Genomic DNA, 114980 nt, shown 5'->3' with positions numbered 1-114980 from the left:
CTCATATTTTTGCCGCGGGTGGGGCCGTTGTCTAGTTGGTGGGTGTGGGGTGCGTGTCTACTTTTGAATAAGCCTCAATGGCTGCCAGCCACGACAAGGTAAATAGGTCTTTAGAATTAAGTTTACGGAATCATCTAAAAACCCCGGTTTTCGTGCATTCACCCCAGGTAAAAACCGGGGTACATGCACAAAAACCGGGGCACTATGAGCGGGACAGTCTCTATTCCGCGACCAGAGACAGAGCCTCCAGGCGGTGGCCAGCCAGGATCTCGCGTCCGCCCAGGCCCTCAAGCTCCAGGAGCACGCCGATGCCGGCGACCTTCAGGTCAGCCATTTCCATCAGGTGGGTGGCTGCCTCAAGGGTGCCGCCGGTAGCCAGAAGGTCATCCACAATCAGCACGCGGGAACCTGCCGGGATGTCGTCCTTGTGAATCTCAATCGCGGCCTGACCGTATTCGAGGGAGTATTCCTTCATGTAGGTATCGCGAGGCAGCTTACCAGCCTTACGCACGGTCATGACGCCGGTACCGGCAATGTAGGCGATAGCCGAAGCCATCAGAAAGCCGCGCGCCTCAACGCCAGCTACGATATCGAACTGACCCTCAAAACGCTGGGCGAGCTCTTCCATCGACGCCCGGAAGACCTGCGGGTTAGCAAACAGGGTAGTTACGTCGTAGAAGAGGATGCCTTCCTTGGGGTAGTCCTGAATCTGCGCGCAGGCAGCGGGAATCTGCTCCTCAAGGGGCAGGGAAGAATCAACGGGCTTAATCATGCTTTTAGCCTAGCTGATGACCTGGGGGCGGGCCGCGAAAGCACGCGCAGGTTCTAGCTCACTCTTGAGCGCTTCCAGCTGGGCAGCCACAGCGGACGGGGCGGTGCCGCCCTGGGCGCTGCGGGAGTTCAAAGACCCCTCAACGGTGAGCACTTCGCGGACGCCCGCGTGCAGGGCAGGTGAGATCGCCAGGTAATCCTCGTCGGTCAGATCCCACAGCTCGCAGTCCTTTTCTTCGCAGACGCGCACAGCTTCACCGGCCAGCTCGTGGGCCACGCGGAAGGGCACGCCCTCGCGCACCAGCCACTCGGCAACGTCCGTCGCCAGGGCAAAGCCCTGGGGAGCCAGCTCAGCCAGACGGTCGGTGTTGAAGGTGAGGGTGGCAATCATGCCGGAGACAGCGGGCAACAGAACTTCAAGCTGGTCGATGGCATCAAAGACCGGTTCCTTATCTTCCTGCAGGTCGCGGTTGTAGGCCAGGGGCAGGGCCTTCAGGGTTGCAAGCAGGCCGGTGAGGTCACCGATCAGGCGGCCGGCCTTACCGCGGGCAAGCTCAGCGATATCGGGGTTCTTCTTCTGCGGCATAATCGATGAGCCGGTGGAGAAGGAGTCATGCAGGGTTACGAAGGAGAATTCTTTGGTTGCCCAGAGAATAACCTCTTCAGAGATGCGGGAGAGGTCTACCGAGATCATGGCGGCAATCCAGGCGAACTCGGCGTAGACATCGCGAGAGGCGGTGCCGTCGATAGAGTTGTGGGTTGCAGAGTTGAAGCCCAGGTCAGCGGCTACAGCTTCGGGGTCTAGCCCCAGTGAAGAGCCCGCGAGCGCCCCGGAGCCGTAGGGGGAGACAGCGGCGCGCTTGTCCCAGTCAATCAGGCGATCCAGATCGCGGGCAAGAGCCCAGGCGTGGGCCAGGAGCTGGTGGGAGAGCAGGACGGGCTGGGCGTGCTGCAGGTGGGTGCGGCCGGGCATGGGGGCGTAAGGGTGGGCCTCGGACTGGGCGATGAGGGCATCGATGGTATCCATGACGCCCTGAGCAATGATGGAGGCGTGGTCACGTAGGTACATTCGGCCTAAGGTGGCAATCTGGTCATTGCGGGAACGGCCAGCGCGCAGCTTACCGCCCAGGTCAGCACCGGCACGTTCGATGAGGCCCTTTTCGAGGGAGCCGTGGACGTCCTCGTCCGACTCCGCCGGGGTGTAGGCGCCAGAACGGACGTCGGCTTCAAGCTGGTCGAGGGCTGCAATCATGCCGGTCAGCTCATCGTTGGTCAGCAGACCGGCCTTAGCCAGCACACGGGCGTGGGCACGGGAGCCTGCAATATCGTAGGGCGCTAGACGCCAGTCGAACTGGGTTGACTTCGACAGGGCGGCAAGAGCCTCAGAGGGGCCACCTGCGAAGCGGCCGCCCCAGAGGGCGCCGTCGTTGGTACCGTGCTTTTCAGCTGACATGTTGTTACCTTTGCGGGGTTGGGAAAATCGTGCGGGGTACGGCAAAGCCGCCCGCCGGCGTCCTTACCTTCTCGTGGGGTAAGGACGCGCGGGGTTGGGCGGCTGAAGCGGGGCTAGTTTTAGAGGCCCAGGCGCTGGTCGCGGGCTGAAGCGACCTTGGAGGACATGCCGAACAGCTCAATGAAGCCGCGGGCCATGGACTGATCGAAGGTGTCGCCCTCATCGTAGGTGGCCAGGTTGAAGTCGTAGAGGGAGGTCTCTGACTTACGGCCGGTAACAACGGCGCGGCCGCCGTGCAGGTCCATGCGGATATCGCCGTTGACCATCTTCTGGGTGTCGTTGATGAAGGCGTCCAGGGACTTCTTCAGCGGTGAGAACCACTGGCCGTCGTAGACCAGTTCGGTCCAGCGCTGGCCGACAATCTTCTTGAAGCGGGCCTGCTCGCGCTCGATGGTGACGTTTTCGAGTTCCTTGTGGGCAGCCATGAGAGCCATTGCGCCGGGGGCCTCGTAGATTTCGCGGGACTTAATGCCGACCAAGCGGTCTTCAACGATATCGATGCGGCCGATACCCTGGGCACCTGCGCGGCGGTTCATAATCTCGATAGCTTCAAGCGGGGTAACTGCCTGGCCGTCGATAGCAACAGGGACGCCTTCCTTGAAGGAGATGACGACGGTGTCGGGGGTGGGAGCGAAGGTGGGGTCGTCGGTGTAGTCGTAGACGTCCTTGGTGGGGGCATTCCAGATGTCTTCAAGGAAGCCGGTCTCAACAGCGCGGCCCCAGACGTTCTGGTCGATGGAGAAGGGGTTCTTCTTGGTGGTGACGATCGGCAGGTTGTTCTTTTCTGCGTAGTCGATGGCCTTCTCGCGGGTCAGGGCCAGGTCACGCACGGGGGCGATGCACTTGAGCTCGGGGCCCAGGGTCTGGATGCCAACCTCAAAGCGGACCTGGTCGTTGCCCTTGCCGGTGCAGCCGTGGGCAACGGTGGTGGCGCCGAACTGCTTGGCTGCTGCTACCAGGTGCTTGGTGATGACGGGGCGGGACACAGCCGATACCAGGGGGTAGGCGTCCATGTAGAGGGCGTTGGCCTTGAGAGCGGGCATGCAGTACTCGTTGGCGAATTCATCGCGGGCATCTGCCACGTAGGCTTCAACGGCACCGCAGTCGAGGGCGCGCTGGCGGATGGTCTCGAGGTCCTCGCCGCCCTGCCCTACGTCAACGGCAACGGCAATAACTTCTGCGCCGGTTGCTTCGCCAATCCAGCCGATGGCAACTGAGGTATCTAGACCGCCTGAGTAGGCCAGGACGATGCGCTCTTTCATGGTGCTCCTTGAGATATTACGTTCAGGGGCGGGAGGTCCCCGCAGGTTCTATAAATAATTATGCACACTCAGACATAATTATGCAAAACGTATCGGCCAGTGATACGCGCTACTATCATCGCGCGCCGTTACAAAACCGGCAAGAGAAACGCGCACCCCAAAATGAAAAAACCTTAATGGAATACTCACAGAACTTTTAAAGATGACTGACACACTAGAAACATGCTCAAGAAATACATGTTCGGAATCCTGCTTCTAGCAGCTGTTGGAATGGTCGCCGCTCTCGCTCTGCTGATGAGCTTTCGAGGCCAGCTCGGCGATGAGGTAGACCCCATCGTCCTCGACCGCACTACCTCCCCCAGCTCGTCAGCGTCCGCCTCTGCTAGCCCCTCGCCGTCAGCGACAAGCGAGAGCCCCAGCCCTGAGCCCACTGCGGAACAGGCAACTGAAGAGTCAACTCCGGCTGAAGCGCCCGTTGTAGAAGAGGCTCCTGCAGAGGTTGAGCAGGCACCAGTTGTCATTGAAGCCCCGGCACCCGTCGTGGTAGAACAGGCACCCGTTGTTGTCGAGCAAGCACCGGCACCCGCTCCGGCTCCCGTCGTGGTTGAGCAGGCACCGGCACCTGCCCCAGCGCCTGCCGACGATGACGACTTTGATGATGACTACGAGGTCGATGACGATGGCGACGATGACTAGCCCTCTCACCAAGCTGCGATCCAAGCTCCGCACCGACCGTGCAACCCGCACTAAGGACCAACGCACAGGCTCAGTACGGCTTCGCATCGTAGCCTGGATGGTTTTGGTGACTGCCTTCATCATCACCGGTCTCATCTTCACGGTTCGGGAGATCCTCATCAGCGAAGTAGGCACAAATGCTGTTGCAAGCACCGAAAGCGAAATCTCAGAATTCCGCACCTTCGCTGAACTCGGGGTAGACCCCACCACCGCTGCCCCCTTTGAAGACCTGGACCAGATGCTCACAGCCTTTGTGTCCCGCCAGTTCACCGGCTACTCAGAACAGCTGATCGGTGTGACCGGCAACCAGGTCATCTTTATCGAAGAGCAACAGGACTACGCCGAAGCAACCGGCTACAGGCTCCACCAGGACCAAGACCTACTAGCCCTCATCACAGGGTATGAGCGGACGTCGGGGATTGAGCAGACCCCGGCAGGCCCGGTGCACTGGGGCAAAGTTCACGTCAGTCTCAACACCGATGCTGGGACCCAAACCGGGCACCTGATCGTTGTGGAATATATCCAGCCTGAGCTCGATGCTGTACAGCACACCATCGTCACCATGATCTGGGTAGGCCTCGGCGGACTGGTAGCCACCCTGGTCATTGCCTGGCTGGTCGCAGGCCGCATCACCAAGCCCATCCGCAGCCTTCGCACCGTAGCCCAAGCCATCAACGATAAAAACTTTTCAGGTCGAGTCGCCGTCAAAGGCGATGACGACGTGGCCGCCATGGGCCGCACCTTTAACCAGATGCTCGACAGATTGGAGGAGTCAGCCATGATTGAACGCCAGTTTATGGACGACGTCAGCCACGAGCTGCGTACCCCCATCACCATCGTGCGTGGTCACCTTGAGCTCATGGACCGCACCGAAGAACAGGACCAAACCCTGCAGCTGGTCGACGATGAGCTAGAACGCATGGGTCGTATCGTCGCTGACCTGCTCACCCTCGCCAAGTCCGAGCGTCCTGACTTTGTCTCACCGCACCCGGTAGACGTCGCCGACCTGATGATTACCCTCGACTCGAAGGTACAGGCCTTTACCGACCACCGCTGGATGATGGCCGACATCGCAGAAGGTGAAGTTGACCTGGATGAACAGCGCATCACCCAGGCTCTCGTCCAGCTCTGCGCCAACGCAGCCCAGTACTCCCCCGAAGGAACCACCATCTCTATCGGCTCAGCCTTTGAGGGAGCAGGTTCCCACCGCGAGCTCAAGCTCTGGGTACGAGATCAGGGCCCCGGCGTCAGCGAAGAAGACGCCGCAACCCTCTTCGAACGATTCAAGCGCAATAACGCCAAAAACCCTGCCACCGCTAAAAAGCACTCCGTGGGTGCCGGGCTGGGGTTGGCCATCGTCCGCTCCATCGCAGAAGCCCACGAAGGCTCCGTCTGGATTGCCCAGCCGGACGACGGTATCGGCGCTATCTTCGGCATCACCCTGCCAGCAGCTGCCGCAGCGGATAGCGGTAAGGACGACACCGATGCCCTAGCAGATAGCGTCTCCAGCGTGCGCTACCCCAGCTGGACCAAATAAAACGTTTACACCAGACCGTACCATCAGAAAGAAGCACCGCTATGAGCCATATCCTGATCGTTGAAGATGACCCGCGTATCTCGTCCTTCATCGTCAAGGGCCTCAAGTCAGCCGGCTACACCTCAACCCTGATCGACGAAGGCCGCTCAGCCTACGCCCTGGCCAAGGTCAGTGACTTCGACCTGATCATTCTCGATGTAGGGCTTCCCGGTATGGACGGTTTTACCATCATGAAGTCCTTGCGGGCCGAAGGCATCACCACCCCCATCATTATGTTGACCGCCCGCGACTCTGTCTCAGATACCCTCGAAGGCCTTGAGAACGGCGCCAACGACTACATGACCAAGCCCTTCCAGTTCGCTGAGCTCTTAGCCCGCATCCGTCTGCGCTTGCTCGACACCAACCGCGAAGAAAGCAGCGCGTCCACCCTGGCCCACCGCAACCTTGAGCTCAACGTGCTGACCCGCCAGGTCACCGTCAACGGCACTATCGCTGAACTCACCAGCCGTGAATTCGCCCTGCTCGAGACCTTTATGAGGCACAAGAACCAGGTGCTCTCGCGCGAGCAGCTCCTGGGCCAGGTGTGGGGCATGGACTTTGACCCTAACTCCAACATCGTCGACGTCTACATTCGCGCACTCCGCAAAAAAATTGGTGATGACTATATCGCCACCGTCCGAGGGGCAGGGTACCGATTCGTATGAAACTTCTATATTCATCAACCAATGCACCTGCCCACGAACCGGCAGTAGATACCGCGCCGCTGACCATCGTCAAGCCCAGTTTTATCACCGGTAAGCTACTCATCTCGTTCTTCGTTGCGGTGCTCCTCATCGGTGCTACTACCGTCACCGGGATGACCTCCACCGAGCTCTCCCTTGAGGGCGCCCTCACCCTTGCCATCTTCATCCTGGCAATCTGGGCCTGGGTGTTCAGTCCGCTGTCAGACACCTACGTCTCACTCGCAGCTGCGGTAGCTCTGGTGCTGACCGGCATTATCAGCACCGACCAGTTCACCGCTTCACTGGGCACTTCGGCTGTCTGGTTGCTGGTGGCAGCTGTGGTGATGGCCCAGGCTCTGACCGCCTCAGGTCTCACCCGCCGTCTCACCGCCCGACTTGTAGCCCTGGCCCGCACCCCGCGCCAGCTCGCCCACCTCTACAACCTAGCCCTCTTTCTGACCGTCTACCTAGTCCCCTCACCTTCAGGCCGAGCAGCCCTCGCCCTGCCCATCTACCTGGCCATGGCAGAAGCTATGCCCGACCGCCCCAAGCTGGTCAAGGCCCTGGGAATCCTAGCGCCCTCCACCATCCTGGTCTCAGCGGTTGCCTCGTTTATCGGTGCAGGTGCCCACCTGGTCACCGCCGAAATCCTGGTGGCCTACGGGCTAGAAACCATCGGCTTCCTCGAATGGATCATTCTGGGCTCGGGTCTAGGCCTGCTTGCCTCACTCCTGGTCACCGAGCTGGTCTTCATCCTCTTCCCCACCCGCGATGACGCCCCGGCAAAACTCCATATCGACCTGGCAGACTTTGAAACCGAAGGCAGCACTCCTGTACGAGGCTCCCTCACCCAGGCAGAGAAAAACATAGCCCTGGTACTCGGCATTGCAATTCTGCTCTGGTGCACAGAGTCCTTTCACGGGGTAGACCCGGTAATTGTGGCCGTGCTCGGCGCGCTGGCTGCCAGCGCTCCCCGTTTCGGTTCGGTCAAGCTGGCTGCTGCTCTCAAAAAGGCTCCCTGGCCCATGCTCATCTTCATGGCCACAACCCTGGCCATTGGTACCGCTCTCTCGGAATCGGGGGCAGCGACCTGGCTGGCAGAGTCAATCTTCGCCCCGGTTTCGGGGCTAGGACGCAGCGGCGCAGCGGCCTTTGTACTTCTCGTCATTGCCCTCTCAACGGTGGCTCACCTGGTGATTCAGTCCCGCTCTGCCCGTTCGGCTGTGCTCGTCCCCCTGATTATCACCGCCGCCATCCCCCTGGGGGTCAACCCGGTAGCAGCCGCCTTTATCTCAACCGCAGCCGCAGGCTTCTGCCACACGCTAACTTCCAGCGCTAAGCCGGTAGCCCTCTTTGCCACCATTGACGGCCGCCCCACCTACACCCCGTCCGACCTTCTCAAGCTTTCGGCCTGGCTGGCACCGCTCCACGCAGCGCTCATTGCCGGCTTCGCCTTCTTCATCTGGCCGGCCCTGGGTCTGCCGCTCTACCTCTAAATCACCACACCTTTACAAGGAGAAACACCATGACCATGTCCATTCCCCAGCGTATTCTAATCGCCCCTTCCGGTTTCAAGGGCTCTCTCGAAGCTGATGTTGTAGCGGACGCCATTGCTTCCGGTATCCGCCGCGTCATTCCCGGCGTCAACACCGTGACCATGCCGATTCCCGACGGCGGCGAAGGCACCGCAAAGATGCTGGCTGGCTCCACCGGCGGCAAGCTCGTACACACCAAGGTCACCGGCCCGGTAGGCCAGCAGGTTCGTTCCCACTACGCCCTGCTCGGCGGAGCTCAGGACGGCGTCGCGGTCGTTGAAATGGCAGCGGCCGCAGGGCTCTCCCTGGTACCTAAGGATCTGCGTAACCCCGCTGAAACCACCACCTACGGAGTGGGGCAGCTCATTGCTGCGGCACTCGATAACGAAGACGTACACACCGTACTGGTAGGCTGCGGCGACTCAGGCACCTCAGACGGCGGTGCCGGTGCCCTCTCAGCACTGGGTGCCCGTATTCTCAACGAGGCCGGAGAAGAAATCCCCCTGGGCGGCGCCCACCTGACCGAGGCTGCGTCCATCGACTACTCCGGTCTACACCCCCGCCTTTCCCAGGTACGCATCGTCCTGGCTCTCAACCAGCACAACATCCTGACCGGCCCCAAGGGCGTTGCCCGCGTCTTTGGCCCCCAGAAGGGGGCAACCCCCGAGCAGGTTGAACAGCTGGATGCGGCCTTAACCCACTGGGCCAACCTGCTGGAAGAGACCTACGAGGCCATGACCGACGGCAAGCTGCACATGGACTTCCACACCGGCGCAGGCACCGGCGCTTCCGGCGGTCTGGGGGCAGGGCTGGCTTTCATCGGTGCTGAGCTTACCCCGCGCTTTGAGGCCCTCATCGACTCCGGCCTGGCCGGCATCAACCTTGATGAAGAAATCCGCCACGCTGACCTGGTCGTTACCGCAGAAGGCGCTATCGACTTCCAGACCCCCAAGGGCAAGGTTCCTGCAGAAATCGCCGCCCGCGCCCAGGGTTCGGGCGCCCCGGTACTCGCGCTGGCTGGCTCTATCGGTAAGAAGGCCTACCGCGTGCACGATGCCGGCATCGACGCTTTCGCCTCGATTATCCCCCTGCCCATGGACCTTGAAGATGCCCTGGTCAACGGTGAAGAGCTGCTGACCGACTCGGCAGAGCGCACCTTCCGCATGATTCTGCTGGGTGCTTCGCTCTCGGCGTCCATGCAGTCCCGCCGGGCGCAGCTGGCCGCCGCCTAACCTAACGGGTGAACGGTAGAGGCTCTCCCCTAGGCTTCCTGGGTGAGGGCCTCTGCCAGTACCCGCTTCAAGATTTTGCCGGTGGGCCCCAGCGGCAGCTCCTCTTTGAAAACATAGCGACGCGGGTACTTGTAGGCGGCAAGTTCCCGGCGGGCCAGCTGATCGAGGGACGCGGTCAGCTCAGCCTGCTGCGAAGCGTCCAGGGGTTCGCGCGGCACCACTACCGCCACAATTTCTTCGCCCACGGTCTCAGAGGGCTGCCCCACCACGGCTGCCAGCTGGACAGCGGGGTGGGTGTAGAGGACGTCCTCAATTTCCCGCGGGTAGACGCTGTTGCCGTTACGCAAGATCATGTCTTTGAGGCGGTCAACGATAAAGATATTTCCCGCCTCATCGAACCGGGCCACATCACCGGTGGCAAACCAGCGGCCTTTGAGCACCTCGGTGCTCGCTTCGGGGCGGCCCCAGTACCCGGCCATGACGTTGGGCCCAGCCACCCACAGTTCGCCAGCTTCACCGGTAGCCAGCGACTGGCCCTGCCTATCGACCACTTTCACGTCTACCCCGGGTAGGGCCCTGCCGACAGAACCAATGACCAGGCCGTATTCAGCCCGGTTGAAGGACACAACGGGTGCAGTTTCGCTCAGCCCGTACCCCTCGTAGATGGGGAAGGCCACCAGACGCTCAATATCAGCGTGGACGGAGGCGGGCAGGGCAGCCCCGCCCGATATGCCGAAGCGGATACACCCCCGCAGCTGGTCGGTCAAAGCAGGGTCGGTGCCCAGATAGGTAGCCAGGGCACTGTACATGGTGGGAACTGCAGCAAACACCGTAACTCCGACAGTGGCGCACAGCTGGGCTGCCCCACCCGGGGTGAAGCGCGGGAGCAGGGCAATGGCGGCGCCCGCTGCGAGTACCGCATTCATCGATACGGTCTGCCCAAAGGCATGGAACAGAGGGAGGCCACCGAAGATAACGTCGTCTGCGGTGAAGCCAAAAACGTCAACGCAGGTTCTAGCGTTCGACAGCATATTGGTATGGGTCAAGGTAGCGCCCTTAGGAGCACCTGTTGTACCTGAGGTGTAGAGGATAACAGCAGGGTCATCCCCGGCGACCGCCTGCGGAGCCCAAGAGCCCAAGGTGGGAGTATCTACCTCGAAGGTTTCCTCGGGCGCTATAGACTCGATGCGCAGCGAAGCTCCTACCTCAGCAGATACCTGGTCTAGTTCCTGCCCAACCCGGGTCCCAGCCGCTGCCACCAAAAGCCGCGCACCGGCGTCCTGAACCTGATAAGCCGCTTCGCGGGCTGATAGGAGCGGGTGCATGGGCACCACAATCGCTCCCAGCGACAAGGCACCGTAGTAAAGGCCCACCATAGCCGGTACGTTGGGTAGCGCCAGCGCAACCCGGTCGCCGGTCTCAACACCGCGATGAAGGAGCCATTCACGAGCAGAAGCCGTCAGCAGGTTCAGCTGACGGTAGGTAAAGGTTCCACCCGCCCAGGTTAAGGCTAGGGAATCATCATCTGCCCGCTCCGAAAGTAGGGCTGCAATATTGTGCTGAGGCGATGCGACGAGAGTCTGGTCAGCGTCTTTGGTATCCACAGGTCTGCCTTTCTTCGAGCCTAGCTAGCCCTGCCCATTCTTTCACACCTTCTACCTCAAAACTTCTGAACAAAAGTTATAAATAAGGCGGGCATGAGCTGTAGGGTGGTCTAGACAGGGTTGCTAACGTGCCTCACTTTTTGAGAAAGTGAAAGTATGACAGATGTGAACCATAGCCTGACCGAGCAGGACATCGACTTCCTTAACTCGGTGTTCGACCTGGCACGTGACAACAAGCCGGTAGCCCTCAAATCGCTGTTTGACCAGGGCGTACCTGTTGACCTCACCAACGCCAAGGGCGATACCCTGCTCATTTTGGCCGCTTATCACGAACACGCTGACATGGTTCAGCTCCTGATCAATGAGGGGGCCGACCTTGACCGTCTCAATGAGCGGGGCCAGACCGCCCTTGTCTGCGCTACTTTCCGTAACAACCTTCCGATTGCCCGCATGCTTCTCGATGCTGGCGCCGACGAAACCCTGGGGTCGCAAACTCCCGCTGATGTGGCAGAGTTCTTCGACCTTGACGAGATAAAGAAACTTTTTGAGGGGTAATGGGTTAGACCGGTATCACTACCGGGTTTACCTACGCCCACCCCGTTAATTCAGCCCCGGTCTTCGACGATGAAGACCGGGGCTTAACTGTGGTGTGCGGTGCCTGCCCAGCGGGGTTAGGCCGCCCACTCCAGGAAGAGGGAAGCGACCTTTTCACCGCCGTTGGGGTCGCGGGTAATGACCATGACGGTGTCGTCGCCCGCGATGGATCCCAGCAGGGGCTCTAGCCCTGCCTGGTCAATAGCTGAAGCGAGGAACTGGGCGGCTCCCGGCGGGGTACGCAGGATGACCAGGTTGGCTGAGGCCTCGGCGGTCACGAGCAGTTCTTTGAAGAGGGAAACAAGGCGGGCATCGGGGCCTTCCTGGGTACTACGACGGACGGGGTGGTTAGGCACGGCGTAGATCAGCCCCGACTTTTCGTCGCGCACGCGCTCGGCCCCGATTTCCACCAGGTCACGGGAGAGGGTCGCCTGGGTGACTTTGAGCCCGTCGTCGGTGAGCAGCTGGGCTAGTTCGGCCTGCGAGCGCACGCGGTGGGTTTGGAGCACCTCGATGATGCGGGCTTGCCGCGCGGTTTTGGTGGAGGGAATCGCCATTGTTTCTTCTCTTTTTCTGGTCGGTTTAGCTAAGGGCTGTGCGGACGTCGGTGGCTAGGTTGGACTCGGCGAGCAGGAAGGCCATGAGGGCTTTTTGGGCGTGGAGGCGGTTTTCTGCTTCGTCGAAGACGACGGAGGCGGGCCCGTCGATGACATCGGCGGTGACTTCGTAGCCGCGGTAGGCGGGAAGGCAGTGGAGGAAGATAGCGTTGGAATCAGCCCTATTCATAGCCTCGGTGTTGACGGTGTAGGGCTTGAATACTTGGGCGCGGGCTTCCTTTTCGTCCTCTTGGCCCATGGAGACCCAGGTGTCGGTGATGACGACGTCAGCGCCGGCCAGGGCCTGGTCGGGGTCGGTGGTGACCAGGATTGAGCCGCCCGTTTCGGCTGCTCGCTGCTGGGCTTCTGCGACGATGGAGTCGGCGGGAAGGTAACCCTCGGGGCCAGCGATACGAACGTGCATGCCCGCGGTGGCGCCACCGAGCAGGTAGGAGTTAGCCATGTTATTGGCGGCATCGCCCAGGTAAACCATGGTGAGGCCGGCCAGCTTGCCCTTGTGCTCGCGGATGGTGAGCAGGTCGGCGAGAATCTGGCAGGGGTGGTAGTCATCGGAGAGGGCGTTAATGACGGGCACGCGGGAGTGCTCAGCCATCTCTTCGAGCCCCGCCTGGGCGTAGGTGCGCCAGACGATAGTGGAGACCATACGGGAGATGACCTTGGCGGTATCTGAGATGGTTTCCTTATGTCCAAGCTGGGCTTCGCCGGGGTTGACGATCAGGGGGTTGCCGCCGAGTTCTGCGATACCTGCGTGGAAGGAGAAGCGGGTGCGGGTCGAGGTTTTATCAAAGATGACGGCTGCGGTCTGGGGACCAGCCAGGGGCTTGTAGCCGTAGCGGTCCGCCTTCATGGAGGCAGCCAAATCGAGCACCTGCGCCTGCTCGGCGGGGGTGAGGTCGGTGTCTTTGAGGAAGTGGCGGACCACGGTTTTCTCCTAGGGGTAGGGGCAGCGTTTCAGCTGACCTTTCATTATATGCATAGTTACTGATAGTTATGCAGTATGTGAATAGATGGATAGAGGTACAGGGCGTCCGCAGCGTGCATCTACTGCTGTCGCGCCTCAGCCAGAACCACGGGGAAGGCAGCGGTGAACTCTGCTAGTTCTGCGTCGGTGATGGTGAGGGCGGGGGCGATACGGACGGTGCGGGTGTCCGGGGCGTTGACGATGAAGCCGGCTGCCCGGGCGGCGGTCACGAAGGCTGGTGCCAGGGGCGCGCCAGAGTCGGTAGTGTCGTCGGTGAGGACGATGCCGATAAGCAGGCCCGCTCCCCTGGTTTCTGCCACGCCGTCTACTTCTTCGATAGCGGCCCTGAAGGTTGAGCCGCGTTGGGCGGCGGAGTCGAGGAGGTGCTCAGCTTCGATGGTTTCGAGGGTTGCGGTGGCTGCTGCGGTGGCCAGGGGGTTGCCGCCGAAGGTTGTGCCGTGCATGCCTGCTTCGAGGGTGCGGACATTGTCGTCGCCGACCACGATCATGGCGCCAATGGGGAAGCCTCCACCCAGCCCCTTGGCGAGGGTGATGGCGTCGGGCAGGTTGTCGCCGGTTAGTTCACGGGAGTGTTCGTACCAGCGGCCGGTACGACCCATGCCGGTTTGGACTTCGTCCACGATGAGCAGGGCACCGCGAGCACGGGTGAGTTCGCGGGCGCGGGTGAGGTAACCTGCGGGCAGGGGCAGGACGCCAGCTTCCCCCTGGATGGGTTCAACGATAAGGGCCGCGACATCATCGGTGAGGTTTTCTTCCAGGGCTTCGAGGGTTGCCGGAATGTGTTTGATGCCGGTGGGGAGGGGTTCGAAGGGCTGGCGGTAGGCGGGTTTCCAGGTGAGGGACAGGGCACCGATGGTGCGCCCGTGGAAGCCGTGGTCCAGAGCTAGGATGGTGCCTTTGCCGTGGAGGTTGCAGTGGCGGCGGGCAAGTTTATAGGCAGCTTCGTTGGCTTCGGTGCCGGAGTTGCAGAAGAAGACGCGGCCCGACTCGGTGCCCAGGTAGCCCAGCAGGCGGTGGGCCAGAGCAATCTGTTGGGGTGTGGTGAAGAAGTTTGAGACGTGGGCTAGGGTTGCGGCCTGCTCGCTGACGGCTTTTACCCAGGCGGGGTGGGCATGGCCGAGAGCGTTGACGGCGATACCGCCGAGTAGGTCAAGGTAGGTGGTCCCGTCGGCGTCCGCCACGCGTGAGCCCTGCCCAGAGACCAGCACCAGGGAGGGGTCGCCAAAGACCCCCAGGAGGTCGTTCCGGTAGTCGGCTAGGAGGTTTTCTTGTGTCATGGGTAGTCCTAATAAGTCACCGGCTTGACCTGGAAGTCAGGGGCCGGGTGGTGCCAGGGGGTGTCGTCCACATCGTCGGGAGTGAGCTGGGTGCCGATACCGCGGTCGGTAAAGATTTCAAGTAGGGGCGAGTGGGCCAGGCGGCCATCGACGATAGAGGCTCTGGGCACGCCCTGCTCTACCGCCTGCAGGCAGGCGCTCATTTTGGGGATCATGCCGGAGACTAGGCTGGGGAGCATCTCGCGTAGTTCGCTGACGGTGAGGGATGAGATGAGGGAGTCTTTGTCGGGCCAGTTGGCGTAGAGGCCTTCGACGTCGGTGAGGACGACGAGTTTTTCGGCTCCGAGGGCGGCGGCGACGGCTGCGGCGGCGGTATCTGCGTTGACGTTGAGGATTTCTCCGGTGAGCCCGGCAAGCCCGTGGTTGTGTTCGGGGTACTTTTCGGGGTCGTGCATTTCGGGGGCGACGGAGGAGATGACGGGGATTTTGCCGGCCTGGATCATGGACATGATGGCGGTGGTGTTCACGCCGACCACTTCACCGACAAGGCCGAGGTCGACTTCTTGGCCGTCCACCACGGTGCCGATGCGGCGGGCGCGTAGGAGCCCGCCGTCCTCGCCGCTCATGGCGACGGCGAAGGGGCCGTGGGCGTTGATGAGGGAGACGAGTTCGCGGGCTACTTGGCCGGTGAGTACCATGCGGACGACGTCCATGGCTTCGGGGGTGGTGTAGCGCAGGCCGCCGCGGAACTCGCTTTCGATGCCGAGTTTGGTGAGCATGGCGGTGATTTGGGGGCCGCCGCCGTGCACGACGACGGGGCAGATGCCGATGGTTCGTAAGAAGACCATGTCTTCGGCGAAGGCGGCACGCAGCTCTTCGGAGATCATGGCGTTGCCCCCGTATTTGAAGACCATGATTTTGCCCCGGAACTGTTGGATCCAGGGTAGGGCTTCCATGAGGGTTTTGGCTTTTTGTTGGGCGGTGTCGAAGCGGGCGTGGGCGTTTTTTTGCTCTGCCATGGGGATCTTTCGGTTAGCTGGAGTAGGCGGAGTTTTCGTGGACGTAGTCGTGGGTGAGGTCGTTGGTCCAGATGGTGGCTTCGTGCTGGCCTGCGCCCAGGTCGATGTCGACGGTTACTTTGCGGTCTGCAGCGAGGTTAACGAGGGAGCGGTCTTGGCCGATGCCGCCGCCGGTGCAGACCTGCACGCCGTTGATGGTGACGTTGACCTTGTCGGGGTCGAAGGTGGCTGAGGTGGTGCCGACTTCGGAGAGGATGCGGCCCCAGTTGGGGTCGTTGCCGAAGATGGCGGTTTTGAAGAGGTTGGAGCGGGATACTGCCCGGGAGACTTCTTCGGCGTCCGCTTCGCTGGCGGCGCCCAGGGTGCGCACGTGGATGTCGTGGCTGGCGCCCTCGGCGTCCCCGATGAGTTGCAGGGCAAGATCCTGGCAGACTTTGGTGAGGGCTTCGGTGAAGATGCCCAGGTCGGGCTCGATATCGGAGGCGCCGGAGCTCATCAGAATCACGGTGTCGTTGGTGGACATACAGCCGTCGGAGTCGGCCCGGTTGAAGCTCAGACGAACGGCCTCGCGCAGGGCGGTATCGAGGTTGTCGGGTGAGATGAGAGCGTCGGTGGTGATGACCACCAGCATGGTAGCCAGCCCCGGGGCGAGCATACCTGCCCCCTTGGCCATACCGCCGATGAGGTAGGAGCCGCCCTCTTCGATTTCCACGCCGATAGCGGCCTGCTTTGAGACGGTATCGGTGGTCATGATAGCTTCAGCCGCCGCCAGCGAAGAGCCGGAGCTCACGCCCAGGGAGGCTGCGGCGTCCTTTGCACCCGCGGTGAGCTTGTCCATGGGCAGGCGCTCGCCGATGAGGCCGGTGGAGCACACCAGCACGTCGCCGGCTGAGACGCCGAGCAGGTCAGCAACGAGTTCAGCGGACGCGTGCGTGTCTTGGAAGCCGGGGGCACCGGTGCAGGCATTAGCGCCGCCGGAGTTGAGCAGGACGGCGTCGGCCCGGCCGTCGCTGATAACCTGCTGGCTCCAGAGCACGGGGGCGGCGGCGAAACGGTTGCTGGTGAAGACGGCGGCAGCGTGCTTGACAGGCCCGTCGTTGACGACCAGAGCGACGTCCTTTTTACCCTCGATGGCGCTAATTCCGGCGCGGACGCCCGCGGCGCGGAAGCCGCGGGGGAAGGTGACTCCCTGGGTGGTGATGCCTTCGATCTGGTGGATAGTGTCGGTCACGGTGCGAGTCCTTCCTGGAGCAGACCTGCGTTTTCGGGGAGCCCGAGGGCAATGTTCATGGATTGGATGGCGCCGCCGGCGGTGCCCTTGGCTAGGTTGTCGATGACGCTGGTGACAATCACGCGCCCGGCGTGTGCGTCGAAGGCTAGCTGCATTTCGGCGTGGTTGGAGCCCTGCACGCTCTTGGTGGTGGGCCACTGCCCTTCGGGGAGCAGGTGCACGAACTTTTCGTCGGCGTAGGCCTGTTGCCAGGCTTCTCGGAGCTGGGCTTCGGTCACTCCGGGGCGGACGCGCGCGGTTGCGGTGGCGAGGATGCCGCGGGGCATGGGGGCCAGTGTGGGTGTAAAGGAAATCTGCACCTGCTCCCCCGCGATGTGGGTGAGCTTCTCTTCGATTTCGGGGGTGTGCCGGTGGGAGCCGCCGACCCCGTAGGGGCTCATGCCGCCCATAACTTCGGCTGAAAGCAGGTGGGGTTTAAGGCTCTTCCCTGCCCCTGAGGTACCTGAAGCGGCAACGATGACCACATCAGTGGGTTCGAGCAGGCCGGCGGCAAAACCGGGAGCTAGAGCCAGGATGGACGCCGTGGGGTAGCACCCGGGCACCGCAACCCGCTTGGTGCCCACGAGTTTATCGCGTTGTTTGCCGGTGGCGGTGGGCAGTTCGGGTAGGCCGTAGGGCCAGGTGCCGGAGTGTGCAGAACCGTAGAACTTTTCCCAGGCGTCCGCGCTGTCAAGGCGGTGATCTGCCCCGGCGTCGATGACCAGGGTGTTCTCGGGCAGCTGGGCCGCGACCTCGGCACTGGCCCCGTGGGGCAGGGCCATGAAGACAACATCGTGCCCGCTCAGGGCCTCGGCGGTGGTGTCGGCAACGACCAGGTCGGCGTAGGCGCGAAGGTGGGGGGCGAGATCGCCCAGGCGGGAACCTGCGGACGAGTGCGCGGCCACGGTTTTTACCTCAACGTGGGGGTGGGTAGCCAGTAGGCGCAAAATCTCGCCACCGGCGTACCCGGTGGCTCCTGTGACAGCTACGGTAATAGTCATAGCACTATATTTGCATTTTTTTGCATAGCAGTAAATATTTATGCACTACGTTTCGCAATGTGAACCGGCGAGCGCCAAGCCGGCCACACGCGTCCGCCCGCCCACCCATCCTTACCCATCCCCCGCAAGGGGACCTGAAAACCAAAAAGGGACCGCATAATGTGCGGTCCCTTTTTAAAAATGCGGTCCCCTTGGTGTTGAAGGTGAGGGGGACCAGCTCAACCTAGTCGAGCATCTCGGTGTTCTTGCGCTTGCGGATCATCATGAAGGTACCGGCGACACCGGCGCCAAAGACCAGAATCGCACCGGCAAGACGCAGCATGGCGCTGCGCTTCTGCGATGCAACGGTATCTTCGGTCACCGGCACCAGGCTCCCCTCTTCACCGGTGCGGGCCACAGTCAGGTGGCTATCGTCAGTCTGCACCAGCAGGGCATCAACGGTCTCGGGGAAGTCAGCACTGACGGTGCCGGTCTGGGAGCCGCGGAACTCCACGGTAGAGCCCGGGTTAACCTGTGCCGGGTCGGCAATATCAGAGATGAAGGTCTTACCGGTCATAGCGGTGTTATCGGGCAGAATACCGGTGTAGATGGCAACGTTGTTATCACCCTGCAAGTCGCTAGTGACCTTTTCAAACGTACCGGTCATCACCCAGGAGCGACCTTCGTAGCCCTCGTTAGCGCGGGCCTCGTTGAAGGTGCGAATACCGCCAATCAGCAGGATAATCGCGAAGATTGACGCGAGAATCATGATGCCGGCAGCTGCCAGCTTGGGGCCGAGCGGGCCGCGGGGTTCCTCGTAGTCTTCTTCCTCTTCTGCGAAGGTGAAGAAGTCGTCGGTGCGGTCATCTTCGTCGAAGTTGTCGTGGTCTTCGAGGTAGCGCTGATCGCTCACGGTGCATCTCCAGAGGTTGTGGGTGATTGCCTATACAAAGGCGGAAGTCCATTCTACCGCGTCAGCTCCCAAAAGGCTTATCTGTCTCACCGACCGCCCAGCCTTTTCAGCGCCGCCGCCCAGAAAACTGCCCGTCCTCGCTCAAGCGGCTGCCCGGCAGGCCAGTTGCGCAGACAAAGAGCCCGGCGGACGCGCGTCCGCCGGGCTCTACCCGAATCTGGGGTTTGTGCGGGCCTTAGGCTCGCTGTACCGCGCCGAAGCGTTCGGCAGCCAGGGCAACACCTGCTTCACGGGCCGCGGAGGCCTCGTCAGCGGTCAGGGTGCGGTCGGTGGCACGGAAACGCAGGGCGAAGGCCAGGGACTTCTTGCCCTCTTCGATGCCGGTGCCGCGGTAGTCGTCGAAGACGCGGACGTCCTCGAGCAGTTCACCGGCGCCCTCAGCCAGGGCTGCGGCAAGGTCAGCAGCCGGGATTGCTGCGTCCACAATCAGGGCGACGTCCTGGTTGGCTGCCGGGTAGCCGGAAATACCGGTGGCCTGCACTGCCTCGCCTGCCTGGGCGATGAGGGCGGTGAAGTTGAGTTCGAAGGCACTGGTGCGCTCGGGCAGGTTCAGCTTGGCCAGCAGCTTGGGGTGCAGTTCACCGGCGTAGGCGATGACCTCACCGGCTGCGTTCTTGAGCACGGCGGTGCGGCCCGGGTGGAAGGCCTGGTGTTCGCCGTTTGCAACGGTGAGCTTCACGCCTGCGGCATCGGCTACCAGCAGGACGGAGTCCAGGGCATCGCGCCAGTCAAAGGCACGGGCGGTAATGCCCGGGGTTTCCTCGTGCTCAGCACCGGCGAAAAGACCGGCGATGTGGCGGGGCTGGTCGGGAATACCGGCGTTCAAATCTGCCAGAACCTCATCGGCAGGCTTAACGCCCAGACCGGGAATGGAGGCTGACCCCAGCTGGGTGCCGGGGATAAAGACGGAGCCGGTCTCGTAGATGGCTAGGTTCTTGAAGCCGCGGGAGAGGTTGCGGGAGAGCACCTCGGTCAGGCCCGGCAGCAGGGAGCGGCGCATCCAGCCCTGGGCGGACGAGATGGGGTTAGCCAGGCGGATAGAATCCACCTTTTCACCGGCGACAGGGGACGCCCAGAGGTTGTTGTCTTCATCAGAGACGAAGGGGTAGGCAAAGACCTCGGTCAGGCCCGATGCTGCCAGGGCGTTCAGAGCCCGGCGGCGCAGGGTCTGCTCGACGGTGTAACCGCGACCGGGAGGGGCCACGGGCAGGGTCGAGGGAATCTTATCGTAGCCCACCAGGCGGGCAACTTCCTCGGTCAAATCTTCCTTGGCGCCCAGGTCGGTGCGCCATGAGGGCACGGTAACCTCGTAGGCCCCCTCGGCGACCTCAACGCTGGCGCCAATCTGTTCCAGAGAGCCAACAATCTGCTCTTCGGTGTAGTCGATGCCAATGCGGCCTGCGGTGTAGTCGGTGGGCAGGGAGATGACAGTGGGCTCGAAGCTGCCACCGGCGTCCGTCACGCCCTCATCGACGGTTGCACCTGCCAGCTCTACCAGCAGGTCAACGGCGCGCTGGGCGGCAGCGGCCTGAATCTGGGGGTCAACGCCGCGCTCAAAACGCTTGGATGCCTCAGAGGAGAGCTTGTGGCGGCGGGCGGTGCGGGCAATGGAGACCTCGTCGAAACGGGCTGCCTCAATGACGATACGGGTGGTTGAGTCAGAGACCTCGGTGGAAGCCCCACCCATCACACCTGCCAGGCCGATGGGGCCGGACTCGTCGGTAATTAGCAGGTCTTCGACGTTGAGCTCGCGCTCTTTCTCATCCAGGGTGGTGAGCTTCTCGCCAGCTTCGGCGCGGCGCACGGTGATGCCGCCGGTCAGCTTGTCTGCATCGTAGAAGTGCAGGGGCTGGCCGGTTTCGAGCATGACGTAGTTGGAGATATCAACCGGCAGGGAGACAGAGCGGACGCCCGCCAGGCGCAGGCGGGAGGACATCCAGGTGGGGACGGGGGCAGTTGCGTCGACGCCGCTGACCGAGCGGGCAACAAAGCGGGTGGCGCCGTCCTTACCGTGAATGGGAGCTGAGTCGGTCAGGGTGACGGGCAGGCCCGCGCCGTTGGCAGCGGGTGCCTTAGCGGCCAGGTCGAGGACGAAGTCATCAAAGTCGTTACCGGTGGCGTGGCAGTATTCGCGGGCGATACCGCGAATGGAGAAGCCGTAGCCGCGGTCGGGGGTTACGTTGACTTCAGCGGCTTCGTCGTAGAGGCCCAGCAGGTCCATGGCGTCGGTGCCGACCTCGGGGTCAAGCCCCAGGGTGGAGAGCACCAGAATGCCGCCGTGGTCTTCACCGATGCCGAGCTCCTTGACGGAGGCGATCATACCGGCTGACTTGTGGCCGTAGGTCTTGCGGGCGGTAATAGCGAAGCCGCCGGGCAGTACAGCGCCGGGCAGGGTGACAACGACCTTATCCCCGGGCTTGAAGTTGTGGGCGCCGCAGATAATGCCCTGCACGCCGGACTCTTCAATGCCCTTACCGGTCAGGGTCTGCTTCTGCCCCTCGGGCACAACGCGCACCTGGCACCAGTTAACGGTTTTACCGTTGGAGTGGGTTTCGGGCTCCATCGAGAGCACCTGACCCACCACGATGGGGCCGGTCAGCTCATCGGTCGGGCGGTGAACGTCTTCTTCTTCAAGGCCAACTGTGACCAGGGTAGCCATAACATCTTCGGCGCTTGCGTCGGCCGGAACGGGTGCGTATTCACGCAGCCAGGAAAGGGGTACGCGCATGGGTTAGATCTCCATCTTGAACTGCTGTGAGAAACGGACGTCGCCTTCAATCATGTCGCGCATATCCTGCACGCCATTGCGGAACATGAGGGTACGTTCGATGCCCATACCAAAAGCGAAACCTGAGTAAACTTCGGGGTCAACACCGGCTGCTCGCAGCACGTTGGGGTTGACCATGCCGCAGCCGCCCCACTCGATCCAGCGGGGGCCGCCCTTGGCGTCCGGGTGCCAGACGTCCAGCTCGGCCGAAGGCTCAGTGAAGGGGAAGTAGTTGGGGCGCAGACGAATCTTTGCCTCCTCGCCGAACATGGCACGGGCCATGTGCTCCAGGGTGCCCTTGAGGTCAGCCATGGTCAGACCCTTATCGACGGCCAGGCCCTCAATCTGGTGGAAGACCGGGGTGTGAGTGGCATCGAGCTCATCGGTGCGGTAGACCTGGCCGGGGCAGACCACATACAGGGGCAGGTCACGAGACAGCAGGGAACGCATCTGCACCGGTGAGGTGTGGGTGCGCAGCATCAGGTGGGCGCTAGTAGGCTCCACGAAGAAGGTATCCTGCAGTTCACGCGCCGGGTGGTCAGGCTTGAAATTCAGCGAATCAAAGTTGTACCACTCTGACTCAAGTTCGGGGCCGTCGGCAATCTCCCAGCCCATGCCCACGAAGATATCGCACATCTGCTCCTGCAGGACGCTGATGGGGTGGCGGCCGCCAATACGGCGGCGGGGAGTGTGGGCAGTGACGTCCACAGCCTCTTCAACCAGAATACGGGCGTCACGCTCTTCTTCCAGCTCAGCATTACGGACCTCAAGAGCCTTAGTCAGGCGTCCGCGCACCTGGCCCATGAGCTTACCCACCTCAGCCTTGTGCTCCTTGCGCAGATCGCGCATCTGCTTATTGGCCAGAGTAAAACCGGCCTTTTCGCCGGTAAAGTCCAGGCGCACACGCTTGAGTTCTTCAAAGTCAGCGGTCTTCTCGGCGATTTCCTTCTGAGCCCGCTCAAACTCGGCGGTGAAGGCTTCGCGGACGGTCGCCAGACCGTTCTCGGGGTCTTTTTCTAGAATGGCGCGAATATTAGCCAGCACCTGGAAGGGTGTGGGGTTCTCAGGCGCCTCGGGCAAAGAATCAGTCATCTGCACTTCTCTTCACAATGTGGGTTTCGGGCGCTTACCGCACCCAGGGCATCAAGACAATAGTTTAGTGCAAAAAGGTGAAGCAAGCTCGCGCTCGATGGGAAAGGAGCGGACGCTGCCCGCAGGTAAATGACCGCTAGCAGGCAGTTAGGGCGCTGGAATAACATCAACCCGTTCAAAGAAGGCACGGGCAACAGGGGTGAAGGTTAGGCCAAGCCAGGTGAGGTTGGCTAGAGACCACGTCAAGAAGCAGGCCATAATTCCCGGATTTACATCGGAGGGCATAGTCCAGATAAGTGAAAGAAGCGACACGGTGCTGATGACGGTACAGACAAACCCGAGCAGATTAGCGGCTCCTGCTTTTTGCCAGGTGCCGGTGCGGCGGATAACCCAGATATATAACAAGGAGGTGAGGGCGATTGAAATAACAGCACTCACGATTCCTCGTGTGCCGCTGATGTCAAGGGAAGTAACCGTTAGCGTCAGGTAAGCGATACCCGACAGCACTAACATGCCCTGCATTACTCGGATGACCGTGGGCACTTCTCCCCTGCTAAAAGCCAGTTGCTGTTTCTCTTTGTCTTTCATAAATCATCAGCCTCCTTTCTTTTAGCGTAACGAGCAACCGCTCACGATTCAAGACCGTGAAGCGCGCACAAAAATGGGCCCTCCGGATCAACCGGAGGGCCCATCACAGCTAGAAGTTCAAGGTCTAGCGCAGGATTGAAGTAACGGACTTATTCGATACCGCAACAATCCAAACGATGGCAAGAACCAGCCAAACAATACAAAGAACAACGACAATCAGTGAAATGTAGAGTGAACCAATGGCCGAGAAGGCTGCGCCGAGAATACCCAGAGCGGCAAAAACATAACCGGTGATTCGACCGGCCTTTTTGTACTTAGCCATGAGGAAATACACTAGGGCAAAAAGTGCCAGACCAATAACGGTTCCCGCCACAGTGGTCACAGGGTTTTGGTCAGTGGGCACAGTCTCGCCGAGCACGTCGATAGTTTCGGGTGTCAGCACGTAGCCCAGCACCTGCACCAGCAGGTAAACAACAGCTGTAGCCAAGAGAATGGTCTGTGAGCGCTTGTGCTTCTGCTCAGCGTCGGGGGCTACTGGCTGCTGCCCGAACCCCGGCTGACCGCCCATGTACATAGCCTGGGTATCGTTCGGTGCGGAGTAATCATTAGTTCCGTAGGGTGTCTGTGACATGTCTAAACCTCCATGTAAAAGATATGTTGCGTACTACACATCATACCGGAGATAAAAGTCAGACACCTTACATTCTCGCTGGGGGCAGGCTCTATTACGCTTCTCTACAGCTTAAGCGGCGCGGACGCCCGCCAACAGCTCCTCAACGATGGGAAAGTCAGCGGGAATCCAGGGCAGCTCCAGCACCGTGGCATCAAGCGGAACCCAGCGCAACTCGGCGTGGTCTTGAAGGGCGGCGGCGCGTCCGTCCGTAATTTCTGCAAACCAGACCCGCATAGCGGCCTTCTCGTTCAGCACCCAGCCCTGGGGGTGGGGGCCGGTGATTTCGGTACCGAGCTGGGCGGTGATGCCCAGCTCTTCGCGTAGTTCGCGCAGCAGGGCGTCCTCGCAGGCTTCACCGGGCTCAACCTTGCCGCCGGGAAACTCCCACAGGCCAGCCAGCGCCGGCGGGGCCGAGCGCTGGCCCACCAGCAGGCGGGTGGGGCTGGTCAAAGAATCGACGATAGCTGCCCCGACCACCTGCACCGGGTAGGCGGCAGTAGGCTGCTCCCCCACTAGTCACCCTTTCGGTTCTGGGCCAGGGAGGAGGCAAAGAGGCAGACACCAGCTGCCATGCCGACATTCAGCGACTCGGCGGCCCCGCGCAGGGGAACAGCCACGCGCAGGGAGGCGGCAGCTTTTTCTTCGTCGCTCAGGCCAGCCGCCTCGTTGCCGAAGAGCCACATGGTGGGCTTGGCCAGGTCGTACTTAACCTTCTTGCGCGGTTCGACGCCATTGCGCAGGGCGAAGGCGGCGTCCTGGAGGTCATCGAGGGAGACGCGGCCGTAGCCGTCCGCTGCGAGCACACCGATGCCCTGAGCCTTAGCATCTTCGGCGAAGTCTTCGAGGTCGATGCCCTGGATAACGGGCACGTGGAAGAGGGAGCCTGCAGTGGAGCGCACTGCCTTGGGGTTGTAGAGGTCAACTGCACCCTTGGTGGTGACGATGAGGTCGGCGCCGGCGGCGTCGGCGGCGCGCAGGATGGTGCCGGCGTTGCCGGGGTCTTGTACGCGGGCCAGGACGGCGATGAGCTTAGGGTTGATGGCTCCCTCACCCCAGATGTCGGAGGGGGCGATGTCGTTCTGGAAGGCGACGGCGATGATGCCCTGGGGGCTGACGGATTCGGCCATGGCGGCGAGGACGGGCTCGGTCACCATGCGCATGAAGACCTTGCGGCCGGGCTCGGGGGTGGGGGTGCCGTGGACGTCTTCGAGCAGGTCAACGATGTCGGGGTGGCGGTCGAAGGCGCGTTCGGTGATGTAGACGGCGTCGAGCAGGGGCTTGATCTGGTGGGCTTTGAGGGCTTCGCGGACGGCCTGCGGTCCCTCGACCAGGAAGTGCCCGGTCTTGGTGCGGGCTGCCCGGGTGGCAAGCTTGGCGATGTCTTTGACACGGTCTGCCTGGGGGTTTTCCATGACGACGGGGGTGCTGAGGCGTTCTTTGAAGTCCATAGGGTCTATTGTCTCACGATGAGGTGCACGGACGGGAGCGCGCGACCGTGCAAGAGCGCACCGAATTGGGACAGCCTGCAAGACCTCTTTCTAGCGGTTTGTGGGGAAGGACGCGGTGGGGTGGAAAGGAGAAGGAGGTATGGGCCGCACCCTTTCCAGTTACCACTGGTAAGACATACAATGAGTACACATTGAATATACGAAAGGTGGACGTTATGGCTACTAGTGTGGTGAATGTTCGTTTGGATGAGCAGACTAAGAGGGACCTTGAGGTCTTGTGTCAGGAGCTGGGAATTACGGTTTCTGCTGCCTTTTCGATGTTTGCGAAGAAAATGACTAGGGAGCAGAGGATTCCCTTTGAGGTATCGATTGATCCGTTTTATTCCGAGGCTAATGTGAGTATGTTGCGCCGGTCGGTTGCTCAGGTTAAGGGAGGTAATCTCACAGAACGCGAGCTTATTGATGAATAAGCTGTGGTCAGATGAAGCCTGGGAGCAGTATGTTTACTGGCAGTCTGAAGATCGAAAGACTCTCAAACGTATCAATGCCCTCATCAAGGACATCACACGGAACGGACCATTCTCTGGTATCGGGAAACCTGAGCCCTTGCGAGGGGAGTTCTCTGGGCTATGGTCGCGACGAATTGATCAGACGCATCGACTGGTTTATGAGGTTACTGAGCTTGACGGGCGTACCGTTCTGATTATTTATGCCTGTCGAACTCACTACGGGGATCGTTAGCTCGCAAATGAGCTTCCAATTTTACCTACAGTCCGGAATAACTCTACTCTCTCGCTTGTTGCCCCTGAAGCAATCCTCTGCCTATCACGAAAGGTACAGCCCGTGCAGAACCAAGACATCAAGCAGCTCGTCCTCGACGCCGCCCAGCACCGCCGCGCCATCAAATTCTTCGACCCCGAGAAGAAAATCAGCGACGACGACATCACCTACATCCTCGAAACCGCTCGCCTCTCCCCCAGCTCCGTCGGCGCTCAGGGCTGGCGCTTCGTCGTCCTGCAAAACCCCCAGACCCGCAAGCCCGCCGAAGAGGTCATCACCTGGGTTAAGTAGCAAAACCCACCCTACCTGCAACTTCAGGTAGCACAGAAGCCCACCCCACCGCCGTCCGCACCAGGACGGAAGCAGGGTGGGCTTTTGCGTAAGCAGGCCCCCAGCACACCATGGCCCAAGCGCCTCGATCATCTCGTATTTGCTTTTTACTCACCTATTTCCTCGAACCTGATGACTCTTCAATCATTGATGTATCCCTGCTAATGTAGAACTATGTCGCACAAATGCAAGAAAGGAGCGACTATGAGCACCACTATTAGCGTTAGAACCGACGAGGAGACTAAACGCCAGGCAGAGGAACTCTTCAACGAGCTAGGTCTAAACATGTCTACAGCAATCAACATGTTCATGAAGCAGGCCCTTCGCGAAGGAAGAATACCTTTCACCGTTGGGCGCCCCTACCCCAATGCGACAACCATTGCGGCCATCGAAGAAGGACGTCGGCTCGCCCAGGACCCAAACACTCCCCGGATTAGGTCAATCGAGGAGTTCAAAACTCTCATTAACGAACTATGAGATACGAAATCATCACTACCAATGCTTTCAAAAAAGGCCTAAAAACCGCTAAAAAGCGTGGAAAAGACCTCCAGAAACTCACGGATATTGTTGAGGCTCTCGCCGAGGGCAAGCAACTCAGCGCAAAACATAAAGACCACGCGCTCACTGGAAACTACGCCGATACTCGCGAGTGCCATATCGAACCAGACTGGCTACTTATATATGAACGCCTTGAAGGTCAGCTGGTTCTCATCCTGCTCAATACAGGTAGCCATTCAGACCTCTTTTGAGTACTAATTCCGGTGTCTAGCCCACCCCGCCGTCGTCCGCCCACGGACAATAGCGGGGTGGGCTTACCTGCACCGGTTTCAGGCGCCCCTGGAAACCATGGACTGGCGTGAGCCGCGTCTCGCGCTCACGGACGTCCGCATGCAAAATCTGACTGCCCACCAGACTCTCGCTGCGCCCATCATAGGCGTAGACGCTGCGAGAATCTGGTGGGCGTTCGCTGTGTGCCCGACGCTCCAGCCCCACCATTTACCGCAATAATAAAAGGACGCCGCCCCTCACTCCCCTGCTCAGAGGCAGGAAAGCGGGAGGCGGCGTCCGCGCCCCACCACTTAGGTGGGGCAAGACAAACCTAAAAAGACTTAGGCAGCCTTGGGAGCTGAAGTGTCCTCAGGCAGGTTGTTCTTAGCGATTTCAACCAGAGCTGAGAAAGCAGCAGGCTCGTTAACAGCCAGCTCAGCCAGCATACGACGGTCAACCTCAACCTCAGCAGCCTTCAGGCCCTGGATGAAGCGGTTGTAGGTCAGGCCCTCAGCGCGTGCAGCTGCGTTGATACGCTGGATCCACAGACGACGGAAGTCGCCCTTCTTCTTACGACGGTGGTCGTAGCTGTATACCAGTGAGTGAGTGACCTGTTCCTTAGCCTTACGGTAAAGGCGTGAACGCTGGCCACGGTAGCCTGATGCACGATCAAGGATTACTCGGCGCTTCTTGTGCGCGTTAACCGCGCGCTTCACACGTGCCACGTGTGTCTCCTAACGTCTATGTCCTACCCAGCTAAAACTCTAGCGCTGGTGCAGGAGAGAAAATATCTACTTTTGGTGCGCCCTTTCGGGGCGAAGCTTCAAAAAGAAGGAGCTTACTTGCCCAGCATCTTCTTGATGACCTTAGCCTGACCGCCGGTTACGATCTGGTCAGAAGCCAGACGACGGGTCAGACGGGATGACTTGTGCTCCAGGTAGTGGCGGCGGTTGGCCTGCTGGCGCTTAACCTTGCCAGTACCGGTGAGCTTGAAGCGCTTCTTAGCACCAGAGTGGGTCTTCTGCTTCGGCATGAGCCGATTCTCCTTACGTTCTACCCTCGCCCCGGTTACGGGGTGAGGAACTGAAAAACTCAACGTCCCCGGTGGGCGGGGAAGTTTTAAGGGTGTTCTGCCCGCCCACCGGTGCCCTTATCTTTCAATAAAGAACAGCGGCAGAGCGAACGACGACCAAGCACGAAACCCTACACGAGCTCGCGCCTGGTTGTCTAAACAGCTCCTATTCGGCTGACGCCTGTGCCTTGAGCTCCTCGGGCATTGCATCTGCCAGGGAGTTAGTTACAGGGGTTGCCTCAGTGGTGTTGACGCGTTCGCGACCCTTGCGGCCACCTGACTTCTGGCTTTCACGGCGGGCTTCCTGCTTGCCGCGGAGCGGAGCGAGAACCATTACCATGTTGCGACCGTCAACGCGGGGGTTGGACTCTACGGTGCCAACCTCGGTGAGGTCGTTTGCCATGCGTTCAAGCAGACGCACACCCATCTCGGGGCGCTGCTGTTCACGACCACGGAACTGAATCATAGCCTTGACCTTGTCACCGCCGGCGAGGAAACGACGTGCGTGCCCTACCTTGGTTTCGTAGTCATGGGTGTCAATTTTGAGGCGGAAACGGATTTCCTTCAAAGAAGCGTTGACCTGCTTCTTTCGAGATTCACGTGCCTTGACTGCGGCTTCGTACTTGTACTTGCCGAAGTCCATAAGCTTGCACACAGGCGGCTTAGCGTTGGGAGCAACCTCAACCAGGTCGAGGTCAGATTCCTGAGCAAGACGCAGTGCATCTTCTACGCGGACAATACCGACCTGTTCACCGCCGGGGCCGACGAGTCGAACTTCCGGAACGCGAATGCGGTCGTTGATGCGTGGATCGCTAATGACAAAGCTCCTGTTGCTTGTGGTGGGGGTGTCCCCGTGAATTTCTGTGGGGGTTGAAAAAAGCCCCCGGTTGCGGCTTGGCAAGCGGAGGCTTAGGTTACCTACCCAGGGTAAAGGTGCGGACGCCGGTAGTCGGCGCCATGAGCCTTCGAAGGTTTCCCTTGCGGACCCCTGGGTCTGACCCGGTCGCCAGAGTTGGCGGCAGCGGGTGGGAACTTAAGTTCCACTTGCAAACAGCTCTTAACATTACTGGGTTAGGGGCGGTTTTTCAAGGGTTTTGGCTGTTTTTCTTGGGGCGGACGCCGGTGGTCGGGTTGAGTATGACGGGCGATTCACGCTCGGTGGGGTTGGTGTGAGATTCTAGTAACCATGAGCAACGAAACTAGCTACCGTTTTGAAGATTCCGCTGAGCAGGGCGAGGCGCTGCCCGATGGTCTGACTGCCGAGCAGGTTGAAGAAGTTAACGCCCAGATGCGCGATATCGCTGAGGTTCCTGCCGTTGAGGTCATTACAACCGCTGCTGTTCACCTGATGAGCGCCGCTGCCGTCAAGTGCGGTCTGGCTGCTGAAGAGAACGCCGAAGACCTCAAAGATCTTGATGAGGCCCGCAAGCTGATTACCGCCCTGGCAGGTTTCGTTACCGCTGCGGCGCCCGAGATCGGTTCTCAGCACGCCGCTCCCCTGCGTGACGGCCTGCGTTCCCTCCAGCTGGCCTTCCGTGAGGCTTCCCCCTACCCGGACGCCCCCGGCAAGGGGCCCGGCGAAAAGTTCACCGGGCCGGTTTTCTAGGCTGATGCCAAGGCGATCTGCACCGAGTCAGCCTGCTCGGCAATGACCTGGTTGAGGGCGAGCCCCTGCTGGAAGGTCTGCACGGTCTGGTTGACCTGTTCCTGGGTGAGGCCGGGGCGGAGTTTGAGCATGATTTTCAGCTCTGGCCCGTGCCCACCACCTGCCAGTACGCGTCCGCTCGCGGTCTGCGAGTACACACCGGTGCCGGGGCCTGCTTCAACCGCAACCACAGCAGACAGGGGCGCTGCAATGTTGCTGAGCTCTTCGGCGACCCGGGGGTTGCGGTAGGAGGGCACCCATTCTTCTCCCTTGGCGATTGCCCAGAAAGCGGGGCGGCGCACGACGAAGGTGAGGTCAGCGCCCGGGTCTACCACGATGAGCTGGTTATCATCTTCTACGGCTGACAGGGCGGTTTTACGCATGTCAGCGGCAACCGGGCGGGCTAGGTCGTGCCAGGCGGTAAGCGCGTCCACGTTGGTGAAGACCGGCAGGGCACGGCGTCCGTCCGGAGCTTGAATACTCACCAGGGCCATATCCGATTCTTTGTCTGAGACTAGCCCCTGCTCGGTAATTTCTGCCTGCGACAGTTGAGCCACCACGGGTGCGAAAATACGCACCGAGCGTAGGGCGTCAACCACGGCAACCTCATCGACCTCACCGGCTTTGAAAGCCTCAAGAACCTTGAGCAGGGCGGGGTCAGTTTTTCCGTCGTCGCCGGGGAACTGGTGGGTGTGGCTGGTGCCTTCCCCCAGGTTGCGCCCTTCCCAGGGCTGCCCGCCGGTATCGGTTTTTTGGCCGGCGGACGCCAGCTGGGCAGCGATATGCGCAGGTAGCTCCCGGCGGGGTGCGCTGGGGTTACCGGGGTTGCCGTGCCCGTGGGTGTGGGCGCGGTGCACGCGATCTGAAAAGTCGGTCACTAGGGGCGACCTGCAACGTCGAGGGCCTGGGCCAGGGTGAACTTACCGGCGTAGAGGGCCTTACCGGTGATGGCGCCTTCAACGCCGTGGGGAACCATGGTACGCAGGGCTGCGATGTCATCGAGGGTGGCGATACCGCCGGAGGCAACCACGGGCTTGTCGGTGCGCTCTGCGACCTTGCGTAAAAGTTCCAGGTTAGGTCCCTGCAGGGTGCCGTCCTTGGTGACATCGGTGACGACGTAGCGGGCGCAGCCGTCGTCGTTCAGGCGGTCGAGAACCTCCCAGAGGTTGCCGCCTTCCTTGGTCCAGCCACGGGCTGCCAGGGTTTCCCCGCGTACATCCAGACCAACGGCGATGATATCGCCGTGCTCGGCGATCACCTTGCGAGTCCACTCGGGGTTTTCCAGGGCAGCGGTGCCCAGGTTGATGCGGGCGGGGTTGAGCGACAGGGCCCGTTCCAGGGATTCGTCGTCGCGGATGCCGCCCGACATCTCAATCTTGATGGAAAGTTCCTGAGCTACCTCGGTCAGAATCTCGATGTTGTCGCCGCGGCCAAAGGCAGCGTCGAGGTCGACCAGGTGCAGCCACTCAGCACCGGCGTTCTGCCACTCTAGGGCAGCTTCGACGGGGGAACCGTAGTTGGTTTCAGATCCAGCTTCGCCCTGCACCAGGCGCACGGCCTGGCCGTTGGCTACGTCGACCGCGGGCAGCAGTTCGAGACGATCAGTCATTGTTCTCTCCTTGGGAGTAGGACGGTAAAAATCTAGGTCTAGGGGCGGCGGGCTAGCTGTAGTTCATCACGACGTACAGGCCGTACCCGGCAAAGGCTAGGCCCACCAGCAGCAGTACAAGCTGGGCCACCCAGGTAATTTTTTGTTTGTAAAAGGAGTAGGCTCCGCCGATGAACATCATGCCTACGGTCATGAGCAGTAGCCCGGACGTTGTAGCTGACATACCCTACTTCGCCCCGTCTAGACGCCCGGTTACGGGCAGGGAATTGATCCAGTTCTTGAGCAGGCGGATGCCGGCCTCACCCGACTTTTCGGGGTGGAACTGGGTGGCAGCTAGGGGCCCGTTTTCGACCGCCGCGATGAAGTCGCCACCGTGGTTAGCCCAGGTGACCTGGGGCGGCAGCATGGCTTCGTTGTTCTGGTCGAAGGTCCATTCTTGCACCCCGTAGGAGTGCACAAAGTAGAAGCGTTCGTTCTCAACACCGGCAAAGAGCGTGGACCCTTCAGGTGCGCGGACGGTATTCCACCCCATGTGGGGCACGACCTCGGCTTTGAGCTTTTCGACGGTGCCGGGCCACTCGCCCAGGCCGTCGGCTTCAACTCCGTGCTCAACGCCTTTTTCGAACATGACCTGTAGGCCTACGCAGATGCCAAGTACGGGGCGTCCGCCCGCAACGCGCCTGCCAATCATGCGGATAGCATCTGCTTCTTTCAGGCCGTCCATGACGGCCTTGAAAGCGCCCACGCCGGGCACAACTAGGCCATCGGCACCCAGAACGTCTGACTCCTTGCGGGACAGCACCACTCGGGCGCCGGCTTCTTCAAGGGCGCGGACGGCTGAGCGCACGTTCCCTGCCCCGTAATCGAGAACGGTGACGGTCGGTTGACGGGTTTCAGTCATTAGAGGGCTCCCTTGGTGGAGGGGATGCCGGCGTGGCGGGGGTCGGGCTCTACCGCCTGACGCAGGGCACGGGCCAGGGCCTTGAACTGGGCTTCGGCAATATGGTGGGGGTCGCGCCCGCCCAGCAGGGTGATGTGCAGGCAAATACCGGCGTGGTAGGCAAAGGCCTCAAAGACGTGGCGCACCATTGATCCGGTGAAGTGCCCGCCGATGAGGTGGTATTCGAAGCCTTCGGGTTCGCCGGTGTGTACCAGGTAGGGGCGGCCTGAAATATCGACGACGGCTGAGGCAAGTGCTTCATCGAGGGGCACGGTGGCTGTGCCAAAACGGCGGATACCGGCCTTATCACCCAGGGCCTGACGGAGAACCTCACCGAGCACGATGCCGGTGTCTTCAACGGTGTGGTGCACATCGATGTGGGTATCGCCGGAGCACTTGATGGTCATATCAATCAGGGAGTGCTTGGAGAGAGCGGTCAGCATGTGGTCATAGAAGGGAACGCCGGTGTCGATGTCAGAGACGCCGGTGCCGTCCAGGTTGATTTCGACGCTGACGGAGGACTCGCTGGTGGTGCGCTCCATCTTTGCAATGCGGGGGCCGATGCCGGTGGATGATTCGGTTGGTACTGCCATGTCTGTCTCTTTTTCTAAGGTGTCTGCCGATGTTGATGGGGCTACGTGCTGCGCTTAGCGCTCGAAAGTCTGCACGTAGTCAGTGAGGTGGTCTAAGAAGGCGCTGGTCTCGGCTTCGGTTCCGGCGGTGACGCGCAGGTAGCCGGGGATTCCGTTATCGCGTACCAGGACGCCGCGTTCTAGCAGGTAGTTCCAGGCAGCTTTTTCGTCCTTGAGCCCGCCGAAGAACACAAAGTTGGAATCCGATACAGCCGGTTCTAGCCCCAGGCCGGTGAGGTGCTCCACGATGCGGTCGCGCTGGGCGCGGATGTCGTCGACGTTAGCCAGCAGCTGGGTGCGGTGGCGCAGGGCTGCAATCGCGGTTGCCTGGGTGACGGCTGAGAGGTGGTAGGGCAGGCGAACCAGACGGACGGCATCGGCAACAGCGGGATCTGCTGCAAAGTAGCCCAGGCGGGCACCTGCAAGTGCGAAGGCCTTGCTCATGGTGCGGGAGACAACCAGGTTGGGGTGGCCGGGAAGTAGGGTGAGAGCATTCTGGGTGCGGTCTTGGGCAAACTCTGCGTAGGCCTCATCGACCACGACGATACCGTTGTAGGCTGCCACCGCGTCGTAGACCGCTTCGATAACGTCTAGCCCCAGGCCGGTGCCGGTGGGGTTATTGGGTGAGCAGAGAATAACGATAGAAGGCTTGTGCTCTTCAATCTGTTCAACTGCTGAAGCTGCGGTGAGGGAGTAGTCGGCTGCGCGGGTACCCGCGATGAAAGCGGTATTGGTGCCGTCTGCCAGCAGGGGGTACATAGAGTAGGTGGGCACGAAGCTCATGACCGAGCGCCCGGGGCCACCAAAGACCTGCATGAGTTGCTGGAGAATCTCATTGGAGCCGTTAGCTGCCCAGATGTTTTCGGGGGTCAGACCGTGCCCCAGGTAGTCTGCGAGTTCCGCTCTGAGGGTATCGAACTCGCGGTCGGGGTAGCGATTCAGGGTTACGGCGGCCTCTGCTACATCGCGCGTGATGGCATCGATAACTTCTTGCGGCATGGGGTGGGTGTTCTCGTTAACGTTGAGGGTTACCGGAACATCAATCATGGGTGCGCCGTAGGGTGAACGGCCCCGCAAATCTTCGCGCAGGGGCAGGGCTTCGAGTGCTGTGGTAGTTTCGGTCACTCCCCTAGTGTAGCGACCTAGCCCCGTACGCTGCATTCTTGTTTCGCAGTCTGGCATAGGGCACCGCTCTTTTTCTTACTGTGACTGAGTGTAGACAGGCACCTCAAGAACCTGACCGGGAACCAGCTGTGCGCTGGTGAGGTCGTTAATCTGCATGATGCGATTGATGACATCGCGATTATCTTCACCGGGTGCCACATCTGCTGCGATGGTCCAGAGAGTATCGCCGTGCACAACGGTGACCGTTTGGCTAACCGGAACAACAGGTTCGACAGTGGCACTCTTAGCTTCGCCGGGTGCAAGGAAAGTCAGGGCACCGAGAACCACAAGAGCCACGAGGGTGAGTAGAGGCAGGCCCCTAAAAACCAGGCGCCCCCGGCGGGTCAAACGGATTTTCCCACGCCCCGTCTTCGCTTTCTGAGACGGTTCTACTACCGCGCTAGGCCGCTGAGCCGGGGTAGAAGCAGCAGGGTGGGAAGGCAGATTCCGCAAGGGAGCTACAGGTGCGGGACGCGCAGACACAGGTGCCGCAAAACGAATGCGGTACTGGGGTTGCCGCAGTGCCCCGGCCGATGCGGGCACCTGCGGGTGCTGACGGACGGTAAAAGTAGCAGCCTGATCAAGGGGCTTCTTCAAAGAAGTACGAGCCATAAACTCGGGCAAGGCGATGGTGCTCATAAGTCTTTCTCCTGATTCACGCTCAAACATTCAACCAATAGTCGAATCTTTGTTCTAAAAATTCTTCGTATCTATGTTCTATCAGAAAAATCGAACATAGTCGAGAAAAATTAGAACAAATGTTTGAATAACCTGTTTGCTTGACATAGTCTTAGAAGACCACTTGATAGTGAACACCGGGTGGCTGACATTTTAAGAACCAACAGAGACGAGATACCGTGAGCGAACGAACTCCGCAGACTCCGGCAAGCCCGCACCACAAGGGCTCTCGCCCCCTCACTGCCCGCCAGAAAAAAATTTTGAGCGCCATTTCAAGCGCTATTGATGAGCACGGCTACCCGCCGTCTATGCGTGAAATCGGTGACCTCGTTGGTCTCGCTTCACTCTCATCTGTTACCCATCAGCTCTCTCGCCTAGAAGAGATGGGCTATATTAGGCGCGACCCCAAGCGTCCTCGCGCCATTGAGGTTCTCACCGGCGAGACCTCCCCCGAAGAAGTAAAGCCTGAAACCAGCGTCATCACGCTGCCGATTGTGCCTACCTTCGCGCAGACCGACGATAACCTCGCTACCGTTCCTCTGGTGGGCCGTATTGCTGCGGGCTCACCCATTGCCGCTGAGCAGGCAATTGAAGACGTCATGACGCTCCCCCGCCAGCTCGTAGGTCAGGGCGACCTCTTTATGCTGCGAGTCAAGGGCGACTCCATGGTCGATGCTGCGATTTGCGACGGCGACTGGGTCGTAGTGCGTGCCCAGAACACCGCCCAGAACGGTGACATCGTCGCGGCCCTGCTCGACGACGAGGCCACCGTGAAGACCTTCCGCCAGCGCGATGGTCACACCTGGTTGCTGCCCCAGAACACCCAGTACGAGCCCATTCTGGGCGATAAAGCCACCATCATGGGTAAGGTCGTCTCCGTACTGCGCAGTCTCTAAGACCTAGCCTCTCACTAGTCGATTGACTGCCTAAGGCGCTCAAGGGCTCCTAGCACCACGTCCTTGCGGGTTGTTGTCCAGAAGGGCGGAAGGGACTTCACCAGATAAGAGCCGTAGCGCTGAGTAGCGATGCGGGAGTCAAGGACGGCCACAACTCCCCTGTCACCGACCGACCGCACCAGGCGGCCGGCGCCCTGGGCCATGCGTACCGCCGCATGGTAGGCAGACACAGCCATAAAGCCGTTACCGCCAGCAGCTGCTACCGCCCGGGTGCGCGCCTGCGACAGCGGATCGTCGGGGCGGGGGAAGGGAATACGGTCCATCATGACCAGGCGGCAGGAGTCGCCAGGAACATCCACGCCCTGCCAGAGACTCATGGTGCCGAATAGGCAGGAATCGGTGTCCTCAGTGAACTCCTGCACCAGGGCACGCAAAGACGACTCCCCCTGCAGAAGAATGTTCAGGTCGGTGCGCTCCCGCACGTACTCGGCAGCCAGCTCAGCACCACGCTTAGAGGAAAAGAGCCCCAGCGCGCCGCCACCCGAGGCAGTCACGAGTTCAACGATACGGTCCAGCTGCTCTACCGAAACTCCCCGCCCAGGTTTAGGCAGGTCAGAGGCTAGATACAGCACGCCCTGCTTGGGGTAGTTAAAGGGTGAGCCCACGTCGATACCGTCCCAGCGCGGAGCGTCCTTACCCATCAGCCCCAGAGCACCAGCGGCGGCATCAAAACTTTCTCCCACCGTCAGCGTCGCAGACGTCAGCACCACGGTGCGGTTTTCGAAAAGCCCCTCTCGCAGGTAACCGGCAACTGAGATAGGGGCAATGTTCAGGGTGGCGGGGTCATCGTCAGCTGCCGCCACATACCCCCTACCGGGCTCCCAGGAGCCGGTACGAGAAACCCAGATAACCTGATAGAGCGGGTCAGCGGTCAGCATCTTTTCTGAGGTTTCGTGCACCTCTGTCAAGGCGGCACGCGCCATCTGGCGGCCAGCGTCGCCGTCCTTGTCCCCGCTCTTCGTATCGGTGAGGGCCTGACGCGCCGCATCGCGCACGCGTTCCATGGCAGCGGCAACCCGGTCAGGCAAGCCCTTGGGCATCATCTCGGCGGGTACCCCATTGAGAGAGTCGTCAAGGGCCAGCGCTGCCTGTTCTAGTGCCTTGTGGTCGGCGTCCGTGTGCCGTTTGAGGCTGCGGGCAACCTTGGTAATAGCAGCAGGAGAGAGTGCCCCGGTGACGGCGCCGGTGACGCGGTCAGCCAGTTCGTGGGCCTCGTCGATGATGGCGATGTCGTGGTCGGGTAGCACCGCAGCACCCTCAAAGGCGTTGATGGCGAGAAGGGCGTGGTTGGTAATGACGATATCTGATTCAGCAGCCCTGGTTCGGGCCATCTCGCTGAAACATTCTTCGATCAGGGGGCATTTTTTGCCCAGGCATTCTGAGGCTGTGACGGCTACCTGCCGCCATGCCTTATCGCTGACGCCTGGCAGCAGCTCGTCACGGTCGCCGGTGTCGGTGGTCTGTGCCCATTCGCGAAGGCGCACAACTTCTTCCCCCAGTTTTCCGGCGGGGCCGGTGGAGCCGGTGGTAGCGTCCATGTCGAAGAGGGCGTCACCGTCGTCCTCGGGGTAGCCACCTTCCAGCTTGTGCAGGCAGACATAGTTGTTGCGGCCCTTGAGGATGGCTACATCGGTTTCGTGTTCGGGCTCATCTCCCAGTGATTCCAGCAGGCGAGGAATGTCTCTGTTAACGATCTGGGATTGCAGGGCCAGGGTTGCGGTTGCCACCACGATGGGCTTTTCGGCGGTCTGGGCGGCATAGATAGCGGGCACCAGGTAGCCCAGGGACTTACCGGTGCCGGTACCTGCCTGCACCAGCAGGTGCTTTTCAGTCTCCAGGGCGCGGGCAACGTGGGCCGCCATGGTGCGCTGACCATCGCGCATCTGGCCACCGGAGCGTTCCACCACGGTGTCCAAGAGGTGCAGGACGGGCTGGGCACCGGGCAGGGTTTCTAGCTCCTGACCGGTGGGTGCGGTGACGTGTTCCTTCATGCGCGCTGAGTTTCAACCGCCCCAGAGGCGATAGCTTCATCGATTTCAGGTTGCAGAACCTCGAGCAGGTCTTCTTCCAAAACGTACTCAGCCAGGTCAGAGGCTACCTCATCACGTACTAGGGCCTGCACGTAGGTGCCGTCAGAGACAAAGGCGGTACGCAGGATTTCAGCGTCCCATTCGTGCAGGCGGGAGACGACGCTGCCTGCTGAGTAGGGCACCAGCATGTTGAGCTCAATCGAGGGGCGGGGAATGGTGTCCGCAATCTTCTGCTGTAGTTCCTCGATACCCTCACCGGTACGGGCCGAGACCACAACGTGGTTGAGTTCCTTCTGCCGTAGACGCTCAATGACGAAGGGGTCGGCCGCATCTGCCTTGTTGAGCACGATGATTTCGGGGATATTTTGGGCGTCGACCTCGGTAATCACCTGGCGGACGGAGTGAATCTGCCCCTCGGGGTCGGGGTGGGAGACGTCCACAACGTGCACGATGACGTCGGCGTCCGCGACCTCTTCTAGGGTAGAGCGGAAGGCCTCCACCAGCTGGGTGGGCAGGGCGCGCACGAAGCCGACGGTGTCAGACAGGGTGTAGCCCACGCCGTCCGGAGTCTGGGCCTTGCGCACGGTGGGGTCGAGGGTCGCAAAGAGGGCGTTCTCGACCAGCACGCCGGCGTCGGTGAGGCGGTTGAGCAGGGAGGACTTACCGGCGTTGGTGTAACCGGCAATAGCTACGGACGGCACCCGGTTACGCTTGCGGTTCAGGCGCTTGGTTTCACGGGCAGGAGCCATGGCCGCAATCTCTCGCTTGAGCTTGGCCATGCGGGCGCGTAGGCGGCGGCGGTCCATTTCAATTTTGGTTTCACCGGGGCCGCGGGAACCGATGCCTTCACCACCGGCGGCACGGCCACCAGCCTGACGAGACAGAGAGGCACCCCAACCGCGCAGACGCGGCAGCATGTATTCGAGCTGGGCCAGCTCAACCTGGGCCTTACCTTCACGCGACTTAGCGTGCTGCGCGAAGATATCGAGAATCAGGGCGGTTCGGTCAATGACCTTGACCTTGACGATATCTTCAATGGCTCGGCGCTGGGAGGGGGCTAGCTCGGCGTCCACAATCACGGTATCGGCGCCGGACGCCTCAACGATATCTTTGAGTTCCAGCACCTTGCCGGAGCCCAGGTAGGTACCCGGGTCGGGCTTCAGACGACGCTGCACCAGGCCGTCCAGAACCTCAGAACCGGCGGTCTCAGCCAGAGCCGCCAGCTCACGCAGGGAATTCTCGGCTTCTTCCAGAGTGCCCTCTGACCAGACGCCTGCCAGCACAACGCGTTCTAGGCGCAGCTGGCGGTATTCGACCTCGGTAACGTCGTCAAGCTCGGTTGATAGACCGGCTACACGGCGCAGTGCTCGACGCTCTTCAAGGTCCTGCTGGTCACCATCGTATTCAGAGTGTTCGCGCTGGTTATCAGAGAGTTCGCGGGCCCTTTCATCGAGCACGCTACCGTTGGCCTGAGCCCGCCCCAGCACGCGGTCTACTGTACGTCTCAGCTGTTCATCTGAGGGAAGATTGGGGTCATTGCTGGGGGTTGAAGTCTCGGTCATAGTACCTTTCGAGGTGGGTTGAGGCGTCCTTCTATTCTAGCTTTTCCGGGCCGGTAAGGGCAGGGGCTTAGCGTAGAATGAACGTCTATGAGTAGCGCGCACTATTTTTCTGAAAACCCCACCGGCGATTTTTCGCCCCAGCCTGTGACTGTTGAGCTGGGCGGACGCCGGGTGCAGGTTCTGACCGCTTCAGGCATCTTTAGCCCGGGTGGGGTTGATAAGGGAACCCGTATTCTCCTCGATGAGGCCCCCGCCCCGCAGGGGGCGCGCATGCTCGATATCGGGTGCGGGTGGGGCCCGATTACCCTGACCCTGGCGATGGCAGCGCCTGATGCTGAGGTCTACGGGGTCGAGGTGAACTCCCGCTCCGCCCAGCTCACCGAGATGAACGCTGAGCACCTGGGTCTCACCAACGTGACGGTATCTGCGCCCGAGGCCCTCGATGAGTCCCTGACCTTCGACACCATCTGGTCTAATCCGCCTATCCGCGTGGGCAAGGACGTCCTACACGGCATCATGCACACCTGGCTCCCCCGCCTGGCTCCCGGCGGCACCGCCTACCTGGTCGTGCAGAAAAACCTGGGCTCAGACTCCCTACAGAAGTGGCTGGCTGAGACTTTCCCCGACCTAGACGTAGCCCGCTACGCTACCTCGAAGGGCTTCCGCATCCTAGAGGTGCACCGCCCGGCGTAGCACCATCGCGGCATCTGGAATGGTTGCGGGCTCACCCTCGGGTGAGGTGATATCCCGAATCCATTCTTCGGCCAGTACGATTTCAATATCATCCCGGCCCTGGGTAAGAGCTCGGGCCTCTTCTGCTGCCTTGACCATGCGGGCCTTGTGTTTACGGGCGTCCTCGGGGTCAGCGAAGGAGGGAGCGCCTGCGTGCGCTACCGATATGAGCTCCCCACCGGGTTTCAGCAGGTCCAGGGCCGCTGCAAGCAGGGGCAGGCGGTCAAAGTCAGCGTAAGACTGCAAGAAGCTAGTGACAATCAGGTCAAAACGCTGGTCGGTAGACCAGTCGGTGAGATCAGCGTCGATAAAGCTGGCGTCCAACCCTTCGGCTGCCGCGCGGGCGCGAGCGCGCCCCACTGCGACGTCCGAAATATCGATGCCGGTAGCCTGCCAGCCGCGGGCTGCCAGCCAGAGCACGTCCCCGCCTTCGCCGCAGCCGAGATCAAGGACGGAGCCGGGAGCGCGGTCTCCAATCAGGGTAACGAGTGAGGCGTTGGGCTTGCCCGACCACATCTGTTCCCGCTCTAAGTAGATCTCGTTCCAGAGCTCCCGGTTGTTTTCTACGTTTTCAGTCATTTAGCCCAGCAGTACCTTACCGGTCATAGCGGCAGGGCCGGCCAGGACGACGTGTTCGAGGTTGTCAGGGCCCAGAACGAAGGTGACGGCCAGGGTGCCGCCGGGTACGCGCACCAGCCACTCGTCGGGGGCGTCTTCCCCTCCCCAGAAGCGGGTGGCGGCGGCAGCTGCGCAGGCGCCGGTACCGCAGGAGAGGGTTTCGCCGACGCCGCGTTCGTGTACGCGCATGCGGATGGAACCGATGTTTTCGGTGGCGGGGTCGCCGTCCTCTGCTGAGATTTCTTCGGGTACAACGAACTCTACGTTGGTGCCTTCAGGCGGGTTGGGTGAAACCTTGGGGGCTTCGTGCAGGTTCAGCCCGTCAAGTTTTCCGTCGGTGCCCAGCATGACGACGGTATGGGGGTTGCCCATGGTGATGGACAGGGCCCCGCGGGGAGTGCGCAGGCCCTTGGTGGTCACCTGGGCGTCGGTGCCGTTATCGCGGGCCATGTCACCGTTGATGAAGCCCCAGGGGCCCATGTCGATGGCGTAGCCGTCTTCGGTGCGGCCCACGGCCTTGATGCCGGCGCGGGTGGCGATGAGCAGGCGTCCGCCCTCTTCGAGCTCAACCAGCTTCTCGGTCAGCAGGTAGTCAACAAAGGCGCGCACCCCGTTACCGCACATCTCAGCGATCGAGCCGTCGCCGTTGCGGTAGTCCATGAACCAGATAGCGTCGGGAGCCTCTTCCAGCAGGTGGGAGGCAAAATCCAGGTGCTCGGTCTTGACCGCGCGGATAAAGCCGTCGGCGCCGATGCCGAAGTGGCGATCGGTCACCTTGGCAATGAGCTCAGCCGGCAGGTCGAGCCTAGCTTCGGGGTCGGTGACGAAGATGAAGTCGTTACCGGTTGCCTGCCCCTTGGTGAGGGTCTTGCCGGTCAAATCGCCCCAGACGGGGGTTTCTACGGTGTGGGTTGCCACGGGTTTTGCCTTTCCGTTGTGGGGCGCTTTTTCTTCTTAGTCTAGTGCCTGGTGGCCCTTGATGATCGCCAGGGCCTCGGTGAGCAGATCGGGGCTGGACCAGTCAAGCCAGTGCACCCGCTCATCTGCCCTGAACCAGGTGAGCTGGCGGCGGGCGAACTGGCGGGTGGCGGTGACGGTATCTTCAACTGCCTGGGCGACAGAATATTCCTCACCGGCAGGCAGCAAGCCGCGGGAGGCGTCCAGAACCTTGAGAAATTCCCGGTAGCCGATAGCCGCCGGGGCGGTTTTGCCCCGGCGCAGTCCCCTGGCTTCGAGGGCTTCTACCTCGGCCAGCAGCCCGGCTTCTTCCATGGCAACTACCCTCTGGTGCAGCCGCTGGTGTAGCTGGGCGCGGTCGCCGTTGAGACCAATTTGCAGGGCAGGCTGGTGGTAGGTGCGGGTGGGCATGAAGGACGAGAAGGGGCGACCGGTCACCTCAAAGACCTCCAGAGCGCGCACCAGGCGGCGGTCGTCCTTCACCCGCTCAGCTGATTCAGGGTCAACCGCGCGCAGGCGCTCCAGTAGGGGGCCGGGGCCGGACGCCGCCAGCTCAGCTTCCAGCCGAGCCCGCACCGCCGGGTCGGTTTCGGGAAATTCCAAAACGTCCAGGGCAGCGCGCACATACAGACCGGATCCACCGACCAGAATCGGGTAGTTCCCGCGAGCGCGAATCTCATCAAAAATCTGCCGGGCCTGGGACTGGAAGGTAGCGACCGAGGCTTCCTCCGTGACATCGAGGGTGTCGAGCAGGTGGTGGGGAACCCCCTGCATTTCTTCGGCAGTAACTTTGGCGGTGCCGATATCCATACCCCGGTAGAACTGCATGGAATCGGCATTGATGCACTCCCCGCCCAATGCTCGTGCCAGCTCGATAGCGAGGGCGCTTTTACCTGAGCCGGTGGGGCCCACCACGGCGATGATGGGCAGGGAGCTGCTGGCGGCGTCCTTCTCTGTCATGGGTTAGAGGGCGGGCTTGAAGGTGGGGAAGCCCAGGGAAACCGGGGTACCGGGCACCTGGGTGGTACCGGTACCGCAGGAGTCGGCCTGGGCGCGGTCCCAGGCGTCGCCTGCGCGGGAGCGGCGCACCGAGTACTGGTCAGCGGTGGGGTCAGAAATCAGGTGGAAGGAGCCGGCCTCGGTGATGGGCAGGGTCACCAGGTCGCCGGGGCGGGGCACCTCGCAGCCTTCGGGCACGGTGAAGTGCACCAGGCGCTGGTCGCGGGCGCGGCCCGACAGGCGGCCGGTTTCTTCGGCCTTACGCCCTGACTCTGCGGTAACCATCAGCTCAACGGTCTTACCCAGCTGCTTACGGTTTTCTTCACCGGCAATGCGGTCCTGTAGGGCGATCAGACGCTCGTAGCGTTCCTGCACCACAGCCTTGGGCACCTGGTTGGGCATGGTCGCTGCCGGAGTGCCGGGGCGAATCGAGTACTGGAAGGTAAAAGCGGACGAGAAACGCGACTCTTCGACCACGCGCAGGGTCTCCTGGAAGTCCTCTTCGGTTTCGCCGGGGAAGCCGACAATAATGTCGGTGGTGATGACGGCATCGGGGATGCGCTCGCGCACCTTCTCCAGAATGCCCAGGAACTTCTTGGAGCGGTAGGATCGCTTCATGTCTTTGAGCACCTTGTCAGAGCCGGACTGCAGGGGCATGTGCAGTACGGGCATGACGTTGGGGGTTTCGGCCATAGCGTCGATGACGTCGTCGGTGAACATGGCCGGGTGGGGGGAGGTAAAACGGACGCGCTCCAGCCCCTCGATCTCGCCGCAGGCTCGCAGCAGCTTCGAAAATGCCTGGCGGTCGCCAAAGCCCACACCGTAGGAGTTGACGTTCTGACCCAGCAGGGTCACTTCGATAGCGCCGTCGTCCACCAGGGCCTGCACTTCTGCCAGAATCTCGCCGGGGCGGCGGTCTTCTTCCTTACCGCGCAGGGAGGGCACGATACAGAAGGTACAGGTGTTGTTGCAGCCCACAGAGATAGAGACCCAGCCGGAGTAGACGTGGTCACGTTTGGTCGGCAGGGTGGAGGGGAATACCTCCAGTGCTTCGAGCAACTCGGCCTGGGCCTCGTTGTTATGACGGGCGCGCTCCAGCAGGGTAGGCAGGGAGCCAATGTTGTGGGTACCGAAAACCACGTCAACCCAGGGGGCCTTCTTCAGAATGACGTCCTGGTCCTTCTGCGCCAGGCAGCCGCCCACGGCAATCTGCATGCCCTCGTTCTCACGCTTGACCGGGGCGAGCTGACCCAGGTTACCGTAGAGCTTATTATCGGCGTTTTCGCGCACGGCACAGGTGTTGAAAACGACCAGGTCGGGGGTGGTTCCCTCTTCTGCGGGCACGTAGCCTGATGCTTCAAGCAGGCCGCTCATGCGCTCTGAATCGTGTACGTTCATCTGGCAGCCGAAGGTACGCACCTCGTAGGTGCGGGTTTTGGGTGCTGCCACGGGCTTGTCGGTGTTCACGTCAATACTCACCCGTATAGTCTACTAGGTTGCTATTCTGGGCTCTATGCCGGTTCGCCCTTCTCCCTCATTCTTTGCATCACGTGCCGCCCAGGCTGCGAGTGCCTACTCCCCTAGCGCGGTGGAGCAGCCCGTCGATTCCCCCGCTTTTTTGCGTCTGCTGGCCGGGCTTTTAGAGCGGTCTGTGGAACTGACCGGCGTTCAGGTTACTGATGCCGAGGTTCTGTCGAGCGGGATGCGGTCGGTGGTGGTTCGGGTGCGGGGTCATCGCGGGGCGAGCTGTGTGCTCAAGTATTTTCGCCGCAAAGACTCAGCCCGCAACTCTGGCGGTTTTGGCTACCTGCGCGAAAAACACGGCCTTGCTGCCCTGGAGCAGGTCGCACCGGGGCTCTACCCCCGCCTGTTGGCTGCTGACGACGCTGCCCGTCTGCTGATTCTTGAGGACGTCGCCAGCGGCAACCCTACAGTCAGCCTGGGCGACCTCCTACTTTCTACCGGGGCGGACGCCACACCCCACCGGGCCCTGACCGCTTGGGTTGATACCTGGGCTAGTATCCTGCGCTCCCCCGCCCAGGCTGCCGCCCAGGCATCTTTTGCCGCTGAGCTTGCGAGCGCTGACGCGCGGGCGTCCGCACCGGGGTCCCTACCCTCACCCCAGCTTGCCTTCAAGGGCCTACGCCTGCTGGCCGAGAGAAAAGGTATGCCGGTGGGCTCGGTTGAGTTCACGCAGATGGAGCAGGCCGTGGAGGGCATTATCTACCCGGTGCCGAGTGAGAGGGTGCTGTCGTCCGGCGATTTTTCTCCGGCCAATCTGCTGCAGCTGGCGGCCCCTGGGGCGGGGGTTCGCGGTATCGACGCTGAGGGCACCTGCTGGCACCACTGGGCGTTACCGGTGGCTGAGCTCCTGCTGGGCTTCCCGTCCTGGCCTGAGGGGCCCCTACCGCAAGCAGTATTAAGCAGCCTGACCTGGCACACAAAAACCCAAGAATTCTACGAGCGAGTCTCACCCCAGCCCCAGGCAGCTTTTGATCACGATCAGCACGTGGCTTCGGCGGTTCTCACCCTCCAAGCAATCTTAACGGAACAAACTGTCGGGCATAAGCAGTCACAATAGCTCTTATTTTGCCCCGCCGGGAGTACTATCTACTTCAGTACCTCACACTGTACGCACCCTTCTTATGTTCCCCTACCCTAAGGATTTCCATGTCCTCGTCCGCTCCGTCAGGGTCAGTCGCTTATCAGCGCCCTGCCCCAACCCTCAGTGTCCTCCAAGGCATCGCCCTCATCTTCGGCACCAATATTGGCGCGGGCATCCTCAGCCTGCCCTACGCCGCCCGCAACGGTGGTTTCCTGGCGCTCGCCATTGCCCTCACCATTGCTGGTTTGCTGACTACCTTCTCTATGATGTACATCGCCGAGGTTTCTCAGCGCACCAAAGAACCACTACAGCTCTCAGGCCTAGCAGAAAAGTACCTGGGTCAGGCCGGCCGCTGGGTCATCTTCGCTGCTATCATGGTCAACTCCATCGGTGCACTCATAGCCTACGCCGCAGGCTCAGGCTCTCTGCTCAACAATCTCACCGGTTTACCACAGCTCGCTGGAACCCTACTTTTCTTCGCGCTTGGCTCCTTCATCATGTTTAAGGGTCTACACGCCACCGGTCTTGTCGAAGGGCTCATTACCACGGGCATGGCAGCGATCATTCTTGCCCTCTCACTCTGGACTATTCTTGGCCCCGGCATTACTCTCTCCAACCTGGTAGAGTTGCACCCCTTCTTCATCGTGCCAATTATGAACCTAGCGGTCTTCACCTTTATGGCTCAGTACGTTGTCCCTGAGCTGGTACGCGGACTTGGCGACGCCAACCCCAAGGCTATCCCCACCGCTCTCGTTGGCGGCATGTCAGCCACCGGTTTCACCCTCGCTCTGGTTCCCTTTGTCGCGCTGGGCTTGCTCGGTGATAACGTCTCTGAGGTTGTCACGCTCTCCTGGGGTGAAGCCCTGGGCCCTCTTGCCTACTACCTGGCTAACATCTTTGCCCTGCTGGCAATGTTTACCTCTTTTGTAGCTATCGGCTACACCGCTATGCGTAATATCCTCGATATCACTCGCTGGGAAGAACACGGACCGCTTCGTATCGCCGCTGTTGGCCTGACCGTTTTGCCCCCGCTGGCTATCTCAATTGCCGGTCTAGGCGGTTTCGTTTCTGCCCTATCATACGCCGGCGGCTTTGCCGGTGCTGCTATGTCTATCCTCCCGGTGCTCATGCTTCGAGCCGCCCGTAAAAAGGGCGAGCTAGAACCTATCTGGACAGTGACCTGGCAAGCTCACCCCATTGCCCAGGGGATTCTCATTGTGACCTATACGGTTGCCTTTATCTACTCGGTTGCCGCTATTTTTGGTCTACTGCCCAACGGCTGGTCGTAAACCTGCCGCAGGCCATATCAGACTGGGGCGCACGGTACATACCTCTGTACCGTACGCCCCTGTTTTTAGTCATAGTAGGAATAGCTATCCTGTGCGGTCATGCCCATCTCTTGAGCGTAACTCTCGACCTCTTCGCGCACCACGCTAAAAGCTAGGCCCGCCGGGTAGCCCTTGCGACCCAGCATAGCCACCAGGCGGCGCATGACCTTCTCTTTCTCAGCCCTGTCCCCCAGGTTCATTGAGGGGCGCAGTTTTTTGCGCACCAGCTCGTGGGCGTCGGCGCGCTCATCCTCCTCGGTGCGCTGCTCCAGAGCTATTTCGGCAAGCTCACCCTCAACCCCCTTGGTTTTCAGCTCCCGCCGGATAGCCGACCGCGACAGCTTCTTCACGTTCATTCGAGTTCGCACATACATGTCAGCGAACTCAGCGTCGTTAATCAGGTTGACCGCCTCAAAACGGTTCAGGATATCCTCAATAACCTCCGCCGAGATTTCTTTCTCAACCAGCTTTTTCTCCAGCATGGCCCGGGACTTAGGCGACGCAGCAAGCTGATTCAGCACAATATTTTTAGCCCGCGTAAATTCACTCTCCGGCTCCTTACCGGCGCGGCCTCTCTTCTCAGGCATAGGAGTGATCCCCTGCACCAACATCTCTTCGTCGGTGACCGGCTCGTTCAGGGCTGAGCCTTCACAGAAGAGGGGCTGCGAGCGCTTGCGCTGGGGAGTTTCGTTCTCTGGGGCGGACGCCGCCCCGATAGCGGGTGCGAAGGGCGAGCGGGCAGCGTATTTGGCGGGCGGCTTGCGGAACCCTTTTTTGAGGTTGGGGTTACGACGGCGGGTGTATTTGCCCTGACGGGCTGGTTCCGCAGCCTCGGCTACTTCCCCACCGTCACGGTTACTACCCGCTGCGGCTGATGCTTTGCCGGTATAGGGGGTAGCGGTTTGCGTGCTGGCGTAGGCGCCAGACTCCCCCGGCAGGTCCTGGGTCAGACCCTGTGCCGCCGGGTGCCAGGCCGGGTACTCCTCAGGGGCAAGAAAATCTTCGATTCCTGGGTTTTCTGCGCTCACATTCCCCTCCTACTACCTACATCGTGTCATGTCGAAAGCCGCCACTACCGGGGGCTTTTCCCGGTGGTGGCGGCTACTAGCTCGCTGTTATGAGTTTAGAAGTTCTCAGAGATGTCATCGAGCGGGTCGACAGAGGTGCTGGGCTCTACCTCGTCCAGTTCTTCCTCTTCACCCTCAATGATGCCGAGCTTGACCATGGTCTTGTACTTGATCTCTTCGGTCAGTTCGGGGTTGTCCTTGAGGAAACGGCGCACGTTTTCCTTACCCTGGCCCAGCTGATCGCCCTCATAGGTGAACCAGGCGCCGGACTTCTTGACCACGTTGTGCTCAACGGCGAGGTCAAGAATGCCGCCTTCAACCGAGATACCCTCACCGTAGAGAATATCGAATTCAGCCTGCTTGAAGGGCGGAGCCATCTTGTTCTTGACGACCTTGGCGCGGGTACGGTTACCGATGGGGTTAGCGCCGTCCTTGAGGGTCTCAATACGGCGAATATCGATACGTACCGAGGCGTAGAACTTCAGGGCCTTACCACCGGTGGTGGTTTCGGGTGAGCCGAAGAAAACGCCGATCTTTTCGCGCAGCTGGTTGATGAAGATAGCGGTGGTGTTGGTTGCTGACAGGCGGCCGGTAATCTTACGCAGGGCCTGGGACATCAGACGAGCCTGCAGACCCACGTGGGAGTCACCCATCTCACCCTCAATTTCAGCGCGGGGCACCAGAGCGGCAACGGAGTCGACCACGATGATGTCGATGGAGCCAGAGCCCACCAGCATATCCATGATTTCGAGGGCCTGTTCACCGGTATCGGGCTGGGAGACCAGCAGGGCGTCGGTGTCTACACCCAGCTTGGCTGCGTAGACCGGGTCAAGAGCGTGTTCAGCATCGATAAAGGCTGCGATACCGCCAGCCTTCTGCACGTTAGCCACAGCGTGGAGGGCAACGGTGGTCTTACCGGAAGATTCAGGGCCGTAGATTTCTACCACGCGACCGCGGGGCAGACCACCAATGCCAAGGGCGGCGTCCAGGGCCAAAGCGCCGGTTGAAATAGTCTCGACCTTGCTGGCCTCGCGGTCTCCCAGGCGCATGACGGAGCCCTTGCCGTAGTTCTTATCGATCTGGGCAAGGACGGCCTCAAGTGCCTTTTCGCGCCCTTCGGCGGGCACCTGACCTACTGACTGCATGCGAGTTTTCGCTGCCATGTATGTTCCTCATTTCTTATCGCGGTACGAGAGTTCTTCTCTGGCTACCACGGTAATACCTAGGGCTGACACTTTAAGGGTTCAGCGCGAAGATTTTGAAAATCTGTGGATAACCCGGTTATGTGTCGCGGGCTGCCGGTCGTTTGTTCACAATCCTACAGGAATTCGAACACATTTTCTATTAAGTACGAACGATTTTCTAGCCTAGGGGCGCGGTTCAATATCGGGCCCCAGCTGCCGTTCCACAGGAACGTCCTGCACCCGGCAAATAGCCAGCCACACCTCGCGCACGTTGGCGCCGGCGTCCAGGGCTTGCTGGGCCGTCAAATCACCGAAGTCCCCGGGCACCAGATCACGGGCTAGATGGCGGGCATAGACCGGACTAAACTCATGGTCCATCGCCGCCCAAAATTCGCTGAGCTTCATCTTCTTCCTTCCTCCACAGTACACAGACACCACAGAACACAAAGAGAGCCGAGCCCTTGCGGGGCCCGGCTCCATCTCTTAGTTACCTAGAGAGCGAATCGTCTAGCGAGCTGCCAGGGGGCGCTCAACGGCGGGAATATCGCGGCTTGAGGTAGCGGCGATACCGTATTCGCGCTTGAACTGTTCTGAGAATTCAGCGGGCACGGTATCGGGTACCGAGAAGCCTTCTTCAACAGCCATACGGGCTGAGACTTCGGCCAGCATAGCTGAGAGGGAGATGTTCAGTGCCTGGCAGATGGAAGCCAACAGCTCTGATGAGGCTTCCTTCTGGCCGCGCTCGACCTCGCTGAGGTAGCCCAGTGATACTCGGGCTGAGTGGGAAACTTCGCGGAGGGTGCGGCCCTGGCGCTGGCGAACATCGCGCAGAACTTCGCCGATAGCGTGGCGGAGCAGGATTACTTTACCGGTGTCTTGGGCGGGGGCAGCGTTCTCAGTCTGACCCACATCCTTCCAACGGACGACACCGTTCACGGATACGGGCTGCTTAGTCATTTTTATACCAATCTCCTGGTTGTCATGCTCCCGTTATATCAGGAGCGGGTGTTTTCAGCCTAGCGCATGTTCGCGCTTTCGTCAGCTGACCTCAAGAATATTTCGTTTACTTACGACTTTTTCTTGTTACATCTATCTAAACCTACGCGGCTGTGTTTTCATTCCCTGTTAGCTGAAAAATTCATCTGAAAATTTTCTGGGAGCTTACTTGGCGGCTTCAGTAAGAAACTCTGCAAGCAGGTTCAAGGCATCGTGGGCGGCTTGGGCACGAATTTCTGCCCGGTTGCCCGCATAGTTTTTTTCAAGCACGTGGACGCCCCCGCTCGCCGGGTGCGCTACAGCCAGGTAGACGCGCCCTACCGGTTTGCCATCGCAGGGCTCCGGCCCGGCAGCCCCGGTGGTGGCTACGCCGAAATCAGCCCCGCAGACCCGGGCGGTTCCCTGAGCCATGGCGATTGCAACGTCTGGGTCTACCGCCCCTCGCTCAGCGAGCAAACCGGCAGGTACCCCCAGCACAGAGGCCTTGACCTCGGTGGCGTAGGAGATAACGCCACCCCGATATACCGCAGATGCCCCGGGAACCGTGCAGATGAGCTGGCCTACCATACCCCCGGTCAGGGACTCTGCCGTTGCCAGCTGAGCACCGGCGTCCGCCCCCTTCTGCGCCCCATCGGCTGCGCGAGCTACAGCAGCGGCAACCAGGCGGGCAGCTGCGCGCTCAAGGTCCTGGGCACTTGTCTCTACCATGCCGGGCTACTTCCCCTGAGCAGCGAAGTAGTCGCGGCGCAGCTGCATGGCCTTGACGACGTAGTCGATACCGGTTACTACGGTCACGACCACCACAGCGGCCATCACCAGGTAGCCGGGCCATAGAGCCCAGGAACCCAGCTGACCCAGCGGGAGAATCATCAGCACCAGGGCCACCGTCTGCAGCACGGTCTTGAGCTTACCGCCCTTAGAGGCCGCCATGACCCCGTACTTGATGATGAACAGGCGCATCACCGTGATACCCCACTCGCGCACCAGAATGACGATGGTGACCCACCACCACAGCTCCCCCAGCATGGACAGCACCACGAAGGCCGCTCCGGTGAGCAGCTTATCGGCGATGGGGTCAGCGATCTTGCCGAAGCTAGTAATCAGGTTGTTTTTGCGGGCCAGGTAGCCATCGAGCCAGTCGGTAATCATGGCCAGCACAAACACGGCGGCTGCCCACCAGCGCAGGCTCAGGTTGGCCTCGCCGTGGGGCCCGCCGGCCCAGAGGGCCCAGACGAACAGGGGAACCATCACAATGCGCAGGGCGGTCAGCGCATTCGGGATGTTCCAGTTAGAAGCGGTTGCGGTCTGGTCGGCCACGGTGTTCTCCTTAGGGTGGTTCAGCCCCGCTCGCGATAAGCGGGGCGGACGCCGTCGGTTGGGTCTGGCAGGGAAGGCCGGCTAGCGGCCGGTCAGGTTCCAGGCGTCTTCGCTGTCGGGGGCGTCCGCCTCGTCGTAGTAGTCAACGGCCTGCGGCACCCCGTCGTTCATGTGGGCTACGGGGTCCCCGCCGTAGGGGTCGCTGTCTACAGGGGCCGGGGGCTCTTCACCCCGAATCTTAGCGAGGACGGCGGGCAGGTCATCGGGCTGGACCAGCACATCACGGGCTTTCGAGCCCTCAGAGGGGCCAACGACTTCGCGCGATTCGAGCAGGTCCATCAGGCGCCCTGCCTTAGCAAAGCCCACGCGCAGCTTGCGCTGCAGCATGGAGGTCGAACCGAACTGGGTGTTGACCACCAGTTCAGCTGCCCGCAGCAGGTCATCCAGGTCGTCCCCGATGTCGTCGTCAATCTTCTTGGAGGGAGCAGCAGCGATCACGTCGTCGCGGTAGACCGCAGGAGCCTGCTTCTTCACGTGCTCCACGACCTCGTGAATCTCAGATTCACCCACCCAGGCGCCCTGCACACGCATAGGCTTCGACGCGCCCATGGGCAGGAAGAGGGCATCACCCTGGCCAATCAGTTTCTCGGCGCCGGGCTGGTCGAGCACCACGCGGGAGTCAGTCACCGATGAAGTGGCAAAAGCCATGCGGGAGGGCACGTTAGCCTTGATCAGGCCGGTGACCACATCGACGGACGGACGCTGGGTCGCCAGCACCAGGTGAATACCGGCGGCGCGGGCCAGCTGAGTGATACGGACGATGGACTCTTCCACATCACGCGGGGCAACCATCATCAGGTCGGCAAGCTCGTCCACGATCACCAGCAGATAGGGGTAGGCCTTGATCTGGCGCTTGGAACCGGGCTCCGGCTGAATCTTGCCAGCCTTGACGGCCTTGTTGAAGTCGTCCACGTGCTTGTAGCCGTAGTGGGCAAGGTCGTCGTAGCGGGCGTCCATCTCTCGCACAACCCACTGCAGGGCCTCGGCGGCCTTCTTGGGGTTGGTGATGATGGGGGTAATCAGGTGGGGAATCCCCTCGTAGGCGGTGAGCTCCACGCGCTTGGGGTCAACCATAATCAGGCGCACCTGATCGGGGGTTGAGCGCATCAGGATCGAGGTAATCATGGAGTTCACGAACGAGGATTTACCGGCACCAGTAGCACCTGCCACCAGCATGTGGGGCATCTTCGCCAGGTTAGCGATGACGAAGCCGCCCTCGACGTCCTTACCCACACCCATGACCATGGGGTGGTCGGTAGCGTGGGCCTTGGCGGAGCGCAGCACATCGCCCAGCACCACGATTTCGCGGTCGGTGTTGGGAATTTCGATACCGATAGCGCTCTTACCCGGGATGGGCGAGAGGATGCGCACGTCGGCAGATGCCACGGCGTAGGCAATGTTCTTGGACAGGGCGGTGACGCGCTCCACCTTGGTGCCGGGGCCCAGCTCAATCTCGTAGCGGGTGACGGTGGGGCCGCGGGAGAAGCCGGTGACTTCGGCGTCCACGTTGAACTGCTGGAGCACGTTGGTCAGGGCATCGACCACCTGTTCGTTGGCTTCGGAGCTTTCCTTGGCGGGCGGGCCGGCCTCGAGCATGGACTCGGTGGGCAGGGCGTAGGAGCCGGTCGAAGACTCCACGACCAGCTCGCCACGCGGCTGCTCGGTTCGCTCTGCCACGGTGTTGTTTTGCAGACGGGCGGACGCGCTCCCCTTGCCGGGGCGGGGTACGGCAGGAGCTGATGCGGGGGCAGGTGCTGATGCAGAAGCAGCAGCCGGTCGGCTAACAGGCTGAGGCGCAACAGTCTCGGGCTCAAAGCCGTCACGGTCTGCTTCTACCGGTTCAGGGCTGTAGCCGTGATCCGCGGCAGCCTGGCGGGCCTGGTCCAGGCGCTGAGCCGGGGCGTCCGAACGGTCTTCGCCGGGGTAGCTGGCCGCGAGCTCGTCCTCGCTCTCCCATAGCCCCTGGTCAAAGAGCTCGCCCTGTTTCTTGGCGGCCTTAGCCGCTGCTTTCTTCTCTTTACGGGTCTGCTTGCGGGGGGCCTCAACGTCAAAGGCTTCTACGGGGCGGGCCGCGTTCTGGGCAGCGCGGCGGGGGGCAACAGGAACCTGCTCAACGCGGGCGGTTTCAGGTTCGGCGTCGTAACCGTCCTCAATAACAGCGGTCTGGTAGGCCTCATCTGCCTCGTAGCGGTCAAGCCTCCGGTCCTTCTCTTCGCGGGGGCCAAAGCCCAGCCAGCTCAGCAGGCCACCGCGGCGGCGGGGAGCCGGGGCGGGGGCGTCCTCATAGAGATAGGAGCGGTCGTGCTCGCCATCCAGCACGCGGGTTTCGGTATCGTCCTGGGTACGGGAAGCACGGGAAGGACGCCCGGCGTCGGCAACAGAGCCGTGGGGCTTTTCGCCCAGGAGCAGGCCGAAAATATGCACGACCTTGGGCCAGATCTGGCGCAGGGGCGTATCGGTGGCCACCAGCAGACCGGCCAGGAAAACCAGGGCAATCAAGAGCCATTCCAGCACATTCACGCCACCTACGATACGGCTGGCGGGGGTGCCAATCAGCACGCCAACGGTACCGCCGCCGCCCCAGAATTCATCAAAACTCGATGAGAAAGAGGGGTAGCCCGCCACTTTGGCCCCCATCATCGAGGCAGAGACCGTCATGATGGTAAAGCCAATGGCGATGCGGTTGTTAGCTCGCACCTCCAGCGGGTGGCGGAAGATACGGATAGCGAAAATCAGGCAGAGGATAGGAATGAGCAGGGAGCCCTGGCCGAAGAGACCGCCCACAGCGATGTGCCACAGGTGCAGGGGCCACTCGTACCAGGCCAGGTTAGCGGGGTCCGCCCGCCAGCCCCACCATTCCACGCCCGCGGTGAGCAGGCCAATAGCCAGTACCAGCAGGGCCCCGCCGTCACGGCGTTCGTGCAGTTCGATATCGGTGCGGAGCTCGCCCATACGGCGCACCGCACCGCCCACGGTAAAGGCTAGAGACTGCCAGGCTCCCACCAGGGCGCGCACAAAGGCGTTACTCTCCTGAGGGGGTGCTGACGTGGTCTTACGGCTTCGACCTTGAGCGGAGGTTGAGCGACGTGAGGACGTCTTGGAGCGGCTCCCCGCGGCGCGGGGGGCTGATTTACTCGATGCAGACTTTCGCGGAGCCATTCTTCCCAATACTGGTTGACGTTGGTATGCGTTTAAATAGCTTACCCGGCAGCAGGTAAAACTGCCGCCGGGTATGCTCAGAGGTTGCTAGTTGCCTTCAGCCTCAGGGGTGTGGGTCTCGATGACCACGGGCACGATCATGGGCTTGCGGCGCAGACGGCGGGCCACCCAGGCACCCATGGTGCGGCGGACGATCTGCTGCAGCTGGTGGGTGGTGTGCACCTTCTCGGGGGCCCGGTGCAGGGCGTCTTCGAGGGCTGCGGTGATCTTGGGGGTGATGTCGTCGAAGACGGAGTCGTCTTCGGCGATGCCTCGGGCGTGGATGTCGGGGCCGGTGACCACGCGCTTGGTGGCGCGGTCGACCACGGTCACGATGGAAACGAAGCCTTCTTCGCCCAGGACGCGGCGGTCCTTGAGGTCATCTTCGGTAACGTGACCTACAGACTTACCGTCAACGTAGACGTATTCGCAGGGTACCTGACCGACGATATCGGCGTGGCCATCGCGCAGGTCAACGACGGTACCGGAGTCACAGATCAGCACGCGGTCGCTCTTGATACCGGTTTCGATAGCGAGCTTGCCAGAGGCCAGCAGGTGGCGGACTTCACCGTGTACGGGCATGACGTTCTTGGGCTGCAGGATGTTGTAGCAGTAGAGCAGCTCGCCGGCGGCGGCGTGGCCGGAGACGTGGACCTTGGCGTTGCCCTTGTGTACCACGTTGGCGCCCAGCTTCATCAGGCCGTTGATCACGCGGTAGACGGAGGTTTCGTTACCGGGAATCAGGGATGAGGCAAGGATGATGGTGTCGCCCTTTTCGACCTGAATCTTGTGGTCGCCATTAGCCATACGGGAGAGGGCTGCCATGGGCTCGCCCTGGGAGCCGGTGCACATCATGACAATCTGCTCGGGACGGTAGTCGTCGACCTTCTTGAGGTCGACCAGAATACCTTCGGGTACGTTCAGATAGCCCAGCTTCTCGGCGATGGTCATGTTGCGCACCATGGAGCGGCCCACCAGCACGACCTTGCGGCCGCGCTCGGCGGCGGCGTCAAGTACCTGCTGCACGCGGTGCACGTGGGATGAGAAGGAGGCAACGATAACGCGGCGCTTAGCGTCGCGCATGACGTTAGAAATAACCGGGCCAATGTTCTTTTCGGTGGGGGTGAAGCCGGGAACCTCAGCGTTGGTTGAGTCAGGCAGGAAGAGGTCGATGCCCTCTTCACCCAGGCGGGCGAAGTGACGCAGGTCGGTGATGCGCCCGTCGAGGGGCAGCTGGTCCATCTTGAAGTCGCCGGTGTGCAGGCACTTACCGGCCTTGGTACGGATGAAGACTGCCAGGGCATCGGGAATAGAGTGGTTAACGGCTACAAATTCGCATTCGAAGGGGCCGAAACGCTCAACCTGGCCCTCAACGACGTCCATGGTGTAGGGCTTGATGCGGTGTTCCTGCAGCTTTGCCTCGACCAGAGCCAGGGTCAGCTGGGAGCCAACCAGGGGAATGTCGGGGCGCAGACGCAGCAGGTAGGGTACAGCGCCGATGTGGTCTTCGTGGCCGTGGGTCAGCACGATGGCCACGATGTCCTGCAGACGGTCCTTGATGTAGTTGAGGTCGGGCAGAATGAGGTCAACGCCGGGCTGGGACTCTTCGGGGAAGAGCACGCCACAGTCAACAACGAGCAGTTTGCCGTTGATCTCGTAGACGGTCATGTTACGACCGACTTCACCCAGGCCGCCCAGGGGCACAACGCGCAGGGTGTCTTTTTTCAGTTTGGGGGGTAGGTGCGGGCTTTCAACTGTTTGCATAGTTTCTCTTTCGTTCGTTTTTCTTTTCTGAATACGGGCAAAGCGGGCCACCCAAAATCGCCGTGATTTTGGGTGGGCCCGCCGGGTACCCGCAGTACGTTTTTACTTGACCAGGGTTGAGGCGATGATGGAGCCTTCGAGGTCGGAGCGCATGAGGGCGGCTTCTTCGTCGGTAGCCAGTACGTGCGGCAGGCGCACGGTAGCTGAGTCGAGGATGCCCTGCCAGGTAAGAATCTGCTTGGCGGCGACGCAGCCGGGTACGCGGCTCATGGCGGCGCGGACGACGGGGGCCAGGTCGAGGTGCAGTTTCTGGGCGGTTGCCAGGTCACCGGCGATGGTTGCGTCGATGAGCTGGCGGAAGTGTTCGGGGGCTACGTGGGAGGTGACGCCTACAAGGCCGACTGCGCCCATGGCGAGCCAAGGCAGGGTGAGGCCGTCATCGCCTGAGTAGTAGTCCAGGTCGGTGGTTTCCATGACCTCGGTGGCAGCGGTGAAGTCGGCCTTGGCGTCCTTGACTGCCACGATGTTTTCGTGGTCTGCCAGGGCACGGTAGACGGCCGGGGTAATGGGGATACCGGCGCGCCCGGGGATGTCGTAGAGCATGACGGGGGTCTTAACCGCGTCAGCTACAGTGCGGAAGTGGGCTTCAAGACCGGTCTGGGTGGGCTTGTTGTAGTAGGGGGTGACCACGAGCAGGCCGTCTACGCCTACTGCTTCAGCGCGGGAGGCCAGGTGCAGGGTGTGGGCGGTGTCGTTGGAGCCAACGCCAGCTACGATTTTTGCGCGGTCGCCGACGGCTTCTTTGACGATGCGGAAGACGTTTTCGTTTTCTTCATCGGTCATGGTGGAGTATTCGCCGGTGGTGCCGCAGACGATGAGACCGTCGTGGCCTCGGTCCACCAGGTTGGTCGCGAGCGTTGCGGTTGCTTGTTCGTCCACTTCGCCGTTGGAGGCGAAGGGGGTGACCATGGCGGTGAGCAGGCGCCCGAAGACGGGTTCTGCTGAGGTTGAGGTGTTCTGTGCGGTCTCAGACATATCTACTACGTTACCTTATCTGGCTGGGTGGGGTGGGGTGAGTTTGCTTAAAGCTAGGTGGCTGCGCGGGGCGGACGCCTGCGGGCAGCTTCTAGACGGAGAGTTGGGCCGGGGTTTTGCCGCGGTGCAGGGCGATGGCGGTGCGCATGGCTTTGCGGGCGCGTTTTCGGTCGCCGGAGGCGTCATAGGCCAGGGAGAGATGGAACCAGTTTTTCCAGTTGGTGGGTTCGGCCTCGGTGGCTGCGGCAACCCGAGTGAACTGGGCGTCGGCGGCGGTTCGGTCGATGCGGCCGGATTCTGTGCGAGGCAGGGTATCTTCGGGTAGTTCCCCGGTTGCGGCGAGTTCTTGGCCGAGCACCTGGGTGCGGGAGCCGAAGATAATTTCGCGGACCATGGCCCAGGCTCCCAGGACAGGTAGCACGATGAGAGCCCCGCCCAATAGTGCGCCCAGGGTTCCGGCGTTCTGCAGGAAGATGAAGCCCCTCTGAACGGTCAGCACCAGGTAGAGGCTCAGGGCTACCGTGACGAGGGCGGCGAAGGCGCGCCCCCGCCCACCGGCGTCCACCGCGATGAAGACCGCGCAGAACACCCCTACTGCCAGCAGGAAGAGGCGGGTGCCCAGGGGTAGGGGCAAAATCAGTACGGTGAGGACTGCCAGGGTAATTGCCCCGGCGGTAAAGGCGCGCAGCGAGGTCATTGGCTAGTCCAGGTTGAGGTAGCGGTCAAGGCCCACGGTGAGGCCGGGGTGCTGCTCAACCTGGCGGACGCCGAGCAGGACGCCGGGCATGAAGCTGGTGCGGTCAAAGGAGTCGTGGCGGATGACCAGCTGCTGGCCGGCGTCGCCCAGCAGGATTTCCTGGTGGGCGGTCAGGCCGCGCAGGCGGACGGCGTGCACGTTAACCCCGGCCACCTTGGCGCCGCGCGAGCCGCCCTCATCGGTTTCGGTAGCGTCGGGTGAGGCGGGCACACCGGCTTCGGCGCGGGCTGCTGCAATTTTGTGAGCGGTGTGGACGGCGGTACCCGAGGGGGCATCCACCTTGTTGGGGTGGTGCATCTCGATGACCTCAACCGATTCAAAGAACTTAGCGGCCTTAGCTGCGAACTCGGTGGCCAGGATAGAACCGATGGCGAAGTTGGGGGCAATCAGCACGCCCACCCGGGGGTGCTCGGCGAGCAGGGCTTCAAGGGAAGCCAGGCGCTCTTCGTTCCAGCCGGTGGTGCCAACCACCGCGTGGATGCCGTGCTCAACAGCGAAGCGTACGTTCGCCTCGGTTGCTGAGGGAACGGTCAGGTCGATCATGACGTCGGCGCCGTATTCAACGAGCAGGTCCAGGGAGTCCCCGTTGCCCAGGGCGGCTACCAGATCCATGTCTTCTGCGGTGTTGACCGCTTTCACTGCCTCTGACCCCATACGACCGGCAGCGCCTACAACAGCGACCTTCCAAATCTTGCTCATGCCTCTATATACCCCTTAGATAGTCGTTAGCTTGGGTGCCGAGCGGCACCTGGCGGGTACTCGCTCACGCGCACAGCACCGGCTGGCGCAGGTATCGCATCAACAAGCCACATCACACTACTCTAGCGAACGGGGTAGCCTCGCTGCACGCTCTGCCGCACCCAAGCGTCCTTTCACCTGCGCTAATACCCGAAAGTAGGCGGGGGTATTTCAGCATCCGAAACCGCCTTCGGCCCGTTGAGTGCTAAAAGACCCGGCGGGTGCGACACAAGATAAGCCTGCCAGCTCTTACACTAGAAAGGTGCGCCTGCACCCCAGCTCACCAACCCAAGGGAACTATGAAAGACGATCACGTTTTTTACTCTGCCGTGCACCCCCACGAGGGGCAGCGACGCTTTGTCCTGCGCGGTCTCGACGGCGTACGCGCTATCGCGGTGCTGCTGGTGCTGGTGTACCATTTCTGGCCCCAGTACCTGCCCGGGGGCATGATTGGCGTTGATATTTTCTTCGTTATCTCGGGTTATCTGATTACTGCCCTACTACTGCGCGAGGGTGCCTACACCGGCAAGATGGATATCGTTTCTTTCTGGGTGCGGCGTCTGCGCCGCCTGGTGCCGGCTTTTGCCCTGCTGACCCTGGTAGTAGGTTCTTTGGCCCTGCTCGTGGGCGGCGACGCGCAGGTCGGCCTGGGCCGTCAGATTCTCGGTGCTTTTACCTATTCGTCGAACTGGCTGCTGATCTGGGCCGGTAACGACTATTTCACGCAGACCTCCCCTGAGCTCATGACCAATTTCTGGTCACTGGCGGTTGAAGAGCAGTTCTACCTGTTCTGGCCCGTGGTGATGGTCTTTGTCTTTATGTTTACCGCTAAGTGGTGGCAGCGAGCTCTGGTTCCTGGCGTTTTGGGCGCCCTGTCGCTGCTGGCTGCGGTCGTACTGGGGCTATTGGGTGCCTCTAGCACCCGCCTCTACTACGGCACCGATACCCACCTCTACGGGCTCATGCTGGGCGTGCTACTGGCCATGATGATTCCCTGGTCCATGTACCCGCCCGTTGATGACCGCCTCTACCCCCTGGTCGGCTACGGCAACGGTATCTGGGGCTGGCTGCGTCAGCTGGTCGGCTGGGTGAGCCTGGTCGCCGTCATTCCCTTTGCACTCACCCTTTCAGACCACAGCTCCTGGCTCATGCCCTGGGGCCTGCTGGTGGGCTCTCTTTTGGGTATGGGCATTATTCAGGCCCTGCTTCCGGACGTCCGCGGCGGCACCTCCGGGCTCTTTCGGGGCCTGCTGTCCCTAGCTCCCCTGCGCTGGATCGGCCAGCGCTCCTACGGTATCTACCTCTGGCATTGGCCCCTGATGGTGCTCGCCCACTACACCTTTGGCGCGGCGCGCTCCCCCTGGGTGAACGTCGGTGTGCTGTTCTTGACCCTGATTGTTGCAGGTCTGTCCTACATGTATGTGGAGCAGCCTGTTCGTCATCTGGGTTTCCGCGGGGCACTATCAGCCTGGTTCTCAGCCATGGTGGCACCGACTGGCCGGGCCCTGCCGGTGGGCGCAGCCGTCCTTGCCGGTGTAACCCTCATTTCCACTGTTTTTGCAGTGCGTACCGCACCTGCCATGACCCAGGCTGAAGCCGTGGTGGCAGCCGGTGCCAACTACGCGCAGGCGTCCGCGCCTGCACCCCAGCCGACTACCGCATCAGCTGCTCCCAGCTCTTCTGTCAGCCCCAGCGCCTCGGCTGAACCGACTGAAAGCGCCAGCCCCTCCCCTAGTTCATCCATCGCGCCGTCTGCCGCCGTTGATGGTTCCCAGGTGACGATTGTGGGTGACTCGGTCACGCTGGCTTCTTCGATTGCCCTGGGCGAGGCTATGCCCCAGGCCCTGGTCAATGCGGAAGTTTCCCGTACTAGCTCCGCTGCCCTGCCCATTATTGAGCAGCTGGTAGATTCGGGGCAGATGCGTGAGGTACTTGTACTGTCGGTAACCGCCAACTCTACTTTCACCGTAGATCAGCTAGAACAGCTCAAGGCATCAGTGTCGCCTAACGGGGAGCGCAAGATTGTGCTGGTGACCGGCGTTGGCCCGGCAAACCTGACCTGGATTGAGCCCTCTAACCAGGTGATTCGCGAGTTCGCGGCGCAGAACCCCGATACGGTCTTTATTGCCGACTGGCAGGCAGCGGCCAAGGGCCACCCCGAGTACCTGGTCTCCGACGGCGTGCACCCGCAAAACGAGGGCCTGACCGTCTACGCCCAGACCGTCAAGGACGCGGTGGCGAAGGCGCTGGCGGGGTAAGGTCGTTGCAGGGCCGGGCCGTCAGGTCTGTGCCGTGTCACGGGCTGTTCCCCGGCTCCCGGCGTCCTTCCCGCGTTTGCCCGCTTTTCCCCTCACTTTGTACCACGTGCTGCCCAGATTTAGCCCCAAATGTGAGCAGGGCGCGGTACAAAGTAGCTAGAGCGGTGCCCCTCTGCGCAGTTCAAGCATTGCAGCAATTTCACTGGCTACCTGCTCCGGATGGTTTCTCACCTGCGCCCAGCTATACCGAAGAACAATCCAGCCCTGATTCTGCAGCTGTTTCTCACGCCTGCGCTCTGACATAACAGCCCGATCGGTAGGCCCGTAGTCCGTGTATTTGATGTGGCCGTCAAACTCAACGATGACCTTCTCATCCTCGTACAGAAAATCAGGTCTATATACCCTACCTCCAACCACTACGTTTACTTGCTGTGCAGGTCTCGGTAGACCACCGTCAATAATTGCGATCAATAGAAGAGTTTCACCGGGGCTTTCGCACAGGCTACTGAGATACGGAAGTATAGCCCGCGCTCGGCGTGCTCCCCGGCCTTTGAGCCTATACAGCCGCTCTTCTACAGCTTCACTCGTTGTAAGTTGCCGATTCAAAGCCGAGTTGATAATGCACACCGATTCGCTCAGCTCCAGGTATCTCGCACAGTCATCGAGTGTCTGTAGCAGGCTAGTTGCTCGCACTGTTCCTGATATGTATGCGATAGGCACAGAAGGTTTTACAGTGTAATGCTTGATGATTCCTTGAGCGCGGCCTCGAGTATTCGAGCCAGCCAGGATATCGACCAGGTTCTCTGAAGCAATGACGCTAAGGCCATGGAGCCAGGCAGCGCTCCTGTGGCTGAAGATAGCATCAGGGTTCTGTTTTGCATAGGCAGCTATGGCGTAGGGGTATCGCTCGGCTGGTCGCAGAGAGTTATAGATAGAGCTTGGGCAGAATATGCCGGGGCGTAATTGCACGAGCTCGCCGCGGTGCATTTTGCGTGTGATGGTGGAGTTGCATAGGCCGGCGGCTACAAGTTCGGCACGGGTGGAAACGAAGGTTAGAGGTTCAGCGATCCGCATAGGGTGAGTTTGGCTCACCGTGTCTGAGGTTTTCTACCATACGGCAGCTTGTGGATAGCAGATAGGAATCTTGTGCCTAGCCAGGGGTCTTTGGGTCGTTCTTTTGGTGCAGTGAAGACGCTTTGTTTCGCCTTCTATCCACAGGGGTTGACCAGCTGTCGTTTACTCGCTTCGGGGAGGGGCCCCGTCCGCCTGCTCTGCTTTCCCTCACTTTGTACCACGTGCTGCCCAGATTTAGCCCCGAAAGTGGGCAGGGCACGGTACAAAGCGGTGAGCTACCCGTAGAGAGCGCAAAAAGAAGGACGCCCGCAGATAAGCAGGCGCCCTCCCTAAAGTTTATTTGACGATGGTCGTGACCCACTCCTGGTCTGCCAGGTAGCGGGCCAGGTCATTGACCTGGTCGGCGGTTACTGACCGAACCCCATCGAGCAGTTCATCGATCGAGAGGAACTTACCCGAGTCCAGTTCTGCCCGGCCCAGGCGGCTCATGCGGGATCCGGCGTCCTCGCTTCCTAGAACGGTAGAACCTCCCAGCTGCCCTACGACCTTGTCAAGTTCTTCCTGCGTGATACCGTCGCGTACAAACTCATCAAAAGTAGAGCGCATAAGCTCGGTAACCTGCTCTGCCTTGGAAGGGAGACAACCAGCGTACATACCGAAGTAGCCGGCGTCTGAGTAGGATCCGGTAAAGGAGAAGGTGGAGTAGGCAAGGCCCCGCTTTTCGCGGATTTCCTGGAAGAGGCGGGACGACATACCCCCGCCCAGGGCGGAGTTGAGCACGCTCATGGCGTAGCGGCGCTCGTCGCCGGCGATGAGGCCGGGGCAGCCCATCACGATGTTGGTCTGCTCAAAACCCTTTTCGAGGGTTTTTTCGCGGGCACCGGGCACGATGTTGCTCTGTTGGCGGACGCGGCGTGGGGCAGGTAGGGCCCCTTCGGTGAGGTCCCAGCCGCGGTTGGCTAGGGACTCAAGCACCAGGTTGACGATTTCGGTGTGGTTGAGGCTGCCTGCTGCTGAGATGACCAGGCGGTCGGGGGTGTAGAACTTCTTGTAGTGTTCCCAGACCTTGTCGCGGGCAACGTCGGTGATTTCCTGCGGGGTGCCGCCGATGGGGCGGCCCAGCGGGTTGTTGCCCATAAGCTGTTCGATGAAGGATTCAAAGGCGACGTCGGTGGGGTCGTCCTGATCCATGGCAATTTCTTCGAGGATGACGCCGCGTTCCTGTTCCAGTAGGGCAGGGTCGAGCTTGGCGCCGGTGACCATGTCGGCGATGACGTCGATAGCCATGGGGGTGTCTTCGTCGAGCACACGGGCGTAGTAGCAGGTGTGCTCCTTGGCGGTGAGGGCGTTGGATTCGCCGCCTACCCTATCAAAGGCGTGGGCGATGTCGAGGGCGGTGCGGTTTTCGGTGCCCTTGAAGAGCAGGTGTTCGAGGAAGTGGGTGGAGCCTAGCATGCCGGGCTGTTCGTCGCGGGAGCCTACCCCGACCCAGAAACCTATGGAGACGCTGCGTTGGGAGGGCATGCGTTCGGTGATGACGCGGACGCCGCCAGGCAGTACGGAACGGCGCACTTCGTTGCCTCCCCCACCGGCGTAGATGAGACGGCCGGTGCGGTAGTTGAGCTCGTCGGTGAGGTCAGCGGTTTCAAGGGGTAGAAGGACGGGCATATCAGTCAGGTCTTTCTGATGGGGAAAGTAAGAAATTGAACGAGTAAGAGGGGGCAGACACCCGGTGTCTGCCCCCTCTATCTGCTTCGTACGGTAGAAGCTACGGAGCGGTCATTACTCTTCGTCGCCGCTCTCTTCGCCTTCGGCTACGACGGGTACCAGTGACAGCTTGCCGCGGTCGTCGATCTTGGAGATCTCGACCTGGACCTTCTGGCCTACGCCGACGACGTCCTCGACGTCGTCTACGCGCTTGCCGTCGTTGAGCTTGCGCAGCTCGGAGATATGCAGCAGGCCGTCCTTACCGGGGGTCAGTGAGACGAAGGCACCGAAGGTGGTGGTCTTCACGACGGTACCCAGATAGCGTTCGCCGACCTCGGGAACCTGCGGGTTAGCAATCGCGTTGATTGCTGCGCGGGCTGCCTCTGCGGAGGGGCCGTCGGTAGCGCCGATGTAGACGGTGCCGTCGTCCTCGATGGAGATGTCAGTACCGGTGTCTTCCTGGATCTGGTTAATCATCTTGCCCTTGGGGCCGATGACCTCACCGATCTTGGCAACGGGTACCTGAACGGAGATGACGCGGGGTGCGTAGTCGCTCATCTCGTCGGGAGCGTCGATTGCTGCATTGATGACCTCGAGGATGTGCAGGCGGGCTTCACGTGCCTGGGTCAGGGCGCCTGCCAGGACGGAGGCGGGGATGCCGTCGAGCTTGGTGTCCAGCTGGATAGCGGTGACGAACTCGGAGGTACCTGCGACCTTGAAGTCCATATCACCCAGGGCATCCTCAGCACCAAGAATGTCGGTCAGGGCTGCGTAACGGGTTTCACCGTTGACCTCGTCGGAGACAAGACCCATGGCGATACCGGCGACGGGGGCGCGCAGGGGCACACCGGCGTTCAGCAGGGAGAGGGTTGAGGCACAAACGGAACCCATGGAGGTTGAACCGTTGGAGCCCAGGGCCTCTGAAACCTGGCGGATTGCGTAGGGGAATTCCTCGCGTGAGGGCAGAATCGGGGTGATTGCGCGCTCGGCGAGAGCACCGTGACCGATTTCGCGGCGCTTGGGTGAGCCAACGCGGCCGGTTTCGCCGGTTGAGTAGGGCGGGAAGTTGTAGTGGTGGATGTAGCGCTTGGACTTGACCGGGTAGAGGGAGTCCAGCTGCTGCTCCATCTTGAGCATGTTGAGGGTGGTAACGCCCATGATCTGGGTTTCGCCACGCTCGAAGATAGCGGAGCCGTGGACGCGGGGCAGAACCTCAACCTCAGCGGTGAGCTGGCGGATGTCGGTTAGACCGCGGCCGTCAATACGAACCTGGTCGGTGAGGATGCGCTGACGCACAACGTGCTTGGTCAGGGCGTTGAAGGCTGCGTTAACTTCGTCTTCGCGGCCCTCGAATTCCTTGCCTTCTGTGGCCAGGGTTTCAACGATTTCCTGCTGCAGGTCAGCGGACGCGGTTTCGCGGTCCTGCTTACCGGCGATGGAGTAGACCTCAACGATCTTGGGCTCGAAAGCCTTGACTGCTTGGTCAATTTCTGCGGCGCGTTCACCGAAGATGGGCAGTTCCAGGGCGGGCTTGCCAGCGCGCTCGGCCAGGTCAGCCTGGGCCTTGCAAAGGGCAGCGATGAAGGGCTTGGCGGCTTCGAGGCCTTCAGCAACAACTTCTTCGGTCGGGGCGGTGGCGCCGTCTTCCTTGATGAGCTTCCAGGAGTTATCGGTAGCTTCCGCCTCAACCATCATGATGGCGACGTCTTCGGTACCGTCTGCCTTGGTCACAACGCGACCGGCTACAGCCATATCGAAGACAGCGTTCTCAAGCTGGGAGTGCTTGGGGAAGGCAACCCACTGGCCGTCAATCAGGGCGACGCGGACGCCGCCGACGGGGCCAGCGAAAGGGGCACCTGACAGGGTGGTGGAGCAGGATGCTGCATTGATTGCGACGGTGTTGTAGATTTCGTCGGGCTCGATGGTGAGCACGGTGACAACGACCTGCACCTCGTTGCGGATGCCCTTCTTGAAGGCAGGACGCAGGGGGCGGTCAATCAGACGCGCAGCCAGGATCGCTTCGGTTGAGGGGCGGCCTTCACGGCGGAAGAAGGAGCCGGGGATTTTGCCGGCTGCGTACATGCGCTCTTCAACGTCTACGGTCAGGGGGAAGAAGTCGAAGCCGTCACGGGGGCTCTTACCAATTGCGGTGGCGGAGAGCAGGGTGGTGTCGTCGTCGATGGTGACCAGGGCAGAGCCTGCGGCCTGCTTGGCCAGGCGGCCGGTTTCGAAGCGTACTACGCGCTTACCGAACTTGCCGTTGTCAATGATTGCTTCTGCAAACTGAATTTCGGGACCTTCCAAGGTTCCTCCATTTCTCTTGTCTGCGCCGCGCCTTCGGTCATCGATTGAGGCTCACAGACCCCGCCTGTGGGGCTTTCTGTAAACCGCTACCGAGGACCGTCAAAGCACGCGGCGACTTAGTTCTATTCTTGGGTGGTAGGTGTGGGTGAGGGCGTCACCGTCAGCCACTGGCTCCCGGCAAGGCAGCCGGATGCGTAGCTTGGGGTGTCGCCCTCACGCTCACAAACCTGGTGTTATCGGCGGATACCGAGACGCTCGATGAGGGCGCGGTAACGCTCGATGTCGACGCTCTTGAGGTAGCCGAGCAGGTTGCGGCGGCGACCAACGAGAATCATCAGACCACGACGTGAGTGGTGGTCGTGCTTGTGGAACTTGAGGTGTTCGGTCAGGTCGGTGATACGACGAGTCAGAACTGCAACCTGAACCTCGGGTGAACCGGTGTCACCTTCGTGGGTTGCGTATTCCTTCATGATTTCCTGCTTGATCTTGGGATCAAGAGCCATGGGTTAACTCCTAGAGTTAGTGCCGTGTGCGGCCCGGTCAACATTTTTGCTGCCGGGTGGAGAGCCAAGGACGCCGGTGGGCGGCTTGGCCGCTGCAGGTAACTGCCACGGACTGCAGTCACATGCATAGTCAACTCTACAGTACAAGCCAGCTACCGGGAAGAGAGGCCCCGGTGGTAGCTTGCTCACCTGCATCGCTCTCTTGGCCGTGCCCGCAACACCAGTTTGTACCGCGCGCGGCCCATTTTTAGTACCGTTTGCGGGCAGGGCGTGGTACAAACCTGGTCAAGCCGGCAGGGAGGGCTCCCCGTGCTACTTCTTTTCGCGGCCGAAGGCCAGGGAAGCGAGCGCGGTAGCACCGGTAACGGCGCACACAGCGGGCCAGGGGCCAATCTTCTTGTGCAGGGCGTGGGAGTAGCCGAAGGCGCCGAGGTAGACGGCGGTGAGGGCGGCGGCGGTGCCGGTTCCCGCGTTCTTCTTCCAGCCGGCAAAGGCAGCAGCGCCGCCAGCGGCTAGGGCGACCCCGCCCAGGGCGCGGACGTTTGTAACACGGGCAACCTTGTAGCCGCCCATTAGGCCGGCTGAGGCAGCAGCGGTGGGAATCAGTACGTTCATGGAAGTACTCCAATCGTTCGTGAACACTTATGTCTTAGCCTACTCCTCCAGCTAGCGCGAGTTCCCTAAGTACGAGAGAATAGTAAGCATGCAAATCACTGAGAATTTTGAGAAGCAGAAGACTAATGTTGAGTCTTTCGACCTGGATCATACCGCTGTGGCGGCCCCCTACGTGCGCGTAGCTGACCGTAAGACCCTGCCGGGTGGGGACGTCCTGATTAAGTACGATGTGCGTTTCACCCAGCCGAACAAGGGGCACCTGGGCATGAAGGCGGTTCACTCGATTGAGCACATGACCGCCCACCACATGCGCAATCACACCGACGCTCTGATTGACTTCTCCCCCATGGGCTGCCAGACCGGTTTCTACGCCCTGACCATGGGTGTTGAGCCTGCCGATTTTATGCAGATTCTTGAGGCTACGATGAATGACCTGCTGCAGGCTGATGAGGTTCCGGCCGCTAACGAGGTTCAGTGCGGTTGGGGTGCTAACCACTCGCTCGACGAGGCCCAGGCTGCGGTTCGTGTTTTCCTCGAGAAGAAGGACGAGTGGGAGCAGGTGATGGCCTAGTGTCGGCTTTTGCTCTTCCTGGCGGCTTTGATAACGCCGCTATCGTGCAGGTAGCCATGGACGAAGAGGCTGCCCCCTTCCTCGCTAAGACCGAGCCGGTCGGTGAGGCCTACGCCCTGGGTGCGGCCCTCTTCTACCCCCGGGTGCTTGCCACCGGCACTGACGAGCTGAAGATTCTGCTGGTGCGCTCAAAGATTGGCCTGGTCAATGCCGCCACGGCCCTGTCTGTTGCCCTGGCGCTGGTGCCTACCCCGCGCGTCATTGTGTCTGCCGGTACCGCCGGCGGCCTGCGCGCCGACGTAAATGTGGGCGACCTGGCTATCGGCACCGACTACACCTACACGGACGCGGACGCCACCGCCTTCGGCTACGAGTTCGGGCAGGTTCCCGGCATGCCCGCAACCTACGCCACCGACCCGGTGCTGGTTGAGAAGGCCCGCGCTGCCGCAGCGGCCTACGCCGGTGAAGGTAGCGCCCTCTTTGGGCAGATGCTGGCCGGTGGGTCTTTTGTTACCGCCCACAACGTCAAAGACACCCGTCAGCTCTTCCCCCAAGCGCTTTCCACCGATATGGAAACCACCGCCCTGGCCCAGATTAGCTCCAGTCGCTCTCTGCCCTTTATCGCGGTACGCGGTATCTCTGACCTCTGCGGCCCGGCGGCCGACCAGGACTTCCACATGGACGCCCCCATCGTGGCCGAACGAAGCGCCACCCTGGTGCTTGACCTGCTCAGCCGCTAACGGGCGTCCACCCCACTCCACCCGAGAGGAAAACCAATGCAAAACCATACCCTGCGCGACGGCACCTCTATCCCTCCCCTAGGGCTAGGTACCTACCCGCTCAATAACGTAGATGCCGAAATCGCTGTCTCTGAAGCCATCGCCCGCGGCTACCGCTTAATCGACACTGCGGTGAACTACGAGAACGAAGTGGGCGTTGCCCGCGGCGTGCTACGCTCAGGCACCCCGCGCGATGAAATCTTCGTGCAGTCCAAGCTGCCGGGGCGCGACCACGGCTACGATACCGCCCTCCGTTCCCTCGAAGGCACCCTCAGCCGTATGGGTTTCGACTACCTGGATGCCTACCTAATCCACTGGCCTAACCCCTCCCAGGGCCTCTACGTCGATACCTGGCGGGCACTTATCAAGGCCCAGGAAGAAGGGCTGGTCAAGTCCATTGGCGTCTCCAACTTCCTGCCCGAGCACATCGACCGTCTGATTGAAGAAACCGGTGTCACCCCCGCCATCAACCAGATTGAGCTGCACCCCTACTCCCAAAAGCAGGACTGGGCCGCCTATAACTTCGACCACGCCATTTTGACCCAGTGCTGGTCGCCCCTGGGCCGCAAGACCGACCTGCTTAAGGACGCTGCCCTCGAAACTATCGCCGCTGAGGCCGGTAAGACCGTGGCCCAGGTTATCCTGCGTTGGGAGGTCCAGAAGAACCTGGTGCCCCTGCCCAAGAGTTCTCAGGCCCTGCGCATGGAAGAAAACCTGGCGGTCTTCGACTGGGAACTCACCGAGGAGCAGGTCGCCCGCATCGATGCGCTCGAAGCAGGTGTGGGCCGCGGCTTTGACCCGAATACCCACGAAGAGATGTAGGAGAAGGCGGAGGGCGACAAGCACACTTATGTTGAAGCTGGTTCGGCAGGCTCACAGCGAAGCTGTTGGCTCGGGGCTGGCGTGAATCGCCGGTGATGAGCACCGAGATTCCGAGCGCGCGAGGAAAATAAATCTCGGTGCGAATCTGGCGAGCTTGCGAGCCAGCTAGCGAACCGGCGAGAGGGTCGGCAGCGAGCGTGAGCCTGCCGAGCACCCTCCTCTTAGCCCAGCAAGGTAAGTGAGTATGAGCCTGCCGCGCTCATTATCTCTCATAGAAAAGTTCCCGGAATAAGAGTTCTTATTCCGGGAACTTTTCTCTGTACTCTAGCTGATGCCGAGGATGGTTTTGGCCTTTTCAACGTCGGCGTGCATCTGCTCAATCAGCGCCTCGACGCCGGTGTAGGCGACCATGCCGCGCAGGTAGTCGACGAATTCGAGGGTGACGTGTTGCCCGTAGAGGTTGAAGTCTTCCACCTTTTCTTCGGGGCGGCCGATCACGTGGGCTTCGACCTGGCGGGTGGTGATGCCCTCGAAGGTGGGGTTGGTGCCCACCGAAACGGCAACGGGGTGGCGGGTGCCTGCCTCGTCAATCAGCCAGCCTGCATACACTCCGTCGCCGGGAACCAGGCCGACCGAGTCAACATCCATGTTGGCTGTGGGGAAGCCCAGTTCGCGGCCGCGGGCAGCTCCGTGCACCACTTCACCGCTCATGTAGTGGTTACGGCCCAGAATTGAGGCAGCGTCAGCGACCCTGCCCTCAGCTAGGAGCTGACGGATAGAGGTGGATGAGCAGCGGCGGTCATCGTGGGCGAGCAGGTCTTCAACCACTAGCACTTCAAAACCGTACTTTTGGCCAAGCTCTTTCATGGTGTTCAGATCGCCGGAGTTCTTGGTGCCAAAGCGCACGTCATCGCCAATAACCACGAACTTTACCTTGAGAGCGTCAACGAAAGTACGTTTGACAAATTCTTCGGGGGTTTGGGCGGCAAAGGCAAGGTTGTAGTGAAGAAGCAGGTAGTAGTCGACGCCGAGGTCGGCAAGGATCTGCTGGCGGCCGTCCTGCCCCATAATTTCAATATGCACCCCGGCTGGCCCGTGGACGCGGGCGGGGTGGGGGTCGAAGGACACAGCAACGGATGACAGGCCATGGACCCGGGCAGTATTGACCAGGGTGGAGAGCACTTTTTGGTGGCCGATGTGTACGCCATCGAAGTTGCCGATGGTGACCACGGTGGGGCCGAAGTCGGCGGGGATCTGGGCGAGATCGGTAAAGCGCTTCACGGTGCTCCTCGGTTGGGTTGCTTCGTGTCTATACTACGCGTATTTGGGGGCTTCTGCTGAGGGGCGGACGGACGCGGGCCCCTAGCGGGTGCGGGCAGGGCGGGTTTTGTTGAGCCACCAGAGGCCCACCATTGGGAGAACCAAGGGGATATAGCCGTAGCCGGAGCCGAAGTGAGACCAAACGGAGGCCAGTTCAAAGTGCTGAGGTTGCAGGTAGGAGAAGACGCCAATCAGGAGCACACCCGCCATTTCGATACCGACAGCAAGCAGCGAGACCTTCCATGCCCCCTCCCCCTTCTTGGCCAGGGCGATAGTGGCGACCAGGTAGATGAGGGCTGAGAGAGCTGACAGGCTGATGGAGAGCGGGGCTTCGTCGAACTTGCGGATGACCTGGTAGAGGGCCCGGGCCCCGGCCGACAGGGTGAAGACCCCGTAGATCACCACGAGCAGGCGGCCGAAGCCGCTGTTCTTCGTAGCGGCAGCTTTGTTCTGTGTTTGCTCCATTGTCTTCTTCTATCTCCCATGCAATGTTGATGCTGCTCGTATTGGCGTTTCTGGCCTTGAGCGCAGGGCGTGCGCTTACGTGTCTCTGCCAAACCGCCCTAATAGTAGTACCAGAGCATATTCATGCGGTGCACCATAATGATCAGCACCGGCCCGGTTAACCCTAGTACCAGGGTTGACCAGCGGGTGCGTTCGGCCAGGGACCAGATGAAGGTTCCTACTGGAATGATCATGGCGGTGAGCAGATATCCGTAGTATTCGAGCCAGTCGCCACTAGGCCCGTCGGTGAGGGTCTGCATAATGATGGAGCCAACCAGGTAAACAATCAGGAAGGCTTCAAGAACGATGACTGATCCCTGTGACCAGTCATCGGGGGCAGCACCGCGGAGGAATCTGGTGAGGCAGATCAGAAAAGAGGCGGTACCGAGGGCAAGGCTAATCCAGAACCAGAGGTCGAGTCCGGCGATCATCATGGTGTGGGGCTCCTAGAAGGTTCGACCGGCTTCGAAGACCAGCACGGGGGCGGCGACGTTTTCGCGGCGGAAGCGGGTGTTTTCGATGAGGGCTACGAGGGTACCGTCCGGGGCGAAGGCTGCGCTAATGCCGTCGGTGGTGGGTTTGTCGTGCCCGCCGGTGGAGCCGGTTGTGCGGCTGGGGCTAGCTGGCGCGCTGCCTTCAGTAGGGCTGATACGGCGGCCGTTGGCAAGGTCGGTTGCTTCGGCTGCGGTGAGCTGACGGACCTCAAAGAGACGGCGGGCTGCTTCTTCGATGGGCAGTAGCGGGGCTGGTTGTTCTGATTCCCGCCCAGCGATGAGTTCGTCGAGGGTGTGAGCGTCTTCGGCGCGGATGTCGCCGATGGCGGTGCGGCGCAGGGCAGTAAGATGGGCGCCGGTTCCAAGGGCGGCACCCAGGTCGCGGGCTAGGGCCCGGATGTAGGTACCTGCTGAACACACAACGGTAACGTCGAGGTCGAGGACGTCGGCGCTCACCTCTTCGTCACCTAGCTGGTAGCTAGCGGTGGTGGGGCGCATTTCGTGCAGATCGAAAGAGTGCACAGTGATGGGGCGGGCTTCAAGTTCGACGTCTTCCCCTGAGCGCACGCGGGCGTAGGACCGCACCCCGTTCACTTTGATAGCCGAGACAGCAGAGGGTACCTGCATGATATCGCCGGTCAGCTCGGCGATGTGCCGCCTGATGGCGTCCTCGCTCACGGCCGCTAGCGTACCCTCTTGAGCAATAGCGGTGGCATCGCCGTCCGCGTCGTCGGTGAGGGTGGAGACGCCAAGACGAATTGTGGCGGTGTAGGTTTTGGTCTCCCCCACCACCCAGGTAAGTAGGCGGGTTGCCTTATTGATGCCAAGAATAAGCACCCCCGTGGCCATGGGGTCGAGGGTTCCAGCGTGCCCGACTTTGCGGGTGCCAGCAATCCACCGCATCTTGGAAACCACATCGTGGCTGGTCAATCCGGCGGGTTTATCAACAACGATCAGGCCCGAGGGCCCGGTGGGTGCTTTCTTGGCCACGGTTTAGGCTTCGTCTTCCTCAGTCTCAGTGTTCTTGTAGGCGTCCTCGCCACCGGCGTATTCGGCGCCTTCACGGGCAGCAGCCAGTTCGGCGTCGCGTTCCTTGGTCTTGCGCAGCAAGTCTTCGATGTGGGCTGCGTTGACGGGAACTTCGTCGGGCACAAAGGTGAGGGTGGGGGTCAAACGCGCGGTAATGTTCTTGCCAACTTCTGAGCGCAGGATGCCCTTGGCTGATTCGAGGGCAGCCTTGGTGGATGCCTGCTCTTCTTCGGAGCCGAAGACGGTGTAGTAGATGGTGGCGTGCTGCAGGTCGTTGGTGACGCGGGCGTCGGTGACGGTGATGAAGCCGAGGCGGGGGTCCTTGATGCGGCGTTCAAGGGCCTGGGCAACGATGACCTTGATGCGGTCTGCTAGGCGGGCGGCGCGTGCCGGATCTGCCATGATGTTCTCCTTCTCTAGAGAGGTGTCTATGTTTAAGTGTAAAGGCACCCTAGGGTTCGCGGCGAAGCTGCTATCTTGGCGGCTGGCGCGAATCCTAGGGTGCTTTTGAAGAGCTAGGTTGCTTACCCAGTAGGTCTACGGGGCTGAATACCCCAGATCCGGCTGGCCGGGTCTGGTGTTAAGGGATGCCGGCGGGTGGGGCATCCCGCCCGCCGACGTCCTTAATAATCAACCAGGTAGAAGCCTAGACGCGGGGCTTTTCCTGCATCTCCCAGGTTTCAATGACATCGCCTTCCTTGATGTCGTTGAAGGAGCCCAGGCCGATACCACACTCGTAGCCTTCGCGTACTTCGGTGGCGTCGTCCTTGAAGCGGCGCAGGGATTCGATGGTGAGGTTGTCGGCGACAACCGCACCGTCGCGTACCAGGCGGGCCTTGGAGTTGCGCTTGATGATGCCGGTCTTGACGATGGAGCCTGCGATGTTGCCCCACTTGGAGGAGCGGAAGACCTCGCGGATTTCGGCAGAACCGAGTTCGACTTCTTCGTATTCGGGCTTGAGCATACCCTTGACGGCAGCTTCGACTTCTTCGATAGCGCGGTAGATGACGGAGTAGAACTTCATTTCTACGCCTTCACGGTCGGCAAGTTCTGCCACGCGTTCGGCGGGGCGCACATTGAAGCCGATGATGATTGCGTTATCGACGGTTGCCAGGTTGACGTCGTTCTGGGTAATAGCACCTACACCGCGGTGGATGACGCGCAGCTGAACTTCGTCGCCACCTGCCTCGATCTTCATGAGGGACTCTTCCAGTGCTTCAACAGCACCGGAGACGTCGCCCTTGATGATGAGGTTGAGGGTGTCCATCTTGCCTTCGGCCACGGCGGCGTCGAAGGATTCGAGGGTAACGCGCTTGCGACGCTTGGCCAGCTGGGCGTTGCGGTCGGCTGCTTCACGCTTTTCAGCGATCTGGCGGGCGGTGCGCTCTTCTTCGGTGGAGAGGAAGGTGTCGCCTGCACGGGGTACGGTGTTGAGACCCAGTACCTGAACGGGGCGTGAGGGGCCAGCCTCTTCAACGTTGTTGCCGTTCTCATCGAACATGGCGCGAACGCGGCCGTAGGCGGAGCCTGCGACGATGGCGTCGCCAACGCGCAGGGTACCGGACTGGACGAGGACGGTGGTGACGGCACCGCGGCCCTTGTCGAGGTTAGCTTCGATGGCTACGCCGCGGGCTTCCTTGTTGGGGTTAGCCTTCAGTTCGAGGGCGCCGTCGGCGGTCAGGGTGACGGCTGCGAGCAGTTCGTCGATGTTCTTACCCTGGCGGGCTGAGACCTCTACGAACATGGTGTCGCCACCGTATTCTTCGGGTACCAGGCCGTATTCGGTGAGCTGACCGCGGATCTTGTCGGGGTTAGCGCCTTCCTTATCGATCTTGTTGACGGCAACAACGATCGGTACGCCTGCGGCCTGGGCGTGGTTGAGGGCTTCAACGGTCTGGGGCATAACGCCGTCGTCCGCTGCGACAACAAGAATCGCGATGTCGGTGACCTTGGCACCGCGGGCACGCATGGCGGTGAAGGCCTCGTGACCGGGGGTGTCGATGAAGGTCAGGTAGCGCTCTTCACCTTCGACCTCGGTGTGGATCTGGTAAGCACCGATGTGCTGGGTGATGCCGCCGGCTTCACCGTCGATGACGTTGGTGTTGCGGATGGCGTCGAGCAGGCGGGTCTTACCGTGGTCGACGTGACCCATGACGGTCACGACGGGCGGGCGTACTTCAAGTACTTCGTCGCCCTCAGCCTCGGCTTCGGCAGCCAGGTTGATGTCGAAGGATTCGAGCAGTTCGCGCTCTTCGTCCTCGGGGGAAACGATCTTGATGACGTAGCCCAGTTCGGCGCCGAGCAGCTCGAAGGTGTCCTCGTCGAGGGACTGGGTCTGGGTTGCCATTTCGCCCAGGTGAATCAGTACGGTCACCAGGGCTGCGGCGTTTGCGCCAATCTTCTCGGCGAAGTCCATCAGTGAGGCACCGCGACGCATACGAATCTCGGTGGTACCGTCGCCGTGGGGTACGGCTACGCCACCGATGGTAGGCTGACGCAGCTGTTCTTCACGACGCAGAGCTGACTTAGTCTTGCCCTTCTTCTTTTTGCCGCCACCGCGACCGAAGGCACCCTGGGCGTTGCCGCGACCGCCACCGGGGCCACCGCGACCGGGGCCGCGGTTGAAGCCGCCACCGTTACCGCCGCCGGGGCCGCCTGAGCCGCGACGGGGGCCGCCACCTGAGGGGGCACCGGCGCCACCACGGGCACCGACGTTACCGCTCATCTTGGTGGGCATCATGTTGGGTGAGGGGCGGTTGCCGCCACCTGCGGGTGCGGGGCGGGGTGCGCCGCCGGCAGGACGGGGGCCACCGGCACCTGCGCCTGCAGGGCGGGGGGCGTTGTTGCGTCCACCTGCGGGGCGGGGGCCACCGGCGCCGGCAGGACGGGGGCCGCCGGGGTTGTTGCCACGGGCGTTACGGCCGCCTGCGGGGCGAGGACCACCTGAACGGCCGCCTTCACCGCGCTCATTGCGGTCGTTGCGCTTGCCCATGCCCTGGGAGGGGGCGAAGGGGTTGTTGCCGGGGCGGGGGCCGGGCTTAGCGCCAGCGGGCTTGGGAGCTGCGGGCTTAGGGGCTGCCGGCTTAGGTGCAGACATGCCCTGGGTGGTGGAGAAGGGGTTGTTGCCGGGGCGGGGGCCAGCGGGCTTCGCGGCGGCGTCCTTCTTCTCAGCGGAAGGTGCAGCCTCAGCCGCGGGCTTGGGGGCTGCCGGGGTAGCCGGCTTGGGTGCGGGAGCACCGGGCTTAGGAGCGGACGCACCCGGCTTAGGTGCAGATGCACCGGGCTTGGGGGCGGACGCGGGGGCAGCAGCCTTCTTCTCAGCGGCGGGGGCCTCTGCGGAGGCACCGGCGTTGGGGAAGGCAGCACGCAGTTTCTTAACTACGGGCGGTTCAAGGGTTGATGATGCACCCTTGACGAACTCGCCAAGTTCCTGAAGCTTAGCGACAGCTTCTTTAGAGGGGATTCCGAGTTCTTTAGCGATCTCGTGAACGCGGGGCTTAGCCACTTTTCTCCTGTTCTGGTTCGCACCGAACAGGGGCGAACCTTCAGTTTGTATGAGGTTTCAGCTGGGGTTCAGCTGGGTTTTTGCCGGTGGGTGAGCACAGGAAAGTACTCATTGCACGGCACTCATCGGGTTTCCATCAGTTTTCTGACTCGCTTTCGTACACAGTAAGTCGTCAAACTCGTTGACATTGTTGGTTCGCCACCCCTGGCGGGGTCGAACCGGCCCTCCCCTATGCGGGGATCACCAGTTCGTTGGCTTCGACCCGGGTTCTAAAGGCCCTGGCCAGCGCATTTTTTTTGAGCGCAAGGGCAAGGCATTCGGGTGTGTGGTGGAGCCAGGCTCCACGCCCCGGGAGGTTTTTGGCCCGGTCAAAGACTGCACGCGGGGGTTCAGTCTGTGTGAGGGCAATACGGACGAGGTCGTGGGCGGGTGCTGTGGTTCGGCAGCCGATGCAGGTGCGGACGGGGGTGTGCAGCTGGGGTGCTCCCTTCGTGTTGTTCGCTTGTTTCCTGCAGGCTCTTTGGTGCTGAACCTGCGGGCATGGCTGGCCGCCGACCAGTCATGAGCACTCTATGGTGATATGACCTCTATAGACCAGTTTAGCCCCCTTGCGGGGGCTAACGGCAAATATGTTAGTCAGCTCTCTTATTCAGCGGCGGCTTCGGGGGCTTCTTCAGCACCCTCTTCGTTCGCTGCACGGGCTGCTGCCATCGCGGCCTCGTACTTGGAGGCTGAGATGATATCGATGCGCCAGCCGGTGAGCTTAGCGGCCAGGCGGGCGTTCTGCCCTTCTTTGCCAATAGCCAGTGAAAGCTGGTCATCGGGCACAATCGCGCGGGCAGAGAAGGTCTTGCGCTCGGTCACGGTGACTTCGCTAACCTTGGCCGGTGAAAGGGCGGCGGCGATGAACTCTTCGGGGCTCTCTGAGTGATCGACGATATCAATCTTCTCGTTGTTGAGTTCACCCATCACGGCGCGCACGCGGGCACCCATTTCGCCGATGCAGGAACCCTTGGGGTTGACGCCGGGCTTGGTGGCGCGGACTGCAATCTTGGTGCGGTGGCCAGCTTCGCGGGCAATCGCCATGATTTCTACCGAGCCGTCAGCAATCTCGGGGACTTCGTGCTCGAAGAGGCGGCGCACCAGGTTGGGGTGGGAACGAGAGAGTACGATGGAGGGGCCCTTGGGGCCGCGCTTGGCTTCCAGCACGTAGGCGCGGATGCGGGTGTTGTGGGCGTAACGCTCACCGGGCACCTGCTCGTTGGTGGGCAGCACAGCTTCAAGGGTGCCCAAATCAACGTGAATCATGCGGGGGTTGGGGCCCTGCTGGATAACACCTGAAATCAGCTGACCTTCGCGGTCTTTAAACTCACCGAGCACGGCTGAATCCTGGGCATCGCGCAGGCGCTGCTGAATGACCTGGCGGGCGGTAGAAGCCGCGATACGACCAAAGTTGTTGGGGGTATCGTCGAACTCACCAATCTGCTGGTCATCTTCATCGAGCTCAGGAGCCCAGATGGTGACCTTGCCGCTGGTGCGGTCAAGCTCAGCGCGTGAGCCGCGGATAGCACCGGGCTGCTTCTGGTAGGCCAGGAGGATGGCGCTCTCAATCATCGGGATCAGGGTGTCGATTGAGATATCGCGCTCTTTTTCGAGCAGGCGGAGGTTGCTCAAATCAATGTCCATAGTTGGCCCTTCCGTGTAACACGGTGCCGGGGCAAAAAGCTCCGGCACCGCTTGCGGTGTATGTTCGCGCACCTACGGTGCGCTGCCTCAAAAGTATTGAGTTGTGGTCTTGTCTTTATATTCTAGCGATTACTTGCTAGCGGTTGAATTCAATTTCAACCTTTGCAGCAGAAATTGTGACCCAGGGCAGGGTAACGGCGTCGCGGTAGCTTTCGGGTTGGCCCTTCTTGGTTTCCTTCTTGCGGCGAATAACCGGCCCCTCATCGGTGACGAAGTCGAGGCGGGCCAGGTACTTCTCTCCCCCGGCTTCGGTAATCTCAATCAGACGGTCGATTGAGCGCTTCCAGTGGCGGGTTTCGGTCAGGGGGCTGGTCACACCGCGCGATGACACCTCAAGAGAGTAGGGCACTTCACCGTCATCAGCAGCGTCAAGAGCGGCTGACAGGGCCTGGGAAACCTCAGCGATTGTATCGAGCGACAGGGCATCGGTACGGTCTTCGGGGTAGTCCACCACGATTTCTAGGGTGCGGTTAGCGCCACTGCCCTTAGCGGTCAGCTTCTCCAGCACCAGCTTGAACTCCTGCTCCACCACCCGGGTGACGGCCTCACGCACGCCCTCGACGCTCACAAAGCTACCGACGGGGGCTTTCTTGGTGATGCCCTGCTCAGCGCGGGCAGCGGCCCGGCGCTCGCGGGCGTTGGGGGCGTCCTTTTTACTGGCTTTGGGTGATGCCATCGCGCGTAGCTCCTGGTGTCTAGGGGTAGGTAAATCCATTCAAGCCTACCACCGGCTCCCCGTACGTCAGCCGAGAATTCGCTGAGGGCGGGCAGGCTACGGGACTTTTTGGCAGAATGGGAGGTGGGCTCTTGCCCGTCCGTTTTTGTGAGAGGTAGCTGCCTATGAATCGCTCTGTTCGTCTGACCCCGGTACTTGTGGCCGCGCTATTAGCTGGTCTGCTGGTGGTGCTCCTTGCTGTGGGCTGGTTTTCGCAGCGGCAGGCGGAGCAGGTCCGCGCTGACCTTAGCGATCAGAGCACCATGGCTGCTGAGCTGACCGCCCTGCAGCAGGCAGCTAGTGAATCGGGGCAGGACGCACTGGGTCAGGCGGCACAGGCTGCCCTTGAGTCCCTTGCGCCTGCGGCTCAGGACGTAACGGTTACGGAGTATGAGCCGGTAGAGCAGCAGCTACAGAGCACGGTTTCGGCCCTGCTGGAGCTAGGTTTTGCGACCCAGGACGCCGGTGATCGGGCTCGGGCTCTCACCGCCGTTGTCGATGTATGGCAGGCTGCCCGCCAGGACGGGCTGGCTACCTCGGCTTACCCCGAGGCTCTGACCGATGAGGTAGCACAAATCAGCAGCTACACCTGCGATGACGAGGGGCTTGCTGCCGGTGCCCCCGATAGTTCGGGCAGTGAACAGGCTGTACAGCCCACCTCCCTACTACCCCTGCAGCAGAGTATCTATCAGCTCAACTACGTCAGTGAGGTCTACGCTGCCCGCGCCGAGCAGGGCTATGCGGACGTAGCAGCCCAGGCCACTCAGCTAGCAACAGCTACCACCGATATGGGGCACTTAGCCGCCCCCGTGCTGACCTGCTACGGGGTCTTTGAGGCGCCCGCGGCGTCCTACCCCATCGCCGACGCAGCGGACGCCCCTCAGCAGCTCACCGACTTCACCGCGGCTATTGAATCCAACGCCCGCGCTGCCCTGGCCGACCAGACCCTTGCCACGTCAGCAGATGATATTGAAGCCCTCGCCCTCATTCTGGCCCTCGACAGCCAGGAGCTTGCCGACTAAAGGGAAGTCAGAATATCGGCGCCCAGCTTGATGATGAGGGCGCTGACCACCACAATCATCATCCAGCGAATAAAGCGGCTCCCCCGGGCCAGCGCCGTACGCGCTCCCAGGTAGCCACCCACCATATTCGCTGCTCCCAGCAAGAGACCAAGCGCCCACACCTGCTGACCTGCCACCGCAAACAGCACCAGGGCCCCCAGGTTGGTAGCGGCATTAATAATCTTGGTCTGAGCAGTTGCCTGCAAGAAGCTGTAGCCCATTAAAGACACCATGGCCATCATCAGAAAAGAGCCGGTGCCAGGGCCCAGAAGCCCGTCATAAAAACCGATAGTTGCGCCGATTCCCAGCCCCACCATGAGGTGCTTGAGCCCCCGGTGTTTGAGCTGGGTCAGTTCGCCGAGTGAAGGCTTGAACACCGTGTAGACCAGCACCATTATCAGGGCCAGTACGATGATGGGCTTAAAGAGTTCTTCGGGGAGGGCTGTGGCGACCAAGGCCCCGCCCATGCTGGTTACAAAGGCCAAGGACGCCGCAGGCAGGGTGGTGCGCACATCAACCGGGGTGCGCCGCAGGTAGGTTGCTGCGCTGGTGAGGGTACCGAAGACAGACCCCAGCTTGTTCACGGCGAGGGCTTGCACCGGTGATAGCCCAGGAACCATGAGAACCGCAGGAAGCTGAATCATGCCGCCGCCGCCCACAACGGCGTCCACCCAGCCAGCGGCTAGGGCAGCCAGAAGCAACAAAACTAGCGTGGTCGGCTCAAGGCCGAGAGAGTCAAAGCCGAGGGTGTCGAGCACGCTTCTGCCTTTCCTGGGAGTGCGGTTAAACCACAAGGTACCATCTAAGTCAGAAATGACCAGCTCGTTGGTGGTCTTTTCTGACTTAGATGGTACCTACCTGCGGGTGTTAGCGCTGAACCTCGGCCAGCAGCTCGGTCACGGCGTCCGCTACGGCAACCTCGCGGGCTTCGCCGCTGCGGCGGTCCTTGATTTCAACCTTGCCCTCGGCAAAACCGCGGCCGACTACCACGATTGTGGGCACGCCCAGCAGCTCAGCGTCGCCGAACTTCACACCGGGAGATACCTTGGGGCGGTCATCGAACATGACGTCAAGCCCGGCAGCTTCAAGGTCAGCAACCAGCTTTTCTGCGCCCTCTGCGATCTCGGTGCCCTTACCTGTCATCACCACGTGAACATCGGCCGGTGCCAGGTTACGGGGCCAAATCAGGCCCCTATCGTCGTGGTTGCCCTCGGCGATGGCGGCCAGGGCACGGGTTACGCCCACACCGTAGGAGCCCATAGTGACGGTCTGCAGCTTGCCGTTCTGGTCCAGCACCTTCAGGCCCAGGGCTTCTGCGTACTTGCGGCCCAGGGCGAAGATGTGGCCCATCTCGATACCGCGGGCAGCAATCAGGGGGCCGGAGCCGTCCGGAGCGGGGTCACCCTCGCGCACCTCGCAGGCCTCAATCACGCCGTCAGCTTCAAAGTCACGGCCCAGCACCAGGTCGTAGACGTGCTTCTGGTCCTCGTTAGCGCCGGTGATCCAGGCTGAGCCTTCAACCACGCGGGGATCAACGAAGTAGGGGATGCCGGTGGCTGACTCAGCGCCTAGCAGCTTCTCATTCAGGGTCAGACCGGGGCCAATGTAGCCCTTGACCAGCTGCGGGAACTTCTTGAAGTCCTCTTCGCTGGCAGCTTCAACCTCAACTTCGCCACCAACGCCCAGCAGGGCACCAACATTAACCTCAACGCGGCCCAGGTCAACGGCACGGTCGCCGGGTACGCCGATAGCAACCAGCTGGCGGGTACCGTCGGGCAGGATAACAGCCAGCACCACGTTCTTCAGGGTGTCGGCGGCAGTCCAGGGCTCACCCTCGCGCGGGTGCAGGGCGTTGGACTGGTCAACCAGGGTTTCAATGGTCGGTGAGTCGGGGGTCAGCTCAACGCGGGCAGCGGGGGTGGCTGACGCATCTACAGGCTCGGGCACCACGGTGGTCACGGCCTCAACGTTAGCCGCATAGCCGCCCTCGGAGCGCACGAAGGTGTCTTCACCAATCGGGGTGGGGTGCAGGAACTCCTCGGAACGGGAGCCACCCATAGCACCCGACTGGGCCTGGACAATAGCAATCTCAAGACCCAGGCGCTCAAAAATCTTGATGTAGGCGGCGCGGTGAGCCTGGTAGGCCTCTTCCAAGCCCTCATCATCGACGTTGAAGGAGTAGGAGTCCTTCATGATGAACTCACGGCCACGCAGCAGGCCGGCTCGGGGGCGGGCTTCATCGCGGTACTTGGTCTGAATCTGGTAGAGGTAAACCGGCAGGTCCTTGTAGGAGGTGTAGAGGTCCTTGACCAGCAGGGTGAACATTTCCTCGTGGGTGGGGGCCAGCAGCATGTCTGCGCCCTTACGGTCTTTCAGGCGGAAGAGGTTGTCGCCGTATTCTTCCCAGCGGTTGGTCGCTTCGTAGGGTTCGCGGGGAAGCAGAGCGGGGAAGTGAACTTCCTGTGCACCGATCGCGTTCATTTCTTCGCGCACGATGTTCTCAATCTTGCCCAGCACCTTCAGCCCCAGAGGCAGCCAGGTGTAGACGCCGGGGGCGGCACGGCGGATGTAGCCGGCACGTACCAGAAGCTTGTGGCTTGCGACTTCGGCGTCGACGGGGTCTTCACGCAGGGTGCGCAGGAACAGGTGGGACAGGCGCTGGACCAAGTGGTTTCTCGCTTCTCTCGTACGGGGCCCGTCCACCGACCGTGCAGGCCGGGGTGGGCATACTTATCTACCAGTTTACCGCCAACCGGCGGGGTGTGTACCCCGCCTTAAAGAGAGGACGCCGGCGCTCGCTCCCCTGCCCATAGGCAGGTAGGTGGGCACCGGCGTCCTCGCAGGAAAATCTGCTCGATCTAGGGGCTTAGAGACCCAGGGCGGTGTACCAAGCCAGCTTGGCCTGGCCCAGGTCGTTGAGCTCGGCGTTCATGAAAGCGGTTCCCTTGGTCCAGACCAGGGTGCCACCTTCAAACTGCTGGGTCACGATAGTGGTGCCATTAGCGGTTGCTTCGGTTGCTTCAGCAACGGGGGCACCGAGCATGGTCATCTCGTTCCAGATGTTCCAGTTACCGCCAGCTGCCCAGTCGTTGTAGGAGGAGAAACGGCCGCGGTCGGAGAGGTTGAGCGCCTCGGTCAGGGCTGAAGACTCAACGGGCTTAGCACCTGCCAGGGGCTTACCCTGAGCGTCAGCCTTGATGTAGACAACCTTGTTGGCGTCTACGCGCAGCTCGAGAACCTGCTGCAGGGGAATGTACTTAGCAGCTGACCAGTCGTAGGTGGTGTCGATTTCGGTACCGGTAGCGGTACGGTCCATCAGGCCCGCACCCCAGGTGACGGGGGACGCGGTGGTCTGGTTGTCCCAGTTGATGCAGGTGCCGTAATCGTCGTACTGGATGAAGTAGTGGGAAATGACCGCGGTGCCGGTGGAGTACAGGGCGTAACCGTGGTCATCCCAGGTAACGGGGGTTGAGCAGTTCTCAGCAGTGGTGTTGTAGAAGAGGGCACGCAGTTCGAGAGCGCCGGTCTTCCAGTGCTTGGTGTACTCGTTCTGGTAGAGGTAGGTGCCGTACTGGCCAGGGTTGGCCAGGTAGGATGCGAGCGCGTCGGTGTTGATCATCAGCGCGCGGTCCTGGGCAATGGAGTAGACCGCAGAGACATTACCACCGAAGTTCTGGGTTACCAGGTCAGCGGTTGCCTTGGTCAGCTCGCCGCCGGTTTCGGCAACGGCTACGCCGTTAGCGGCAGCAACCGCGCGGGCGTCAGCAATCTTGTTGGCTGCATCACCGAAGTTGGTGTCGGCGGGCGCCTCGGGCTCAGCCGGGGTCTCGGGTGCTACAGGCTCGGCACGAGTCTCGGGGGCAACCGGAGTTTCAGGAGCTACGGGCTCGGCAGGGGTTTCAGGAACTACCGGGGTTTCGGGTGCTACAGGCTCTGCCGGAGTCTCAGGTACTACCGGGGTTTCGGGCTCTGCCGGAGTCTCAGGAGCTACAGGCTCAGCAGGAGTCTCGGGGAGCACAGGGGTGGTTTCAACAACAGCGTTGTTGGTAAAGCAGGAGCGGGTCTTGGAGCGCTCTGCCTGCCAGGCCTTGGCTTCAGCTGAGTTGAGGTTGATGTAGGAGCCTGCCTGGGTCTTTTCGTCCAGCACTACGAGCCAGCGGGTCTTGCTGTCGTGGGTGGTGATGGAGAGACCACAGTGGCTGTGCTTCCAGGGGGCTGATTCAGCGTTACCGAACTTCTCAGCACCGCCGGCCTTCATGAAGGCTTCGCCGGCTGCGCCGGTGACTGCCTGCACGCCGCCGTACTTGCCCTGGGTGACGACACCGTTTTCGAAGGTCTGCTGGGTGGAGCCGTTGGCGAAGGTCTGCTGTTCGCCGGTTGCTGCACCGAGAACGTCCTTGTTCTTTTCCCAGTATGCGCCGATGGGGGTGGCGGTATCTACGGTCACGGCTTCTGCGGCGAAGGCGCCGGGAGCCATGGTCAGTGAGAGACCGAGGAGAGTGGATACGCCAAGAGGTGTACGGAGGCTCTTCAATGCTTTCCCTAAAAGTTTGTGGTGATCAAGTGCTCTGCGTCTGAAAAGGGTGGGTGGGGTTTCAGACCTGCGATGCAGAGTAAAAAGTGTGCACTCTCAAAATTACCAGCTTGCATTCAGGTAAAAAACCGCCCCTTTGGGGGACAAATGTGGTCCCACTGGGGGATATGTCTGTTTAAAACAGGACGGTTGCGAAGGTTGAGTGCTGCTGCCAGCCCGTTGCGGCGTAGAGGGCGCGAGCGGGGGCGTTGTAGTCATTGACGTAGAGGGAAAGGTGGGGGAAGCGCTGGCGAATGAGGTGGCAGGCTTGGGACAGGAGCACGGGGGCTAGGCGCTGGCCGCGATAGGCAGGGTGTAGCCATACCCCCTGTAGCTGGCAGGTAGAGTCGTGGGCAAGACCCAGGTCAGTTTTAAAAATGACCACGTTCTCGCTGTTGACGGCCACCAGGGTGCGGCCGGTACGGGTGAGTTCGTCGATACGGCGGGTGTAGCCTGCGGGGTCACGCGTCATGGGGTCGTAGCCGACTTCTTCGGTGAACATAGCGACGGACGCCCGCAGCAGGCTGGGTCTGTCATCGGTGCGGGCCCAGCGCACCGGCTCTGTGATGGCGGGAGCCCCGAGGGAGGGGCGGGCCAGGGGGGCGCGGACGAGCTCGCTCAGGTCAGCGGTCACGGGCAGCTCGAGAAGGGGTTGGTTTTCACGCACGTCAAAGGGGGTGGGCATGCGCGAAGCGAGGTGCGACCAGATTCCCATGACCGGTTCGCGGTGGCCAAAGATGGAGCCGATGCGCCGGTTGTGCCGCCAGATATAGGCCGCAACCTGGCGGTAGTGGGTCTCGGGCAGGGTGAGCGGAACGCAGTTGGCTCCCAGCCAGAAGGCTCCCACCAGGCAGTAGCGGGGTTCGGCAACCGCCGGGGTACGCGCGGACGCCGGCACTAGAGTCTCTGCCAGACCTGGTATGGCGGTGCGCGGAGCAGCTGCCTCTTCGGCAAAGTGGGCTCCAGCTGAGGTGCCGACCCTGGCGGTTGCCTTCGCAAACAGCCCCTCAAGGGTGGACCGCACACGGGCAGGTAGGCGCTCCCCCACGGTTTCGGTGAGGTGCGCAGCCGACCCGGCGGGGGCGTCCTTTGGTCCCATCTCTCCGGGGACTTCGCGGGGCACAAAGACACCCATGAAACCGTGGGGAGTTTTCAATGACGTCAGGGTACTAGGGGCTGGTAGGCCGAAGTGGTGCAGGTGCTCGGCGGCAAAGAGAAAGCCCACCGGGTCCGACTCAATCATAGTTTCAAGTTCCGCCCGGTCATCGATGGTGAGGGGGCGGATCAGGGCATCTTCTGCCCCGCGGGAGAAACGTGAAAAGACGGTCACGGTGGGCTTTTCTTCAGCTGCTTAGGAAACTGAGACGGTGGGTTCGCCTGAAAGGTCAATTTCACCGCGTTCTTCCATCTCGCGGGCGATGCGGTTGGCCTCTTCGATCAGGGTCTGCACGATATCTTCTTCGGGCACGGTCTTGATGACTTCACCCTTGACGAAGATCTGGCCCTTGCCGTTGCCAGAAGCTACGCCCAGGTCGGCCTCGCGAGCTTCGCCGGGGCCGTTGACGACGCAGCCCATGACGGCCACGCGCAGGGGCACCTTCATGCCTTCAAGACCCTTGGTGACGTTCTCAGCCAGTTCCCACACGTTCACCTGGGCGCGGCCGCAGGAGGGGCAGGAAACAATATCGAGCTTACGGGGGCGCAGGTTCAGGGACTCAAGAATCTGGGAGCCGACCTTGACCTCTTCAACCGGGGGTGCAGACAGGGAGACGCGGATGGTGTCGCCAATACCCTCTGAGAGCAGGGCGCCGAAGGCGGTCGCAGACTTAATGGTGCCCTGGAAAGCGGGGCCTGCTTCGGTGACGCCCAGGTGCAGGGGCCAGTCACCGGCAGCAGCTAGCTGGCGGTAGGCCTCAACCATAATGACGGGGTCGTTGTGCTTAACCGAAATCTTGAAGTCCTGGAAGCCGTGCTCCTCAAAGAGGGAGGCCTCCCACACCGCTGATTCGACGAGCGCCTCGGGGGTCGCCTTACCATACTTTTCCAGCAGGCGCTTATCGAGCGAACCGGCGTTCACACCGATACGGATCGAGGTACCGTGATCCTTAGCCGCTGCAGCGATTTCCTTAACCTGGTCATCGAACTTACGGATGTTACCGGGATTCACGCGCACAGCACCGCAGCCGGCTTCGATAGCGGCGAAGACGTACTTGGGCTGGAAGTGAATATCGGCAATAACGGGAATCTGGGACTGCTTAGCGATAATGGGCAGGGCTTCTGCGTCCTTATCGGTGGGGCAGGCAACGCGCACGATATCGCAACCGGCAGCCGTCAGCTCAGCAATCTGCTGCAGGGTCGCGCCAATGTCGTGGGTTTTGGTGGTGGTCATGGACTGCACCGAGATAGGAGATTCTGAGCCAACGCCTACGCTACCGACCTTAAACTGGCGGGTTTTACGGCGCGGAGCCAAAACGGGCGGCGGAGCAGCGGGCATTCCAAGGGCGACCGAGGTCAAATCTTCCTCCAAAGGTTCTTTGGCGGTGCGGTCTTGCGCACCTGTTCAACTATCTATTGTGCCACGCTTCAGCTCAAAGAGCGGTTGAGCTAAAGCACACAAGGGCAGGTAGGACACCCTCGCAGCTGATTGGAATGGATGAGCGGGGAGGGGGCGGGGACGCCCTCGCAGCCGACTGGCTGGGATGAGCGAGGATTTCCGCGAAGCGAAAAAGAAATCTTCGCGAATCAGCCGAGCCTGCGAGGCTGCATGAATTGAGCGAGCGCCCCGGCGCGAGCTCAAGAAGGTTAGTCGGCTAGAGGGCGGCCCCGTCTCGTCCGTTCTATCCCCTACAAAATACTCACCGGCTTGAAGATATCGGCGGCTACCAAAATCACGGTCATCAGCAGGAAGGCTCCGGCTACCACGTAGGTCAGGGGCAGCAGCTTGACGGGGTCGAAGGGGCCGGGGTCGCGGCGTCCGAGCAGTTTGGCGGTCTTGCGGCGGATACCCTCCCAGAGGGCGCCCAGAACGTGCCCGCCGTCGAGGGGCAGTAGGGGGATGAGGTTGAAGGCAAAGAGCATGAGGTTCATCTGGGCAACCAGGGACACCAGGGAGGCTGCCTTATCGCGCAGAATAATCTGGTCGTGGGCGGCAATTTCACCGGCAATGCGCCCCACACCCACAACTGAGACCGGGCTGTTGGCGTCGCGCTCGCCGTTGGTGACCAGGGTGACGGCTACCCCGTAGACGCGGGCGGGTAGCTTGATGAGGGTGGCCCCGATCCGTTGTAGGGACTCCCCTACTGTCGGTAGCACCTCGCCAATGGTTCCGGGGGTTAGTTCACTGGTGGGGCCGATGCCGATGAAGCCGACCTCCTGGGTCTGGTAGCTTCCGTCGGAGTTGGTGAGGTAGGTTCCGGTGAGTTCATCGTAGATAGGGCGGACGGTCAACATGGGGGTGATGGTGAGCTCTAGGCTCTGCCCGGCGCGCTCAACGGTGAGAGGCACCTCGGTGTCGGCGTTGGTACGAATCAGTTCGGTGAGCTGGTCCCAGCTGGTGATGGCCTGCCCGGCGAAAGAGGTAATGGTGTCCCCGGGTTGCAACCCTGCTGCATTGGCAGGAGATTGGGGGTCTTCGGCCCCGCACTCGGTGGAGTTAGCGGTGTCGGCGTTGGTGGAGTCAACGGTTTGTACGCACTGGGCAACGGTCTGGACGCTGGTGGTCGGCTGATAGGAGCCAAAACCGGTAACCAGCACCATGGTTGCCACCACACCGATGAGCAGGTTCATGAAAGGCCCACCCAGCATAATGATGATGCGCTTGTAGACCGGCAGCTGGTAGAAAAGCCTGCCCTGGTCTGCCTCGGTAATACGTTCAGCGTCCGCCGCCCGTGCTTCGCGGGCAAGCTGCTGTAGGGGGCTGGTGCCGCCGGCACGCCCGTCCGCTCCGTCTTTGCCGGGCGGGTACATGCCAATCATAGAGATGTAGCCACCCAGGGGCAGGGCCTTGAAGCCGTATTCGGTTTCCCCGCGCCGCCAGGAGAAGATCGTCTTGCCAAAGCCAATCATGTACTGGGGTACGCGCACACCAAAGAGTTTGGCGGGCACCAGGTGCCCCAGCTCGTGTAGGGCAATAGATGCGGCGATAGCCAGGGCCATCAGCACTACACCGATGATGAACAGTAGGACGGTCACGCGGGGGTGCTCCTTGTAGATGCGGCGCCCGGGGGTGCTTGGGCAGGTCATCTGCCAGAGTACGCTATGGGGCTGGGAGCTGTCCCCTTACTGGGCCTTAGAATTTGCCCACAAAGGGGTAGGGCAGGTGGGTCTTTGAGGTGGTTTTTACCTTTACTTTTGAGTCAAAAAAGCCTTTACGTCACAAAGTGTTAAAGAAGGGTTTTCTCTGCCTCATTCGGGCAGGGGGCAGGTGCCCCACAAGGGGCCATAAGCCCAGAATAGCCGCTTTGACATGGAGAAATACTACACAATAGTACACATTGGCGTTTTTAAGCATTTACCATACCTATTTTGTTTCACTGGGCAAACTAGGCACAATAGAAGGAGAAAGCGCGCCACCTCAGCAAAGGCGCCACCCTATCACTTCACGAGGAGCACTCATCATGACTGCACAGGTTGAAGCCCCCACAACGGGAGTTTTTGTCAACGAACAATCCGCAAGCGCCTGGGAAGGCTTCACCCCCGGCCCCTGGCAAGACAGCATCGACGTGCGCGGCTTCGTCCTTGCTAACTACACCCCCTACGAAGGCGACTCAGCCTTCCTCGCCGGGCCCACCGACAAGACCCTGCGCGTCTGGGACACCCTCGAAAAAGATTACCTCTCCGTCGAACGCAAAAACCGCGTCTACGACGTAGACACCCACACCCCCGCAGAAATCGACGCCTTCCCCGCAGGCTACATCTCAGAGGACGACAACGTCATCGTCGGCCTGCAGACCGACGTACCCCTCAAGCGCGCAATGATGCCCAACGGCGGCTGGCGCATGGTCGAAACCGCCATCCGCGAAGCCGGTAAAGAACCCGATGAAAACATCAAGAAAATCTTCACCGAATACCGCAAAACCCACAACGACGCAGTCTTCGACATCTACACCCCCCGCATCCGCGCCGCCCGTTCCTCCCACATCATCACCGGCCTACCCGATGCCTACGGCCGTGGCCGCATCATCGGCGACTACCGCCGCGTAGCCCTCTACGGCGTCGACAACCTCATCGCCGACAAAGAACGCGCCAAGCACGCCGTTGCCGATCAAGGCTTCTCAGAGCACTGGGCACGCTACCGCGAAGAGCACTCCGAACAGATCAAGGCCCTGAAGCGCCTCAAGAAAATGGCAGCCCTCTACGGCTTCGATATCTCCGGCCCCGCCCGCACCGCCCAAGAAGCCGTGCAGTGGACCTACTTCGCCTACCTGGCCTCCGTCAAATCCCAGGACGGCGCCGCCATGTCCATCGGCCGCCTCTCAGGCTTCCTCGACGTCTACTTCGAACGCGACCTCGCAGCCGGCCTCATCACCGAAACCGACGCCCAGGAAATGATCGACGCCCTCGTCATCAAACTCCGCATCGTCCGCTTCCTGCGCACCATCGACTACGACCAGATCTTCTCCGGCGACCCCTACTGGGCCACCTGGTCAGACGGCGGTTTCGCCGACGACGGCCGCACCCTGGTCACCAAAACCTCCTTCCGCCTGCTACAGACCCTCCGTAACCTAGGCCCCGCCCCCGAACCCAACATCACCATCTTCTGGGACGAAAACCTCCCCACCGGTTACAAGGAATTCTGCTCCGCCATCTCCATCGAGACCTCCTCCATCCAGTACGAATCCGACCCCCAGATTCGTGAACAGTGGGGCGACGACGTCGCCATCGCCTGCTGCGTCTCCCCCATGAAAATCGGCAAGCAGATGCAGTTCTTCGGCGCCCGCGTCAACGCCGCCAAAGCCCTGCTCTACGCCATCAACGGCGGACGCGACGAAATGAGCGGCAAACTCATCGTCGAAGGCTACGAACCCATCAAGGGCGACGGCCCCCTCGACTTCGACGAAGTCTGGCTCAAGTACGAAGAAATGCTCGACTGGGTCATCGCCACCTACGTCGAGGCCCTCAACATCATCCACTACAGCCACGACAAGTACGCCTACGAGTCCATCGAAATGGCCCTCCACGACTCAGACATCATCCGAGCCATGGGCTGCGGCATCGCCGGCCTTTCCATCGTCGCCGACTCCCTCTCAGCCATCAAGTACGCCAAGGTAACCCCCGTCCGCGACGAAACCGGCCTCATCGTCGACTACATCACCGAAGGCGACTTCCCCGCCTACGGCAACGACGACGACCGCGCCGACGACATCGCCGCCACCATCGTCCACACCGTCATGGAGAAAATCAAGGCCATCCCCCTCTACCGCGACGCCATCCCCACCCAGTCCGTGCTGACCATCACCTCCAACGTGGTCTACGGCAAGGCAACCGGCAACTTCCCCTCCGGCCACCGCGCAGGCACCCCCTTCTCCCCCGGCGCCAACCCCGAAAACGGCATGGACACCCACGGCATGGTCGCCTCCATGCTCTCGGTCGGCAAGCTGGACTACGAAGACGCCCTCGACGGCATCTCCCTGACCAACACCATCACCCCCACCGCCCTCGGCCGCACCAAGGAAGAACAGGTCACCAACCTGGTCGGAATCTTGGACGCAGGATTTATTCCTGAAGAGGACTAAAACTCAATAAACCCGCAGTAACCCAGGTAGAGGGGTGCCAGCCAGCACCCTAAACGCCAGCCCCGAGCCAGCTGGCTGGCACCCCTCTACCGGGCCTACGACCTCATCTAACAACTAAGGAGAACATCATGGCCGTCAAGACCTACGAAGAGCGCCTCGCTTCCATGAAGGCAAACCGCGCCAACAAGACCGCCCCCAAGGGCCTCTACCACGCCAACATCAACGTCCTCAACCGCGAAACCCTCGAGGATGCCATGGAGAACCCCGATAAGTACCCCAACCTGACCGTCCGCGTCTCGGGCTACGCCGTCAACTTCGTGCGCCTCACCCGCGAGCAGCAGCTCGACGTACTCTCACGCACCTTCCACCACGGAGCCTAGTGATTCTTCATGTCACTTGATATCTCTCACGAGATAACCGATACCGCCGGCGAGCTAGCATTTGCTCCGCCGGCGGACCGGCATTCCGGGGCAGGCACCTGGGGCCTGGGCGAACTCACCGAACTCGAACGCTCCGCCCAACTCAAACTCATGCGCGAAGGGCAACTCGGCTCCGTCCACTCCTGGGAACTGGTCACCGCCGTCGACGGGCCCGGCACCCGCATGACCATCTTCATGAACGGCTGCCCCCTGCGCTGTCTCTACTGCCACAACCCCGACACCTTCAACATGAAGGACGGCAAACCCGTCATGGCAGCCGACCTCATCAAAAAAATCAAGCGCATGCGCAAGGTCTTCAAAGCCACCGGCGGCGGCATCACCATCTCAGGCGGAGAAGTTCTCATGCAGCGCCCCTTCGCCGAGAATATCCTCATGAGCGCCAAATCACTGGGAATCCATACCTGCATCGATACCTCGGGTTTTCTCGGGGCTCATGCCTCTGACGAGTTCCTCGATAACGTAGACCTGGTGCTGCTCGATGTTAAATCGGGCTCTGAAGAGGTCTACCGGGAACTCACCGGCCGCGCCTTACAGCCCACCATCGACTTTGGCGACAGGCTCTCAGCCTTGGGCAAGAAAATCTGGATCCGCTTTGTGCTGGTGCCCGGCTACACCGACGACCCTGACAACATCGAAAAGGTCGCCGACATCGTCTGCCGCTGGCGCAACGTCGTCGAACGCGTTGAGGTACTGCCCTTCCACCAGATGGGCACCGACAAGTGGGAGTCCCTGGGCTACGACTACAAGCTCAAGGACGTGCACCCGCCCAGCAAAGAAGCCACCGAAGCCGCCCGCGACATCTTCCGCGCCCGCGGCCTCACCGTCTTCTAGACTCCATACATCAAACGATGGCCCCCTCGTTTCTCTCTTCACCCCATGGATTATCTCAGGGTCAAGAGAAAAACATGGGGGTCATCTCTATTAGATACGCCTATGCGGAATCTAGCCCTGCCCCAGAATCTCGTTGGCGCGGGTGCGGGCCCAGGCTTCCGCCTCCAACACCGCTTCCAGAGTCAGAGAACCAGATTCGGCCAGGGCCGAAGAACTCGCGTGCTCATCGAGCACCCGCCCGGTCGTCTCAATCATGTCGGTAAAACGAATAGCGCCGGCGTGGAAGGCAGCCACCGCCTCCTCATTCGCCGCGTTGAAGACCGCCGGGAAGGTACCACCCCGCTGACCCGCCCGCTTAATCATCTCCACCGCCGGGAAGGCTGTGTTATCCAGGGGCTCGAAGGTCCACTCGGTAGCCTGCGACCAGTCGCAGGGCTGCGCGATACCCGGAATACGGTGGGGCCAGGTCAGCCCCAAGGCAATGGGCAGCAGCATGGTGGGCGGGGACGCTTGAGCCAGGGTCGAGCCGTCCACAAACTGCACCATAGAATGCACCACCGACTGGCGGTGAACCGTCACATCAATACGGTCCAGGTCAATGCCAAAGAGGTGGTGGGCCTCCAGCACCTCCAGGGCCTTATTGACCATAGAGGCCGAGTTGGTGGTCACCACCAGCCCCATATCCCAGGTGGGGTGGGCTAGAGCCTGCGCCGGTGTTACCTCCCGCAACTGCTCGTAGGTCATGCCCCTAAAGGGCCCACCCGAGGCAGTCAGCACCAGCCGGTCAATCTCCCGGTCGGTGCCCGATGCTAGAGCCTGGGCCAGGGCAGAATGCTCAGAATCCACCGGAATCATGGGCTGGTCCAGGGGTGAGGCGTCCACGGCGGCCTTGACCAGCTCGCCACCGGCAATCAGCGATTCCTTGTTAGCCAGGGCCACCTGGGAGCCTGCCTGCAGGGCAGCCAGGGTGGGTTCCAGGCCGATAGAGCCCGTGATGCCGTTGAGCACCACATCCGCCCCGGCGCGGGCTGCGGCGGTGGCGGCGTCCTTGCCCCACTCAATCTGGGGGCTGTAGCCCGGCGCCAGCTCAGCCAGCAGCGAGCGCAGGGTGGCAGCGTCCGATTCGGTGCCGCTGGTAGCGACCAGGTGCGGACGCAGGCGGGCGGCCTGCTCTGCCAGCTTCGGCAGAGAGCGGGAGCCGGCTGAGAGGGCGGTGACGCGCACGGGAGCGTCGTCGCTACCGGTGGATGTTCCTGCCAGGGAGTTGAGGTGGTCGATAACCTGCACACCCTGGGTGCCGATGGATCCGGTGGAGCCGAGCAGGGTGACCGTCCGCCCACCGTGCAGGAAGTCTGCTAGCTGGTCGGTGAGGGTTTCGCGGGAGGCGCCGAAGCGCTGAGTTGAGCCAAATCGCATGATTCTATTTTCCGGTAAGGTGTCGGGCCGGTCCTAGCAAAATCGTCCAGGAGCGACGGGCGGGATCGGTTGTCAGGTAGCGGTAGCCCCAAAAGGTAAAGTGACCGGCGGTGGCAAGGGCGAGCCCACCGGCTAAGGTGGTGAGGGTGGTTTTCTTCATACCTTAAGTTTTACACCCCGGTAGGTACCATCTAGGTCAGAAAAACCCACCTAGTTGATGGTCATTTCTGACCTAGATGGTACCTGCCCCTTTTAGCCGACGATGTCGAAGCTCTGCAGCTTCTTCTTGCTAGCCTTACCGCCGCTGTTCTGCAGGCCCAGTAGTTCGGCGTAGATACCGCCGGAGGCCGCCAGCTCAGCAGGGCTGCCCACCTCGTCAATCCGCCCCTCCTTGAGAGTGACGATACGGTCCACCGTCGCAATAGTGGAAAGACGGTGGGCAATAATCAGGGAGGTTCGGCCCTCCATCAGCTCTTCCAGTCCCTTCTGTACAGCCCGCTCAGCCTTGGTGTCCAGGGCGCTTGTAGCTTCGTCAAGAATCAGGATCGGAGCGTCCTTGAGCATGGCTCGGGCAATAGCGATACGCTGCTTCTGGCCGCCCGAGAGCTTCAGGCCGCGCTCGCCGATGAGCGACTCGTAGCCGTCCGCAAACTTCGAGATAAAATCGTGGGCGTTCGCCTTGGTGGCAGCCTCGATAATCTGCTCCCGGGTAGCGTCGGGGCGGCCGTAGGCAATATTCTCGGCAATGGTGCCCGAGAAGAGCGAGGCGTCCTGGAAGACCATGCCAATCAGCGAGCGCACCTGCGCCAGGTCACTACCTGCAATATCCATGCCATCAACCAGCACCCGGCCCTCACGCGGGTCATAGAGGCCTTCAAGCAGGGCCATGAGGGTCGACTTACCCCCGCCGGATTCCCCCACAAAGGCAATACGCTCACCACGCTTCACCGCTAGATCAATCCCGTGCAGCACATCTGCTTCACCCTCGTAGCCGAAGGTTACTCCCTCAAAGCGGACGAGTTCGGCCCCGGGTTCAGCAGTGAGGCTGGCGGCAGCGGCGTCAGTAGCGGAATCCGGACGCGCCCCGGAAGCCCCGGCGGTAATGGCCAGGGCGCGGGCGTCCGACTGCCGTTCCATGACCTCGAAGTAGTCCTTAGAACCGGCAATAGCGCGCTGGGCGGTATCCACAATCCAGGAGAGCGAATTGATAGGAGCTACCGCCATGGCCAGAAGCTGAATGAGCAGCACCATGTCGCCGATAGTGAAGTCCCCGGCCAGGGTACGCAGGAAAATCAGCAGGTAGAGGGCGAAGAAAATGAGGTTGAGGAAGGAGAGGCGGGCAACGTCCATAGCGTGCCAGAACTTAGACTGGGCGCGGGTGAGCCCGATGGTCTTCTCAAAGCGGCCACCGAAATCAGTGAGTTCTCGGCGCTCGCGGCCGAAGGACTTGACCACGCGAATCTGCCCGATAACTTCGGCAAAGCGGCCGGATGCGATGTCGATGTTCTCGTTCTTCTTGCCTTCCCAGACCTGCCATTTTTCGCTGGTTTTGCTGGTGAGCCAGAAGTAGACCGGGAAGATAATAAGGAGCAGCAGCCCTAGGGGCCAGTAGTAGATGGAGCTAATCACAATCACCGAGACCGTGGTGAGCACCAGGGAGATGAAGGTGTTGCTCATGGTCTTGACGAAGTTGGTGACTTCGGTGATGGAGCGGTTGAGTCGGGCGATGATGGTGCCGGTCAGCTCAGTATCGAAGTAGGATAGGGGCAGGGAGAGCAGTTTCTCGTAGTAGCGCACCGACAGGATGGTGCGCATGCGCTGGCTCATCACATCACCGATGTAGCCGCCGATGTTGGTGGTCAGCACGCTCACCAGCTGGGCTGCCAGGTAGGCAACCGCGAACCAGGCGATGGCTGTGCCAGTGGTGGGGGCTGAGCCGTTCAGGTGCCCCACGACGGCATCGGTTGCCCCTGAAATAATGAAGGGGGCCAGCAGGGAGGTTGCGCTGGTGAGCACCGCACAGATGATGATTCCTACGAAGTAGGGCCACAGCTCTTGAGTGGCTCTAACGATTCTGGCGATACTTTTCATGAAAATCCCTACCTGCCGGTGTTCTTGTGGTGCCCCACTACCCTACCGCCGGCGTCCGCCCACATGGTTGAGGGAGCGGTGTTCTTTTGCCCACGCGGGTATCACAAAGCCCCGGTGGGCGTCTTCGCCTTGGGTAAGGACGGACGCCCGCCGGGGCTTAGAGACTAAAGGGCTAGGCCGCTAGGGCTTAGGCCTTGTTCTTGGTGATAGCACCGTAGATCCAGAGGACCAGCAGTGAGCCTATGACGGCGGTGAAGAGGGTACCAATACCGACACCGCCGCTCATACCATCTGAGAGGAAGGGCAGGAAGGAACCGAGCCAGCCACCGAGCATAGCACCTACGATACCGAGCACCATGGTAACCAGGATGCCGCCGCCCTGCTTACCGGGCATAATCAGCTTTGCGATAGCACCTGCGAGAAGACCAATGATAATCCAACCGAAAATTGACATGTTTTCCTTCTTTCATAGGGTTACGGGGATGAGCCCGAATTGTTCAGCGTGCTTCTAGTTTATATCAAATTCCAAGATAAAGCTAAGCAAGCTACAAGTGTGTTGGCTTACCATTTCCCCGCGTTATACCCTCGACCTCACACAGAAACCCCCACCACCGACGAACCCTGCCATGGGTTGCCAGCAATGGGGGTTTACAGCAGGCGCGAGCCTACCGGCTCTTAGTGGTCAATAGCTCCTTCGGCTCCAACGCCGGTAAGAGAGCGAACTTCCATCTCAGCCTGCTTGATTTCGTCTTCCTTATCGCCACCGAGTGAGCCCAAGAAGCCCAGCAGGAAGGCTGCAGGAATCGCTACGATACCGGGGTTAGCCAGGGGGAACCAGGCAAAGTCAGCACCGGGAATCATAGAGGTCTCAGCACCGGACATCACCGGGGAGAAGATAATCAGGATCACCGAGATGCCCAGACCACCGTACATAGACCAGAGGGCACCGCGGGTCTTGAAACCCTTCCAGAAGAGGGAGTAGACGATGGTGGGCAGGTTAGCCGAAGCCGCTACCGCGAAAGCCAGAGCCACCAGGAAGGCTACGTTCTGCCCCTGAGCACCGATACCACCTGCAATGGACAGCAGGCCAATAACAACCACGGTGGTTTTTGCTACGCGGATTTCCTTGGCGGGGTCAGCGTTGCCCTTGCAGATAACGTTGGTGTAGATATCGTGGGCGAAGGAGGCGGACGCGGTAATCGCCAGACCCGCCACCACGGCCAGGATGGTTGCGAAAGCAACCGCCGCGATAACACCCATCAGCAGGGAACCACCCAGCTCGAAGGCCAGCAGGGGGGCTGCCGAGTTGACACCGCCGGGAGCTGCCTTGATGGCATCCGCACCCACCAGGGCTGCAGCGCCGAAGCCGAGCACCAGAGTGAAGAGGTAGAAGAGGCCGATCAGCACGATAGCCCAGACCACCGACTTACGCGCCTCCTTAGCTGTGGGAACGGTGTAGAAGCGCATCAGAACGTGAGGCAGGCCAGCTGCACCAAAGACCAGAGCCAGGGAGAGAGAGATAAAGTCCAGCTTGGTCAGATCATTCAGACCGTATTTGAGGCCAGGCTCCAGAATAGCCGGGTTACCGGAGGTTTCAACCGCCGAGCCGAGCATCGCGGAGAAGTTGAAGCCGTAGATTGCCAGAATCCAGATGGTCATAATAGCGACGCCAGAAACCAGCAGAACAGCCTTGATAATCTGCACCCAGGTAGTGCCCTTCATACCGCCGATCAGAACGTAGACGATCATAAGTACGCCCACGATAATGATGACCAGTGACTGGCCAGCCTTGGAGCTAATACCCATCAGCAGGGATACCAGGGCACCCGCACCGGCCATCTGGGCCAGCAGGTAGAAGAGGGTAACTGCCAGAGTTGAGATACAGGCAGCAATTCGGACGGGGCGCTGGCGCAGACGGAAGGAGAGCACATCTGCCATGGTGAACTTACCGGTATTACGCAGGGGCTCAGCTACCAGCAGCAGCGCTACCAGCCAAGCAACCAGGAAGCCAATCGAGTAGAGGAAGCCGTCATACCCCTGCAGGGCAATAGCACCCACAATACCCAGGAAGGAGGCAGCCGAGAGGTAGTCACCCGCGATAGCAAGACCATTTTGGGTACCGCTAAAGGATCGCCCACCGGCGTAGTAGTCTGCCGCGGTCTTGTTGTTCTTAGAGGCGCGAAGCACCACCACCATGGTGGCCAAAACGAAAGCCCCGAAAACCGCCATGTTCACCCAGGGGGTGCCCACGGTCTGAGTGCTAGCTTCAGCAGCCAGCAGAGTTCCTGTTGACGTCATGAGATCCACCCCTTAGTGAGTCTTATGGGCGTAGTGCCCTGATTCAATGTCAGCGCGAAGGCTGCTTGCGCGCGGGTCAAGCTTCTTGTTTGCAAAAGCCACATACCAGCCGGTGATGGTGAACGTGGTGACAAACTGCAAAAGACCGAAGATGATGCCGATATTGACATTGCCCAGCACCTTGGTCGACATGAACCCGGGGGCATACACCGCCAGAATCACGTAGAGCAGGTACCAGACAAGGAAGGCCACGGTCATAGGAAAAACGAAGGACCTGTGGGTTGTGCGAAGCTCTTTAAACTCACCGCTATTCTGGGCGGCCCGGAAGTCAACGTGCTCAGCGTCAATAACGGGCTGGTGAGACTCAGGTGATGTGTGTGCCATCACTACCTCCTTTGTGTAACTGAACACACATTAGCCTGTTATCTGCATTACACACAAGTATCTAGACTAAAAAGTGCGGACCACCTGAAATATTTCAGGTGATCCGCACTCGCCAGCTCTCATTGACCTACTGGGCAGTGTCTTTGAGGTACTCAATTGCTCGGTCCAAGAAGGCATCGACCTGGGTTTCCTCGTAGCAGATATCCCCCGTTGCCGGGCTAAAAGCTGCCGCCCTGATATCAGCGGGGGCGAGGACGTCCGCCCCCTCCAGGTGAGCAAAAAGCCGGTCACAGAGGGCATCGACTTCTGCCGTGAAATACCCCTTAGTCAACTTTTTAGCGGGTCTGCGGAAGCGCTCGCCGGCAGGCCGCTCGAGACGCCCGAGCAGGAGCTCCCGTAGCTCTTGCACCGCCTGATCCCAGGTGTGCTGCCCGTACCGCTGCAGATACAGTTGCTTCTCTAGCTCACAGAAACGGTCTTCCACCTTATCGAGGGCAGCATCGACGTCCTGTGGGTCATAGCCACCGACCTCCCCCTCAAAGATGGCTTCACGCACCGTCCGGGAGGTATGTATGTCCTTGCCCAGCTCTACGCCGGAAAGCATCAATTCGTAGTCGTCGGCTAGGCGGGTGAAGAAGGAGTCCACGGCAGCCACCGAGTACCCCTTCTCGTGGGAGCTAACCCGGCGGAACTCTCCGGAAGATTCAGCCTGATGTTTCATTGAGCCTCCAAATATCTGGCAGCACCCGCCTCTAGAAGAGGGCTGAGAGCACCGAGAAAATCACGTAACCGATAGCGATAGCGAACACGATGGAATCCAGGCGGTCCATCACACCACCGTGGCCGGGCAGAATATGCGACATATCTTTGATGCCGATTTCACGCTTGACCATGGATTCTCCCAGGTCGCCCGCTGTTGAAGCTACGACCAGGAAAATCGCCACAATCAGGCCGTACCACCAGGGGTCACCGATGAAGAGCGAACAGATAATGCCCACGATAATGGAGCCCACCATCGACCCGGCAAAGCCCTCCCAGGTTTTCTTGGGAGAGATCTTGGGGGCCATGGGGGTCTTACCCCATTTTACGCCGGCGATGTACCCCCAGGTATCGTTGCCGATAGCCATGAGCAGAATCATGAGCACCTTGCCGGGGCCCGATTCTTCGCGGTAGAGCAACAGGGCCAAGGAAATCATGAAGGGCACCCAGGACATCACGAAGATAGAGCCCATAATCGACATAATCATGCCGTCGCGGTGCCCCACGATACGCCAGCCAATCAGCACCAGAATCGAAGCGACCACGGTAAAAATCAGCCAGGACCCGCCCCCGTAGTAGGCGGCAAAGGGCATGACAAAGGCTGTTGCAACGGCAGGAATAACGGGGATTCCCATGCCGCGTTTCTGGTTGAGCCCGTGGCAGACCTCCCAGGTACCTACCGACACGGCAGCAGCCGCCAGGAGCACAAGGATAAGAGGGACGAAAAACAAACCCACCGCCAGCAACGCGCCCAGCACGAGGCCGACGGTGATGGCGGCGGGTAGGTTCCTGCCGGCTTTAGAGGCCTGGGGCGGCTGTTCTTGAGATTGAACAGTCATTCGGATTTAGACCTCGAGCAGTTCAGCTTCCTTGGACTTCAGCAGCGCATCAACAGTGTCGATGTGCTTCTTGGTCAGGGCATCGAGTTCCTTTTCACCGCGTGCGCCCTCGTCCTCACCGATTTCGCCGTCCTTGACCAGCTTGTCGAGAGCAGTCTTGGCGTGGCGGCGGGTGTTGCGCACAGCAACGCGGCCTTCTTCAGCCTTGTGGCCTGCCATCTTGATGTATTCCTTGCGGCGCTCTTCGGTCATTTCGGGCATGACAACGCGCACAACGTTGCCGTCGTTAGCGGGGTTAGCACCGAGGTCGGAGTCGCGGATTGCCTTTTCGATGGCACCGAGGGCGCTCTTGTCGTAGGGGGTAATCAGGACGGTGCGAGCTTCGGGGGTCTGGAAGGACGCCAGCTGCTGCAGGGGGGTGGGTGCACCGTAGTAGTCTGCGGTGAGGTTTGCGAAGAGGGCGGGGTTAGCGCGTCCGGTGCGGATTGAGGCAAATTCGTTCTTGAGGGCCTCGACGGACTTGTCCATCTTTTCGCCGGCTTCGAGCAGGGTTTCTTCAACCATCTGTTGTTAGTCCTTTAGGGTTGTGCCCGTCAGTGGGCGCTGTATAGGTAGTCTCTATCTAGTCTAGTGGTCTTGGAGCCTTTAGGCAGTAACCAAGGTGCCAATCTCCTCGCCGAGGATGGCGCGAGCCACATTTCCCTCTCCCTGCATACCGAAGACGCGCATGGTGACGTTGTTGTCCTTGCAGAGGGAGAAGGCGGTCTGGTCCATGACACGGATGTTGCGCTTCAGGGCTTCGTCGTAGGTGAGCTTGTAGAGGCGCTCGGCATTGGGGTCCTTGTTGGGGTCGGCGGTGTAGATGCCGTCCACGCCGTTCTTGGCGACGAGGACCTCGTCAGCGTGGATTTCGAGGGCGCGCTGGGCTGAGACGGTATCGGTGGAGAAGTAGGGCAGACCTGCGCCAGCACCAAAGATGACGACGCGGTCTTTTTGCATGTGGCGGATAGCGCGGCGGGGGATGTAGTTTTCTGCGACCTGCTGCATGGAGATGGCAGACTGAACGCGGGTGTCGATGCCGGCCTGCTCAAGGAAGTCCTGCAGGGCAAGAGAGTTCATGACGGTACCGAGCATGCCGATGTTGTCGGCGCGGGAGCGGTCCATGCCGGCTTCTGAGAGCTCTGCGCCGCGGAAGAAGTTACCGCCACCGACGACGACTGCGACTTCGACCTGGCCGATGGTTGAGGCAATCTGTTCTGCGATGCCGCGGACGACCTCGGTGGAGATACCGACTTCGCCGCCACCGAAGACCTCGCCGGAGAGCTTGAGTAGGACGCGGCGACGGCCGGTGTCGTCGCGGTGGATGGTTCGGGTTGACTCTGCCATGGTGGCCCTCCTGAAAAAGGTCAAAAATTTTTTGCGGCATCCGTTGCGCGCTTTGTTTCTAGCATACGGCAAAGGGGAGCCCCTGTGCGGGGCTCCCCTGAGCTATGAGCTTTTTTGGTGCTCAATCACACCTGATGAGTATTAGGCGCCGACGCGGAAACGCTCGAAAGCGGTTGCGGTTGCACCGTTCTCCTCGAGAACTGCAGCTACAGACTTTGAGGAGTCCTTAGCGAAGTCCTGGTCGAGCAGGGTGTTTTCCTTGTAGAAAGCCTTGAGCTTACCTTCAACGATCTTGGGGATGATCTGCTCGGGCTTGCCTTCACCGCGTGCGGTTTCTTCAGCAACGCGCTTCTCGGCCTCGATGTCCTCAGCTGAGATGGAGTCTGAGTTGAGGTACTTGGGGCTCATTGCAGCGATGTGAACGGCTACGTCGTGAGCAACTTCCTCGGTGTTCTCGCCAGCTACTGCGAGCAGAACGCCAACCTGTGCGGGCAGGTCCTTGGAGGTCTTGTGCAGGTAAACTGCAACGTTCTCGCCCTCAACGCGAGCTACGCGGCGAACAACGATCTTTTCGCCGAGCAGGGCGCCTGCTTCGGTGGTGAGCTCATCGACGGTCTTACCTTCGTAAGAAGCTGCCTTGAGTTCTTCCAGGGTGGAAGCGTTAGCGGCAACTGCTGCTTCGAGAACGTCGTTACCGAACTTGATGAAGGGCTCGGACTTAGCAACGAAGTCGGTTTCTGAGTTAACTTCGATCATGAAGCCGACGCCGTTTTCTACGCGTGCAGCAACGAGGCCTTCTGCGGTTGCACGGCCTTCGCGCTTGGTGACGCCCTTGAGGCCCTTAACGCGGATGATTTCCATTGCCTTCTGCTGGTCGCCGTTGGCCTCGTCGAGGGCCTTCTTGACGTCGAGCATGCCTGCGCCGGTCTTTTCGCGCAGAGCCTTGATGTCGGCTGCGGTGTAGTTCGCCATGGTGAACTCCTTATATTTTGAACAGATTAGGGAAATCTATTGGGTTCCTGCCGGTATCTTCGGCAGAAGAGGTGAGAACGGCACCCACCGAATGTGGGCGGGTGCCGTTTCTCTTATGAGGCTTTACTTAGCTTCTTCAGCGGGTGCTTCTGCCTTAGCAGCTTCATGCTGCTCGAGCAGTTCGCGCTCCCATTCAGCCATGGGCTCTTCAGAAGCGTTAGCTGACTTGCCGGCCTTCTTGTTTTCGCGTTCCAGCAGACCTTCAGCAACTGCGTCCGCGATGACGCGGGTGAGCAGGTTGACGGAGCGGATTGCGTCGTCGTTGCCGGGGATGGGGAAGGAAACTTCGTCGGGGTCGCAGTTGGTGTCGAGGATAGCAACTACGGGGATGCCGAGCTTCTGAGCTTCGTCAACAGCCAGGTGTTCCTTCTTGGTGTCAACAACCCAGATCAGTGAGGGAGCCTTGGTGAGGTTACGGATACCACCGAGGGTCTTCTCGAGCTTCTCGTGCTCGCGACGCAGAAGCAGCAGTTCCTTCTTGGTGAACTGTGAGCCTGCGACGTCGTCGAAGTCGATCTGCTCGAGTTCCTTCATGCGCTCGATGCGCTTTGAAACGGTTGCGAAGTTGGTGAGCATACCACCGAGCCAGCGGTGGTTGACGTAGGGCATGTTCACGCGGGTAGCCTGCTCAGCGATGGCTTCCTGAGCCTGCTTCTTGGTACCAACGAACAGAACGGTGCCGCCGTGAGCAACGGTTGCCTTAACAGCTTCGTAAGCCTGGTCGATGAAGGCCAGTGACTGCTGCAGGTCGATGATGTAGATGCCGTTGCGCTCGGTGAGGATGAAGCGCTTCATCTTGGGGTTCCAGCGGCGGGTCTGGTGACCGAAGTGGACACCTGAATCGAGAAGCTGGCGCATAGTTACGACGGGCATGTCGTCTCCTTATGTATTAGAGGTGCCGGGCGGGCCCCTGATTCCAGGCTAGCTCCGCTCCGCGCATAGTAGTTATCGGTTTACATGTGGAGCCTGTGGGCGCAAGGCCCGCTCCCCTGGTAACGCTCAGACTTTTTCGTTGGAGTGACGAAGCTGTCTCAGACCTTCACCGGCGTGTGCCGGACCGAAAGTTCCTTATCAACTAGAGGCTAGTTGCTTCGCATTACGCGACGTCAGATCCCGGGTGAAGCTCGCGTGAACGGCTCGCCAAGGAGGGGTCTCTATGTAAAGGGATTCCCCTTGCCCTCGCGCTGCCTGTTTTTGGGCAGGGCGCAGGGGCAAACTGCAATCAACAACTATACCGCATTATTGGGCTTTAATCACCGGGGTTTTGGCTCTTGCGGTGGCAGGTTTCCAGTGGTAAAGATGGAGGCAACCTACGGTTGGCGCCACCTGGGGTAAGGGGCGGGCACCGACCGAAAGGTTTTTGTCGTGTCTTTTCTTCTATCGCACTCTAGAAGGCTTGTGAGGTTTCTAGGGGTTTGTTGCTGTGCCCTGCTTTTAGTGGTGGCAACAAATCCGCTAGCTTTTGCGGGGCGGACGCCGCCCTGGCAGGCCCCGGTGGAGGGGCAGCTTACCGTGGTTCGGGGCTTTGAGAAACCGGCTGCCCGCTGGGCTGCCGGGCACCGCGGAGTTGACCTTGCGCTGGAAGCGGGTGGGAGCGTCCTTGCTCCCTATGAGGGGGAGGTAGTTTTTGCCGGAACCGTAGTTGACCGGCAGGTGCTCACCCTTGAGCACCCGGACGGGCGGCGCTCGTCCTTTGAACCGGTTTCTAATCCGCTGCCGGTAGGTAGCCGGGTGCAGGCCGGGGACGCCATCGCCCAGCTTGACTCTAATATCCAGCACTGTACCCCGAGCTTTTGCCTGCACTGGGGTGTGAGGGAACCGGCCCCGGGCTCTGAAACAGCACGCAGGGGGCTCGATTACACGAACCCCCTGCTACTTCTAGGGCTTGAAGGCCCCAGCGTGCTACTACCTATTAGCGATGATTTTGCGGCCTAGCGGACTCGTTTCACCCCACCAACCTCAGTCCATCGCAGCTCAACACCACTAGAAAACTTCAAAGTCACACTACCATCAGCCTGCACAGTCTCATCAGTTACAGGGAAACCCAAGGTACTTGTATAGCCATTATTGACCCAATACCAATAAAGCGCACCATGAGCAGCCACCTTACGAGTACCCGTAGCCGGTGACCAAACCAACCTAGTCTCCCAACCATTCTGCGCCCTAAACACCTGCTGCGCTCCCCCAGGAATAGCCTCTTCGTCAGTAAGCGGGAAGCCCAGAGTGGTAGCATGCCCCAAACCTACCCAGCGGCTAAAAATAGCACCCTTGCCGTTCATCGTCCGTGTTCCGGTAGCAGGTGACCAGTAGAAACGAGTTTCTTTCCCGTTAAGGCGGAACGTCTGACGCGCCCCATAAGCATAGGCGGTCTCGTCCTCACTGGGGAAGCCATAGGTGCCAGTGCCACCCTCTCGAGTAAAACGTCCACCGATACCACCGGCCTCCCACACCACATGAGTACGATGATGCTCAGGAGTCCAATAGAAAGCGAACCGACGCCCATCAGCAAGGGCAAACTTCTGCATCGCACCACCGGTGATAGCAGTCTCAGCAAAAACCGGGTACCCATACCCGTTCTCATAACCACCAGCACGGTACCTTGCACCAATACCACCTGAGAAATAAACAGGGTAGGCCCCGGTCCGCGGGGTCCAGTAGATAGTGTAGTTTTTTGCAAAAGTCTGGCCTACACCACCATCGCGCAAACGGAATTCAGCACTTGTGGGTGCCCCAAAAGTACCGGCTGCTCCGTGGGCGTAGTAGTAAGCTCCAATAGCACCAACCAGCGGGAAACCTCGGGTGTCAGCGACAGCTGCAACTGCGCGAGGAGCGTTAACAAACCGGTAGCCGTTGACGTTAGAGCCGGTGTTCTTAAGAATGGTGCGAATCTGCTCCACTGTGATGTTGGGGTTACGCTCCTTCATCATGGCGATAATGCCGCTCACATGAGGGGCAGCCATAGAGGTGCCGTTGAGCGGACCGTAGCCGGGCCCGACCTGTGTATAGGCGCCGGTGTTGACGGTTGACCATACGTCGGAGCCGACTGCACCTCCGGGAGCCAGCACATCAAGCATGGGCCCCCAGTTGGAATAAGCGGTCATAACGTTGCCGTTGGCGGTTGCACCCACCACGATAGCTCCCAGACAGTTAGCCGGTGAGGTACCAACTGCGTTTGCACCAAAGTTACCTGCCGCCGCAACTACCGGAACGTTCCGTGCATGAGCTGCATTGATGGCGTCCTGCAATACTTTGGGGCAGGTTGCCGAGTAAAAGCCTTCGGAGTAGTTAACGACGTGAGCTGGTGTGGGGTTGGCAGGAGCACCAGGGACGGGCACGCCTGCACTCCAGGCAATACCGGCGGCCTGGTCAGAGGTGTAGGCCCGGCCATTGACACCCATAATGCGGGAATGTTGGATGCGAGCGTTGGGGGCAACACCGGCTACCCCAGCCCCATTATCGGTTGCGGCTGCGGCAATGCCGGCCACATGGGTTCCATGCCACATGGAACGGGGGACCTGCGGGCCCCAGTCGCCCTCATCATTGGGGTTAGAATCCCAGCCGTTGCCGTCCCGGCTCTGATCAGCTGATACAAAGTCGTAGCCGGGCAAAGTCTTTGCAGCTAGCTCAGGGTGCCAGGTCTGACCGGTATCAGCGATACCGATGACGATGCCCTCACCGGTAGCGTACCGCCAGGCGCCGGGCGCGTCGATAGCTCGCATATTCCACTGGCGGCTAGCAAAGTAGGGGTCGTTAGGCGGGTTACGGGGAGTGGCTGCCTGGCCGGTTGTGATGATGAGATCAGGTTCAGCATATTCAACATCTGGTTGAGCTTCGAGTAAGTCAACAACCTGAGCCTGCTCGACCGGGTCAATCATCTCCTGAAGATCTACAACCTGAGCCTGCTCAACTGTCTCGTGGGAGACCTCTGCGGTGTCTACGGCCGCAGTGGCGTCAGCGACCTCATTCAGAATCTGGGCCTGTTCGTGACCGTCTACCCCGTCCTTAAATTTCACCACCAGACGGTCGGTATCTGGCTCAGCTGTCGGCTGGTAGCGGGTGGTCATCTCACCTGCGGGGCCAGCGGACGGGCCACCGCTGACCTGCCCCTGGAATGCGGTGTCACCGCCTGCACCCTGAGGCGGGGCTGCCTGGGCCACAGTGGGTTGGGTCGCGAATAAAAAACCCGCTGCAAGCACCAAGGAACAGGTGCCTGCAACGGACTGCAAAAATGGCGAACGGGCCATAACTACTCCCTCAAATGTGTGTGTTTCTACACAGCATACGGTATGAGGAAGTAGTTAAGGGGCTCCACTATGAACGCGCGTAGGCTACCGGAGTAACAATGCCGGTCTCAGCTGACCAGACCAGCAGGGTCTCTGTGCCGTCAGCGGCACGGAAGAGCTGCTGGGCACCGCCTTCAATGCTGTATTCATTAGCTACTGGCTCGCCAAAGGCATCAGCACCACCCTGGGCGTAGTAGTAGGCGCCAATACCGCCGATAAGCTTGGGTTCAACCTTGTCGAGGGCTTCTTCCAGAATCACGGGGAAATCGTAGTTGTGGTGCTGGATGCCAGGCAGCACGGTGAAGTCTACGTTGTTGAAACCGGCAGCTGCGTAGACGTTGTAGCCGTTTTCTGCTGCCCCGTAGGCTGACCAGGCAATCGGCCAGGTTGCGCCCACGCCGTCCTCAGAACCGATATACCACTGCAAGGAGAAGTCCTGGGCGGTCTCTGAGGGCAGGGTCTGCATGCCGTTACTGTTACCGCCGCCGACCATCACGGAGCCGCCGCCGGTGCGCCAGGCGTCCTGACTGTCAGCCAGCAGTTCAAAGCCGGTGATTTCAGCGCCGCCGGAGTGGCCGATGGTCCAGACGTTGGAGGAGTCCAGGCCTGCTTCAGCAATGAAAGAGCTAGCGAAAGAGCGGAACCAATCGCCGTTAGCGTCCATGGACTGCCACCAGGTGATGCCGTTGCCGCTTGCGTCCTTATCGGGCAAGATAACGGGCACGAAAATCATGTTGCGCTCATTCGCTACCTCGGCCACACCGAGCAGCTGTGAGTTATTGGGGGAATGAACCTTGGACTGGTTGGTGAACCAGTAGTCCCCGTCGAGGTAGAAGACAACGCCTACGGGCTGGGCCCAGTCGATGTTCTCTGCGTAGACGTGGTAGTTGGAGCTCACACCAGCTTCTGAGGTGTAGGTCGCGAACTGGGTGGTGTTGGTGGTTGCCTGAGCACTGGTAGTACCAGCAACGAGCAGGGAGCTAGCCAGCATACCGGTGGCAAGGACGGGTGCGGTAGCGCGCTTGAGGGAAAAAGACATAGTTTCCTCTGATGTTAGGTGGGATGCGAGTGATGGAAAGTAAAAACTTTCCTCAGCAAATGTAGCACCCGGCCGGTAAGAGCGCGAGAACTGCGTGAGAATAGCCGGTGAACGGGGCGTGTCGCCCACGCTCTGAAAAGGTGGTGTGAAGGAGAGGGAGGTAAGGACGCCCCAGCTCAGCTCTAGAAGGAGCTGACGGCTCCGAGCCGGGTAGCAAAAAGCCCTTCCTTTCTGTTGGAAGAAAGGAAGGGCTTGTCCTGTAGGGCCGGCGGGGCTTGAACCCGCGACCAAGGGATTATGAGTCCCCTGCTCTAACCAGCTGAGCTACAGCCCCACAGCGCCAGGTTCAAGTGAACTGACACTGTCTCTAAGAATACCGAAAAGTCAGGCAGAGACCAAAAACAGCAAGACACGGTTCGCGAGAGCCTTAGCGGACTCGTTTCACCCCACCAACCTCAGTCCATCGCAGCTCAACACCACTAGAAAACTTCAAAGTCACACTACCATCAGCCTGCACAGTCTCATCAGTTACAGGGAAACCCAAGGTACTTGTATAGCCATTATTGACCCAATACCAATAAAGCGCACCATGAGCAGCCACCTTACGAGTACCCGTAGCCGGTGACCAAACCAACCTAGTCTCCCAACCATTCTGCGCCCTAAACACCTGCTGCGCTCCCCCAGGAATAGCCTCTTCGTCAGTAAGCGGGAAGCCCAGAGTGGTAGCATGCCCCAAACCTACCCAGCGGCTAAAAATAGCACCCTTGCCGTTCATCGTCCGTGTTCCGGTAGCAGGTGACCAGTAGAAACGAGTTTCTTTCCCGTTAAGGCGGAACGTCTGACGCGCCCCATAAGCATAGGCGGTCTCGTCCTCACTGGGGAAGCCATAGGTGCCAGTGCCACCCTCTCGAGTAAAACGTCCACCGATACCACCGGCCTCCCACACCACATGAGTACGATGATGCTCAGGAGTCCAATAGAAAGCGAACCGACGCCCATCAGCAAGGGCAAACTTCTGCATCGCACCACCGGTGATAGCAGTCTCAGCAAAAACCGGGTACCCATACCCGTTCTCATAACCACCAGCACGGTACCTTGCACCAATACCACCTGAGAAATAAACAGGGTAGGCCCCGGTCCGCGGGGTCCAGTAGATAGTGTAGTTTTTTGCAAAAGTCTGGCCTACACCACCATCGCGCAAACGGAATTCAGCACTTGTGGGTGCCCCAAAAGTACCGGCTGCTCCGTGGGCGTAGTAGTAGGCACCGATAGCGCCGATGAGAGCGTACGGGGAACTTGCAGGACGCTGGGGAAGAGCGTTATCAAGAATGGATGCGAAGTTATAGTTGTAGTGGGTAGTACCTGGCAAAATTGTGAGCTGTGCGTTATTGAAGCCAGCTGATTTATACACGCGATGCCCGTCCTGAGCAGCACCTAAAGCTGACCAGGTTGCTGGCCAGGTAACGCCTTTGCCATCTAGCTCGCCCACGTACCATCGAAGTGAAAAGTTCTTTGCCCCGGAGGAAGGCCACGTCTGCATACCGTTGCTGTTACCGCCACCGACCATGATGGATCCGCCACCGCTACGCCATGAATCTTGCCGGTCCGCTAATAGTTCAAAACCGGTGATTTCGGCGCCACCTGAATAGCCAATAGTCCAGACATTAGACCGGTCAATACCGGCTGACTCGATAAAGTTCTTGGCGAAAGCACGGAACCAGTCACCGTTGTAGTTCATCGACTGCCACCAGGTTATGCCGTCGCCTGAAGCGTCTTTATCAGGTGAGATAACAGGAACAAAGACCATGTTCCGTTGGTTAGCTACCCGAGCCATCGCAGTTAAATCCGCATTGTTAGGGAAATAGACTTTGGACTGATCTGAAGTCCAGTAGTCACCATCAAGGTAGAAAACCACTCCTACCGGCCGTGACCAGTCAATATTGTTGGCATAGACGTGGTATTGAGAGCTTGTACCGTAAGCAGAAAAGGTAACGAAGGTCCGATTCGTAGTTACGGCTTGTGCTTCTGATATTGGTGCAAGGCTTAAAGCGCTAACAGCCAGACCAGTCGTTACAAAGGTAGTGGTTACTTTCTTAAGACGAGAGAGAGAGAGAGAGAGAGAACAAAATGGTTACCTCTAGTAGTGTGTTTATATGGTATTTCTAGGCTTCTTCGATAAACCTAGCACCTACCGTCAAGAAACTCTCGATACAAGTTGTCAGACACGTACAGGGATTCGAAGGTCTCCCAGGTTTTCTCAGCGGCGTGGCGGGCTACCATCTGGTGGGAGTACTCCCCCATGGCTTTGCGCTCTTCTTCAGGCAAGTTCAAGACATCAGCAAGGCGGGCAGCCAACTCAACGGTATCTCCCGGTGTAAAGAGGTAACCGTTCTTGCCCTGATCCACCAGGTGCGGCAACGCCAGAGCATTAGCAAGAACCACCGGCTTAGAAGCACTCATAGCTTCGAGGGTCACAAGCGACTGCAGCTCGGCTGTACCCGGCTGGCAGAAGACATCGGCGCGCAGGTAGCCCGCGCGAAGTTCCTCATCGGACACGTACCCCAAGAAACGCACCCGGTCAGCTACACCGCATTCTGCGGCCTTGGCCTGCAAATCAGAAAGAATCTCGCCGGTTCCAGCAATCTCAAGCACAGTTTTCTGCCTTAACTCAGCAGGAAGAAGCGAAAAACCCTCAATGAGCACATCGATATTCTTCTCTACGGCCAGGCGCCCGGCAAAGAAAATACTCAACTCGTCAGCAGCTTTATCGATCACTTCGCCCGGGGCAAGTTCATAATCAGAGCTTTGAATACCGTTTGATACCGGCATCACCGGCCGGCGGAACTTACCGGCGCTTTCCATCGCATCGGCACCAATTTGGGTAGGAGTAGTCACCACAGCAGCCCGGTTGAGGACCCGGCGCATATCAACCCACGAAGCCTTAACCACCAGCTCATTACCAGCCTTACCGAACGGCAAGAAGGGGGTGATGTTTTCAGGCATCACGTGGTTGGTAGCGATAACTCGCACACCGCGTTTAGCACCTACACGAGCTAAAACTCGCCCAATGATGTAATGGCACTGAATATGAATCACATCGGGCTGAATCTCCTGCACCAGGCGGTCTGCCTCGGCGTAAATCTCCCAGGGGAAGTTCAGGCGCATGTAGGGGTGGGTAATTACCTTGTGCGAGCGCATGCGGTGCTCGACGATGCCGTCTACCGTGTGACGGCTGGTGACGCCTTTTTCCTGCTTGGGTGCCATCACATGTACGGTATGGCCGCGTTCGGCCAGAGCGTGGGCGAGACGGGATGAGAACTGAGCGGCCCCATTGATATCGGGCGGGTAAGTATCGGCGCCAATGAGGACGGTCAGAGGCTTATCAGCCATACAGGGGCCCTTTCGAGGTCTCTTCGTTCGGTACCCCACTGACCTTACCGGGTTTTTGGGGCCCGCGCATCAGCCGCACAGCGGAGTTCGCCTGCCCCCCGGCGTCCGCTCTTTCTCTGGGCAGTAAAAAGCCCGCCCCGGCAAGTGGTGCCGGGGCGGGCTTGAGTGCAAGGACGCCTATGCCGCCTCTTCCGAGGCAGGGCGGGTCTTACTTGCGGCGGCTAATGATCTTGCCGAGGAAGACAAAGAAGGCTCCCAGGGAAGCTGCCAGGGTTGCAAAGGACTTCCAGTGGGCCTGCAGGGTCTCGGGGTTCGAGGCGTTTGCGGCCAGCTTCTTACCGCCGTCAACGGCGGTAGAAGGAGCGTTCTTTGCGGAGGTCTTGGCGTTCTGCACCAGGCCCTGGGCGCCGGCCTGTACGTCACGTGAGTAGGTCTCGATGTCGTCGCGCAGGGTCTTGAGGTGCTCGCGGCGCTGCTTGGTGCGCTGCAAGAGCTGTTCCTTGCTGGGGGCAGGGGTAGCGGGGGTCTGCTGCTCGCCGCTGTCCTTCTTGTCGTCAGTCTTCTGCTCGGCCTTCTTGGCCTCTGCCTTCTCTGCCTGCTCGCGCTTGAGACGCTTTGCGGTCATGGCGGAGCCTTCCTTGAGAACACCCAAGTCGTAGAGCAGACCGAAGATAGCTGATTCAGGCTTGAAGGGCAGCTGGGCCTTAATCATCTTGAAGCCCACGAAGCCAGCGATAGCGGCTAGGAGCAGGAAGAGGATAAACAGCACCAGAGCTGCAGCCCAGTTGGGCATGATAGCTGCCAGGCCAACGTAGGCCAGGATAACCAGGGCGATTGCCATGAAGAGGGCAAAGACCAGGGCTACTGCTGCAACAGCGGCGCCCTTACCCAGGGCGATGCCCTTCTCCTTGACCTCAATCTTGGCGATCTGGATTTCGTCTTTGAGCTGCTTAGGGGCCAGGTTGGTGAGCACCTTGCCTGCGTCAGCCACGTTCGTAACGCTAGCTTTGATGTTGTTGAAGCCGGCGCGCAGACCCTGGGCTCGGCGTGAGCCGTTCAGGTCGTTGGGAGTGGTCATGTGCCACCTCTCTATGTGTCGATAAGCGTGCTTGCGTATTACGTGTACCAAATAGTAAGTTTACCGGCTTTTAAGGGCTTGTGGCGACTGCGCCCCGATTTGTGATGCGATTATTGGCTCTTAGTCTTGCGCTACTTCGAGATGGGCCAGTGCAACCGCAAGATGCATTCGGACGCCCGTGATGAGGGCTTCATCATTAGCGTAGAAACGCGGTGAGTGATTGGGAGCAAAACCGCGCCCGCCATCAACAGGTTCTGGCATAGCGCCCGAGCCGAACTTCACGTCCTGCACACCGAGCAGGGCATACATACCGGTGTACCGGTTAATGAACTCAGAGACGTCGTCGTACCCCAGTGACGCTGGCGCTGCAAAGACCTGATCCGGGTCTGCTGCTGCGCTTTCCAAAGCAGGGCGCAAGACTTCGACCGTTTCAGGCGCGTTAACCACAGCCGGAATTTGCTGCAAGAACTCAACTGTAGCTGTACAGTCATAGGCTTCTGCAATGTGGGTAGCTGTACGGGAAATCTTAGTGTTGACGGTGTCCATCAGTCCGTCTTTTAGACAGCGCACGGTGCCCCAGAGGGTTACTTTTTCGCCGATGATGTTGAAACGCCCCTGATCTTCAACATGTCCAATGGAAATAGTAAACGCGTCTTTAGCATCTATCTGGCGGTAGATTTGCCCCATGGCGCTGATGATGTCCGCAGCCGCTGGCATCGGATCTCGTCCCGCCCACGGCGATGAACCGTGCACCTGCTCACCGCACACAGTTATCTTGACCATTTCAGATGAAGCGTGCTGCACACCCGAGGCCCATCCCACATAGCCACTTGGTGCAGGAATCACATGCATACCAAAGGCCAGAGTTGGCTGGGGGTCAAGTGAGTCAAAGGCCGCATCAGTTAGCATGTAGGCAGCGCCGCCCTCTTCTTCCACCGGGGCACCCTCTTCAGCTGGCTGGAATACGAAGTAGATTGTTCCGGCGAGTTCCTCTCGGTGCTCTGCGAAGGTACGCGCTGCACCCAAAAGCATGGCGACGTGGCAGTCGTGACCACAGGCGTGGGCAACGGGAAAAGGGCCACCGGGGTAGTTTTCATCTACTTCTTCAGAGGCATAGGGCAGGCCGGTTTCTTCTTTGACAGGCAGGCCGTCCATGTCCGCCCGTAAGAGAACAGCCTTTTCTGAGTGGGTACTTCCTCGCAGGGTAGCGATGATTCCGGTTCCGCCGATGTTTTGCTGTATGTCAGTATCTGCGAAGCCCATATCTTTGAGGCATTCAACGATGTAGGCCGCTGTTTTTGTCTCGCGGTTTGAAAGTTCGGGGTGCTGGTGAAGGTGGTGACGCCAGGTGATGACGTCTTTCTCGTTTCGAGCGGCGGTGGCGTAGAGGTCGTTTAGAAGTTGCTGGTCAGACATTTCCTATTCCTTCATCTATGAACTATGTAACAGTTCACATACTACGCCTCTTCGCGCGAAGCCACCACCCTTAGTCGACACAAGACAAGGCTTTAAGTAAATGTGGCACCGATCCCCAGATGTGGCAGTGGCGCCGCAACATTTGGGGGCCAGTGCCACAGGTGGAGAGCGTAAGCATACAAAAAAGCCCGGCCATAAGACCGGGCTGTTTATTTGCTCCCCCGACTGGACTCGAACCAGTAACCCTTCGATTAACAGTCGAATGCTCTGCCAATTGAGCTACGGGGGAATGTTGTTTGCTTTGTTTCCATCGCTGCAACGAGTAATAACTTTACACGGGGTTTTCACCCCGTGCAAATCAAGATGGGGTTAACTACATCACATCTTAGTCTTGGCCTTGCATTTTGCTGCGGCGGCGGAGTTCGAGGGTGAGGAGTTGCTGTTGGATCTCCCGGTAGGCCTCGGCGTTGTCCTGGGGCGATAGGCGCTGGAGCTGCATGAGGAGGTCCGATTTTTGTCGGGTGATTTCTTGTTCGAAGAGGCGGTTGAGTATGTCGCGGGAGTAACGGTTGAGCTGGTCGTCGGTGCGGGCGGGGATGGGGGCGACGGTGAGTTCTGCGATGAGGGTGTGGACGGGTTCGGGGGCGTGGGCGCGAACGGTATTGACCCAGGTGGCTCCGGGCTCAGGAGCGATGGTGGAGGCTGCCCCGATGATGCCCTGGGCGATGCCGCTGTGGGCCCGGTAGCGGTAGTGCACGGTGGCTAGTTCCTGCCACTGTTCGAGGGAGAGGTACTGGGGGTATTGCAGCACAATTTCGAGTGCTTCACGCTCGGTGCGGGCTGCGGGGTCGCGTAGGTCAGGCAGCTCGTAGGGGTCTTCTACGGGGGCGGGGGCTTCTTCTGCTGCGATTCGGGCGGCGCGTTCTGCTTCTGCGGCTTCGGCTCGCTGGCTGGCGGACGCCTGCGGGTTAGCTGCCGCTGCGCTGACAGCTCGCTGCACTTCGGCGGCGTCTAGCCCTAACTGCCCGGATACTTGCCGTACGTAGGCTGGCCGCAGGGCGGCGTCCTTGATTCCGGCGATGATGGGGGCGATGGCGCGCATGCCGCGCACGCGCCCTTCGAGGGTGCCGAGGTCGTAGTTGGCGAGGGTGGCGTCGATGGCGAATTCGAAGAGCGGACGCCGGGAGGCGATGAGGGAGCGTACGGCAGCGTCCCCGCGGGCTAGGCGCAGGTCGCAGGGGTCCATGCCGTCTTTGGCGACGGCGACAAAGG

General features: G+C 60.6%; 107 protein-coding genes, 2 tRNA genes and 1 pseudogene (1 of these 110 only partly in view). 25 read left to right on the top strand and 85 right to left on the bottom strand.

The window, feature by feature from the left end:
• Positions 1–220 precede the first annotated feature (220 nt).
• The 3 genes from ACED88_RS01090 to ACED88_RS01080 all read right to left on the bottom strand — a co-directional run bounded on the left by ACED88_RS01090 (position 221) and on the right by ACED88_RS01080 (position 3546).
• Positions 221–772 (bottom strand): adenine phosphoribosyltransferase, encoded by a 552-nt coding sequence (locus ACED88_RS01090; RefSeq protein ID WP_135011408.1) that lies wholly within the window; start codon positions 770–772, stop codon positions 221–223.
• A gap of 9 nt (positions 773–781) precedes the next feature.
• A complete protein-coding gene (gene argH, locus ACED88_RS01085; RefSeq protein ID WP_449108493.1) occupies positions 782–2224 on the bottom strand; it encodes an argininosuccinate lyase in 1443 nt (480 codons plus the stop codon).
• 119 nt (positions 2225–2343) lie between these two features.
• Complete coding sequence (locus ACED88_RS01080; protein ID WP_237199929.1) at positions 2344–3546, bottom strand: argininosuccinate synthase; 1203 nt, start codon at positions 3544–3546, stop codon at positions 2344–2346.
• A 222-nt stretch (positions 3547–3768) separates the two neighbouring features.
• Between ACED88_RS01080 and ACED88_RS01075 the strand changes: the two genes are divergently transcribed.
• From ACED88_RS01075 to ACED88_RS01055, 5 genes are read left to right on the top strand one after another with little or no spacing between them, the layout of a single operon-like run.
• The gene (locus ACED88_RS01075) at positions 3769–4242 is read left to right on the top strand and encodes a hypothetical protein (protein WP_449108492.1); all 474 of its coding nucleotides are present in this window, start codon (positions 3769–3771) and stop codon (positions 4240–4242) included.
• A complete protein-coding gene (locus tag ACED88_RS01070; RefSeq protein ID WP_449108491.1) occupies positions 4235–5818 on the top strand; it encodes a HAMP domain-containing sensor histidine kinase in 1584 nt (527 codons plus the stop codon). Before ACED88_RS01075 ends, ACED88_RS01070 begins: the two co-directional genes overlap by 8 nt.
• 41 nt (positions 5819–5859) lie before the next feature.
• Positions 5860–6522: a response regulator transcription factor gene (locus ACED88_RS01065; RefSeq protein ID WP_449108490.1), complete on the top strand. Its 663-nt coding sequence runs from the start codon at positions 5860–5862 to the stop codon at positions 6520–6522.
• The gene (locus tag ACED88_RS01060) at positions 6519–8036 is read left to right on the top strand and encodes an SLC13 family permease (protein ID WP_237205559.1); all 1518 of its coding nucleotides are present in this window, start codon (positions 6519–6521) and stop codon (positions 8034–8036) included. Before ACED88_RS01065 ends, ACED88_RS01060 begins: the two co-directional genes overlap by 4 nt.
• A gap of 29 nt (positions 8037–8065) precedes the next feature.
• Positions 8066–9307: a glycerate kinase family protein gene (locus ACED88_RS01055; RefSeq protein WP_431464971.1), complete on the top strand. Its 1242-nt coding sequence runs from the start codon at positions 8066–8068 to the stop codon at positions 9305–9307.
• A gap of 29 nt (positions 9308–9336) precedes the next feature.
• Here ACED88_RS01055 and ACED88_RS01050 read toward each other — a convergent pair whose 3' ends face one another.
• Positions 9337–10911, bottom strand: a complete 1575-nt coding sequence (locus ACED88_RS01050; RefSeq protein WP_449107806.1) for an AMP-binding protein — start codon at positions 10909–10911, stop codon at positions 9337–9339.
• A gap of 156 nt (positions 10912–11067) precedes the next feature.
• Here ACED88_RS01050 and ACED88_RS01045 point away from each other — a divergent pair, with 156 nt between their 5' ends.
• Positions 11068–11466 carry an ankyrin repeat domain-containing protein gene (locus ACED88_RS01045; protein WP_237198536.1) on the top strand — a complete coding sequence of 133 codons (399 nt, stop codon included), beginning with the start codon at positions 11068–11070 and terminating at the stop codon, positions 11464–11466.
• Positions 11467–11582: 116 nt separating this feature from the next.
• On the opposite strand, the pseudogene ACED88_RS01040 reads toward ACED88_RS01045, so the two are convergent.
• The 13 genes and pseudogenes from ACED88_RS01040 to ACED88_RS00980 all read right to left on the bottom strand — a co-directional run.
• A pseudogene (locus tag ACED88_RS01040) lies at positions 11583–12071 on the bottom strand (arginine repressor); the annotation flags it as partial.
• Between the two features lie 16 nt (positions 12072–12087).
• Positions 12088–13044, bottom strand: coding sequence for an ornithine carbamoyltransferase (gene argF / locus ACED88_RS01035; RefSeq protein ID WP_449107807.1), 957 nt, complete (start codon positions 13042–13044; stop codon positions 12088–12090).
• Positions 13045–13163: 119 nt separating this feature from the next.
• A complete protein-coding gene (locus tag ACED88_RS01030; RefSeq protein WP_449107808.1) occupies positions 13164–14381 on the bottom strand; it encodes an acetylornithine transaminase in 1218 nt (405 codons plus the stop codon).
• An 8-nt stretch (positions 14382–14389) separates the two neighbouring features.
• Positions 14390–15400: an acetylglutamate kinase gene (gene argB / locus ACED88_RS01025; protein ID WP_237198533.1), complete on the bottom strand. Its 1011-nt coding sequence runs from the start codon at positions 15398–15400 to the stop codon at positions 14390–14392.
• A gap of 13 nt (positions 15401–15413) precedes the next feature.
• The gene (gene argJ, locus ACED88_RS01020) at positions 15414–16631 is read right to left on the bottom strand and encodes a bifunctional glutamate N-acetyltransferase/amino-acid acetyltransferase ArgJ (protein WP_449107809.1); all 1218 of its coding nucleotides are present in this window, start codon (positions 16629–16631) and stop codon (positions 15414–15416) included.
• Complete coding sequence (argC, locus tag ACED88_RS01015) at positions 16628–17671, bottom strand: N-acetyl-gamma-glutamyl-phosphate reductase (RefSeq protein WP_449107810.1); 1044 nt, start codon at positions 17669–17671, stop codon at positions 16628–16630. Before argC ends, argJ begins: the two co-directional genes overlap by 4 nt.
• A 223-nt stretch (positions 17672–17894) precedes the next feature.
• On the bottom strand, positions 17895–18563 hold the full coding sequence (locus ACED88_RS01010) for a hypothetical protein (RefSeq protein ID WP_449107811.1): 669 nt from the start codon (positions 18561–18563) through the stop codon (positions 17895–17897).
• 235 nt (positions 18564–18798) lie between these two features.
• Positions 18799–21351: a phenylalanine--tRNA ligase subunit beta gene (gene pheT / locus ACED88_RS01005; protein WP_449107812.1), complete on the bottom strand. Its 2553-nt coding sequence runs from the start codon at positions 21349–21351 to the stop codon at positions 18799–18801.
• A gap of 3 nt (positions 21352–21354) precedes the next feature.
• On the bottom strand, positions 21355–22482 hold the full coding sequence (pheS, locus tag ACED88_RS01000) for a phenylalanine--tRNA ligase subunit alpha (RefSeq protein ID WP_449107813.1): 1128 nt from the start codon (positions 22480–22482) through the stop codon (positions 21355–21357).
• Between the two features lie 147 nt (positions 22483–22629).
• Complete coding sequence (locus tag ACED88_RS00995) at positions 22630–23070, bottom strand: hypothetical protein (RefSeq protein ID WP_449107814.1); 441 nt, start codon at positions 23068–23070, stop codon at positions 22630–22632.
• 124 nt (positions 23071–23194) lie between these two features.
• Positions 23195–23701, bottom strand: coding sequence for a hypothetical protein (locus ACED88_RS00990; RefSeq protein WP_449108489.1), 507 nt, complete (start codon positions 23699–23701; stop codon positions 23195–23197).
• 111 nt (positions 23702–23812) lie between these two features.
• Positions 23813–24256, bottom strand: coding sequence for a (deoxy)nucleoside triphosphate pyrophosphohydrolase (locus ACED88_RS00985; RefSeq protein WP_449108488.1), 444 nt, complete (start codon positions 24254–24256; stop codon positions 23813–23815).
• On the bottom strand, positions 24256–25191 hold the full coding sequence (locus ACED88_RS00980) for a TrmH family RNA methyltransferase (RefSeq protein ID WP_237197159.1): 936 nt from the start codon (positions 25189–25191) through the stop codon (positions 24256–24258). The genes ACED88_RS00985 and ACED88_RS00980 overlap by 1 nt, the downstream gene beginning before the upstream one ends.
• A 215-nt stretch (positions 25192–25406) precedes the next feature.
• Here ACED88_RS00980 and ACED88_RS00975 point away from each other — a divergent pair, with 215 nt between their 5' ends.
• The 5 genes from ACED88_RS00975 to ACED88_RS00955 all read left to right on the top strand — a co-directional run bounded on the left by ACED88_RS00975 (position 25407) and on the right by ACED88_RS00955 (position 27050).
• Positions 25407–25661 (top strand): type II toxin-antitoxin system RelB/DinJ family antitoxin, encoded by a 255-nt coding sequence (locus tag ACED88_RS00975; RefSeq protein WP_083093599.1) that lies wholly within the window; start codon positions 25407–25409, stop codon positions 25659–25661.
• Complete coding sequence (locus ACED88_RS00970) at positions 25654–25932, top strand: Txe/YoeB family addiction module toxin (protein ID WP_431464958.1); 279 nt, start codon at positions 25654–25656, stop codon at positions 25930–25932. Before ACED88_RS00975 ends, ACED88_RS00970 begins: the two co-directional genes overlap by 8 nt.
• A gap of 102 nt (positions 25933–26034) precedes the next feature.
• Positions 26035–26262 (top strand): nitroreductase family protein, encoded by a 228-nt coding sequence (locus tag ACED88_RS00965; RefSeq protein WP_449108487.1) that lies wholly within the window; start codon positions 26035–26037, stop codon positions 26260–26262.
• Positions 26263–26505: 243 nt separating this feature from the next.
• Positions 26506–26778, top strand: coding sequence for a type II toxin-antitoxin system RelB/DinJ family antitoxin (locus ACED88_RS00960; RefSeq protein ID WP_431464720.1), 273 nt, complete (start codon positions 26506–26508; stop codon positions 26776–26778).
• Positions 26775–27050, top strand: a complete 276-nt coding sequence (locus tag ACED88_RS00955) for a type II toxin-antitoxin system YafQ family toxin (RefSeq protein WP_431464719.1) — start codon at positions 26775–26777, stop codon at positions 27048–27050. The genes ACED88_RS00960 and ACED88_RS00955 overlap by 4 nt, the downstream gene beginning before the upstream one ends.
• 360 nt (positions 27051–27410) lie before the next feature.
• On the opposite strand, the gene rplT is transcribed toward ACED88_RS00955, so the two are convergent.
• The 3 genes from rplT to infC form a co-directional block, all read right to left on the bottom strand.
• On the bottom strand, positions 27411–27794 hold the full coding sequence (gene rplT, locus ACED88_RS00950) for a 50S ribosomal protein L20 (RefSeq protein ID WP_135011424.1): 384 nt from the start codon (positions 27792–27794) through the stop codon (positions 27411–27413).
• A 113-nt stretch (positions 27795–27907) separates the two neighbouring features.
• A complete protein-coding gene (gene rpmI / locus ACED88_RS00945; RefSeq protein ID WP_135011425.1) occupies positions 27908–28102 on the bottom strand; it encodes a 50S ribosomal protein L35 in 195 nt (64 codons plus the stop codon).
• 205 nt (positions 28103–28307) lie between these two features.
• Positions 28308–29042 carry a translation initiation factor IF-3 gene (infC, locus tag ACED88_RS00940; protein WP_423817200.1) on the bottom strand — a complete coding sequence of 245 codons (735 nt, stop codon included), beginning with the start codon at positions 29040–29042 and terminating at the stop codon, positions 28308–28310.
• Positions 29043–29327: 285 nt separating this feature from the next.
• On the opposite strand from infC, the gene ACED88_RS00935 reads away from it, so the two are divergent.
• Positions 29328–29747 (top strand): DUF1844 domain-containing protein, encoded by a 420-nt coding sequence (locus tag ACED88_RS00935; RefSeq protein WP_237205532.1) that lies wholly within the window; start codon positions 29328–29330, stop codon positions 29745–29747.
• On the opposite strand, the gene ACED88_RS00930 is transcribed toward ACED88_RS00935, so the two are convergent.
• The 7 genes from ACED88_RS00930 to ACED88_RS00900 form a co-directional block, all read right to left on the bottom strand.
• The gene (locus ACED88_RS00930; protein WP_449108486.1) at positions 29744–30664 is read right to left on the bottom strand and encodes an SseB family protein; all 921 of its coding nucleotides are present in this window, start codon (positions 30662–30664) and stop codon (positions 29744–29746) included. The two genes, ACED88_RS00935 and ACED88_RS00930, sit on opposite strands and share 4 nt — an antisense overlap.
• Complete coding sequence (gene priA / locus ACED88_RS00925) at positions 30664–31395, bottom strand: bifunctional 1-(5-phosphoribosyl)-5-((5-phosphoribosylamino)methylideneamino)imidazole-4-carboxamide isomerase/phosphoribosylanthranilate isomerase PriA (RefSeq protein WP_449108485.1); 732 nt, start codon at positions 31393–31395, stop codon at positions 30664–30666. The genes ACED88_RS00930 and priA overlap by 1 nt, the downstream gene beginning before the upstream one ends.
• 52 nt (positions 31396–31447) lie before the next feature.
• A complete protein-coding gene (locus ACED88_RS00920; protein WP_167752239.1) occupies positions 31448–31618 on the bottom strand; it encodes a hypothetical protein in 171 nt (56 codons plus the stop codon).
• Positions 31619–31621: 3 nt separating this feature from the next.
• Positions 31622–32296 carry an imidazole glycerol phosphate synthase subunit HisH gene (hisH, locus tag ACED88_RS00915; protein WP_449108484.1) on the bottom strand — a complete coding sequence of 225 codons (675 nt, stop codon included), beginning with the start codon at positions 32294–32296 and terminating at the stop codon, positions 31622–31624.
• On the bottom strand, positions 32296–32928 hold the full coding sequence (hisB, locus tag ACED88_RS00910; protein ID WP_237205528.1) for an imidazoleglycerol-phosphate dehydratase HisB: 633 nt from the start codon (positions 32926–32928) through the stop codon (positions 32296–32298). The genes hisH and hisB overlap by 1 nt, the downstream gene beginning before the upstream one ends.
• Before the next feature lie 54 nt (positions 32929–32982).
• Positions 32983–34092: a histidinol-phosphate transaminase gene (locus ACED88_RS00905; RefSeq protein ID WP_449108483.1), complete on the bottom strand. Its 1110-nt coding sequence runs from the start codon at positions 34090–34092 to the stop codon at positions 32983–32985.
• Between the two features lie 75 nt (positions 34093–34167).
• Positions 34168–34770, bottom strand: coding sequence for a LysM peptidoglycan-binding domain-containing protein (locus tag ACED88_RS00900; protein WP_237186838.1), 603 nt, complete (start codon positions 34768–34770; stop codon positions 34168–34170).
• Between the two features lie 218 nt (positions 34771–34988).
• On the opposite strand from ACED88_RS00900, the gene lexA reads away from it, so the two are divergent.
• Positions 34989–35705, top strand: coding sequence for a transcriptional repressor LexA (lexA, locus tag ACED88_RS00895; protein ID WP_449108482.1), 717 nt, complete (start codon positions 34989–34991; stop codon positions 35703–35705).
• A gap of 14 nt (positions 35706–35719) precedes the next feature.
• Here lexA and ACED88_RS00890 read toward each other — a convergent pair whose 3' ends face one another.
• Both ACED88_RS00890 and hflX read right to left on the bottom strand, forming a co-directional pair.
• Positions 35720–37756 carry an ATP-dependent DNA helicase gene (locus tag ACED88_RS00890; RefSeq protein ID WP_449108481.1) on the bottom strand — a complete coding sequence of 679 codons (2037 nt, stop codon included), beginning with the start codon at positions 37754–37756 and terminating at the stop codon, positions 35720–35722.
• Positions 37753–39357: a GTPase HflX gene (gene hflX / locus ACED88_RS00885; protein WP_449108480.1), complete on the bottom strand. Its 1605-nt coding sequence runs from the start codon at positions 39355–39357 to the stop codon at positions 37753–37755. Before hflX ends, ACED88_RS00890 begins: the two co-directional genes overlap by 4 nt.
• A gap of 87 nt (positions 39358–39444) precedes the next feature.
• Between hflX and ACED88_RS00880 the strand changes: the two genes are divergently transcribed.
• The gene (locus tag ACED88_RS00880) at positions 39445–40050 is read left to right on the top strand and encodes a class I SAM-dependent methyltransferase (RefSeq protein ID WP_449108479.1); all 606 of its coding nucleotides are present in this window, start codon (positions 39445–39447) and stop codon (positions 40048–40050) included.
• Here ACED88_RS00880 and ACED88_RS00875 read toward each other — a convergent pair.
• From ACED88_RS00875 to miaB, 4 genes are read right to left on the bottom strand one after another with little or no spacing between them, the layout of a single operon-like run.
• A complete protein-coding gene (locus tag ACED88_RS00875; RefSeq protein WP_449108478.1) occupies positions 40027–40668 on the bottom strand; it encodes a class I SAM-dependent methyltransferase in 642 nt (213 codons plus the stop codon). The two genes, ACED88_RS00880 and ACED88_RS00875, sit on opposite strands and share 24 nt — an antisense overlap.
• Positions 40669–41625 carry a diaminopimelate epimerase gene (dapF, locus tag ACED88_RS00870; protein WP_449108477.1) on the bottom strand — a complete coding sequence of 319 codons (957 nt, stop codon included), beginning with the start codon at positions 41623–41625 and terminating at the stop codon, positions 40669–40671.
• Between the two features lie 36 nt (positions 41626–41661).
• Entirely contained in the window at positions 41662–42624 is a 963-nt protein-coding gene (gene miaA / locus ACED88_RS00865; protein ID WP_449108476.1) for a tRNA (adenosine(37)-N6)-dimethylallyltransferase MiaA, read from the bottom strand.
• A gap of 3 nt (positions 42625–42627) precedes the next feature.
• Positions 42628–44142 carry a tRNA (N6-isopentenyl adenosine(37)-C2)-methylthiotransferase MiaB gene (gene miaB, locus ACED88_RS00860; protein WP_185173265.1) on the bottom strand — a complete coding sequence of 505 codons (1515 nt, stop codon included), beginning with the start codon at positions 44140–44142 and terminating at the stop codon, positions 42628–42630.
• A 34-nt stretch (positions 44143–44176) separates the two neighbouring features.
• Between miaB and ACED88_RS00855 the strand changes: the two genes are divergently transcribed.
• Positions 44177–45244, top strand: coding sequence for a hypothetical protein (locus ACED88_RS00855; RefSeq protein WP_449108475.1), 1068 nt, complete (start codon positions 44177–44179; stop codon positions 45242–45244).
• An 89-nt stretch (positions 45245–45333) separates the two neighbouring features.
• On the top strand, positions 45334–46557 hold the full coding sequence (locus ACED88_RS00850; protein ID WP_449108474.1) for an aromatic amino acid transport family protein: 1224 nt from the start codon (positions 45334–45336) through the stop codon (positions 46555–46557).
• Between the two features lie 65 nt (positions 46558–46622).
• On the opposite strand, the gene ACED88_RS00845 is transcribed toward ACED88_RS00850, so the two are convergent.
• From ACED88_RS00845 to dapB, 11 genes are all read right to left on the bottom strand, one after another.
• Complete coding sequence (locus ACED88_RS00845; protein ID WP_449108473.1) at positions 46623–47624, bottom strand: regulatory protein RecX; 1002 nt, start codon at positions 47622–47624, stop codon at positions 46623–46625.
• 95 nt (positions 47625–47719) lie between these two features.
• Positions 47720–48826, bottom strand: coding sequence for a recombinase RecA (gene recA, locus ACED88_RS00840; protein WP_185173268.1), 1107 nt, complete (start codon positions 48824–48826; stop codon positions 47720–47722).
• A 204-nt stretch (positions 48827–49030) separates the two neighbouring features.
• Positions 49031–49252, bottom strand: a complete 222-nt coding sequence (locus tag ACED88_RS00835) for a DUF3046 domain-containing protein (protein WP_449108472.1) — start codon at positions 49250–49252, stop codon at positions 49031–49033.
• 102 nt (positions 49253–49354) lie between these two features.
• The gene (locus tag ACED88_RS00830) at positions 49355–49804 is read right to left on the bottom strand and encodes a helix-turn-helix domain-containing protein (RefSeq protein WP_237186848.1); all 450 of its coding nucleotides are present in this window, start codon (positions 49802–49804) and stop codon (positions 49355–49357) included.
• Positions 49805–50008: 204 nt separating this feature from the next.
• The gene (locus ACED88_RS00825) at positions 50009–50551 is read right to left on the bottom strand and encodes a CinA family protein (protein ID WP_449108471.1); all 543 of its coding nucleotides are present in this window, start codon (positions 50549–50551) and stop codon (positions 50009–50011) included.
• 6 nt (positions 50552–50557) lie between these two features.
• Entirely contained in the window at positions 50558–51160 is a 603-nt protein-coding gene (pgsA, locus tag ACED88_RS00820) for a CDP-diacylglycerol--glycerol-3-phosphate 3-phosphatidyltransferase (RefSeq protein ID WP_185173271.1), read from the bottom strand.
• Positions 51161–51241: 81 nt separating this feature from the next.
• A complete protein-coding gene (locus ACED88_RS00815) occupies positions 51242–54379 on the bottom strand; it encodes a DNA translocase FtsK (RefSeq protein WP_449108470.1) in 3138 nt (1045 codons plus the stop codon).
• An 87-nt stretch (positions 54380–54466) separates the two neighbouring features.
• Complete coding sequence (locus tag ACED88_RS00810; RefSeq protein WP_449108469.1) at positions 54467–56182, bottom strand: ribonuclease J; 1716 nt, start codon at positions 56180–56182, stop codon at positions 54467–54469.
• A gap of 102 nt (positions 56183–56284) precedes the next feature.
• Positions 56285–57217 carry a 4-hydroxy-tetrahydrodipicolinate synthase gene (gene dapA / locus ACED88_RS00805; protein ID WP_449108468.1) on the bottom strand — a complete coding sequence of 311 codons (933 nt, stop codon included), beginning with the start codon at positions 57215–57217 and terminating at the stop codon, positions 56285–56287.
• A 91-nt stretch (positions 57218–57308) separates the two neighbouring features.
• Entirely contained in the window at positions 57309–57914 is a 606-nt protein-coding gene (locus tag ACED88_RS00800; protein ID WP_449108467.1) for a hypothetical protein, read from the bottom strand.
• Positions 57915–57917: 3 nt separating this feature from the next.
• Positions 57918–58673: a 4-hydroxy-tetrahydrodipicolinate reductase gene (gene dapB / locus ACED88_RS00795; protein ID WP_237197216.1), complete on the bottom strand. Its 756-nt coding sequence runs from the start codon at positions 58671–58673 to the stop codon at positions 57918–57920.
• A gap of 338 nt (positions 58674–59011) precedes the next feature.
• Here dapB and ACED88_RS00790 point away from each other — a divergent pair, with 338 nt between their 5' ends.
• Positions 59012–60970 (top strand): acyltransferase family protein, encoded by a 1959-nt coding sequence (locus ACED88_RS00790; protein ID WP_449108466.1) that lies wholly within the window; start codon positions 59012–59014, stop codon positions 60968–60970.
• Between the two features lie 156 nt (positions 60971–61126).
• Here the strand turns inward: ACED88_RS00790 and ACED88_RS00785 are convergent, their stop codons facing one another.
• The 5 genes from ACED88_RS00785 to ACED88_RS00765 form a co-directional block, all read right to left on the bottom strand.
• The gene (locus tag ACED88_RS00785; RefSeq protein WP_449108465.1) at positions 61127–61441 is read right to left on the bottom strand and encodes an endonuclease domain-containing protein; all 315 of its coding nucleotides are present in this window, start codon (positions 61439–61441) and stop codon (positions 61127–61129) included.
• Between the two features lie 939 nt (positions 61442–62380).
• The gene (locus ACED88_RS00780) at positions 62381–63712 is read right to left on the bottom strand and encodes a M16 family metallopeptidase (RefSeq protein ID WP_449108464.1); all 1332 of its coding nucleotides are present in this window, start codon (positions 63710–63712) and stop codon (positions 62381–62383) included.
• A gap of 114 nt (positions 63713–63826) precedes the next feature.
• Positions 63827–66055 carry a polyribonucleotide nucleotidyltransferase gene (locus ACED88_RS00775; RefSeq protein ID WP_449108463.1) on the bottom strand — a complete coding sequence of 743 codons (2229 nt, stop codon included), beginning with the start codon at positions 66053–66055 and terminating at the stop codon, positions 63827–63829.
• 233 nt (positions 66056–66288) lie between these two features.
• Positions 66289–66558, bottom strand: a complete 270-nt coding sequence (gene rpsO, locus ACED88_RS00770; protein WP_135012745.1) for a 30S ribosomal protein S15 — start codon at positions 66556–66558, stop codon at positions 66289–66291.
• 312 nt (positions 66559–66870) lie between these two features.
• Positions 66871–67173: a hypothetical protein gene (locus tag ACED88_RS00765; protein ID WP_237186860.1), complete on the bottom strand. Its 303-nt coding sequence runs from the start codon at positions 67171–67173 to the stop codon at positions 66871–66873.
• Positions 67174–67261: 88 nt separating this feature from the next.
• On the opposite strand from ACED88_RS00765, the gene ACED88_RS00760 reads away from it, so the two are divergent.
• From ACED88_RS00760 to ACED88_RS00750, 3 genes are read left to right on the top strand one after another with little or no spacing between them, the layout of a single operon-like run.
• Positions 67262–67744, top strand: coding sequence for an S-ribosylhomocysteine lyase (locus tag ACED88_RS00760; RefSeq protein ID WP_449108462.1), 483 nt, complete (start codon positions 67262–67264; stop codon positions 67742–67744).
• A complete protein-coding gene (gene mtnN / locus ACED88_RS00755) occupies positions 67744–68484 on the top strand; it encodes a 5'-methylthioadenosine/S-adenosylhomocysteine nucleosidase (protein ID WP_449108461.1) in 741 nt (246 codons plus the stop codon). Before ACED88_RS00760 ends, mtnN begins: the two co-directional genes overlap by 1 nt.
• Before the next feature lie 36 nt (positions 68485–68520).
• Entirely contained in the window at positions 68521–69345 is an 825-nt protein-coding gene (locus ACED88_RS00750) for an aldo/keto reductase (RefSeq protein ID WP_449108460.1), read from the top strand.
• 324 nt (positions 69346–69669) lie between these two features.
• Here the strand turns inward: ACED88_RS00750 and ACED88_RS00745 are convergent, their stop codons facing one another.
• From ACED88_RS00745 to ACED88_RS00705, 9 genes are all read right to left on the bottom strand, one after another.
• A complete protein-coding gene (locus ACED88_RS00745; protein WP_449108459.1) occupies positions 69670–70626 on the bottom strand; it encodes a bifunctional riboflavin kinase/FAD synthetase in 957 nt (318 codons plus the stop codon).
• A gap of 81 nt (positions 70627–70707) precedes the next feature.
• Positions 70708–71130 carry a hypothetical protein gene (locus tag ACED88_RS00740; RefSeq protein ID WP_449108458.1) on the bottom strand — a complete coding sequence of 141 codons (423 nt, stop codon included), beginning with the start codon at positions 71128–71130 and terminating at the stop codon, positions 70708–70710.
• 98 nt (positions 71131–71228) lie between these two features.
• Complete coding sequence (locus ACED88_RS00735) at positions 71229–71603, bottom strand: hypothetical protein (protein WP_237692981.1); 375 nt, start codon at positions 71601–71603, stop codon at positions 71229–71231.
• A 12-nt stretch (positions 71604–71615) separates the two neighbouring features.
• Positions 71616–72653, bottom strand: coding sequence for a tRNA pseudouridine(55) synthase TruB (gene truB, locus ACED88_RS00730; RefSeq protein ID WP_449108457.1), 1038 nt, complete (start codon positions 72651–72653; stop codon positions 71616–71618).
• Positions 72654–72656: 3 nt separating this feature from the next.
• Entirely contained in the window at positions 72657–73094 is a 438-nt protein-coding gene (rbfA, locus tag ACED88_RS00725) for a 30S ribosome-binding factor RbfA (RefSeq protein ID WP_237198489.1), read from the bottom strand.
• Positions 73095–73338: 244 nt separating this feature from the next.
• Positions 73339–76197: a translation initiation factor IF-2 gene (infB, locus tag ACED88_RS00720; RefSeq protein ID WP_449108456.1), complete on the bottom strand. Its 2859-nt coding sequence runs from the start codon at positions 76195–76197 to the stop codon at positions 73339–73341.
• Between the two features lie 229 nt (positions 76198–76426).
• Complete coding sequence (locus ACED88_RS00715) at positions 76427–76648, bottom strand: YlxR family protein (protein WP_272878699.1); 222 nt, start codon at positions 76646–76648, stop codon at positions 76427–76429.
• A 194-nt stretch (positions 76649–76842) separates the two neighbouring features.
• Positions 76843–77883: a transcription termination factor NusA gene (gene nusA, locus ACED88_RS00710; RefSeq protein ID WP_449108455.1), complete on the bottom strand. Its 1041-nt coding sequence runs from the start codon at positions 77881–77883 to the stop codon at positions 76843–76845.
• Between the two features lie 136 nt (positions 77884–78019).
• Complete coding sequence (locus ACED88_RS00705) at positions 78020–78619, bottom strand: ribosome maturation factor RimP (protein ID WP_449108454.1); 600 nt, start codon at positions 78617–78619, stop codon at positions 78020–78022.
• A 164-nt stretch (positions 78620–78783) separates the two neighbouring features.
• Here ACED88_RS00705 and ACED88_RS00700 point away from each other — a divergent pair, with 164 nt between their 5' ends.
• Positions 78784–79680 carry a hypothetical protein gene (locus ACED88_RS00700; RefSeq protein WP_449108453.1) on the top strand — a complete coding sequence of 299 codons (897 nt, stop codon included), beginning with the start codon at positions 78784–78786 and terminating at the stop codon, positions 79678–79680.
• Here ACED88_RS00700 and ACED88_RS00695 read toward each other — a convergent pair.
• From ACED88_RS00695 to ACED88_RS00670, 6 genes are all read right to left on the bottom strand, one after another.
• Complete coding sequence (locus ACED88_RS00695; protein ID WP_449108452.1) at positions 79677–80477, bottom strand: TSUP family transporter; 801 nt, start codon at positions 80475–80477, stop codon at positions 79677–79679. The genes ACED88_RS00700 and ACED88_RS00695 overlap by 4 nt on opposite strands.
• A gap of 109 nt (positions 80478–80586) precedes the next feature.
• Positions 80587–82386 carry a proline--tRNA ligase gene (locus tag ACED88_RS00690; protein ID WP_449108451.1) on the bottom strand — a complete coding sequence of 600 codons (1800 nt, stop codon included), beginning with the start codon at positions 82384–82386 and terminating at the stop codon, positions 80587–80589.
• A 199-nt stretch (positions 82387–82585) separates the two neighbouring features.
• Complete coding sequence (locus tag ACED88_RS00685) at positions 82586–84253, bottom strand: hypothetical protein (RefSeq protein ID WP_449108450.1); 1668 nt, start codon at positions 84251–84253, stop codon at positions 82586–82588.
• 175 nt (positions 84254–84428) lie between these two features.
• A complete protein-coding gene (locus tag ACED88_RS00680) occupies positions 84429–85622 on the bottom strand; it encodes a GNAT family N-acetyltransferase (RefSeq protein ID WP_449108449.1) in 1194 nt (397 codons plus the stop codon).
• 21 nt (positions 85623–85643) lie between these two features.
• Positions 85644–86807: a flavodoxin-dependent (E)-4-hydroxy-3-methylbut-2-enyl-diphosphate synthase gene (gene ispG / locus ACED88_RS00675; protein WP_185173294.1), complete on the bottom strand. Its 1164-nt coding sequence runs from the start codon at positions 86805–86807 to the stop codon at positions 85644–85646.
• A 329-nt stretch (positions 86808–87136) separates the two neighbouring features.
• Positions 87137–88534 carry a M50 family metallopeptidase gene (locus tag ACED88_RS00670; RefSeq protein ID WP_449108448.1) on the bottom strand — a complete coding sequence of 466 codons (1398 nt, stop codon included), beginning with the start codon at positions 88532–88534 and terminating at the stop codon, positions 87137–87139.
• A gap of 374 nt (positions 88535–88908) precedes the next feature.
• On the opposite strand from ACED88_RS00670, the gene ACED88_RS00665 reads away from it, so the two are divergent.
• The 3 genes from ACED88_RS00665 (at position 88909) to pflA (ending at position 92297) form a co-directional block, all read left to right on the top strand.
• The gene (locus ACED88_RS00665) at positions 88909–91026 is read left to right on the top strand and encodes a pyruvate formate lyase family protein (protein WP_449108447.1); all 2118 of its coding nucleotides are present in this window, start codon (positions 88909–88911) and stop codon (positions 91024–91026) included.
• A 128-nt stretch (positions 91027–91154) separates the two neighbouring features.
• Positions 91155–91406, top strand: coding sequence for an autonomous glycyl radical cofactor GrcA2 (gene grcA2, locus ACED88_RS00660; RefSeq protein ID WP_083093496.1), 252 nt, complete (start codon positions 91155–91157; stop codon positions 91404–91406).
• Between the two features lie 9 nt (positions 91407–91415).
• Complete coding sequence (gene pflA / locus ACED88_RS00655) at positions 91416–92297, top strand: pyruvate formate-lyase-activating protein (RefSeq protein ID WP_449108446.1); 882 nt, start codon at positions 91416–91418, stop codon at positions 92295–92297.
• Between the two features lie 111 nt (positions 92298–92408).
• On the opposite strand, the gene dxr is transcribed toward pflA, so the two are convergent.
• The 12 genes from dxr to rpsB all read right to left on the bottom strand — a co-directional run bounded on the left by dxr (position 92409) and on the right by rpsB (position 103375).
• On the bottom strand, positions 92409–93713 hold the full coding sequence (gene dxr, locus ACED88_RS00650) for a 1-deoxy-D-xylulose-5-phosphate reductoisomerase (protein ID WP_449108445.1): 1305 nt from the start codon (positions 93711–93713) through the stop codon (positions 92409–92411).
• 4 nt (positions 93714–93717) lie between these two features.
• Complete coding sequence (locus ACED88_RS00645; RefSeq protein ID WP_449108444.1) at positions 93718–93873, bottom strand: hypothetical protein; 156 nt, start codon at positions 93871–93873, stop codon at positions 93718–93720.
• A 92-nt stretch (positions 93874–93965) separates the two neighbouring features.
• Positions 93966–95804 carry an ABC transporter ATP-binding protein gene (locus tag ACED88_RS00640; protein WP_449108443.1) on the bottom strand — a complete coding sequence of 613 codons (1839 nt, stop codon included), beginning with the start codon at positions 95802–95804 and terminating at the stop codon, positions 93966–93968.
• A gap of 187 nt (positions 95805–95991) precedes the next feature.
• On the bottom strand, positions 95992–96258 hold the full coding sequence (locus tag ACED88_RS00635) for a GlsB/YeaQ/YmgE family stress response membrane protein (RefSeq protein ID WP_237205495.1): 267 nt from the start codon (positions 96256–96258) through the stop codon (positions 95992–95994).
• Between the two features lie 221 nt (positions 96259–96479).
• Positions 96480–98102 (bottom strand): solute symporter family protein, encoded by a 1623-nt coding sequence (locus ACED88_RS00630; RefSeq protein ID WP_237186884.1) that lies wholly within the window; start codon positions 98100–98102, stop codon positions 96480–96482.
• 12 nt (positions 98103–98114) lie between these two features.
• Entirely contained in the window at positions 98115–98486 is a 372-nt protein-coding gene (locus ACED88_RS00625) for a DUF485 domain-containing protein (protein ID WP_237198475.1), read from the bottom strand.
• A 127-nt stretch (positions 98487–98613) separates the two neighbouring features.
• Positions 98614–99207 (bottom strand): DivIVA domain-containing protein, encoded by a 594-nt coding sequence (locus tag ACED88_RS00620; RefSeq protein WP_449108442.1) that lies wholly within the window; start codon positions 99205–99207, stop codon positions 98614–98616.
• A gap of 31 nt (positions 99208–99238) precedes the next feature.
• Positions 99239–100084: a phosphatidate cytidylyltransferase gene (locus tag ACED88_RS00615; protein WP_185173304.1), complete on the bottom strand. Its 846-nt coding sequence runs from the start codon at positions 100082–100084 to the stop codon at positions 99239–99241.
• A gap of 6 nt (positions 100085–100090) precedes the next feature.
• Positions 100091–100648 carry a ribosome recycling factor gene (frr, locus tag ACED88_RS00610; RefSeq protein WP_185173305.1) on the bottom strand — a complete coding sequence of 186 codons (558 nt, stop codon included), beginning with the start codon at positions 100646–100648 and terminating at the stop codon, positions 100091–100093.
• 81 nt (positions 100649–100729) lie between these two features.
• Positions 100730–101470, bottom strand: a complete 741-nt coding sequence (gene pyrH, locus ACED88_RS00605; protein ID WP_135012806.1) for a UMP kinase — start codon at positions 101468–101470, stop codon at positions 100730–100732.
• A 141-nt stretch (positions 101471–101611) separates the two neighbouring features.
• Entirely contained in the window at positions 101612–102442 is an 831-nt protein-coding gene (tsf, locus tag ACED88_RS00600; protein WP_185173306.1) for a translation elongation factor Ts, read from the bottom strand.
• Positions 102443–102565: 123 nt separating this feature from the next.
• A complete protein-coding gene (gene rpsB, locus ACED88_RS00595; RefSeq protein WP_185173307.1) occupies positions 102566–103375 on the bottom strand; it encodes a 30S ribosomal protein S2 in 810 nt (269 codons plus the stop codon).
• Between the two features lie 567 nt (positions 103376–103942).
• On the opposite strand from rpsB, the gene ACED88_RS00590 reads away from it, so the two are divergent.
• On the top strand, positions 103943–104437 hold the full coding sequence (locus ACED88_RS00590) for a peptidoglycan DD-metalloendopeptidase family protein (RefSeq protein ID WP_449108441.1): 495 nt from the start codon (positions 103943–103945) through the stop codon (positions 104435–104437).
• Here ACED88_RS00590 and ACED88_RS00585 read toward each other — a convergent pair.
• From ACED88_RS00585 to dnaG, 9 genes are all read right to left on the bottom strand, one after another.
• Positions 104434–106746 (bottom strand): S8 family serine peptidase, encoded by a 2313-nt coding sequence (locus tag ACED88_RS00585; RefSeq protein ID WP_449108440.1) that lies wholly within the window; start codon positions 106744–106746, stop codon positions 104434–104436. The two genes, ACED88_RS00590 and ACED88_RS00585, sit on opposite strands and share 4 nt — an antisense overlap.
• A gap of 67 nt (positions 106747–106813) precedes the next feature.
• On the bottom strand, positions 106814–107824 hold the full coding sequence (locus ACED88_RS00580) for a hypothetical protein (protein ID WP_449108439.1): 1011 nt from the start codon (positions 107822–107824) through the stop codon (positions 106814–106816).
• 260 nt (positions 107825–108084) lie between these two features.
• Positions 108085–108158, bottom strand: a tRNA-Ile gene (locus tag ACED88_RS00575).
• Between the two features lie 93 nt (positions 108159–108251).
• On the bottom strand, positions 108252–109739 hold the full coding sequence (locus tag ACED88_RS00570) for an LGFP repeat-containing protein (RefSeq protein ID WP_449108438.1): 1488 nt from the start codon (positions 109737–109739) through the stop codon (positions 108252–108254).
• 266 nt (positions 109740–110005) lie between these two features.
• On the bottom strand, positions 110006–111214 hold the full coding sequence (locus tag ACED88_RS00565) for a glycosyltransferase (RefSeq protein WP_449108437.1): 1209 nt from the start codon (positions 111212–111214) through the stop codon (positions 110006–110008).
• A 208-nt stretch (positions 111215–111422) separates the two neighbouring features.
• Positions 111423–112292 carry a phage holin family protein gene (locus ACED88_RS00560; protein ID WP_449108436.1) on the bottom strand — a complete coding sequence of 290 codons (870 nt, stop codon included), beginning with the start codon at positions 112290–112292 and terminating at the stop codon, positions 111423–111425.
• 120 nt (positions 112293–112412) lie between these two features.
• Positions 112413–113708 carry a M20 metallopeptidase family protein gene (locus tag ACED88_RS00555; RefSeq protein WP_449108435.1) on the bottom strand — a complete coding sequence of 432 codons (1296 nt, stop codon included), beginning with the start codon at positions 113706–113708 and terminating at the stop codon, positions 112413–112415.
• Positions 113709–113924: 216 nt separating this feature from the next.
• Positions 113925–113997 (bottom strand) — tRNA-Asn (locus ACED88_RS00550).
• 96 nt (positions 113998–114093) lie between these two features.
• Positions 114094–114980, bottom strand: partial view of a DNA primase gene (gene dnaG / locus ACED88_RS00545; RefSeq protein ID WP_449108434.1) — the final stretch only. It continues 1018 nt past the right edge of the window; the window shows 887 of its 1905 coding nt (coding positions 1019–1905); its start codon lies off the right edge, out of view; it ends in the stop codon at positions 114094–114096.

This window comes from Rothia sp. 11273D007AR (genome assembly GCF_053547255.1).
Note: the sequence above shows the minus strand (reverse complement) of the source record. Positions and strands in the feature narration are given on the sequence as shown.

Bases quoted from the DNA above. Each gene is read 5' to 3' on its own strand.
- ACED88_RS01090 (WP_135011408.1), bottom strand. From the start codon at position 772: ATGATTAAGCCCGTTGATTCTTCCCTGCCCCTTGAGGAGCAGATTCCC.
- argH (WP_449108493.1), bottom strand. From the start codon at position 2,224: ATGTCAGCTGAAAAGCACGGTACCAACGACGGCGCCCTCTGGGGCGGC.
- ACED88_RS01080 (WP_237199929.1), bottom strand. From the start codon at position 3,546: ATGAAAGAGCGCATCGTCCTGGCCTACTCAGGCGGTCTAGATACCTCA.
- ACED88_RS01075 (WP_449108492.1), top strand. From the start codon at position 3,769: ATGCTCAAGAAATACATGTTCGGAATCCTGCTTCTAGCAGCTGTTGGA.
- ACED88_RS01070 (WP_449108491.1), top strand. From the start codon at position 4,235: ATGACTAGCCCTCTCACCAAGCTGCGATCCAAGCTCCGCACCGACCGT.
- ACED88_RS01065 (WP_449108490.1), top strand. From the start codon at position 5,860: ATGAGCCATATCCTGATCGTTGAAGATGACCCGCGTATCTCGTCCTTC.
- ACED88_RS01060 (WP_237205559.1), top strand. From the start codon at position 6,519: ATGAAACTTCTATATTCATCAACCAATGCACCTGCCCACGAACCGGCA.
- ACED88_RS01055 (WP_431464971.1), top strand. From the start codon at position 8,066: ATGACCATGTCCATTCCCCAGCGTATTCTAATCGCCCCTTCCGGTTTC.
- ACED88_RS01045 (WP_237198536.1), top strand. From the start codon at position 11,068: ATGACAGATGTGAACCATAGCCTGACCGAGCAGGACATCGACTTCCTT.
- ACED88_RS01030 (WP_449107808.1), bottom strand. From the start codon at position 14,381: ATGACACAAGAAAACCTCCTAGCCGACTACCGGAACGACCTCCTGGGG.
- argB (WP_237198533.1), bottom strand. From the start codon at position 15,400: ATGGCAGAGCAAAAAAACGCCCACGCCCGCTTCGACACCGCCCAACAA.
- argC (WP_449107810.1), bottom strand. From the start codon at position 17,671: ATGACTATTACCGTAGCTGTCACAGGAGCCACCGGGTACGCCGGTGGC.
- pheT (WP_449107812.1), bottom strand. From the start codon at position 21,351: ATGCGCGTACCCCTTTCCTGGCTGCGTGAATACGCACCCGTTCCGGCC.
- pheS (WP_449107813.1), bottom strand. From the start codon at position 22,482: ATGACTGATTCTTTGCCCGAGGCGCCTGAGAACCCCACACCCTTCCAG.
- ACED88_RS00995 (WP_449107814.1), bottom strand. From the start codon at position 23,070: ATGAAAGACAAAGAGAAACAGCAACTGGCTTTTAGCAGGGGAGAAGTG.
- ACED88_RS00990 (WP_449108489.1), bottom strand. From the start codon at position 23,701: ATGTCACAGACACCCTACGGAACTAATGATTACTCCGCACCGAACGAT.
- ACED88_RS00980 (WP_237197159.1), bottom strand. From the start codon at position 25,191: ATGGACTTCAAAGAACGCCTCAGCACCCCCGTCGTCATGGAAAACCCC.
- ACED88_RS00975 (WP_083093599.1), top strand. From the start codon at position 25,407: ATGGCTACTAGTGTGGTGAATGTTCGTTTGGATGAGCAGACTAAGAGG.
- ACED88_RS00970 (WP_431464958.1), top strand. From the start codon at position 25,654: ATGAATAAGCTGTGGTCAGATGAAGCCTGGGAGCAGTATGTTTACTGG.
- ACED88_RS00960 (WP_431464720.1), top strand. From the start codon at position 26,506: ATGAGCACCACTATTAGCGTTAGAACCGACGAGGAGACTAAACGCCAG.
- ACED88_RS00955 (WP_431464719.1), top strand. From the start codon at position 26,775: ATGAGATACGAAATCATCACTACCAATGCTTTCAAAAAAGGCCTAAAA.
- rpmI (WP_135011425.1), bottom strand. From the start codon at position 28,102: ATGCCGAAGCAGAAGACCCACTCTGGTGCTAAGAAGCGCTTCAAGCTC.
- ACED88_RS00935 (WP_237205532.1), top strand. From the start codon at position 29,328: ATGAGCAACGAAACTAGCTACCGTTTTGAAGATTCCGCTGAGCAGGGC.
- priA (WP_449108485.1), bottom strand. From the start codon at position 31,395: ATGACTGATCGTCTCGAACTGCTGCCCGCGGTCGACGTAGCCAACGGC.
- ACED88_RS00920 (WP_167752239.1), bottom strand. From the start codon at position 31,618: ATGTCAGCTACAACGTCCGGGCTACTGCTCATGACCGTAGGCATGATG.
- hisH (WP_449108484.1), bottom strand. From the start codon at position 32,296: ATGACTGAAACCCGTCAACCGACCGTCACCGTTCTCGATTACGGGGCA.
- hisB (WP_237205528.1), bottom strand. From the start codon at position 32,928: ATGGCAGTACCAACCGAATCATCCACCGGCATCGGCCCCCGCATTGCA.
- ACED88_RS00900 (WP_237186838.1), bottom strand. From the start codon at position 34,770: ATGAGCACCATCGCCTTGCCCGAGTTTATGGCTCGTACTTCTTTGAAG.
- ACED88_RS00890 (WP_449108481.1), bottom strand. From the start codon at position 37,756: ATGAAGGAACACGTCACCGCACCCACCGGTCAGGAGCTAGAAACCCTG.
- hflX (WP_449108480.1), bottom strand. From the start codon at position 39,357: ATGACCGAGACTTCAACCCCCAGCAATGACCCCAATCTTCCCTCAGAT.
- ACED88_RS00880 (WP_449108479.1), top strand. From the start codon at position 39,445: ATGAGTAGCGCGCACTATTTTTCTGAAAACCCCACCGGCGATTTTTCG.
- ACED88_RS00875 (WP_449108478.1), bottom strand. From the start codon at position 40,668: ATGACTGAAAACGTAGAAAACAACCGGGAGCTCTGGAACGAGATCTAC.
- miaA (WP_449108476.1), bottom strand. From the start codon at position 42,624: ATGACAGAGAAGGACGCCGCCAGCAGCTCCCTGCCCATCATCGCCGTG.
- ACED88_RS00855 (WP_449108475.1), top strand. From the start codon at position 44,177: ATGCCGGTTCGCCCTTCTCCCTCATTCTTTGCATCACGTGCCGCCCAG.
- ACED88_RS00850 (WP_449108474.1), top strand. From the start codon at position 45,334: ATGTCCTCGTCCGCTCCGTCAGGGTCAGTCGCTTATCAGCGCCCTGCC.
- recA (WP_185173268.1), bottom strand. From the start codon at position 48,826: ATGGCAGCGAAAACTCGCATGCAGTCAGTAGGTCAGGTGCCCGCCGAA.
- ACED88_RS00835 (WP_449108472.1), bottom strand. From the start codon at position 49,252: ATGAAGCTCAGCGAATTTTGGGCGGCGATGGACCATGAGTTTAGTCCG.
- ACED88_RS00830 (WP_237186848.1), bottom strand. From the start codon at position 49,804: ATGACTAAGCAGCCCGTATCCGTGAACGGTGTCGTCCGTTGGAAGGAT.
- ACED88_RS00825 (WP_449108471.1), bottom strand. From the start codon at position 50,551: ATGGTAGAGACAAGTGCCCAGGACCTTGAGCGCGCAGCTGCCCGCCTG.
- ACED88_RS00815 (WP_449108470.1), bottom strand. From the start codon at position 54,379: ATGGCTCCGCGAAAGTCTGCATCGAGTAAATCAGCCCCCCGCGCCGCG.
- ACED88_RS00810 (WP_449108469.1), bottom strand. From the start codon at position 56,182: ATGCAAACAGTTGAAAGCCCGCACCTACCCCCCAAACTGAAAAAAGAC.
- dapA (WP_449108468.1), bottom strand. From the start codon at position 57,217: ATGTCTGAGACCGCACAGAACACCTCAACCTCAGCAGAACCCGTCTTC.
- ACED88_RS00800 (WP_449108467.1), bottom strand. From the start codon at position 57,914: ATGACCTCGCTGCGCGCCTTTACCGCCGGGGCAATTACCCTGGCAGTC.
- dapB (WP_237197216.1), bottom strand. From the start codon at position 58,673: ATGAGCAAGATTTGGAAGGTCGCTGTTGTAGGCGCTGCCGGTCGTATG.
- ACED88_RS00790 (WP_449108466.1), top strand. From the start codon at position 59,012: ATGAAAGACGATCACGTTTTTTACTCTGCCGTGCACCCCCACGAGGGG.
- ACED88_RS00780 (WP_449108464.1), bottom strand. From the start codon at position 63,712: ATGCCCGTCCTTCTACCCCTTGAAACCGCTGACCTCACCGACGAGCTC.
- rpsO (WP_135012745.1), bottom strand. From the start codon at position 66,558: ATGGCTCTTGATCCCAAGATCAAGCAGGAAATCATGAAGGAATACGCA.
- ACED88_RS00765 (WP_237186860.1), bottom strand. From the start codon at position 67,173: ATGAACGTACTGATTCCCACCGCTGCTGCCTCAGCCGGCCTAATGGGC.
- ACED88_RS00760 (WP_449108462.1), top strand. From the start codon at position 67,262: ATGCAAATCACTGAGAATTTTGAGAAGCAGAAGACTAATGTTGAGTCT.
- ACED88_RS00750 (WP_449108460.1), top strand. From the start codon at position 68,521: ATGCAAAACCATACCCTGCGCGACGGCACCTCTATCCCTCCCCTAGGG.
- ACED88_RS00740 (WP_449108458.1), bottom strand. From the start codon at position 71,130: ATGGAGCAAACACAGAACAAAGCTGCCGCTACGAAGAACAGCGGCTTC.
- ACED88_RS00735 (WP_237692981.1), bottom strand. From the start codon at position 71,603: ATGATGATCGCCGGACTCGACCTCTGGTTCTGGATTAGCCTTGCCCTC.
- rbfA (WP_237198489.1), bottom strand. From the start codon at position 73,094: ATGGCAGATCCGGCACGCGCCGCCCGCCTAGCAGACCGCATCAAGGTC.
- nusA (WP_449108455.1), bottom strand. From the start codon at position 77,883: ATGGACATTGATTTGAGCAACCTCCGCCTGCTCGAAAAAGAGCGCGAT.
- ACED88_RS00705 (WP_449108454.1), bottom strand. From the start codon at position 78,619: ATGGCATCACCCAAAGCCAGTAAAAAGGACGCCCCCAACGCCCGCGAG.
- ACED88_RS00700 (WP_449108453.1), top strand. From the start codon at position 78,784: ATGAATCGCTCTGTTCGTCTGACCCCGGTACTTGTGGCCGCGCTATTA.
- ACED88_RS00670 (WP_449108448.1), bottom strand. From the start codon at position 88,534: ATGACCTGCCCAAGCACCCCCGGGCGCCGCATCTACAAGGAGCACCCC.
- ACED88_RS00665 (WP_449108447.1), top strand. From the start codon at position 88,909: ATGACTGCACAGGTTGAAGCCCCCACAACGGGAGTTTTTGTCAACGAA.
- grcA2 (WP_083093496.1), top strand. From the start codon at position 91,155: ATGGCCGTCAAGACCTACGAAGAGCGCCTCGCTTCCATGAAGGCAAAC.
- pflA (WP_449108446.1), top strand. From the start codon at position 91,416: ATGTCACTTGATATCTCTCACGAGATAACCGATACCGCCGGCGAGCTA.
- dxr (WP_449108445.1), bottom strand. From the start codon at position 93,713: ATGCGATTTGGCTCAACTCAGCGCTTCGGCGCCTCCCGCGAAACCCTC.
- ACED88_RS00645 (WP_449108444.1), bottom strand. From the start codon at position 93,873: ATGAAGAAAACCACCCTCACCACCTTAGCCGGTGGGCTCGCCCTTGCC.
- ACED88_RS00640 (WP_449108443.1), bottom strand. From the start codon at position 95,804: ATGAAAAGTATCGCCAGAATCGTTAGAGCCACTCAAGAGCTGTGGCCC.
- ACED88_RS00635 (WP_237205495.1), bottom strand. From the start codon at position 96,258: ATGTCAATTTTCGGTTGGATTATCATTGGTCTTCTCGCAGGTGCTATC.
- ACED88_RS00630 (WP_237186884.1), bottom strand. From the start codon at position 98,102: ATGACGTCAACAGGAACTCTGCTGGCTGCTGAAGCTAGCACTCAGACC.
- ACED88_RS00625 (WP_237198475.1), bottom strand. From the start codon at position 98,486: ATGGCACACACATCACCTGAGTCTCACCAGCCCGTTATTGACGCTGAG.
- ACED88_RS00620 (WP_449108442.1), bottom strand. From the start codon at position 99,207: ATGAAACATCAGGCTGAATCTTCCGGAGAGTTCCGCCGGGTTAGCTCC.
- ACED88_RS00615 (WP_185173304.1), bottom strand. From the start codon at position 100,084: ATGACTGTTCAATCTCAAGAACAGCCGCCCCAGGCCTCTAAAGCCGGC.
- frr (WP_185173305.1), bottom strand. From the start codon at position 100,648: ATGGTTGAAGAAACCCTGCTCGAAGCCGGCGAAAAGATGGACAAGTCC.
- pyrH (WP_135012806.1), bottom strand. From the start codon at position 101,470: ATGGCAGAGTCAACCCGAACCATCCACCGCGACGACACCGGCCGTCGC.
- tsf (WP_185173306.1), bottom strand. From the start codon at position 102,442: ATGGCGAACTACACCGCAGCCGACATCAAGGCTCTGCGCGAAAAGACC.
- rpsB (WP_185173307.1), bottom strand. From the start codon at position 103,375: ATGCCCGTCGTAACTATGCGCCAGCTTCTCGATTCAGGTGTCCACTTC.
- ACED88_RS00585 (WP_449108440.1), bottom strand. From the start codon at position 106,746: ATGGCCCGTTCGCCATTTTTGCAGTCCGTTGCAGGCACCTGTTCCTTG.
- ACED88_RS00580 (WP_449108439.1), bottom strand. From the start codon at position 107,824: ATGTCTTTTTCCCTCAAGCGCGCTACCGCACCCGTCCTTGCCACCGGT.
- ACED88_RS00565 (WP_449108437.1), bottom strand. From the start codon at position 111,214: ATGGCTGATAAGCCTCTGACCGTCCTCATTGGCGCCGATACTTACCCG.
- ACED88_RS00560 (WP_449108436.1), bottom strand. From the start codon at position 112,292: ATGACCACTCCCAACGACCTGAACGGCTCACGCCGAGCCCAGGGTCTG.
- ACED88_RS00555 (WP_449108435.1), bottom strand. From the start codon at position 113,708: ATGTCTGACCAGCAACTTCTAAACGACCTCTACGCCACCGCCGCTCGA.